Consider the following 115,343-nt stretch of genomic DNA (forward strand, 5'->3'; position numbering starts at 1 on the left):
ACCTGATTTTCTTCCCAGATACCCTGCTTCAGATAATCTTTTTTGTGTAAAAGAAGGCTTGTATCGAGGATCATAGTAAAATGCTTTAAAAACAGTTTCTGTAACCGTATAATTGATATCGTTCCCTATAAAATCCATTAATTCAAAAGGGCCCATTCTAAACCCTCCCAAAGTTTTTAAACTCCAATCTATAGTAGCTACATCTGCCAGGCCTTCTTCATAAATACGTAAAGATTCTCCATAAAAAGGTCGTGCTACACGATTCACAATAAATCCAGGAGTATCCTTCGCTAAGGCTACTATTTTCTTCCAATCTTTGATAATACTCACTACTTTATCAGTAACCTGAGTCGAAGTTTGTACCGCCGGAATCACCTCTACTAATTTCATTAACGGAGCAGGGTTAAAAAAATGAATTCCTATGCATCGCTCTGGTTTTTGTAATGAAGATGCTATAGATGCTATAGATAAAGAAGAGGTATTGGATGCTATAATTGTATCTTCTGCAACATATGTTTCTAGTTGTGAAAATACTTTCTTTTTAATATCCAGATTCTCTATAATAGCTTCGATAGTGAGGTTTGCATCTTTAAGGTCTTTTAAAGAATCTACATAAGAAATATTACCTTGAATACGTGTTTTCTCTGTCTGATCAATTCTTCCTTTTTCAATCAAGCGAGAAAGAATTTTTTCTAAAGCTTGTTTACTTCTATCTAAAGCTTCCTGTTTCGTGTCAAATACTTTTACTTTACAACCAGAAGTAGCGGCTACCTGAGCGATACCACTTCCCATTGTTCCTGATCCTATTACTCCAACGATCATCATTCTTATTTACCTTTAAATATTGGTTTTCTTTTTTCAATAAATGCATTTACCCCTTCTGCATAATCTTCACTTTCTGCAGATTCTATCTGTAGATCCGATTCTATTGCCAATTGCTCATCGAGCGTATTTACTAATGACTGATTCAGTAATCTTTTAGTCAACCCTAAAGCTTTGGTTGGCATTTGAGCTAATTTTGAAGCTAGCTTAGTTACCTCTTCTTCAAAGGTTTCTGTTTCAAAAATTTTATATATCATCCCCAATTGCTCTGCTTCTTTTGCACTTACTTTATCACCTAACATCATTAAAGCAGAAGCTTTTTGAAAACCAATCAACCTAGGCAGAAAAAAGGTTCCTGCACTATCAGGAATCAATCCTATCTTACTAAATGCCTGGATAAAGCTTGCGGCCTCAGAAGCTACAACAGTATCACACGCCAAAGCTATATTGGCTCCTGCTCCTGCAGCAACTCCATTTACAGCTGCCACAATAGGTTTTTCGATAGTTCTAATGCGGCTGATTATTGGATTATAATGTTCTTCTAATATTTTTCTAAAGCCCGGGTTCAATTCGGGAGAAGTTACTTCTTTAAGATCCTGACCCGCGCAAAATGCTTTTCCGTTTCCGATAAGCATAATGGCTCTTACTTCATCATTAGCATTACACTCGTCTAATGTTTTTTGTAATAACAAGGCCATTTCTCTATTGAAACTATTAAAAGTATCTGGGCGGTTTAGCGTTATTCTCGCTACTCCATTTTCAATGTGCAATTCGATTGAAGGCATATTTAATTCTCTATTTTGAATTGTGGGTTATAAATTATTCCGATGATATTATTCCATGGGCATTTAACCGTTGCTACTACGATTTCTCCTCCTACATTTGTTGGTTTTTCGTGTTCGGCAGCTCCTAAATCGAGTAATCTTTGGTATGTTGTATCTATCTTTTCTACACCCCAATACGAAAGTACGCTATCAGATTTTGTTTCTGAAGAGGCTTCTTCTGGAAGTAATCCAAGTTCATACCCTCCTATATTGAATCCTACATAAAAAGGTTCGTTAAAATAAGGTTTGGTATTAAATGCATCTGAATACCATTTCCTGGCTTTATCCAGATCACTAACTTTATATATTATTGTTCTTAATCCCAGCATCATTATTTGAGACATTTGAAATAATCAAAAGGTTCTAAGCAATCATTACATTGAAAAAGCGCTTTACACGCTGTTGAACCAAATTGACTTATCATTTTTGTATTTGTTGAGCCACATTGGGTACACTTTACTATTTTTTTACCTCCAAGTAGTGCTTCTTTATCAGCTTTCTCGTTTAAAGGTGCAGCAATCCCATATTTTTCTAGAGCTTCTCTACCTCTTGGTGTAATCCAATCGGTAGTCCATGCCGGCGATAAGACCAAGGAAACTTTGGCTTCTATATTTTCTTTTGCAAAAGCATTAATAATATCATCTCCTATCACATCCATTGCAGGGCAACCACTATATGTTGGGGTAATTGTAACCTGAGCAATCGTCTCTATCATTTGAGCAGAGCGAACCACTCCCATATCCATAATAGACAATACCGGAATTTCGGGATCATGAACTTTTTCCAAAATTGGAATCAGCGCCGGATCTATATGTTTCTCAAATTCTATTGTCATAATAAATATTGAATATCGAACATTTAATATCCAAGTCCGAAGTTTTACTTCTCTTCATCATTCAATATTCTAAATTCGGTATTCTGTATTATTTTACCACTTCATATTAGGATAGGTACGTTGCATATATTGTAAATCTGAAAGCAAGTAGCCCATATGTTCGCTATGAATACCTTGTTTACCGCCTTTCTGAAACCATTTTGTTTCTGGTATGGTGATCGTAGCCTCTTCAAATACGTCTCTAACCCTTTGGTCGTATTTTTCTCGCAAAGCCACAGTATTAACGCCAACTCCATTTTCTACAGCAATCTTATCATCGTCTGTCATATGAAATAGTTCGTCTGTAAATTTCCACAAATCATCAACCGCTTCCTGAACTTTTTGATGACTTTCTTCTGTACCATCTCCTAATCTTTTCATCCAGTCTGAAGAAAATCTTTGATGGTAACTTACTTCTTTAATTCCTTTCTTTGCAATTGCTGCTACTATTTCATCATCACTATTTTGCAATTCTTCTAATAATAGTAAGTGAAAAGCGTCATAGAAAAACTGTCTTGTAATCACATATCCAAAGTGTCTGTTTGGTTGTTCGACAAGAAGTACGTTTTTGTACTGTCTTTCTATTCTCAAAAAAGCAATATCATCTTCCGTTTTCCCATCTCCAGAAAGTTGAGCCACGTATTGGTAATAACTTCGCGTTTGACCTAATAAATCCAATGCCATATTAGTCATTGCAATATCCGTTTCCAGGTTTGGTCCATGACCACATAATTCTGATAATCGCTGACCAAGGATCAAAGCATTATCTGCTATACCGTAGATATATTGTATTTTATTTTCGTTTTTCATAACACTGCCCGTAATGATGGGTATCTTATTTAAATAACTTTAATTTCAAATAGTAAGTTTTCCGTATTCACGGGAATTGTAATTTTTACCATTGTAAAAATTACATATGCTTTACTTCATCTGGTAATGTATAAAACGTAGGATGTCTATACACTTTATCCTGAGCGGGTTCAAATAATTCTCCGTTATTTTCGGGGTTTGATGCTGTGATATGTTTAGATTCTACTACCCATATACTTACTCCTTCATTTCTTCGTGTATATACATCTCTGGCATTTTCTAAAGCCATTTCTGCATCGGCAGCATGAATACTACCAAAATGACGATGTTCTAAACCATTTTTACTTCTTACAAACACTTCCCAAAGTGGCCAGTTATTTTTCATAATTATGAATTTTAAATTCTGAATTCAGAATTATTATATTGCTTTTTTAAGCTTTTTATCTTCTTGTTTTTTGGCATATGACATCGCTGCATCCCTCACCCATTCTCCTTTTTCCCAGGCATTAACTCTAGCTGTCATACGCTCTTTGTTACAAGGGCCGTGACCTTTTACTACTTGCCAGAATTCGTCCCAATCTATTTCTCCAAAATCGTAACTCCCTTTTTCTTCATTCCATTTTAAATCCGGATCTGGAATAGTAAGTCCAATTAATTCTGCTTGCGGAACTGTTTGATCAATAAACTGCTGACGTAATTCGTCATTAGTTTTTCTTTTTAATTTCCACTTCATTGATTGAGCAGTATGTACAGATTCTGCATCAGTAGGTCCCAGCATCATCAACGATGGCCACCACCATCTATTTAATGCATCTTGCGCCATTTCTTTTTGCTCTGGGGTACCATTCGCCAACGTAATCATTATTTCATATCCTTGACGCTGATGAAAACTCTCTTCTTTACATACTCTAACCATCGCTCTTGCATATGGCCCATAGGAAGTACTGCATAGAGGCACTTGATTAATAATTGCCGCACCATCTACCAACCAACCAATTGCTCCCATATCTGCCCAGGTGATTGTAGGGTAATTGAATATACTAGAGTATTTTGCTTTACCTGTATGTAATTGCTCGTATAGTTCTTCTCTAGAAATTCCTAAAGTCTCACATGCACTATATAAGTATAATCCATGTCCTGCCTCATCCTGAACTTTAGCTATTAAAGCTACTTTACGTCTTAAGGAAGGTGCACGAGTAATCCAGTTTCCTTCTGGCAACATTCCAATAATTTCGGAATGTGCGTGCTGAGAAATTTGCCGAATATGAGTTTTCCGGTATTTTTCCGGCATCCAATCTTTAGGTTCGATCTTTTCATCTCTGGCAATTCTCTGCTCAAAGATTTCTTCTAGACTTAGACTCTGCCCAGTCCCATGGTTTTTTATTTCTTTTTCGCTCATAATCCTAGAGTTTTATACATCAAAATCAACTACTACTTTTTCTGTAGTAGGAACAGCCTGGCAAGATAAGACAAGACCTTTTGCAACCTCATCTTCTTCTAGCGCATAGTTTACCTTCATTTCTACTGCTCCTTCAACAACTTTACATTTACAAGTACTGCACACTCCACCTTTACAAGCAAAGGGCAGATCTGCACCAGAAGCCAACGCTCCATCTAATATATTATCATGATCATCATCCATGGCAAAGTGAAACTCTTTTCCACCATCAATAATAGTAACCTCAGTTCCATCAAATTTATGATCAACTACTTCTGCTGCTTTTTTCTTATCTTCTTCAGAAACACCTGAAAAGAAAAGTTCATAATGAATTTTGTCTTTTGGCAATCCTGCATTCACCAATCCATCTCTAATCAAAAAGATCATTTCTTCAGGACCGCAGACAAAGCATTCATCTACACTGGATACATCAATTATTTTATCTGTAAGTTCCTGTATCTTTTCTTCTGTAAATCTTCCATTAAGTAATGGTATATCCCGATGTTCTTTTGTTAAAAAATAAAATATCTCTACTCTTCCAAAATACTTGTTTCTAAGCGCTTCTATCTCTTCTTTAAAGATAATGGATTTCGCATTCCGATTCAAGTAAAAGAGCTTGAAAGTACTTTCTGGCTCAGACGCAAGATGAGTTTTTAGTATGGATAATATAGGCGTAATACCACTTCCTGCTGCAAAAACAATATAATTTTTGGCTTTTGAAGGAGCCACTTCAACAAAAAAGTTTCCCATAGGAGGCATTACTTCCAGAACATCTCCTTTTTTAAGCACATCATTTGCGAAGTTAGAGAACAATCCCTGATCAATTCGTTTAACTGCCACCTGCCATTTATTTTCAACAGGACTTGAACACAAAGAATAAGAGCGCCTTACCTCTTCATCATTAATAGATGTTTTTAGAGTAAGATGCTGGCCTTGCTTAAACAAAAATGTATTTCTAAGCTCTTCTGGTATATCAAAAGTGATAGATGTACAATCCTTAGTTTCTTTAGTTAATTCAGAAACGCGAATAGAATAAAAATCAGTCATATCTTAATTTAACTATATAGTTATAGCTAAACAAAACTAACAATTGTTAGTTTGATACACAAATAATTATCTGTTAATTTTATGGCTACCCCAAAATATAGGTCATGCCACCCCTTTTAACAATACTGATATCATATCTCGTTTCAAGATATCAGAATCAATCTCTTTTTGTTCGGGGTACCATAAATACAATGTTCTTAAGGTAGAGAGTGTAGAAAACACCATAATTTCTACATTATAGGGTTTAATCTCTCCTTTTTCTAATCCTTTCTTTACTATATCTCTAAAACTATCTTCATATTCTTGGCGCATTTTCTCAAAATATTGCAAATTATTCTCTTCCAGATGCATCCAATCGTTATTAAGTGAAGCCAGACCATCTGCATTTCGCAATGTTACATCTATATGTAAGTCAATAATATTTTCCAGTTTTTGGATTGTATTTTCATCAGAATTCACAATTTTATTCATCCCAACGGTAAATTCCTCTGCAAGTCCAATTATGATAGTAGATAATATTTCTTGTTTTGACTGAATATGATTATATAAGCTTGCCGCTTTAATCCCCATAGCTTTTGCCAAATCTCTCATAGTTACTGCACTATACCCTTTTTCTTTAAAAAGAATAGCTGCTGCATTTATAATTTCTTGTTTTCTGCTTTCGGGTCTCATCTGTTTTGATTTATCATTTATATTGGTCAGATAAAATTCACATAGTAATCATTTTTCAACAAGCTCAACTAATAAAGTGAAGCCGGCATTAAAAACCTTAACTATACTCATTTCACGGTAGGTATTTTGTTTTCCACTCAAAAATAAATTTTAATCTCATATAACCCATATTTTTGCGACCAAAAACAATGATTATGATGAATTTATGTTATAAATAATACTATATTAACCATAAAAAGAATATAGACTTATGAAATCTTTAATAATCATTTTGTTTTTCGTGGCATTTTCAAATACAAATAGTTGCGCAAACAAAAATAATGCAGCAGTCAAAAGTCAGGAAAAAGAAAATCAGGTAACTAAAAAAATAACTTTTTCTGTTACTCGACTTAATGGGAAAGATGTTTCTAAGAGGAAGTTACATATCACTTTTGACGAAGAACAAAGCTCTGCATATGGCCACTCTGGCTGCAATACGTTTTCTTCTAAGTATACCGAAGAAGGTAACACTATTTCTTTTAGCTTCCCTATTGCAACAAAAATGTATTGCGAAAAAAATTCAGTAATAGAAAAAGAATTTTTTAAAACTCTTATTGAAGTTAAAACCAGAACCCTGAAAGAAGATACTCTAATTTTAAAAGATGTTAATAATAAAGAGTTATTCTTTGGGATAAGATCCAAAGAATAACTCTTTATATTTTGTTATTCTATATCTAGAATTGTTTACTTACAATTACTTTTTTGGTAAAGGAAGTGCCATCGGATGTGTTTTTAACATAAATAAAATACATTCCTGTTGATTTATCTGACATATCAATTTGTCCTTTTTCTTCAGACAATTTCCCAGAACCTACAACCATTCCTGAAATATTATAAAGGTAATATTCTAATTTACCCTCTACTGTATTAGTAATATTAACAATAGCTTCTGATGCGTTAAAAGAAACCGCTAACACCTTTTCTTCTTCAGGTTCTGGATCAATTGGCGGTGGCGGTGGCGGTGGGTTTCCATTGTTTTCCTGAGAAAGCATATTTAATGTTTCTCTTCCTGTATTATCGGGATCTAACCAATTAGAGAGTCTGTTAGAATCTGAGTTACCAAAACTCCATGAAACATTAAACCTACCATAAAAATCTGAAAGACCATTATCATTTATCCCCGAACAGGCTGCTCCTCCTCCTGCAAGCTGCCCTACTATTCTACCATTTGGATCAAAAAGAGCAGAACCAGAGGACCCGCCTTCTGTAACTCCAAGATCCCAATCTGTTACCTCCCAGGAATCAACAGGAGCGGTTAAACCCCCAATATTAGTTTTTATTTGCGATAGCGCTGTATTTTCTCTACACACCTTCATTATATCTCCGCTAGGATGGTGAATCCCTATCGCAAAATTTGCTGCTATATCTCTTCGATCCCAACCGGCCCATTCTAATTCCCAGGATTCATCTAAACCTCCATCTAAATTCAACAGTTTGAAATCAGATTCTGCATTCGCAGCTAATCGCGTAGCTCCACTGGTTGTTTGGTTTACTGCAGCATCAGTACTACCTGTAGTTGTCGCGCAAGAAGGATTAGGACTAATCCAATTAAAACGAAATGCCCAAGTAGATTCACTACCAGCATTACAATGATTAGCTGTCAAAAAATATGGTGCTTTATCATTTTTTGTATTATTAATCAGTGTTCCTGTACAAACAAAACCATCCATAATTACAAAAGCAACAGCGTGCTTTAATCTATCTTTTAATTCATCAAAATCTTCTCCAACAGGACACTCTACATCTTGATTACAATCTCCAGAGTCACCGAAATTTTTGCTTTGAATTTGAGTATTTGTAATTGAGCGATATCCATGAATTACTTTAGCAATATTTAATTGCCCTTTACCAGCAACAGAAGCAGGTTCAAAATATTCTATCCATACATTATCTCCTTCTACCATCCAGGTACCTAGCATCTGGTCTGGTCTGTTAAAAATATTTGTATACGCTCCTAAAAGATCAGATTTATCACTATTATACAAATGCATAGTAGCTCCTCTAGGTATTTTATAAGTATCAAAAATGAAATTTAATGTCTTGGCGTCTTTAGATATAATATTAATACGCCATATTCTATCTCCATTCGGTAATTCGTCCCATACTCCCGAATTTTTAAGACCTAAATTCACTTTAAGTTCATAACCAAATCGCCATGGTCTTGATTTATCCGAATCATTCTTGGCATCTTCAGCTTTGATTTTAGCCAAATCAAAACTTTTCATAAGCATCGGAACTATGCTCTTTTTCTCTTGCATACCCCAACTTACTGGTTCACTATGCGTAACCTGGGCATTTATACCTAATGTAAATAATAATAATCCTAATACTATCAGCTTAATTCTCACAACCATTTATTTTTTTAATTGATAAAACAAATTTAACTATTTAAGAATACTTCAATATCAAAATAAAACTATTAATTTTCCAATTAAATTGTCTTGATCAAAAATTAATTTCTATATATGTCTCTAAATATTGCATCTAATCCCTTAATTGACCGGCTTCCCGCGCATTTAAAACAATTCATAAAACCACAAAATTATGAAGAGTACACGCCAATAAATCAAGCAGTTTGGAGGTATGTTATGCGCAAAAACACCACTTCTCTTAGTAAAGCTGCCCATAATTCTTACCTAAATGGCCTTAAAAAGACAGGAATTTCGATCGATGAGATACCAAGTATGTATGGAATGAATCGAATTCTAAAAGAAATTGGTTGGGCAGCTGTAGCTGTCGATGGATTTATCCCTCCTAATGCATTTATGGAGTTTCAGGCATATAATATTCTTGTTATCGCATCAGAAATCAGACAATTAGAAAATATTGAATACACCCCTGCTCCCGATATAATTCATGAAGCAGCAGGACATGCTCCTATCATTGCTAATCCTGATTATGCAGAATACCTACGACGTTTCGGGAAAATTGGTTGCAAAGCAATCTCTTCTAAAAAAGATTACGATATGTATGAAGCTGTGCGTACACTTTCTATTCTAAAAGAAGCATATGGTACAAATCCAAAAGAGATAGAAGAAGCAGAAAGAAAAATAGAAGAGTTACAAAATCAGAAAGAGAACCCTTCGGAAATGGCTTTGATACGTAACTTACATTGGTGGACGGTTGAATATGGCTTAATTGGTACAGTAGATGAACCTAGAATCTATGGTGCAGGATTGCTTTCCTCTATTGGAGAAAGCGAATGGTGTATGACTAACAATGTAAAGAAACTGCCTTACTCTCCCGATGCTGCTTTTCAGGATTTTGACATCACCAAACCACAACCACAACTCTTTGTAACGCCAGATTTTGCTTATCTATGTCAGGTATTAGAAGAATTTGCAGATACTATGGCTTTAAGAAAAGGTGGACACAGAGGACTTGCAAAATTAATCGAATCAGAAAATTTAGGAACCATAGAGCTAAGTACTGGTCTACAAATCTCGGGAGTATTTACCCGAATGATAAAAAATGAGGATAACGAAGTTATTTATTTTGAAACTAGCGGCCCAACAGCACTTTCTTTTAGAGAAAAAGAGCTTATTGGCCACGGTATAGAGGCTCACTCAAATGGACTTAGATCTCCTCTTGGAAAATTAAAAGGTATCAATCTTGCTATAGAAAACATGTCTCCAAGAGATCTGAAAGCTTATAATTTTTATGATGGAGAGTATATAGAATTCGAATTCGAAAGTGGGATTACTATTGCAGGAACTAACATTACTGGAATAAGAAACATTAAAGGTGAATTGATTTTAATTCAGTTTAGTGAATGTACTATCAAATACAAGGACGAATATCTTTTTAAACCAGAATGGGGTACTTTTGATCTAGCTGTCGGAAAAGAAATCGTATCTGCTTTCTCTGGCCCTGCAGATGATAACTCATTTAATTTGGTGACTCATAATCCTTCGTCGGTTACTGCACAAAGAACATATTCTGAAAAAGAAAAAGATCTACATTCTTTATACTCCTCTGTTAAAAATATTAGAGAAGGAAAAAATGCTACGTTTTCACTGGAAGCCGTATTCGAAATTTTAGAGAAAGACCATCCTAACGATTGGTTACTTCCTTTAGAGATTTATGAATTAGTTTATGATAGAGATTCAATATTTGCTTCACAAGTGTTAGAACATCTTAAAAATATACAATCCAAAAGACCTAATATCAAACATCTAATTAGTAGCGGTATTGATACTGTGATCAATTCAGAATTTACAGTATAGAATACTATTTCTCTTTTAAATTATTTCTTCAAAAATCATGGCTTCTAGAATTTTTAGTTCGCTACTATAACAGTGTGTGTTTTTCTAAAATTCTTAGCCAAAAAGGCTTAAAAAAAACCAACACACTCATTATCAATCATTTATCTACGGAACAAAATTTTATATGCATGCATAATAAATATGTAAAAAACAAAAATACACTTGTCAATTTTTATGGTCTAACCACATTTCTTTTGAGTATTTAATACCTTATAAATCAAGTCAATAAGATATCATTTTCCTAATTTTAAAAGACAAAACTAACTTAAGTATATTAAAATTATGAAAAAATCATTTTTACTTTTAAATGTAGTTCTCGTTTCCTTGTTATTTTTTAATTGTGAAACAGAAGAAGTAGTCGTTAACGAAACTAATGTCGTTCAAAACAAGAATAGAATAGACAAAAAGAAGATAGCATTTGACCTAATTGATTTACTAGCTAACACAGAGTTTAGCACTAATATTGTAGAGACATTAGCCAAAGATCGAACACCAGGGATCAAGTTATCTAAAGTATTAAAAGAAAACGCCGCCTTATTATCGGACCAGGAATCGTATCAATCCTTAAAAAAGATAGTAGATAAGGCAGATAACCAACTTAAATCTAACGAAATACCTGACATTATAGAAATACCAGAATTATGGTTACAAAAACCTGATCATAAATCGGTAGATTATGCTGATCTATTAATATCATATGCTCCCGAAGGTGATGAAAAATCATGGACAAAAATTGAAGCATATACTCTTGAAGGGGAAACTGTTTTTCTAGACGTTAAAGATGTTCCCAATGTACCTGTACTTGTAATAGAAACCAAAGGCTACGAAACCTTAAAAGCAGAAGTAGATTATATGAATACCCAGTTACAAACTGCTGGATTACAAAATAATCGTTTTGGGTCTGCTAAAATGGACTTAAGCCCTTCTTCCAAAGCCAATGCAGGGCTTGAAACTACCAAATTAGATAAAATACGATTAAATAACGATGAGGAGCCCTGGATAAGTGGTGCTGCAGAAGTTTACGCTATCACTTCTGGAATAAAAAACACCAGTAATGAAGCTGAAGTAAAAATCATACCTATGTATTATCTGAATTATGAAGGTACCACATATTACCCTAACCAGATCATGCTTTTTTGGGATGATTATAAATACCAGGCGGCAAACATTCAATTATTCGAAAAAGACGACAACTACAATTTTAAACAATTGGTTACCATAATTGTTGATGGTATTTTTCAAATTGTTGGTACAGTTTCTGGACAGCCATGGGTAAATATACTTGGGCAAGTAGCAGGGGCTATTTTACAAGCAATGCCAGATGAATGGTACACTAATAATGATGATTATGTAGACTCTTTATATACCATTCAAAAAAACAAAACTTATACTAATCATGTAGGTGCCCGAGGTAATGCAACCGTTACTTTATCTCCTCTGTTTATCCCTAATAATTAAACAACAAACTATAAAAACAAAAGAGGTGACTGTAGTAAATACAGCCACCTCTTTTTTATTTTAAACATAAATAACTATTCTCCCCAAATCATATAAGGGTATTCTTTATAGAGCTGATATTTTTTTGATTCTAGTCTTTCTAAAAATGCTAAGTGCTGTTTACTTTTTGGGTTAAACGGCCTATGCTTTATATTCCTTCTTACTCAAATTCACGGATTACAGGGTGTTTTTTCATCATACATAACACAAATTTTGTTCTTCTAAATTTTATAAATGATTATGAAAAATAACTCCATAAAAACATTGAAAAGATGTATTGTATTGTGCATGAGCGCAATTGTCATTTCATGCTCCAGCGATGATGATGTTGTGACAGAAACTACTATTACTGCAAAAGATTTTGAAACCACTATAGACGAAAACCCTACAGAAGGACAAGAACTAGGAACTATAGAAGCGACTACCAACCAGGGAACCTTGACCTACACCCTTAAAAGCGAAGAACCCGAAGGAGCTTTAAGTATAGACTCTAAAACAGGAAAAATCACAGTGAAAGACGCTATTTTATTTGATTATGAAACCAGAAAAAAACTTACAGCAACCCTACTTATAAAAAATGGGGACAGTAACAAGGAAGCTAAAGTAACAGTACATCTAAACGATATCCATGACCCATTAATTACCCTAAAAGATTTTGAAACTACTATAGACGAAAACCCAACAGAAGGACAAGAACTGGGAACTATAGAAGCAACTACCAACCAGGGAACCTTGACCTATACCCTTAAAAACGAAGAACCAAAAGGAGCTTTAAACATAGACAAAGAAACCGGAAAAATTACCGTAAAAGATGCTACCTTGTTTGACTATGAAACCAAAAAAAAACTTACGGCAACGGTACTGGTAAATGACAACGAAGCTAACATAACAATACACCTAAATGATATTATAGAGACAGGTTACATTTCTTTTAAAGACCCTAATTTTAAAAAGGCATTATTAGAACATACAGCTCCTGTGGTAGATATTAATAGTGATGGAGAAATAAGTATAGAAGAAGCCCAGGTTGTTGAAAGATTAGCTATAGATGATAAAAACATCTCTGATCTCTCAGGGATTGAATATTTTACAGCCTTAGAATTTTTAGGTTGTCGTAATAATAAGCTAACAACCCTGAATGTAAGCAAAAATACAGCTTTAAAGACTTTATGGTGTGGCGATAATCAATTAACAACCCTACATGTAAGTAAAAATACAGCATTAAGATTCTTAAGTTGTCGTAATAATAAGCTAACTACCCTGGATCTAAGCAAAAATACAGCATTAAAGATTTTATGGTGTGACAATAATCAATTAACGACCCTGAACGTAAGTAAAAATACAACATTAGAGGACTTATATTGCCGCTATAATAAACTAACTCTCCTGGATGTAAGCAAAAATACGGCATTAACAAGCTTTGGTTGTTCTAACAATAACTTAACAAGCCTGGATGTAAGCAAAAATACAGCATTAACAAGCTTTGGTTGTGCTAAAAATAACTTAACAACCCTTGATCTAAGCAAAAATACAGCATTAACACACTTAAATTGCACTAACAATAACCTAATAACCCTGGATGTAAGCAAAAATACAGCATTAACAAACTTTAGTTGTTCTAACAATAACTTAACAAGCCTTGATGTAAGCAAAAGTATAGCTTTAGAGTTTTTAAAGTGTCATGAAAATAACTTAACAACCCTTGATCTAAGTAAAAATATAAAGCTGGATCTTTTATATTGTCACAACAATCAATTAACAACCCTTGATGTAAGCAAAAATACAGCCTTAACACACTTATGGTGTTTTAACAACAAATTAACTGATTTAACCATGAACAATGGTAAAAATGCTAGTATGGCATCTGTCGATTTAAGGAATAACCCTGACCTTAGTTGTATACAGGTAGATGATCCTGAAGCAGCATATCTGCCTATATGGAAAAAAGATGACGCTGCCCGATATTCTAGAGATTGTACATTTTAATTAATAACAAGTCGTACATTGATATCAAACTCCATAGTGATGAAATTAGTACTCATCGCTATGGGGTTTTCATATTTTGATCATGAGCAATACATAGTTAAAATAAACGCTATATGATAATTCGGGGTTAAAAATCCATAAATGGATATTCCTGATAAAGTTGATATTTTTTTAATTCTAATCTTTCTAAAAATTCTAAGTGCTGTTTACTTTTGGGATTAAACGGTCTATGCATCATTCCCTTTTTGATTTCTTCGACTCTACCCATAGTCTGGGCTGTCTTTTCAGAAATCCAAGCTTCAGAAAAACGTTCCCAGATATAATCTATCGCCAACGTATTAGGGTGGATCATATCTACATTATAAAACCGATAATCTCTAAGTTCGTCCATCATGATTTCATAAGAAGGAAAATAACTTAGATTTTTATTGTTACTAATAGTTTGATGTAGCGATGTGATTAAATGAGACTTACTTCTATTATTTTCTACAAACCCATCTTTACTATGTCGTACAGGAGAAACGGTAAATACAATTTCTACTGATGGGTTAATACCTCTAATTAGATGTATACAATTCTGAAGGCATTGATTGATCTCATCTACAGATAATAATTCTTTTTCAAACTCTCTTTGCGGAATTTTATGACAGTTTGCCACCACCATATCCAGAGATTTTAATCGATATACCCAAGCGGTTCCTAAAGTGATAAAAATATGTGTCGCAGAGTTAATATTCTTTCTTGTAGTCGTTAATGCAGTATTTAAATTAGATAATACTACATTTTGATCAGCATTACTTAAAGAGGAGTGTGCATCAAAACAATGCCATTGTTCATTAATATAAAACAAATCGGTATCGGTATATTGTTCTCCCTGGGTAGCCATCCACAAAAATGTTTCTATTGCTTTAGGGTGAAATAATATCCCAAACGGATTGATCTTATTCCTAAACTTAAAGTATTCGAATTTCTCTCCTATGTTTTCTGCAAAACATGAGCCTAACAGTAAAAGTTCTGAGTTGTAATCAATTTTTGGTTCTTGAGACTGTAGTGTTATTTTGGTTTGTAGGTTCATAAGTCTCCTTACTCCTCCTCTTCCACAAAGGAAGAGGAGGAGTTTTATAGTTTAAGATTATTTTAAATATTGTTTTGCATTCTCTAATGCTTCTTCTATACCTGCAGGATTCTTTCCTCCTGCTGTAGCAAAAAATGGTTGTCCGCCACCGCCGCCTTGGATATACTTACCAAGTTCACGAACCATTTGCCCGGCATTTAACTGTTTCTCTTCTACCAGGTTTTTAGAAATATAGCATGATAACAAGGCCTTTCCTTTCTGATCTGATCCGAATAGCATTACAACATTTTCAAGTTCACCTCCTAATTCGAATGACAAATCTTTAATTCCGGCAGCATCTAAGTCTACTTTTTTGGCCAGAAATTTAACTCCATTTACATCTTCAAATTCCGATTTAAGGTCTCCTTTTAGATTTTTAGCCTTATCCTTAAGAAGAGCTTCGATCTGTTTTTTCAGACTTGAATTTTCTTCTTGTAATGATATAATAGTTTTTAAAGGATCCTTTGTTTTAAGCACTGCTTTTACTTCTCCATACGCTTCAGATTGAGTTGTAAAGAATTCTTTTGCTGCATCTCCGGTAATTGCTTCAATCCTTCGAATTCCTGCTGCAATCGCACTTTCAGATACAATTTTAAAATGCCATATGCTACTGGTATTTTTTACATGAGTACCGCCACAAAGCTCCATAGATTCTCCAAATCGTATTGCTCTTACTGTATCTCCGTATTTTTCTCCAAACAGTGCTATTGCTCCTTCTGTTATTGCCTGATCATAAGAAATATTACGTTGCTCTTCTAGCGGAAGTTGTTCGCGAATTCTCGCATTTACAAAATGCTCAACTTCTTTCAATTCTTCGGTAGTCATTTTAGCAAAATGAGAGAAATCAAAACGCAAATTACCACTATGAACCATCGATCCCTTTTGTTCTACATGAGTACCCAGAATTGTACGCAATGCCTGATGCATCAAATGTGTTGCCGTATGATTAGAAGCAGATCTCGAACGTTGTTTTTCATCTACCACAGCAGTCAAAGTCTCATCAATATGCTTAGGCAAGTTTTTAGTAAAATGAATAATCAGATTATTTTCTTTTTTGGTATCTATTATATACACCACATCACCATTAGGTACCTCTAGGTATCCTTTGTCTCCAACCTGCCCTCCTCCTTCGGGGTAAAATGGTGTTTTATCAAATACTAATTGATATAGTTCTCCATCTTTCTTACTATTTACTTTACGATAACGGGTTACTTTTACATTTGTTTTAAGATGATCATATCCAATAAAATTTTCTGTAGTAGTACCATCTAGTAATATTTTCCAATCTCCGGCAGTTACCTGTGATGCAGCTCTGGATCTATCTTTTTGTTTCTGAAGTTCTACTTCAAAAGCTTTTTCATCTAATTCATATCCCTGCTCACTTAAAATTAAAGCTGTTAAATCAATCGGAAAACCAAAAGTATCATACAATTCGAAAGCTTTCTCTCCAGAGATTATATTTCCTTTGGTATTCTTGATCACATTTTCTAACAATACTAATCCTTGATCCAATGTTCTTAAAAAAGATTGTTCTTCTTCTTTAATTACATTAGTGATTAAGTTTTTCTGAGCTTTCAATTCTGGGAAAGCTTTACTCATTTGTTTGCTAAGTGTTTCTACCAGCTTATATATAAAAGGTTCTTTGGTATCCAGAAAAGTAAACCCATATCGAATGGCTCTACGCAAAATTCTTCTAATTACATACCCTGCTCCTGTATTACTAGGTAGTTGGCCATCTGCAATAGAAAATGACACAGCTCTTACATGATCTGCAATAACACGAATTGCAACACTTACTTTTCCATCATCATTGGTTGGCAAGCTATTTTTATCGTATGTAGAATTGGTGATCGTTTCAATTTCTCGAATTAAAGGCGTAAAAACATCTGTATCATAATTTGATTTCACTCCTTGTAACACCATACATAAACGTTCAAAACCCATTCCGGTATCTACATGCTGTGCGGGTAACTTCTCTAATGACCCATCTGCTTTTCGGTTATACTGCATAAAAACCAGGTTCCAGATCTCTACCACTTGTGGATGATCCATATTTACCAGGTCCCGACCAGGAGTTTTAGCTTTTTCTTCCTCAGAACGAATATCTACATGAATTTCGGAACAAGGACCACAAGGTCCCTGATCTCCCATTTCCCAGAAATTATCTTTCTTATTTCCCATGATGATACGCTCTTCTGGAACAATAGCTGTCCAAAGATCATAAGCTTCCTGATCCATATCCAGATTTTCATCTTTTGCACCTTCAAAAACAGAAACATAAAGAATGTCTTTATCTATACCATATACTTCGGTTAATAATTCCCAGGCCCATTGGATTGCTTCTTTTTTAAAATAATCTCCAAAACTCCAATTCCCAAGCATTTCAAACATGGTATGGTGATAGGTATCCATACCTACTTCTTCCAGATCATTATGTTTACCGCTTACACGTAAACATTTTTGCGTATCTGTTATTCGATTACTTTTTGGAATACCATTACCTAAAAAGAATTCTTTAAACTGGTTCATCCCGGCATTAGTAAACATTAAAGTAGGATCGTCCTTAATCACCATTGGTGCAGAAGGCACGATGCTATGTTTTTTGGATTTAAAAAACTCTAAAAATTGATTTCGTATTTCTTGGGATTTCATGAATTCTATGTATTACTATTTTTCGAAATAAAACACTTAACACAATCGCGATCATTATTTTGCGTTGTTTTAAAAAAAGATTCTAAATCGATATTTGTCAGTTTTTTCTAGACTTTGCAACAATTTGTTATATTTGTTGCGATGTCTTGGTTTTTTATAAACCACATATTGGTTGATATCCTGCAAAAATAGCATATTTTAGATTATGTCAAAGGTTAAATATTACTATGATAGTGAGACGCTTTCTTATCGCAGAATTGAGCAAAAGAAAGGTCGTAGATTTGGTATAGCTGCATTAGGAGTTATTAGCGCTTTTTTAGCTGGTTTCATCCTTCTTCTTATTTATCTTAACATCCCTCAATTAGAGACTCCTAAAGAAAAAGCATATAAAAGAGAACTTGAGAATATGCAGCTTCAGTATGATTTAATGAATCAAAGATTGAAGCGTGATGAAAATATTCTAAAAGAGATTGCAGAACGTGACGATAACATTTATCGTCTTTATTTTGGTGCCAATCCTATTCCTGAAGAATTACGTAATGCTGGATTTGGAGGTGTAAACAGATATAAAAGCTTAGAAGGTTTTGATAATTCTGATATTATTATTGAAAGCAGTGAGCGTATCGATAAATTGACAAAACAGATTGTGGTTCAATCAAAGTCTCTTGATGAAATCGCATCGTTGGCCGAGAAAAAAGAAGAATTATTAGCTACAATTCCTGCCATACAACCTATTCAAAATTCGGATTTAAGACGTATGGCTTCTGGTTATGGATGGAGAAGTGATCCTTTTACCAAAGCACGAAAATTTCATTACGGAATGGATTTTTCGGCTAATACAGGAACACCGGTTTATGCTTCTGGTAATGGGGTTGTAAAACGTGCAGATGCTAATTCTTCTGGTTATGGAAAACATATCCGTATTGATCACGGCTTTAATTATGTAAGTTTATATGCTCACTTAAGTAAATATAACGTAGAGAAAGGCCAGAAAGTAAAACGAGGAGATGTTATTGGATATGTAGGAAGTACTGGAAGATCCGTAGCACCTCATCTACATTATGAAATTTTTAAAGATGGCGAACGTATTAATCCTCGTAATTTTTACTACGGAAGTTTAACCCCTAAAGAATTTGAACAGATGCTTAAAGCTTCTAACCTAATTAACGAAACTCTAGACTAAATATTGATGCGCAAACTATTTCTTATTGTCTTCGTTTTTGGTTTTTGTTCTTCTATACAGGCTCAAAAATATTCAAAAGAAGTATTGGATTCGATGTACGTAATAGTCCAAAACACCCAACAAAAATTAGCAAAACCAACGTATATCAAAATCATGGCCGTTGGTGACATCATGATGGGAACCGATTTCCCCAATGATAGTTATTTACCTCCCGAAGGTAAAGGTCCTTTTGATGATGTTAATACTGTACTTAGCCAGGCAGATTTACTTTTTGGTAATTTAGAAGGCACACTTACTGATGAGGGAGAGAATGCTAAACGCTGTTCTGATCCGTCAAAATGTTATTCCTTTAGATCACCAGAATATTTTGGAAAATACCTTGAAGAAACTGGGTTTGATGTAATGAGTATTGCTAATAATCACATTGGTGATTTTGGCGAAATTGGAATTAAGAACACTTCTAAAACCCTCGAAAAGCACAATATTGCTTATGCAGGAGTATTTGCTCAACCTTCTACAGTTTTCGAAAAAGATGGTATCACGTATGGATTTTGTGCTTTTGCCCCTAACAAGGATTGCATAAAAATTCATAACTTAACCAATGCTAAAAAAATCGTAACCGAACTCAAACAAAAGGTAGATATCGTGATTGTTTCTTTTCATGGAGGGGCAGAAGGCCTTAAATACACTCATGTTCCCAGAAAAACAGAACGTTTTTATGGCGAAGATCGCGGTGATGTGTATCGTTTTGCACATACTATGATTGATGCTGGTGCTGATATTATTATAGGGCATGGACCACATGTTTCAAGAGCTTTTGAAGTATATAAAAATAAATTTATAGCATATAGTTTGGGTAATTTCTGCACGTACTCCCGATTTAATTTAAGAGGGATTAAAGGATATGCTCCTATTGCAGAAATCGATATTGATACCGATGGTAATTTTATTAAAGGAAAACTTCATTCTGCCAAACAAATAGATGAAGTATATCCATTTATGGATAAGAAAAAGGGAGCATTAAATGAAATCAAATCATTAACAGAAGAAGATTTCCCTGAAAGTAAGCTCATTTTTGAAGATGACGGAAGTTTTACACAACAAAAAGAATAAGTATGTATGTAGACTTGCCTAAAAAAATGTATTATAGTATCGGGGAGGTAGCCGATGCTTTTGATGTAAATGCCTCATTAATTCGTTTTTGGGAAAAAGAGTTTGATATTATAAAGCCTAAAAAAAATGCTAAAGGCAATCGGAAATTTACCCCAGAAGACATCAAAAACCTCGAGTTAATTTACCACTTAGTAAAAGAACGTGGTTTTACTCTCGAAGGTGCTAAAACTCACCTTAAAGAACAGAAACAAGAAGCCTTAGATAGTTTCGATATCATAAGAAAACTAGAATCTATCAAAGGACAATTGCTTAAAATTAAAGAACAACTATAAAAAGTCATCTTATTATAATTTGAGTTATGAAAAAACTTTTAATACCAGTATTAGTAATCGTAGGAATCATTGTAATTCTGTATTTCTTTTTTGGAGGTCGTTATAACACTGCTGTTACACTACAAGAAGATGCAAAAACAGCGTGGTCTAATGTAGAAAGTGCTTACCAAAGACGTAGTGACCTTATTGGCAACTTAGTTAAAACCGTTCAGGGAGCTGCAGATTTTGAACGTAATACTTTAAAAGAAGTAATCGAAGCCAGAGCCAAAGCAACTGCTGTAAATATTGACCCTAGTAATATTACACCAGATCAAATAGCACAGTTTCAACAGGCACAAGGAGGACTAACCTCTGCCCTATCAAGATTATTAGTAACCGTAGAGCGTTATCCTGATCTAAAAGCAAATCAAAATTTCCTTAATCTGCAAACCCAACTAGAAGGAACAGAAAATAGGATTAATGTAGAGCGTAATAGGTACAACGAATCTGTAGGTGGCTATACAAAATTCATGAGAAAATTTCCTAATAACATCATTTTAAGTATTTTCGGAAGCTTTGAAGAAATGGCACGGTTTGAAGCTGATAGAGGTGCAGAAAAAGCACCAGATGTTGATTTTAATTTTAAATAATGTCTAAGGTAGAAGATTTTCTTACTTATGATCAAGAGCAACAAATCGTAGCTGCAATTAGAGATGCAGAAAAAACAACATCGGGAGAGATTCGTGTGCATCTGGAAAAACATACTGAAATAGAAATTTTGGAAAGAGCTACCGAAGTTTTTCATTGGTTAAAAATGGATAATACCATCCAACGTAATGGAGTCCTCATCTATGTTGCTGTAGAAGACCGTAGTTTTGCTATTTTTGGAGATAAAGGTATTAATGAAGTCGTTGGAGATGATTTTTGGGAAAGTACAAAAGATACCATACTTGAGCAGTTTAAAAAAGGAGATTTCACTCAAGGATTAATTAACGGAGTTCTTCTTGCCGGAGAGCAATTACAGAAATACTTCCCCTGGGATCATACTGATATCAACGAACTCTCTGACGAAATCTCTAAAGGATAAATGAATACTATCAAACAATTTATATTGCTCTTATTGTTTCTAGGAATACCTCTCCTATCTTTTAATACAATATCTGCGCAAAGAAAAATTCCGCCAAAACCTAAATTACAAACAGCTGTTTATGACGAAGCTGATATGCTTACTACTTCTGAGTCAAAACACCTACAAGAAAAACTAATTCGATATTCTGACACTACCTCAACACAAATTGTAGTAGCTACTATTAATTCTCTGCAAGGTGAAAATATTGGTTTATACGCGACAGAATGGGCTCATAAATGGGGAGTTGGACAAAGTAAAGAAGATAACGGAGTTTTTATACTGGTAGCCAAAAATGACAGAAAAATATGGATTGCCACAGGGTATGGTGTAGAAGAAAAGCTCACCGATTTTACCTCAAAAACTATCATTGACCAGATTATAACTCCAGAATTTAAAAGAGGTAATTTTTATACTGGTTTAGACAAAGGTACTACTGCAATTTTTCAAGTGCTTGATGGCACTTTTAAAGGTTCAAGAAAAAACAAAAAAGAGCTACCTATAACAGAATTAATTATTTTGCTTATAGCTTTTATCATCATCATTAAAGCTTTTTCTAAAAGCAATCATAGAAATGGTGGAAAAGGAAATCGAGGAAATCGATCAGGAAGCAGCCTTCTGGATGTAATCATCCTAAGCAACATGGGACGTGGAAGCTTTGGCGGAGGATCTAGTGGAGGTTTTGGCGGTGGTGGATTTGGTGGTGGTTTTGGCGGCGGCGGATTCGGCGGCGGCGGTGCCGGAGGAAGCTGGTAATTATCTTAGTTCTAAATTACAGAAGATATTTTAGTACATCGTTTGAAAGACTAAATTAGCACCAAAAAGAAAGCTGTAATACAACAAATAATCATTAAAAATTTTACACAGTAAAATAGCACCAGAAAAACACACCTCTACTTCTTTCTCAAATACACCGAAACTGGCACACCATGAAAATCAAACTCCTTACGAAGCTGGTTTTCGAGAAATCGTTTGTATGGATCCCTTATGTATTGTGGTAAATTACAGAAAAACGCAAATTGCGGTTGCGGTGTTGGTAATTGTGTGATGTATTTTATTTTTACATATTTACCTTTATAAGCAGGCGGTGGATTATGTTCAATTATCGGTAATAAAATATCGTTAAGCTCGCTGGTTTTAATCTTTTTAGACCTGTTTTTATACACCTCTACTGCCGTTTCGATAGCTTTAAATATACGTTGCTTTGTTAAAGCCGAAATAAATATGATAGGAACATCTGTAAATGGCTCTATTTCTCTACGTATATATTTTTCAAAATCTTTTAAGGTATTACTTTCCTTATTTTCTACAAGATCCCATTTGTTAACCAGGATTACAATCCCTTTACGATTACGCTCGGCTAACCAAAAAATATTTTGTACTTGTCCGTCAAAACCTCTGGTTGCATCCAAAACTATTAAACAAACATCACTATGTTCAATTGCTCGAACAGATCGCATAACAGAGTAGAACTCCAGGTCTTCTTTTACCTTAGATTTACGTCGTATTCCTGCAGTATCTACCAAGTTAAACTCGAATCCAAAACGATTATACTTGGTATCAATTGCATCCCGGGTAGTTCCTGCAATATCTGTTACAATATACCGATCTTCTCCTATCAAAGCATTAATAAATGAAGATTTACCCGCATTAGGCCTTCCTACAACTGCAAATCGAGGTAACTCATTAGATTCGTCTTCATCTTTTTCGGGTAGTACTTTTACCAATTCGTCCAGAAGTTCTCCTGTACCACTTCCATTAATACTGGCAATAGTATAATATTCGCCAAGGCCTAAATTATAAAACTCTACTGCATTTGTTGCTCTCTGTCCATTATCTACCTTATTCACAACCAAAAAAACAGGCTTATCTACTTTACGAAGCAGATTGGCAACATCCTGATCCATCCCTGTTATTCCTGACTCTACATCAACCATAAAAATAATGGCATCAGCTTCATCGATAGCCAGTTCTACCTGCTTATCGATTTCGGTTTCAAAAACATCATCACTCCCCACAACATAACCACCGGTATCAATCAATGAGAACTCTACTCCATTCCAATCACTCTTTCCATAATGTCTATCACGGGTTACCCCGCTAACAGCATCTACAATAGCCTCTCTTCTTTGAATTAATCGATTAAAGAACGTTGACTTTCCAACATTAGGTCTTCCTACAATTGCCACTATACCACTCATTGATATCTTTTCTAAATTTTGTGCAAAATTAGACTTTTTATTTTAGCAATACTATAAATGTTTTGATTTGATTAACAATACGTAAGAAAGTAAAAATAAAAAGCCCAAAGGCCAATGTTTCAGGCCGATGGAACTTTTCATAATTGATAGTCAGTCAGTGAAATAATTACTTAGTCAAATATACCACGTATTATAGTCAAGTTGGTTACTGTAAAACAACAAAGTTTTTATTGTTATTAGTGAAAAAATAGAGCTAATTAGCCTCTCTTCGGCATTATGACAAGGATTCTCTCTTTCTATATTGATTTAATGCTTTTTATGTATTTCATAAATAGCAACTGTATTTGATACTTCATTAGTTACTATAATCAGGTCATTTTCTGTTGGACTATCTTCTGCTTCGACCACAATCAATCCTTCTGGAGAAATATCTGTCTCATCTCTTAACCATTCTAAAAACTTTGGGCTAGATGGATTGGATATATCATACACCAACACTCCTCCTGTTCTCTCTAATCCTACAAAAAGTAGTGTCTTGTTACCCACTTTAAGAGTTTCTACAGCTTCTGGCTCTGCTCCTTTATCGTCTGATCTTTTATCGGCCGCACTTCCTTCGTTACTATTAAAAGCACTTGGATCCAAATCAAAAATTGTTTTTCCTATTTGGTCTCCACTGTCATAAATAACTGCTCCAGATGTAGACCATATTGTAAATGATCTTGCACCATAAGCATAAATCACATCATGATCTCCATCACCATCAATATCCCCATTTGCAGTAGTAATTTTTAGTCTTCCCAAATTCTCATCTAATTGTAAGGTAGCTGCATCAGAAAAAACGACAGGATCAAGAGTTAGATCTTTTACTCTTTCTTCTTCAGAAAACCCATCATAATCTCTAGCATCTCCTTCGTTTGCTGTTATTAAATATCGCCCTCCTCTAATCTTAGTATATGCTATAGCATCTGGGTGATAAAACCCTAAGACCGGCCAATTTTGAAAATTTCCTACTATATCATCTTTATCACTAGCATCTATTTGATTATTGGATAACTCATAATTTTTCACTCCCAATCCGATGATATCAGTAATTGTCTTGGTTTCTAGATTAACAATTGCCAATCCATTATTTTCTTGTAACGTAACATATGCTGTCTTTGAATCATGTGAAATAGCTACATACTCTGGTTCTACGTCTTGTGCCAGAGATGCTCCTGGTCCAAAAACCCGAAAATCATTACCAATAGCCCGGCCATTAAAAGCTGTAAAGCTTACATTCGAAACTTGCCCTGCTGCCACTTCTATAATAGTTATTGATCCTTCTGGGTCATCTGTATACAAATCATTCGGTTCTCCTTCATTTGCTGCTACAATATATTTCCCATTAGGGCTAAAAGCTACCATATCTGGTAGTGCACCTGCGGGATAGGTATGTAGCAGTTCCTGCGAATCCGAATTATAAATCGCAATAGTTCCATTTGCTTGTTTATTTGCAGCATTTTCTAAAGCCACAGCCACCATTCCGTTGTTTACGGCTACGCTATTAGGTATACCGACCAAAGCTATATCTACCCCTTGTACTGGTACGCCCGGATCAGATATATCCCAAACCGAAAGTTCTGATTCTTTTGGATTTACAACAAAAAGCTTATCTGTTTGAGGATCAAAAGCAGAAATCTCTGCAAATCCCTCATCTCCTGTTCCATTGACAAAGCCTCCGATTTTTTTGAATGTTAATTTACCTGTGTTTCCGCCTCCATGGTAATCATCAGGGTCACATGCGCTAAAAAGCCCTAATACAATTGTGGAAATAAGAATAGTCTTGTTAAAAATTTTCATTATTGATCTCGTTTTGTGTGATTAAAAATTCAAATGTTAACAACACATATATCCTTAACGTTATGCTAAGGATAAATTATAGACATTAATCAATAAATAGTTTTAACAAAAACCTTCTCGCAAGTGACAAAGAAGGCCTAAAAAGCAATACATAAAGTAATATTGCAAGGATTACGAATTAGTTATTATATCCAAATCGTTTTAATTGACGTTCGTTACTACGCCAGTTTTTATTAATTTTTACATAAAGTTCTATATGTATCTTTTTTCCGAAAAACTTTTCCAGTTCTTTACGTGCTTCTGTACCTACTCTTTTTAGAGCAGACCCTTTATGACCTATAATGATTCCTTTTTGAGAATCACGTTCTACCATAATCACCGAACGAATTCTAATAATAGTATCGTCCTCTACAAACTCCTCTGTCTCTACTTCTACAGAATAAGGAATTTCTTTTTTATAGTGCACTAATATTTTTTCGCGAATGGCTTCATTTACAAAAAAGCGTTCTGGTTTATCTGTTAACTGATCTTTTGGATAAAAAGGTGGTGAATCTGGTAACAATTCGATTATTCTACCAAAAACTTCTTTTACATTAAAATTTTCTAAAGCAGATACAGGGTATATTTCTGCATTGGGTACTTTTTGACTCCAAAACTGAACCTGTTCTTCTAATTTTTCCTGATTAGATTGGTCTATTTTATTTATTAGCAGAAGAATAGGGATTTTCGCATTTGTTATTTTATTAAAAAAAGCTTCATCTTTCAGGTCTTTTTCACCAATCTCTACCATATATATCAATACATCTGCATCTTCAAAAGCAGATTTAACAAAATCCATCATCGATTCCTGAAGCTCATAAGCAGGTTTTATAATCCCAGGAGTATCTGACAGAATCGCCTGAAAATCATCACCGTTTACAATTCCCAAAATACGATGTCTTGTTGTTTGTGCTTTAGAAGTAATAATAGATAACTTCTCACCAATAAAGGCATTCATTAATGTAGATTTGCCCACGTTAGGGTTACCTATAATATTTACAAAGCCAGCTTTATGAGCCATATAATTGATTTTAATGCAAAGGTAGATGAATATTAAGCAAGAAAACAACAGATCATAAAATTATTACATACATCCTTGTTTTATTAACATTTTCCTACAAAAAGTAGTTATTAAAATAAAGGAGTTGAATTGAATTTTTAATTGAATTTTTCTTAAATTTAGTTCCAGTATGTTTTCAAATACCCCGTGAAAACAAGTTTTTAACATTAAATTCTGGGATCGTTTGAAAAATCACACCTTATTTTTTACTTCAATTTTTATAAGAAGAAATCTCATTTCTTTCTACATACTCATTTTCATAACATCGTCGCAGCTTTTTTCTCAAGATCAGGATAAACAGATAACTAAAGCAGATCAAAGTTTTACAGCATTTGCATATATAGATGCCAGAGCAATCTACATGGATGTGGCTCAACGCGGATATTCTTCTCAAAATCTATACTCTAAACTAGGAGATTCGTTCTATTTTACAGGAGATCTTGAAGATTCTGTAGGATGGTATGAAAAGCTTATTCAAACCTATCCAGAGGATCTTAATCCCGAATATTTATTTAGATATGCACAAAGCTTAAAAAGTGTTGAACGCTACAAGGAAGCCGATAGGATTATGGATCAATTCTATGCTATTACAGGAAATGACAAACGAGCCAAATCTTTTATAGAAAAAAGAAATTACTTAGATTTTATCGAAATGCAGTCGGGTAAATATGACATATTTCCTTTGAGTATTAATTCAAAAAATTCAGAATACGCACCTAGTTTCAATAACAAAAATCAAATTGTCTTTGCTTCATCAAGAAGCAAAAGCATTAATGACTCAAAACTTCATAAATGGAATAAAATGCCTTTTTTAGATATCTTTTCTTCAAATATCAAAGAAGATCAGATTACTTTAGAAGATCCTGTTAAACTTAAAGGAAAAATAAATACAAAATTCCATGAGTCATCTACCAGTTTTAGTAAAGACGGAGAAACTGTATATTTTTCAAGAAACAACTACACCAACAACAAATTAGGAACGAGTAAAAAGGGGGTTGTACTCCTAAAATTATATAAGGCCACCCTAGAAGACGGAATATGGACTGATATCGTAGAATTACCTTTTTCTAGTGACGAATATTCTGTGTCTCATCCTTCCTTAAGCGCTGATGGGACGAAACTTTATTTTGCCAGTGACATGCCAGGTACTTTGGGGCAATCTGACCTGTTTGTGGTAGATGTATTAGGAGGTGGAAAATATGGCGAACCAAAAAACTTAGGAGGTAACATAAATACAGAAGGCAGAGAGACTTTTCCTTATATCAGTGACAGTGGAAGACTATACTTTTCTAGTGATGGTCATGTAGGTCTAGGCGGATTAGATATTTTTGTTTCTGTACCTAATGAATCTGGTTTTTCTGATGCTTTTAATATTGGTAAACCTGTAAATAGCTCTAAAGACGACTTTACCTTTGTATTAAATGAAGATACCAAAATAGGGTATTTTGCTAGTAACAGAAAAGGAGGTAAAGGTAATGATGACATCTACAGTTTTAAGCAAGTCGAAGAACTGATCACTTCTTGCATGCAATATATAGATGGCACAATCACAGATAGTGTAACTGGCGAACCACTTATAAGAACAGACGTTATAGTATTGGATAATAGTGGTAACATATTATATCAAGCTGTTTCTGATCTAAAAGGAAAATACAAAATCAAAGTACCTTGTGATACATCATATGTGATACGAGCACAGCTCGAAAATTTCATCCCTAAAGAAGTTACATTAGAAACTACAGATGTTTTTGAATTTATTCATAATCTACCAATTTCATTAACAAATATAGATTCAGAAAAAGTATTATCCTCTACAGTAGAGGTTACTGTTGGTGATGATCTGGGAAAAATTTTACAATTAGAACCTATTTATTTTGGGTTGGATGATTATGAAATTAGCCCAAAAGCCGAAGTCGAGCTTCAAAAAATAATTTCTGCAATGAACAAGTATCCCAAATTAAAAATTGAAGTTCGCTCACATACTGATAGTAGATCCAGTCATTGGTACAACAAAAAGTTAAGTGTAAAAAGAATGAGAGCCACAATAAGGTATATCGTGCGAAAAGGCAATGTTGATTGGCGACGCATACCTGGTAAAGCATATGGAGAAAGAAGATTGATTAATAAATGTGCCGATGGAGTCGATTGCACAGAAGAAGAGCATCAGGAAAACAGAAGAAGTGAGTTTATTATCATGAAAATATAATCTTCTCGTGGAAATCTGGTCTAATAAAACACACTAAAGAATAGTTTATACTTTATATTTTTCAAAATAGATTTTAGCTCTGGCATTTACTCTTGGAGCCAGTAATAATCCAGAAATCACTGTAGGGATTGCCATTATAGCAAAAGCGCTATCAATAAGATTAATCGCAAATTCTATTTTTACTACTGCGGCAATTATAATCGATACTATGTATAAGTAATTATAATATTTACCATACTTCGGCTTGGTTAAAAAGCTTAAACATGTAGTACCATAATGAGAATATGAAAACAATGTTGAAAGTCCAAACACCAAAACCATAATAACCACTACAATATCCCCCAATCCATATGGCAAAACAGAATTAAAAGCTTCTAAAGTAAGGGATATGCCATTACCATTAGAGTTTTGCCATACTCCTGTAGAAAGTATTGCCAAAGCAGTTAATGTGCATACCAGTAATGTATCTATTGCCGGACCAATCATTGCCACTAATCCTTCTCGAATAGGCTCATTGGTTTTTGCTGTACCATGCATCATAGGAGCGGTTCCTATACCTGCCTCGTTAGAAAATGCAGCTCTTTTTACTCCTGTTTTAATCAAATACCCTAAAGCTCCTCCTGCAGCTGCTTTTCCAGAAAATGCATCAGAAAAAATTAGCATAAACATATCTGGTATTTTTTCTATTTGTAATACCAAAATAGTAATCACAGTAATAAAATATAGCACTACCATAAAAGGAACCAATCTACTGGCCACAACCCCAATTCTTTTTATTCCTCCCATAATGACCAGCGAAGCAAACCCCGCTAAGACAATCCCGATATACCATTTATAACCATCATCCCAATCTAAAACATCTACTAATGTTTGAGTTAGTTGATTTGCAGTAAACGCAGGTAATGTACCGACCAATCCTGCCAAGGCAAAAAGTATGGCCAAGGGTTTCCATTGGGTTCCCAGGCCGTTAGTGATTACATACATAGGACCACTAAGTAAAGCCCTTTTATCATCTTCTGATCGATACATTACCGCTAGTGAACAGGTATAAAACTTGGTTGCCATACCGATTAAAGCACTGATCCACATCCAGAACACAGCCCCTGGGCCACCTGCAACAATTGCTACCGCTACACCACTTATATTACCCATACCTACTGTAGCTGCAATTGCAGAAGATAATGCCTGAAAATGACTAAGCTGGCCAGGCGCATGCTCATTATCATATTTACCTCGCAACACATCGATCGCATGTTTGAAATAGAAAAAAGGTGTAAATCTAGAATAGATAAGAAAAAATATTCCTCCACCAATAAGCAATACCAATAAAGGCCAGTCCCATACCCAGGAGCTAAAATCAGCAATAAAGTCTTCTATTATTTTAAACATAAACAATAAGGATAGTGGTTATAAATGTAGTGACAAAAATTAGATATGATGCCTTCAATCTAAAAATTACAGCATCTACGCTCTTATAAATCTGGGTTTATCAACACCACGATCATACATAATAATACTTCCCGCTACAGCCACATTAATGCTTAATTCGGATTTAAATTTAACTAAAAACTGTGATTTTTCGATAGCTATTTTAGATAATCCATGATCCTCGGCTCCTAGTAAATACACACAGCGTTTTGGGTGGCTAAACGTCTCTAGAGATTGTGCATTATCTGTTAGCTCTACTCCTACCAACATTGCTCCTTTAGGTAGGTGTTGGTAAAAATCCTCAAAAGTATCGTAATGAAAATACGGCATGGCCTTTACCGCATTATGAGTATCACTGGCTTGTTTTGCATATCGATTACCTATCGTAAAAATAAAACTAGCTCCCATATTTTGTGCAGAACGCCATAATACGCCAAGGTTCTCTGGTGTTTTACCATTTTGAATACCGATCCCAAAAAATTCATTCTCGAAATTATCAATCATAAGGCAAAAATAGAAAAACTGAGATATAGTTCTGGGAACACAACTTAAAAACAAATTTAATTCTATTATACAATCTCGATTAACTACTACTATATTTTAGGTAAGCATTTTTTAGTTTGGTATCGTACTTATTCTTCTTATAGCCTGATCCGTTATACCCTTCGGCAAATCTTGCCCAGTTCTTTTCTATTATCCAATCCAGTAATTTTTTACCTTTAAAAGATGTAGCTTCTATAAATTTACCAAAAGCCTTAAGGTGTTCTCTTTCATGATCATACATTTCTGAAACAAAATGGTCTATAGAAGAAAAACCTAAGTTCGCATAATGAAATCCCATGATTTGAAAAGCCCCCCATGATGCCGAACTATATGCTGCTTCATGAAAAGCTGGGTCATCAGACATCCCAGCAGCTTTTTCTAAACGATCATACTCTCCAGCCCCGCCTTTATAATGTACTTTTGTCCATTTCTCATATAGCACATTTTTAGTATATTCTGAAACATATTGAGATGGGGTTATTCCTCGTTTCTCTAATTCTTTCCAAAAAATATGGCCTTCAAACAAAATTCTGGGTCTACCAGATACCAAAAAGCCTTTTCCATTACTTTCTATTTCATTAACTGCTTTTACCATTGCTAATTCTAACCCAAATAGATCTGCAAAATCCTCGATATCTTGTTCAGACAAGAGCTTATCGTTAAATGCAATAAAGTCATTTTTTACTTCAATAAGTTTAGACCAGGTTTTAAGCCCAACAATACCATCTATCACAAGGTTATGCTTGGCCTGAAAATCTCTGACAGCTGTATCTGTATCTTTCCCAAAAAAATTAGACACATATACTTGATATCCCAGTGTGGTTAAAATTTCTTCCAAAAAATGAACATCCTGTCCGTTCGAACGATACCGTATTGTTTTCATTTGTTTATATTTTATAGATTTTTCTGTATTGAGTCAACTTCTATTTAAAACAGAAGGTAAGTATCAAATAGTCTATAACTAAACGCAAAATTCTCTAAACATGTTTAGCAAAAACTGAATATCTGGAATATTGATTTTTATTTTCTCTAACTATTAATAGATAGACATGCACATCTTTGTTTGATCATAAGAGATGATCTATATTAAAAAGATGTCTAACATCTAAATTTTGTAAGGGTAATTCTTGTGAAGATACAAAAAAAACAGCACCTTAAAGCTAATTTTAGCTTCATGATTTCGTCACATTATCAAACACTTATATCTAATCTCGAAGTAAATGGCGTAAATCAAAAGCAGTAAAAATTTTATAAAACCTGAAAAGATAAATTCATTAAATAATTAACCATACAGCTTACTAAAACACTCTTGTCTCTTATCTTATAAAGTATTAGAATATAAAATCACTAAGGGATGGCTTTATGTTACAAAAAACGAATTCTAGTTGAATCATTACGAATACTAAAAGCACATCCTCAAGAATAAGATAAGGAATTACTTTTATATAAAATAGCCAACCTCAAAATAAGCTGTTATGAAAAATGTTGCCATAATCATTATTCTATTTCAAAGTTTTCAAGGTATCCATGCACAAAAAGTTTTTGCCGATACTCAAGAGTTTTTGGTTACTACCGAAATTATGGACCGTGGAGAAAAACACCCCTCATATGTTATTAATCTGGTTCGTTCGGGAGAAGAAAATTTAGATAAAATATCTACTCTTACGATTGAAGACACAGAGCTTTTTGAGGATATCTTTATAACTACCTTAGAGAACCCTGGACTAGAAGGGATCTCTAAGGTAATTAAGATGGAAGTCGAGTATCTAGCATGTTGTGCTCATGTAGAAGCATATTACTACATGCTTAAAGAAGATAACACAATTGTAGCATTGCCTGAACTTAAAAATGTGTATTGTGAAAATTCTGATACCGATTTTCAATACATATTTCCAAATCAGGAATACGGCATAAAAGATAACATATTACAAACACAAACATTTTATCAAACAACAACAACTAATACTAAATATGTAAACTTAAAACAAAGTTTTACCTGGAAAGATGGCATTGTTGAAGATTCAAAAACAAATGCTATCACAGGGTACTAATTATTAATCCTAACAGTAATCTCAATCTAATAAACAAAAAGGGGGAAACTTTTGTTTATTATACCGACACGCCTTAACCGGTGGTGTCGGTTTTTTTTTACATTTAAATCAATTATATCCCAGAAAAAAGCAGTTTGATTATATTTGTTACCAACCAGACAAATCTCTTGTGAACTTAAACTATAAATACATCTATCTTGTTTCTTTCCTGGTATTGAATATTATCGGCTCATTATCAGCACAAAACAATCAACTTAGAGCATATACTCTAGAAGATGGACTACCTCAATCACAAGTCTATGATATTGTACAAGATAAAATAGGATACTTATGGTTAGGCACTCAAGGAGGAGGGCTCTCTAGATTTAATGGCGAAGAGTTTAAAACCTGGAATGAAAATGATGGATTACAATCAAACTATATTCATTCTCTTGCCTTTGTAAATGACAGTCTTTTTATCGGTACAAAAAATGGGCTTAGTATCAAGATCAAGAATAAATTCACTAACATTGAAGGACCCCGAATTAACAAAATATGTTTGATAGGCAACAAGACTTATCTGGCCACCAATATTGGCATTTATGAATATCGAAAAAATCTGGGGTTAATTAAGATTAATCTTAATCCAAAAATCAATACCAGTATTATTAATGATATTGTTTTTGATGGTAAGCTATTTTGGGTTGCAACCAATAAAGGGCTTTGGAAACTAAATCACATTAAACAAGGTACAAGAATCATAGAAAGACATAGCGCATATGATTTTACAGCGGCAATCTTTCATAATAACAAAGTATTTGCTGCTGCTTTTAATCAAGGGATTTTAGTACTAAACACAAATGCAAAAACATATGGTAACCAATGGATTCAAAAACCAGTTCGGGTAACAAATATTTCAATACATAGTAATAATGAGTTATGGTTTGCTACAGATAATGACGGAATTACCATACTGGACTTTGAAACGCATACTCTAAAAAAGAAAATTAATCGAAAAAATGGCCTATCTGTTTCACACACCCGAAAAAGTATTTTAGATCTTCAATCTAATATATGGATTGCTACATCTGGTGGAGGGTTTTATAAATATTTTCAGAATAATTTTACACACTATGACCAAAACACTGGACTAAAAGGTAATCGTGTATATGCTGTTCATAATGCAAAAAATGGTATTTGGACATCTAATTCAGAAGCAGGAATGGTAAAAATCGATTCTGCCGGGATTCATCATATACCTCAGGAAGAACGTTTATCTGATGTAAAAATCAAAACCATAACCAGTGATAACTCCGGAAACATTTGGGCTGGTACAGAAGGTAAAGGGATTCTCTTTAAAGAGATCATGCAAGTTGACAGTATTGTTGTAGATACTACTAATAGCAAAGAATTAGATGAAGATCCAATTATAACTACAGATACGATTACAATTACAGTTAGTAAAAATCACATTATTGACAGAGACAAAGGCTTATTATCAGATTGGATAAGAACTATACAAGTAATAGACAATACTGTTTGGGTTGCCTCATATTCTGCTGGGGTCTCCAGATTTATATACGACCCAAAAAAGAAACGAATAAGGTCTTTAAAGAAATTTACCCGAAAAAGTGGTATTGAAGATTTGCAAATAAGGGACATGAAAAAAGATTCTCTTGGCAAAATCTGGTATGCTACTCAAAATGGGCATCTAGGGTATATTGAAAAAAATAAAGTTACGCACTTAGGCAATGTTTTAAACCAAAAGACGGCAATTAGCACATTACTTTTTCACAAAAACATATTATACCTCGGGACAGCAGGAAGAGGGATTTGGTGGTCTGATCTTGATAAGAAGATCACATTCAAAAAATTAAAAGGAAGAAAAAAACCCTATTCAGACAATATTTATCAAATGATATTTGATGACAAAAACAATCTATGGGCAGGGAGTGAACGAGGAGTTGATAGAATTGAGCTAAATCAATCAAATGATATTGTAGATGTTTTTCATTTTGGAAGAAATGATGGCTTCTTAGGGATTGAAACCTGTCTTAATGCTGTTACCAAAGATGATCATGGCAATCTATGGTTTGGAGCAATATATGGGCTAACCAAATATCAACCAACAGAAACTACTAAAGCTACAATCAAGCCTAGTATACATTTTGAAGACGTAGAAGTTGCTTATCGCAGTGTTGATTCTATACAGTTGGGAGCTTGGGTAAATAACAAAAGTGTTCTTAAACTGAAGCCAAATCAAACAGAATTATCATTTAGCTATAAAACTATTGATCTTGATCATCCTAATGATGTAGAATATCGATGGAGGTTGAACAATTCTGAATGGAGCCCCTGGTCATCAGATCACAAACAAAATCTTGCCGGATTGGCATATGGACCACATTACTTTTCTGCACAATCCCGAAATTATAGATGGGAAGAAAGTGATCCTATTATGTTTCGCTTTTTTATTGATAGTCCTATCTATGAAAAAGCCTGGTTTCAATTAACTGTATTAGTAATAATTGTATTGATTTTAGGTGGATATGCATTATCTTACATCCGAAGAGTGAAACAAAAAAACCGGGAAGAACGTAATCGTCTACAAATGCAAAATCACTTACTATCATTAGAACAAAAAGCATTGCGTTTACAAATGAATCCTCATTTCATATTTAATGCATTAAATGGTATAAAAGCGATGGGAACCAACAATCCCAATCGTATGAATACTACTATAAATACATTTGCCACTTTATTAAGAGAAACTCTATACAACTCTAGAAAAGATCATATAACCCTAGATCAGGAAATACAGACCTTAAAACATTATATTGAAATAGAACAATTAATGGCCAGCAAACCATTTGTATATGATATTTCTATAGATTCTGATTTTGACCCCGAAGAAATTCTTATTCCGCCCATGTTAATCCAACCCTTTGTAGAAAATGCGGTTAGGCATGGTATTTTAAAAGGAAGCAGAGATGGTGAGTTAAAAGTATTATTTCATACTAGCGAAGAACACTTACACTGTACTATATTAGATAATGGGCAAGGTATTTTTCAATCACAAAAGAACAAAACCAATACAGATCATCAATCTATGGCACTTACAGTGACCCGAGAGCGACTTGAATCAATTTCGGGAAAGGATTCCCTACATATAAAAGAAATCCTCTTAAACGGCAATTCTGTGGCAGGAACAGAGATTACATTTAAAATACCATTACAAACCGACTATTAAAACAATTATGCTTACAGCAATTATCGTAGAAGACATGCCTGATGCACTTCAGCTTTTAAAAAGTGACCTAAAAGCGAATCATCCAGAAATAAAAGTAGTTGATACTGCCCAAAGTGTAGTTGAGGCAGCAAAATCATTACGCAATACACAACCTGATATTCTTTTTTTAGATATTATGCTGGGCGATGGCACTGGATTTGACATATTAGAAATATTTCCCGACCTAAAATCAAAGATCATTTTTGTTACAGCCAGTGACGAGTTTGCTATCAGAGCTTTTAAATTTGCAGCTATTGATTATGTCTTAAAACCATATTCAAATGAAGAATTAGCTCAAGCTATTGCCCGAGCAAAAGAACAGATTCAACCCAACAAAGAACGTCTTAACATCCTAAAAGACACATTATCTGCCCCAGAGCAAAAACCAGACAAAATTTCACTACATACTCTCGATAAAATCATCATCGTAAATTTGGATGATATTATTCGTTGCGAATCTGATAGTAATAACACCATTTTCTATCTTCAGGATGGACAGAAAATTTTTGTAACCAAGACATTGAAATATTTTTCTGACATGCTCAAGAACTATCAATTTTTGCGAGTACACCAAAGTCACCTTGTTAACTTACAATGTATTAGCGCCTTTATCAAAACTGACGGAGGGTATCTTATGCTAAAAAACGGAGAAAATATCCCCGTTTCGGTACGAAAAAAAATAGAAGTAATGGAAATTCTAGATCGTTTACATAGATAATCTAGTTTGTATAATTTTTATAACAGCCCTTCAAGGTTTTAAAACCTTGAAGGGCTGTCTTATTATTTTGATATCTGTTAGGTCATAAAAAAATTCGATGGTTTCTCACTCTTTTGCGCTCACCTTTACCAGAAAATCTTTATTTCTTCCATCAAAACCTTCGATTAAAATTTCAGAATCAGAAAGAGGTAGGATTTTATCGGTTTCAAAATGCTCCATTTCTATACCTTTAATATCCCGAGTATTAAACAATGCTTCTTTTTTGACCTCACCAGTCTTATCATTAATAATATAAGTGGTAAAATACCCTCCTTGCCCATCTGTATGTTGATGAGGAACTTTATCTTCTGGCAAGTTTAAGTTTTTTACATTATCCAGATATAATAAATAATGATGATCTCCTGCAAACATATGAGTATATGACATAGATCTTTTTTGTTTTACTCCTCTCTGTCTTTTAGGCAACTTATGCATCCAGGCCAATGTTCCATCTGCGTTTATTTTAACAGTTAAGATATCTTTATAATGATAAGATAAGCCTCTTAATACCATCACGGCAGCATCTTCATCAAAAACATCAATCCTCTTCCTTTTCATCATTTTTGGAACATTGTGAAACCTATAATCTTCTGATTTTTGCAAAATATACCGTTGTTCTCCTAGAATTAAAAAACTACCGTCTTTATTTAAAACAATAGCATTAAGTTTTAATAAGTAAAAAGGTGGCTTTAGATCTTCTTCCTCTTTTTTTTCTTTTATATTCTTTTTCTCACCTTGGGAAGAATGTTTCGTCAACATCTCAATAGGAAAATCATAGCTTTTAAAATCACGTACCCCTCCTTCTTTGGTAAGATTGACCGTAAAAACACCTGTAGGCTGTCCTATTACATTTTCATAAAATACTAATGATACTCTTTTCATCCCTTGGTCTGGATTTTTACAGGTTCCGCCGATAATAATATCCCCTTTTGCGTTTTCATAAAGAGCTGCTTCATCAATAAATTTATCTCCTATATCTATTTCATTTTTAATAATTGTATTGGTGTTCTTTTGTACCTTAAATAATTCTAAATGGTAATTTGCATTTTTTTCTTTCTTTTTTTTCTCATCTGTACTATCGTCCTCATATACAGTAGCCAGCATATAAAAATTACCTTCTCTATCAATGGTATAATCGCCATTATTCATTTTCTTCTCTGTATAGGGCATTTCTACAACCTGATTCCACTCTAGTTTTAGATCAGCATCAAAAACATGCATCGCAATGCGATCAAAACTCTTCTTATCACTTCTAAATTTAGGTTTCAACCTATATTTAACTAATAATTTTTGTTTATCAAATGATTTTTTAAAGAAATACTTCCCTCCAAATGCTGCCCCCATTTTTAATGGTTTCGAACCCGAAAGTTTATGCCTAACGATAACTATTTTACCTTGCTGGCTCAAAAAAGTATAAGGATCTCCTACGGTTAAATCATCTAGCGAAATGGGTACCGCCATCAAGGATTCTATTTTTTCTTTCCCGTTCCAGGCTTCATAGAAAAATACAGCTTTATCACCCATCTGTATGATTTCTTTGTTTCCGCCTTTACCCTTCATAAATTTTTTCACATTGATCCTTTTAATTTCCTTTAGGGTTTTTGGATCCAATTTCTGAATAACCAAATCTGATTTTTGAGTATTGATGGCCACAACATAATCCTTGTGTTTAAAAAACACCTTCATGTGCCCATCTGTTTCTTCATATTTCTCCCCAACTTCAACGACAAAGTTATCAGAGAGTTTAGGGTCTTGTGAGAACACATTAATTGTAATAAATAGTAATAAGAGTAAACATCTGTTTTTCATTGTAATTCAATTTTTCGCAAACATAGTTATCCTCTCTTACAACATTAAGTCTAAGATATATTTTGTGATGAATCGCCTGTAATTAGTGACGGTTTTTGTATTAAAAACTACTTGGGCAGTGTATTTTTATCATCTAAGATTTCGGCTTCGGTTTCCATATCTATCATATGGGCAACCGTTTTAATTAATCTATTATGTTTGGTAACAAAAGGATTTGTTTCATCCCACACATAACCCGCTAAAACCGCACATATTTGTCGTTTAATTTGTGGATTTTCTGGTTGGTGGAAAAATAACTTTTGAAGATTTCCTGTATACCATTCTTTTACATAAGATGAAAAAACATGAACACCTCCTTTAATATACCCAGTATATTCTTGCTCCCAATCTACAGCTTCATCTTGCAACTCTTTAGCGACAAGTTTTGCCGCTAACAATGCAGATTCGGTAGCAAATGTAACTCCAGAAGAAAACACAGGATCTAAAAACTCTGCACTATTTCCTGTTAACACATATCCTTTGCCGTACAATTGTTTTACAGATTTTGAATAATTTTTAATTGATATAGGATCAAACATAAAATCAACATTCTTAAAACGCTCATAGAAATAATCCGAACGCTGTAACATTTGTGTTAATTTCTCTGTAGCATTACCTTCAAATGAATCTAGAAACTCTGTTGGCCCTACATAACCTATACTAGTAACCCCATTAGAAAAAGGAATCACCCATAACCAGGTTTCTGTATCTATCACATCAAATGTAATCAATGTCCCTTCGCCTCCTTCGGGTCTATTAATATCCTGAACATGCGTAAAAATCGAAGAGTGTTTTGGCAACTCAGATGGCTGTTCTAAGTCTAAAAGTCTGGGCAGTACTCTTCCATAACCACTAGAATCTATAACATACTTTGCAGTAATAACACGATGTTTCCCTTCTTTATCCTTTATCGTAGTTTTTGAAATTTTCCCTTCAAAATCTACAGCAACGACTTCTTCTTCAAAACAGATATCTACACCTCTATTAATAAGTTCTTTTGTAAGAGCCAAATCAAAATCTGCACGAGGCACTTGCCATGTCCAATCCCAACCTTCTGTATGCTTTTTACTAAAATCAAAATTACAAACCTTCTCTCCTTTAATAAATCGTGCTCCTGATTTCACTTCGAACTCACATTCTTTTAGGCAATCTAATAGTCCTACTTCTTCAAAATGATCCATACATCTTGGCAAAAGACTTTCTCCGATCACAAATCTTGGAAAAAGGCTCTTTTCAACAACTTTCACATTATAACCATTATTATGTAAATAAGAGGCTGCAACACATCCCGAAGGCCCTGCTCCTACTACTAAAACATCAATATTTTCATCATTCATAGCACTATTGTACTTATTAATTCCTTAATTATTATAAATTTGCAAACCAAAATAACTGTTTTATTTTTGGTTATTAAAATATTATTCATTAAAATTTTGAGCAAAATATAGATGCTAACACTAAAAGGGAAAATAGAAATACAGGACTTTTTTGACATTATATTTAAAGAAGAATCGATTGCAATAGACGAAAGTGTTCTAGCAACTGTAGAAGAAAGTTTTAATTTTTTAAAAGAATTTTCTGAAAATAAAATCATTTATGGTGTAAATACTGGTTTTGGGCCAATGGCACAATACAAAATAAACGATAAAGAAAGAAATCAACTACAATACAATTTAATAAGAAGTCATGCTTCGGGAACAGGAAATCCAATTCCTCCCATGTATGTAAAAGCAGCTATGTTAGCGCGTTTAAACACCCTGTGCCTAGGGTATTCTGGTGTTCATAAATCTGTTGTAGATGTTATGACTTCTTTGATTAATAAAGATATTACTCCTCTTATTTATGAACATGGTGGTGTTGGTGCTAGTGGAGATTTGGTTCAATTAGCACATTTAGCCTTAACTCTTATTGGCGAAGGAGAAGTGTTTCATGAAGGAGAACAAAAAAACACTAAAGAAGTTTTTGAACAAGAAAATATCAATCCCATTACGATTGCTTTACGAGAAGGACTTGGCTTAATGAACGGTACATCTGTGATGACTGGAGTGGGGTTAGTAAATACGATTTATACCAGAAGACTATTAAACTGGATGATTACGGCTTCATGTGCAATTAATGAAATTGTAAAAGCGTATGATGACCATTTATCACAAGAATTAAATCATGCAAAAAAGCATGTAGGACAGCAACAAATTGCTAAGCAAATGCGAGAGCATTTAGAAAGTAGTTCTTTAATCAGAAAAAGAGAAGAGTATCTATATACCGATCAAACTGAAGTAACTGTTTTTAAAGAGAAGGTTCAGGAATACTATTCATTACGTTGTGTTCCTCAAATATTAGGCCCGGTTTTAGACACTTTAAACAATATTGAAAAAATCCTAATAGAAGAAGTTAACTCTGCTAATGATAATCCTATTATCGATGTTAAAGAAAAACACGTATATCATGGAGGTAATTTTCATGGAGACTATGTTTCTTTAGAAATGGATAAGTTAAAAATTGTGGTTACCAAATTATCGATGTTGGCAGAACGTCAATTAAATTACTTATTAAATTCTAAATTAAACGATATACTTCCTCCTTTTGTAAATCTTGCTAAACTAGGCTTAAACTTTGGAATGCAAGGAGTACAATTTACAGCTACATCTACTACAGCAGAAAACCAAATGCTATCAAACCCGATGTATGTGCATAGTATCCCTAATAATAATGACAATCAAGATATTGTAAGTATGGGAACAAATGCTGCCCTGATTACAAAAAAGGTTATAGAAAATGCTTTTGAAGTTGTTGCGATAGAACTAATAACTGTTGTTCAGGCAATAGAATATTTAGATGTAAAAGATCAAGTTTCTACGAATACAAAAAAGATGTATGATGCTATACGAAATATAGTTCCTATATTTACAGAAGATGTTGTTATGTACCCCTATGTGAATCAAGTAAAAGATTTTATTATTAATAATGAAACCATAGAAGCGTGATGAAAACTAAACATTTTTTAATTTTTGTAATTTCTCTTTGTTCGCTAGTAGGATCTGCTCAAGAACTAGCATTAGCAAAATTTGACGGTAAATTTGGTTATCTTACAAAATCAGGTGACTGGCAAATACCCGCAACATTAGATGTTGCAAAAAACTTTTCTGAAGATCTAGCTGCTGCAAGAAAAGGTAAACTATGGGGATTTATAAATAGAAAAGGAGAATGGGTTATTGAGCCTGGTTTCGATAAAGTTAAAGCTTTTAGTTCTGGTATAGCTGTCGTTTTAAAAAGTAAAGAATGGTTTTATATCAATACCAAAGGAGAGAAAATCCTTACCAATGTTGATTCTGACAAAATTTATGATTTCAAAGACGGTTTTGCTATCGTACGAAAAGAAGATAAAGTAGGTTTTATCAATACCAAAGGAGAGACTACAGTAGCTCCAAAATTTTCGAAAGCATTCAATTTTAGAAATGGATATGCAAAAGTAAGAGAGGGTGAAAAATGGGGATTAATTGATCCTTCTGGTAATTATTTTGTAAAAACAACCTATGATGGCGTGAGCAATGTCTATCACAATATAATTGTAGCTACTAAAGGCCTTCGTCATGGATTGATTATTAAAGGAGAGTTTAAAGAAGTATCAGGAGCTCAAAAAATATGGGATTTCTCTGTAAATGGAGAATATACTTATGCCAAAAAAAATGATAAAATTGGATTTATCAATAAAAATGGAGAATGGATAATTGAGCCCGCATATGATAAAGTAAGAGCTTTTAATAATGGATTAGCACCTGTATTAAAAGATGGTAAATGGGGATATATTAACGTTAGTGGCGAAACTGTAATTCCTTTTAAATTCAGAGATGCAGAAATATTTAGTGCTGATGGACTAGCTCCTGTTAAAACTAAAAAACTTTGGGGATTCGTAAATACAAAAGGAGAACTCATTATAGAAGAAAAATATGAAATTACTGCTGGTGGTTTTTCTGTTTTTAAAAAAAATGCACAAAAAGGTTTTGTAAATGGCTTAGCAAGAGTTAAACAAAAAAAATCTTGGTGTTATCTAAACACTAAAGGAGAAATACTTAAAAACTTGTGGTTTGAAAATTTAGAATTATTTAATTAATACTTATTAATCTTTATCTAAAATCGATTGAAATAACTATTACATCTTACAAATAAATGAAGTGTGCTTTAATAACAGGTGGCTCGAGGGGAATTGGAAAAGCAATTTGCATACAACTCGCTAAAGACACCGATTATCATATATTAATTAATTACAATAGTAACGAAACTGCTGCAAAGCAAACTCTTACAGAAATAGAAGCCAATGGCGGAACTGCAGAAATTATTCAATTTAATGTAGTTGATGCTGATCAGGTAAAAACAAAACTAGATACTTGGCAAGAGAATAATAAAGACGCTATAATTGAAGTCATCATAAATAATGCGGGAATCACAAAGGACAACCTATTCATGTGGATGACCCAAAATGATTGGCAAAATGTTATTAACACCTCTCTTGATGGTTTTTATAATGTAACAAATCATTTAATTCAAAAATTATTACGAAACAGATATGGTAGAATTATAAATATTGCTTCTGTATCTGGAGTTAAGGGAACAGCTGGACAAACTAATTATTCTGCCGCTAAAGGTGCTATAATCGGAGCTACAAAAGCTCTTGCACAAGAAATAGCAAAAAGAAATATCACAGTAAATGCTGTTGCTCCGGGGTTTATTAGAACCGACATGACCAATGAGTTAGATGAAAAAGAACTTAAAAAGTTAATTCCAGCCAATAGATTTGGAGAAGCCGAAGAAGTAGCGCATATCGTATCGTTTTTAGCCTCCAAAAAAGCTTCATATATTACAGGTGAAGTGATTAATATAAACGGCGGAATTTACTCGTAAATTAATTCTGAATATATGAGAAGAGTTGTAATCACGGGAATGGGTATATATTCTTGTATTGGTAAAAACCTCGAAGAAGTAAAAACATCATTATACAACGGGACATCTGGAATTGTTTTTGATGAAAAAAGAAAAGAATTCGGATATCGTTCTTGTTTAACAGGAATGGTAGCAGAACCAGAATTAAATAAATTACTTTCCCGAAGACAGCGTATTAGTCTAGGGCAAGAAGGAACATACGCTTATATAGCTACACTCGAAGCTTTAAAAAATGCGAATATAGATCAGTCTTTCCTTGATCAAAATGAAGTTGGTATCCTTTATGGGAATGATAGTACTGCGCAATCGGTTATTGAATCTGTAGAAAAGATTAGAGAAAAAAAAGATACCACATTAGTAGGTTCAGGAGCAATTTTTAGAGGAATGAACTCTTCTGTAACTATGAATCTCTCTACAATTTTTAAACTTAGAGGAATAAACTTTACTATTAGTGCAGCATGTGCCAGTGGATCCCATGCTATCGGAATGGCATATCAGTTTATAAAAAGCGGATTACAAGACTGTATTGTTTGCGGAGGAGCTCAGGAAATAAACCAGCTTGCCATGGGAAGTTTTGATGGTTTAGGAGTATTCTCTACAAATACAGAACATCCAGAAAAAGCCTCTCGACCATTTGATACTAATCGTGATGGATTGGTTCCAAGTGGTGGATCTGCCACACTTATCGTAGAAAGTTATGAATCCGCAATCAAAAGAGGAGCAACAATTCTTGGAGAAATTATAGGATATGGGTTTTCTTCAAATGGTGAACACATTTCTACTCCTAACGTTGATGGCCCGTCAAGAGCTATGAAAAAAGCACTCCTGCAAGCAGATATTGAAACATCGGCTATAGATTATGTAAATGCCCATGCAACCTCAACCCCTGTTGGAGATGCCAATGAAGCAAAAGCGATCTATAATGTTTTTGGAAAAAACGGACCACATGTAAGCTCTACAAAATCAATGACAGGGCACGAATGTTGGATGGCAGGAGCTAGTGAAGTCATCTATTCTATGCTCATGATGCAACATTCTTTTATTGCACCAAATATAAATTTGGAGCAGCCAGATGAAGATGCAGCCAAACTAAATTTGGTTAATAAAACTCTAGATAAAAAAATTGATGTATTTTTGTCTAATTCTTTTGGATTTGGGGGAACAAATTCCGCATTAATAATAAAAAAATTTAATAAATAGAATATGGATAAAGAAGTTATTATTGAAAAGATAAACGACTTTCTTATTGATGAGTTTGAAGTAGAAGAGGAAAATATTTCTCCAGAAGCAAACTTAAAAGAGACTCTTGAGCTAGATAGCTTAGATTTTGTTGATCTTGTAGTAGCTGTAGAATCCAATTTTGGTGTAAAATTAATAGGCGAAGATTTTATAAATGTTGTAACACTTCAAAATTTTTACGATCTTATAGAGAATAAAATAAAATCGCTATAAACATTTATGACTACTGAATGGAAAGGAAAGTCCAGAGGTACAGTATTTGGGTATAAAATATTTGTTTTCTTTATTAAAAAAGTTGGCTTAGGCTCTGCCTATTTTATTTTATACTTTGTTGCTGTATATTTTTGTTTTTTTGCCTTATCTAGTAGTAGATCTATATATTACTATTTAAATAAGAGACTTAAATACCCTAGATTTAAGAGTATTTTAAAAATATTCCAAAGCTATTATGTTTTTGGCCAGACTATTATTGATAAAGTAGCTATATCATCAGGCCTTAGAAACAAATTCACTTATGAGTTTGATGGCGTAGAACTCATAAACGAAACCTTGAAGGAAAAAAAAGGAGGTATTCTTATTAGTGCACATCTTGGTAATTTTGAGATTGCTGAACATTTTTTTGGTGAGTTAGAGGAAAATGCTGCAATTAGTCTTTTAACTACAGACATAGAACATACTGCAATTAAGAACTATCTTGATAGTGTGACCTCTAAATCTAATATTAAATTTATTTTCATCAAAGAAGATCTTTCTCATATCTTTCAAATTAATGCCGCTTTGGCTAGAAATGAAATTGTATGCATTACAGGAGACCGTTATTTTGAAGGTTCTAAATATTTAACACAAGATTTATTGGGGCAAGAAGCCAAGTTCCCTTCTGGACCTTTTATGCTAGCCTCTAGATTAAAAGTACCTGTACTTTTTGTGTATGTTATGAAAGAAACGAATACACATTACCACCTTTATGCCAGAAAAGCTAAAGCAAAACATAGGGATGCCAAAGAATTACTAAAAGAATACACAGAAAGCTTAAAATGGATGTTAGACAAGTATCCATTACAATGGTTTAACTATTTCGATTTTTGGAATGTAAATAATAAGTAAAATGAAACATGTTTTAGTGATCCATTATTCGCAGTCTGGGCAGTTGACAGAAATTGTTAAAAACATAGCTTTCCCTATGGCTTCTTCTGAAGAAATAAAGGTAACCCATCACAAAATTGAAATGGAAAACCCCTATCCATTTCCATGGAACAAAAAAGCTTTTTTTGGGGTTTTTCCAGAAACATTTCTTCAGGTACCAGAAAAAACAAAACCTCTTCCTGAAGAAATAACAAATCAAAAATATGATCTGGTAATACTAGGTTATCAAATTTGGTATCTAACTCCATCGCTACCTACCACTTCGTTTTTAAACACTGCAGAGGCCAAAAAAATTCTATCAGGAACACCTGTAATAACCGTAATAGGATGCAGGAATATGTGGATTATGGCGCAGGAAAAAATGAAGAAAAAATTAAACCAACTAAATGCAAACTTAGTTGGACATATTGTTCTTACAGATCGCCATCTCAACCATATTAGCCTCATTACAATTTCGCATTGGATGTTTTCTGGAAAAAAAGGAAACTATTTGGGTGTTTTCCCTAAGCCTGGGGTCTCTCAAAAAGATATTGATGAATCGGTAAAATTTGGACATGTAATTTCAAAACACATAGCCAAAAACAATTATGATACGCTGCAAAATGATCTTTTGCTCGAAAAAGCAGTAAAAATTAAGCCCTTTTTAATTATTGTAGATAAGCGCGGGAATATTTTATTTTCAAAATGGGCAAAATTTATTATTGCTAAAGGAAAGAAAAACAGCCAAAAAAGGTTTTTTTGGGAGAAAATGTTTAATAAATATTTATTATTTGCTATTTGGTTTATTGCTCCTATAGTTTTTATTTTATTTTTGTTAACTTATTTATTCTTGATTCCGAAAATTAGAAAAGATAAAAAATATTATTCATCTGTAGAAGTAAAATAGGAAGACGTTAAAATGAAGGAAGTTTATATTACACGAATATCAAAATTTTTACCAAATTCTCCCATTAGTAATGATGAGATGGAAGATAAGCTAGGTGTTATAGATGGGAAGACATCTAAAGGTCGAAGAATTGTATTACGTAATAATAAAATAAAAACCAGATACTATGCAATTGATAATAGCGGAAACATAACACATAATAATGCTCAGCTTGCAAAAGAAGCTGTAGAATTATTATGTGATGATACTTTTAAATCTTCTGATATAGAATTATTATCATGCGGTACTTCTAGCCCTGATCAAATATTACCATCGCACGCAGCTATGGTTCATGGGTTTTTGAAAAACGGAAATATCGAAATTAACTCACCTTCGGGAGCTTGTTGTTCTGGTATGAATGCATTAAAGTATGGCTACCTGGCAATTAAATCAGGACAAAATACCAATGCCGTTTGCACAGGGTCTGAGCGAACATCGTCATGGATGAAATCAGACGTTTTCAAAAATGAAGTAGAGCATTTAAAAAAATTAGACGAAACACCGATTTTGGCCTTTAATAAAGATTTCTTACGCTGGATGTTATCCGATGGTGCCGGCGCGTTTCTTTTAGAAGACCAACCTAATGGAGATCTCCCTTTAAGAATTGAATGGATGGAAGGCTATTCTTATGCACATGAAATAGAAGCATGTATGTATGCAGGAGGGGATAAATTAGATAATGGCTTATTAAAACCCTGGAGTGAATACCCATCAGAAGAATGGGCTCAGAGATCCCTATTTGCAATGAAACAGGATGTAAAACTACTGGGAGAAAATATTCTTACAAAAGGAGTAGATAGTCTAAAAATGGCTCTAGAAAAAAATAAAATAAAGCCTCAAGATATTACCTATTACCTTCCTCATATATCTTCGTATTATTTTAAAGAAAATTTATACCAGGAAATGAAAGATAATGGCGTAGAGATTCCTTGGGAAAATTGGTTTATGAATTTAAGTAATGTAGGAAATGTTGGAGCAGCATCTATCTATATAATGCTCGAAGAGTTAGTTGCTTCTGGAAACCTTAAAAAAGGTGATAAAATATTATTATCAGTTCCCGAAAGCGCAAGATTTTCTTACACATATGCCTGTTTAACTGTATGTTAAGATGAAAAAATTAAACCTACCTATTACAGATATCAAACATTTAATACCACAAAAAGAGCCTTTCGAAATGGTAGACTCTTTGTTAGCCTTTTCGGAGACAAGTGTTTCGTCTTCCTTCAAAATTACAGAAGGTAACCTTTTTCTAAAAGACGATCTATTTTTAGAACCAGGAATTATCGAAAATATGGCGCAAACTGTGGCATTGCACACAGGATATGATTATTTTCTTAGAGACGAACCCGCTCCAACAGGGTATATAGGATCTGTAAAAAAAGTAGAAATTTTTTATCTCCCAAAATTAAATGAGATTATAACTACCAAAGCCGAAATTTTACACGAGTTCATGGGAGTTACTATGGTAAAAATCGAAGTGTTTAACACAGAAAAAGAAGTGATCGCTTCTGGACAAATGAAAACTGTTATTGCTAGCTAGTTAATGGATAAAGTCAAAACATTAGATATCGCTAAATTCCTACCGCATCGCGCTCCTTTTTTAATGGTCGACAAAGTGCTATCTATAGATGACGAACATGTAGCAACCTCATTTAATATAAAATCAGATTGCATTTTTGTTAACGATTCTTTTTTTAGCGAAATAGGTATGGTAGAAAATGCTGCTCAAACCTGTTCTTCGATCGTTGGCAAAAGTTATTTTGAAGACGATGACCTAGAAGGCGAAGGCACCAAACTTATTGGTTTTATTAGTGCAATCAAAAAAGTTGTGGTTTACGGTTGTCCCAAAATAGGAGAAACAATAATTTCTAAAGCTGTTTTAAAATCCCGATTTGACACAGAGCAATATAGCATGTGTACATTAGAATGCACTATTCATGAAACAGATAAAGAATTATTATCTTGTGAAATAAATTTATTTATTCAGGAAATGAAATAATGCTCTTATGAAAGAAAGTGAAGTTCCACAGGACAAAAGTAATTTAGAATCTGCCAATTTTAGAGAGTTATGTTATGCGGTTAATGATAATGGAGAATACATAACAACAAACAGTAGCGGATGGGATCCTAAAACCATAGCATTAAGCAATGCTATACAAGAAATAAATGAACGGGTACAGGATGCGCAGGCCAGGGTTTTAAACAATCAAACAAGCCCAATAGAATATTATATGGAACTACATAAAATGGATATTACCATTTTAGCTAGCTATGTTGGTCTATGGAAATGGCGCGTTAAAAGGCACTTTAAACCAAAAGTGTTTCAAAAGCTATCTCAAAAAATATTACAAAAATACGCTGATGTTTTCGAAATCACCGTAGACCAATTAAAACACATTGAACATGGAAATTAACTTTACGCATCATCAATCTGCACACTGCGAAAATGGTGTTGTGTCTAATTTAATGAAACATAATGGTTTCAATGTTAGTGAACCCTTGGTCTTTGGTATTGGATCAGGTTTGTTATTTTGTTACATCCCATTTTTAATGGTAAATCATGCTCCGGCCCTTACTTATCGGGCAATGCCTGGCTTTATTTTTAAACGATTTGCAAAAAGAGTTGGTATAAAAATAAAACGAGAAAAATTTAAAAACCCTCAGAACGCTAAGGCACGTTTAGACGAAAATCTTAAGAAGAATAATCCTGTAGGGCTTCAAGTTGGGGTATATAACCTAATATATTTTCCTGACGAATATCGCTTTCATTTTAATGCTCACAACTTGGTTGTTTACGGAAAAAAAGAAGATTCGTATCTAATTAGCGATCCGGTGATGGAAACCGTTACAACTTTAACGGCAAAAGAGTTGGAAAAAGTGCGTTTTGCCAAAGGTGCTTTTGCTCCTAAAGGGCACATGTACTACCCTATCGATTTCCCTAAGGAGTTAGCTTTAGAAAAAGCTATAGTTCAAGGAATTAAACAAACTTGCAGAGAAATGCTTGCTCCAGTACCTATCGTTGGAGTTAAAGGAATTCGAACGGTGGCTAAATTAATTCGAAAATGGCCAAAAAAGAAAGGCACAAAAGTAGCCAATCATTATTTGGGACAAGTAGTTAGAATGCAAGAAGAAATAGGAACCGGTGGTGGTGGATTTAGATATATCTATGCTGCATTCTTACAAGAGGCTGGTAACCTATTAAAGAATGATACATTAATCGAATTATCTACAGAAATGACTGCAATTGGTGATTCGTGGAGAGATTTTGCTTTAGATGCTTCTCGCATATACAAAAACCGAAGCGCAAAAGATGATGCATATAACGATGTTGCTTTGCAACTAGACGATATAGCAAATCGAGAAGAAGTTTTCTTTAAAAAATTAAAGAAAGCGATTTAACAGCAGAATAAAGCATGATTAAAATTGAACAATTATCTAAAAAATATAAAGGTGCAGATGCATATTCTGTATCAGATTTAGATTTGTTTATCGATGAAAAAGAAATTTTTGGATTACTTGGCCCAAATGGAGCCGGAAAAACTACACTAATTTCGTTGTTATGCTCTTTAATAAAACCTACATCAGGATCATTTACTATAGATGGTTTAACGTATAAAAAACCTAATCAATTAAAACAATTAATTGGTATTGTACCTCAAGAGTACGCCTTATATCCTTCGTTAACCGCTAATGAAAATCTTCAGTATTTCGGTAGCATGTATGGCTTAAAAGGACAGCTATTAAAATCTAAAATAAGCCAGGCAATTGACACATTAGGTCTGTCAAAATTTGCTAACAAAAAAGTGAGTACATTTTCTGGAGGGATGAAACGTCGTATCAATTTAATCGCAAGTATTTTACACGAGCCTAAAGTATTATTTTTGGACGAACCAACAGTTGGGGTAGATGTACAATCTAAAAATGTAATTATTAAATACTTACAACTTTTAAATCAAAAAGGAACTACAATTATTTATACATCGCATCATTTAAATGAAGCTGAAGATTTTTGTACTAAAGTTGCTATTATAGATCATGGAAAAATAATATCTCAAGGGAAACCACAAGAATTAATTTCTAATCAAAAAAAGGCAAATAATCTTGAAGATGTATTTTTAGCCTTAACCGGGAAAGCATTAAGGGATCATGCATAAATTATGGGCTTCTACATATAAAGAGTTCTTATTGCTCACCAGAGATATTGGTGGTATTGCTATTTTATTTGTAATGCCAATTGTATTAATCATCACGATAACAATTATTCAGGATAGTAGTTTTAAAACGATTAGTGATACTAAGATCCCAATACTTCTTGTAAATAATGATAATGGTCTTGTTTCTGAGACTATAATTAACAGCTTAACAGAATCCAATACTTTTGAGGTCATTCAAAAAGATAAAGAGCAAGAAGCCAGAAATCTAGTGTTTAAGGGAAATTATCAACTCGCTATAATTATTCCAGAAAAGTTATCATCAGACTTAGAGAAAAAAGTCAATCAGAATGTAGAGGGTATTTTATCAAAATTTGGTCTGGAAGAAGAAAAAGAGATTCGACCAGAAGAAACTATATTAAATAAGGAGGTTAGACTATATTTTGATCCGGCAACTCAATTAACTTTTAAAAGTTCTGTAAAAAATGGTATTGATAAAATGATTTCTAAAATAGAAACACAATCTATTTACAAGGCTTTTCATGAACAAGTAGCAGAAGACGATACAGAGGTTATTTTTGAAACAGATAATTTTATCAGTTTTAAAGAAATAGCTCCAAAACAAGGAGACAAAGAGATTATTCCGAATTCTGCGCAGCACAATGTACCTGCCTGGACTTTATTTGCTATCTTTTTTATTATCGTACCATTATCTATAAATATTGTAAAAGAAAAAAATCAAGGAACTTTTGTGCGATTAAGAACAAATCCTGTATCCTATGCAATAGTATTAGGAGGAAAAACTACAGTATATCTGGCTGTTTGTCTCATACAATTTACTTTAATGTTAGCTATAGGAGTGTTTTTATTTCCGAAACTAGGTTTACCAACATTAGATGTATCAGGAAGAATAGTAAATCTATTTATTGTTGCTTTTTTTGCGGGCTTAGCAGCAATAGGTTTGGGGTTATTACTAGGAACTATTGCCAAGACACAAGAACAATCTGCTCCATTTGGAGCAACCTTTGTGGTTATCCTCGCTGCTTTGGGAGGTGTTTGGGTACCTGTTTTTGTAATGCCCAAATTTATGCAACTATTATCAAATATTTCGCCAATGAATTGGGGTTTAAATGCCTTCTATGATGTATTTTTGCGAAATGCCAACTTTATAGAAATTGTTCCAGAAATAATATTACTTTTATTATTTTTTATAATAACGGCCTTAATTTCTATTGTTTATAATGAAAAGAAAAATGCAGTCTAAAAATAACAAAGAAATAAGTTTTACCAGCCAGGTTAGAGTACGTTTTGTAGAAACTGATCCCTTAGGAATTGTTTGGCATGGTAATTATATTCAATATTTTGAAGATGGCAGAGAAGCTTTTGGAAGACATCACGGTATTTCATATTTAGATCAAAAAAAATTTGGTTATGCAACGCCAATCGTAAAATCTAGTACAGAACATAAACTACCTTTACGATATGGAGATATCGCTACCATAAAAACAATTTATGTAGATAGTCCAGCTGCTAAAATGATTTTTAGATATGAAATTTACAACCAAAATCATAAATTAGTCTGCACAGGAGAAACCGTGCAGGTGTTTGTTGAAGATATAGGGAATGGTGATTTATCACTAACAATTCCATCTTTCTTTATCAAATGGAAACAAAAAGAAGGCCTTATAAAATTGAATGAGTAAGATTTACGCTTCATATAATAATATAATATCATCACTTGGTTTTGACAGCGAAACTGTTGTACAGAATATTCATGACGAGAATTCGGGCTTGCGACGTATTGATGACAAAGACCTATTACCAAGTCCATTTTATTCTTCAATTATAAATACCGAAGATTTAGCTGCTAGTTTTAAGCAATTAAATAATAAAGGGCAGTTCACCCGTTTAGAGAAGATGATGATTTCTTCATTAAGTCAGGTTGTCAAAGCATCTAAAATTCCTTTAACAAATCGCGTTGGACTTATTATATCTACAACCAAAGGCAATATCGATGCTCTAAATAAAAACAATGGATTCCAAAAAGAACGAGCTTATTTAAGCACTTTAGGAAAAGTAATCAAAGAAACTTTAGGTTTTAAAAATGATGCAATAGTTGTTTCTAATGCGTGTGTTTCTGGAATTTTATCTATTGCAATTGCAAAACGCTATATTAACCATGGCACCTATGATGATGTTTTTATTGTTAGTGGGGATATGGTAAGTGAATTTATAGTAACTGGTTTCAATTCGTTTCAAGCACTAAGTGATGAGCCTTGTAAACCTTATGATAAAGATAGAAAAGGGGTTAATATAGGAGAAGTTGCTGCCAGTATTTTGATTACTAATACCAAAAAAAGGTTATCAAAAGAAGCAGTTGCTATTTTGGGTGAAGGCTCGTGTAACGATGCGAATCATATTTCTGGACCTTCCCGAACTGGTGAAGGTTTATATCGAAGTGTACAATCTGCTTTTAAAGAAGGAAATATTACGCATACCGACATTGATTACATTTCGGCCCATGGAACAGCAACACTGTTTAATGATGAAACAGAATCGATTGCATTTAACAGACTTAATTTAGGTAAAGTACCTTTAAATAGTTTAAAAGGCTATTTTGGTCATACATTGGGAGCCTCGGGATTAGTTGAAACGATTGTAGGGATGTATTCATTGCAAAAGAATACGCTATACACCTCATTAGGTTTTAAAGAACCCGGTACATCAGAACCATTAAACATCATTACAAAGACCACCCCAAAACAATTAAATATTTTTCTAAAAACCGCCTCCGGATTCGGAGGTTGTAATACCGCAGTTGTATTCCAAAAAATTAAATAACTTATATTTATAAAAGTATGTCAGTTCAAACTATAAAAGCTATAGACGCAATTCAGGAAGCACAAAAGATAGCCTTTGCACCTTTCGTTTTTCAAGCAACAATTTCTTTAAGAAAGCTTGGGGTTTTAAACCTTATTTTTGATAGAAGGAAAAAAGGAGGAATCACATTAGAAGATATTTCCAAAGAATTATCTATTAGCAATTATGGTATCGGTGTTTTATTAGAAATTGCCGAAAGCTCTAATATTGTTAGTAAAAGTGAAGACAATACTTACGAGTTAACTAATATTGGTTATTTTTTAAATTATAATAAAACCGTTGATGTTAATATCAATTTTACAAATGATGTCTGCTATAAAGGGCTATATCATTTAAACGATTCTATTAAAGAAGGGAAACCCGAAGGCTTAAAAGAATTAGGAAATTGGGATACCATATATGAAGGCCTATCACAATTAGATCCACAAATACAAAAATCCTGGTTTGAGTTTGATCACCATTATTCTGATGATATATTTCAGGATGCATTACAAATAGTTTTTAGAAAAAATCCAAAATTAATATTTGATATTGGTGCAAATACAGGAAAGTTTGCTATTAGTTGTTGCAATTATAATAATGATGTTTCTATAAAAATGATTGATTTACCTGGTCAATTAAAAAAGGCCCTTGCTGCGGTAAAAAACAATCAATTTGAAAACCGTGTTACCAGTCATGAAATAGATTGGTTATCCGAAAACCCAAAAATTCCAACTGGGGCAGATACTATATGGATGTGTCAATTTTTAGATTGTTTTTCTAAAGAAGAAATTCTAAAAATATTAAAAGTTTGTGTAGAATCTATGGATGACAACACAGAACTATTAATTATGGAAACATACACCGACAGACAAAAATTTGATAATGCAAAATTTATCTTAGAAGCTACATCATTGTATTTTACAGTACTGGCAAATGGAAATAGTAAAATGTATAAAGCTACTGAATTGATTGAATTAGCAAACGAAGCCGGGTTAGTTATAAAAGAAGATTTGGCTGTAGGAGAATACCATACCATATTTGTCTGTAAAAAAAAGTAACCGATTTATGGAGTCTGGATTTTATATAAAATCATTCTGTCACATAAAAGATAATAAAATCTCTTTAAACGGATCTGTTATATATGACGATAAAGATGCTTTAGATTTTTTAGAATTTATTAAAGCAGCTTATAGAAGTTTTGACACTAAATATCCTAAATTCTTTAAAATGGATGGATTAAGTAAGCTTGCTTTTTTGGCATCAGATCTTATCCTGCAAGAAGAAAAATTAAATATAGAAGACGAAAATAACATTGCTATTGTATTTTCAAATAAATCATCTAGTTTAGATACCGATGAAAAACATCAGGAATCTATACAAAATAAAGACAATTACTATCCCAGTCCTGCTGTTTTTGTTTATACATTACCCAATATCTGTATTGGTGAGATTAGTATAAAATATAAACTTCATTCTGAAAATAGTTTTTTTATCTTTGACAGCTTTAATGCCGAATATTTATCAGACTATACAAATAGTCTATTATCAGCAAATAAAGCTAATGAAGCTCTTTGTGGTTGGGTAGAATTTGATGGAGTAGCATATGACGCATTTTTATATCTGGTTTCTAGAGAAGGAACCACAATACATACTAAACAAAATATAGTAAATTTATATAATACATAATATGGAGGTTTTAAAACAAGAACTAAAGGAAAACATTATTGAGCAATTAAATCTTGAAGATATTGCTGTTGAAGATATTGCTGATGACGATATTCTTTTTGGTGATGGTTTAGGTTTAGACTCAATTGATGCATTAGAATTAATTGTAATGTTAGATAAAAACTACGGTATTAAATTAACCGACCCTAAAGAAGGACGTGAAATTTTTGCATCTATAGAAGTAATGGCAAAATACATTTCTGAACATAGAACAAAATAAATTTTATTTATATTTAAATGAGTAAAGGTGTTGCTATAACCGGAATGGGAATAATTTCTGCTATCGGAAACAATGTTGCAGAAAATTACCAATCACTTATTAATGGTAAAAAAGGAATCTCTAGAGTTTCTAAAATTGACACCATTCATAAAGATGATATTATGGTTGGTGAAATTGCATCTACAAATCTGGAGTTAGAACAACAATTGGGTCTAACTCCTGATAATAATTACTCAAGAACGGCTTTATTAGGTGCTATTGCTGCTAAGCAAGCAATACAAGATGCTAGAATTTCTGATATCGATACTTATAAAACAGGATTAGTTTCGGCAACCAGTGTTGGTGGGATGGATATGACAGAAACGTATTATTATGATTATCTTGAAAACAAAAGCACCCAAAAATATATCGAAGGTCACCATGCCGGAGATTCTACTCAAAAAATTGCAGAACAATTAGGAATCGAAAAAAGCCTGGTAACTACAATAAGTACGGCTTGTTCTTCTGCTGCAAACGCTATAATGCTTGGTGCCCGATTGATTAAGTCGGGAAAACTAGACAGAGTTGTTGTGGGTGGTTCTGATTGTTTGTCTAAGTTTACCATTAACGGGTTTAAAACTTTAATGATCTTATCAGACACGTACAATACTCCTTTTGATGAAAATAGAAAAGGACTTAATCTAGGTGAAGCTGCGGCTTTCTTAGTATTAGAATCTGATGAAGTTATTGCTGCAGAAAAAAAAGAAGTATTAGGATATGTTAAAGGATATGGTAATGCAAATGATGCCTATCATCAAACTGCATCTTCAGAAAATGGAGATGGAGCAACTTTGGCAATGCAAAAAGCTTTAAAAGTTGCAGCATATACAGCAAATGATATTGATTACATTAATGCGCATGGGACAGCAACAGGAAATAATGATTTATCCGAAGGGCGTGCTATTCTAAGAGTCTTTGGTGAAGAAATTCCCGATTTTAGTTCTACAAAAGCATATACAGGACACACATTGGCCGCTGCAGGAGCTATCGAAGCTGTTTACGCAATATTAGCGCTTCAACATAATATCATCTATCCTAATCTTAATTTTAAAACTCAGATGAAAGAGTTTGATATTACACCACAATTAGAACTCAAAGAAAAAGAATTACATACAGTGTTGTCTAATTCCTTAGGTTTTGGAGGTAATTGTTCTACCATAATTTTTTCAAAAGAACAATAGCAAAATTGTAAACAAAGGGGTAATACCTAATATACAAAAACTGTTTAATTAAAGAGATATGAGTGCAGTCTATATAACCGGTATCGGATCTATTTCATCTCAAAAAACTTTTGACAATACCGAGTTTTTGAAAGAAATCAATACCTATACAGATAATGTGATTTCTGTGGTTAACCCAAATTATAAAGAATATATTCCTCCTGCAGCAGCACGTAGAATGGCAAAAGGTATTAAAATGGGAGTTGTTGCCTCTAGAATTGCATTAGCAGACGCGAACATAGACAATGTTGATGCTATTATTACAGGAACAGGAATGGGATGTGTTAGGGATTCAGAAAAATTTGTTAGTGCAATTATAGATAATAACGAACAATACCTCACTCCTACTTCATTTATACAATCAACTCATAATACAGTTGGTGGGCAAATCGCTCTAGGGCTTCAGTGTAAAGGTTACAATTTTACATATGTACATGCAAGTGTATCTTTTGAATCGGCATTATTAGATGCCCAATTACAGCTAGAAAATGATGAGGCCAATACTATTCTAATCGGAGGCGTTGATGAACATGGTGATCATACGATTACGATTCACAAGCTCATTAACCACATCAAATTAGAAAAAACCGATTCTACCAAAGTGTTGAATTCTAAAACAGAGGGAGCAATATTTGGTGAAGGTGCAAACTTCTTTGTCGTATCAAATAAAAAACAAGACTCGAGCTATGCCGAAGTTATAGCAGTACAAACCTATAATACATTATCAGAAACCGAAGTCTCTCATGCAGCTCAACTATTTTTAGAGGATAACAACTTAGGTATTGACGATATAGATGCTATTGTATTAGGTAATAATGGAGATGTACAATACGATGCGTTTTACAATGAGTTAAGTCTAAATCTATTTAAAGACACACAACAGGTATATTACAAGCATTTATGTGGTGAATTTAATACCGCATCGTCTTTTGGAGTGTGGTTAGCTTCAAAAATCCTGAAAACACAAGAATTACCAGAAGTAGTTAGGTTAAATAAAAAATCGACATCGAACTTTACTACTATTTTATTATACAATCAATACAGAGGAGAGAATCATAGTTTCACTTTACTGCGTAAATGCTAAATTTTAAATCCGTAAATAGAATAACAGCACTTGCTTTTTTGGTTTTACATATAACCAATTACTCATTAGAAATACCGGTATGGTTTTATTTCTTATTGGCTTTTATATGGTTACTTATTACAATGGCTGGTTCTGGACTTATACAATGGAATTATCATTTCACTTCTCTTAATGCAAATAAGGATATAAAAAATAATCAAGTTGCTATTACTTTTGATGATGGGCCAAACCCCGAATTTACACCTCAAGTCTTAAAACTCTTAAAACAGTATAATGCAAAAGCTACTTTTTTTTGCATTGGCAAACACATTGAGATGTATCCCGAATTAATTAAAGAAAGTATCAAACAAGGGCATGTTATTGGTAATCATACGTATTCGCACCCTAACTCTTTTGGTTTTTTAAAAACAGGAGAAGTAATTTCAGAGCTACAACAAACCAACGCTATAGTAAAAGAAGTAACCGGGCTAGCTATGCGACTATACAGACCTGCTTTTGGTGTAACAAATCCAAGAATTAAAAGAGCATTAAAAGTCACAGGATTACAACCTATTGGATGGAATATCAGATCTCTGGATACAACATCCAGAAGTTCGGATAAAGTACTAAAACGAATAACTAAAAAACTATCCAAAGGTGATGTCATTTTACTTCATGATACAAGCTTAAAAACAATTATTGTTTTGGAACAGTTATTGTTATTTTTACAACAACAAAATATAGAATCGGTTACAATAGATTCTTTATTTAAGATAAAAGCATATGCCTAAAATTGTTTATTTAATACTATTTATAGCTACTACTCTATCTGCTCAAACTAAAATGAGCACTATAGAAGCCGATGCCTTAAAAACAAAAGTAAAAGCTCTTGCCACCACAACAAAAACTATTTCGAGTGATTTTACACAATACAAACACTTGGATTTTTTATCGAATGATATTATCACAACAGGAAAACTTGCTTTTAAAACACCAGATGTTGTAAAATGGGAATATATAGAACCTTTTAAATATTCTGTGTTATTTAAAAACAAGACACTATATATTAATGATGAAGGCAATAAAAGTAACATTGATATTGGGTCTAGTGAGCAGTTTAAGCAATTGAACAAACTTATTATTAATAGCGTAAAAGGAGATATGTTTAATGATGAGGAGTTTGATATCAGTTATTATAAAAACCAGGAAAATAGCGAGGTGCATTTTAGTCCAAAGGACAAAAAATTCAAAAAGTTTATTAAAGCATTTCATATAACATTTAACTCCAAAGGCGATGTTATTGAAGTAAAAATGATAGAGCCTTCAAATGATTACACCAGAATAGTATTTAGCAATAGAGTTTTAAACACACCTTTGGCAGATGAGATATTTGCTCATTAGTTTTTGTTTTATATGTATAGGATGTGCTTCCTATCCTAAGAAAAATAATTTCATTAAAAGAGAAGCATCTGATATAGAAGTAAGAAATTTCTATTTTTCAGATAAGACGCAAGATTATGTGTATAAAGCAAACATTGATGTTTACAAAAAACATTTTGGCGGGATTTTTATTGTAAAAAAGATTGAAGATAATAATCATCGTATTGTCTTTACTACAGAAATGGGAAATAAAATTTTTGACTTTTCATTTATTAACGAAAGCTTTACCGTAAATTACATCTTAGAAGACTTCAATAAAAAGATTTTAATAAACATTTTAAAAAAAGATTTTAAAGCATTGATTGAAGAAACTCCTATCCTTTTAAATACATTTTCACATCAAAACGATGTTGTTTTTGAAACTGAAATTAATAACAATAAACACTATTATTACAATACAAATAACGCAATTCATAAAATTGTTAGAACTGGGAATAGAAAAGAAAAAGTAGTTTTTACATTTTCAGAAATTAGTGATACTATTGCAAATCTAATTACGATTGAGCATAAGAATTTAAAGCTTAAAATTAATTTAAAATCGATTCAAAAATGAGAAATCTTTTATTGGTCATAACCTTTCTTGGTGTTTTTGGAGCTATCTCTGCACAAAACAAGACATCTTTTGGATTAAGAGGTGGGGTTAATATTTCGGATCTTTCTAATGCTAATTTAGAATCTAAAGCGGGGATTTATATAGGAGCTTTTTTACATTTCAGATTCTCAGAACTATATGCTCTTCAACCCGAAGTGGGATATTCTAACCAAGGGGGTAACAACAAATTTTCAAATGGAGATGATCTCGAAATCCATTACGTTTCAATATCTGCTACTAACAAATTTTTTGTTAGAAATACAGGATTACATTTGATCATTGCACCAAGCCTTGATTTTGATTTTGACGACACCCCCGTAAGTCTTGTAAACAGAGAAGAAGGTAATGACATTACCTTTGTAGACCTTTCTATTGCAGCAGGTCTTGGTTACGAATTTAAAAACGGAATTGCTATAGAAGCTAGATATAAGCATGGTACATTAGATGTTTTTTCTGGTGATTTTCATGATTTTTCAACACAATCTATATACGAAGAAAAGAATCAATTTAATCGCGTTTTTCAAATTGGCCTATCGTATAGATTTAATTTCTAATTACATATGTTACTAAAAGATTTTTACACCGCAAATACATTAGAGACTGTTGAAAATATGTCGACAGCAACTATTACCATCAACAAAAACCATGAGATTTTCAAAGGGCATTTTCCAGGAAATCCTGTAACACCAGGTGTTTGCATGATGCAAATCATAAAAGAATTAACAGAAGGTATTGTAGATAAAAAACTATTTATGCAATCCTCTAGTAATATTAAATTTATGGCTATTATAAATCCGGAAAAAAATCCAGATTTAGTTTTAACTTTAGATATTACCCAAACAGATGATACCTATAAAGTAAAAAATGTAACTACATTTGAAGATACAGTTGCTTTAAAATTAACAGCTAATTTTAAAACACAATAAATCTAAACATAAAACGAACATTAAAATATTTAAATTTTTTAATGATAGAATGTAGCGCCTAATACGTTCTTAATTTTATAATTAATATATTATCAAATAATTACCAAAACCTAAACGAGTGAAATTTTTGATTGCATTCATATCATTATTATCTTTTACTATGCTATCGATAGATTTGGATACCATAAGAATTGCATATAAAGAAGCTGCTCATGACAAAACAAAAGTAGCTGCACTTAATGAGCAACTTGCACCTGTAAATAAAGAAGATGATATTGTTTTGGTGGCTTACAAAGGAGCCGCTATTACATTGCAGGCGAAATATGAAAAAAGTATAAAAGAAAAAAAACGACTGTTTATAGAAGGAGTTTCATATATCGAATTTGCTATAGAGAAGTCACCAAATGCTGTCGAACCTCGTTTTATACGTATAGGAATCCAGGAAAACACTCCTAGATTGCTAAAATATAAATCCAATATAAAAGAAGATAAATTATTTCTGCTTAAACAATACAAGACGATAAAACCTAAAATTTTAAAAAAGCATATCGGTGAGTATATTTTGCAATCGAAAGCTTTTAGTGATGAAGAAAAAGCAGTAATTTTAGTTCCTTAAAAATTGAAACACTTCAATTGAGTGATAAAAGAGTTTACAAAACAAAAAATCGACCTATTCAACGTATGTGTAATAATTCCTACCTACAATAATTGTAAAACATTACGACGGGTTATAGATGGTGTATTATTTTACACTAAAAATATTATTGTTGTAAACGATGGGGCTACAGATACTACTCGGGAGATATTAAAAGAATATCCTCAAATTCAACAAATCCATCTACCAAAAAACAAAGGGAAAGGCAATGCTTTGCGCGTTGGGTTTGCAGCTGCACAAAAACAAGGTTTTAAGTATGCAATTACGATAGATTCTGATGGCCAGCATTTTCCCGAAGATATTCCTGCTTTTATTACAGCTTTAGAAAAATCAGAAAACAAAAACATCTTGCTCATTGGTGCAAGAAATATGAATCAGGAAAGTGTTCCTAAAAAAAGTAGCTTCGGAAATAAGTTTTCTAATTTCTGGTTTTGGGTAGAAACGGGTACAAAACTTCAGGATACTCAATCTGGATATAGACTATATCCACTAGAAGAATTAGCAAAATTGAATTTTTATACCTCAAAATTTGAATTTGAAATAGAAGTTATTGTAAAAGCAGCATGGAGAGATGTAATTGTAAAAAATATTCCGATACAAGTATTATATGATGAAACCGAAAGGGTATCACATTTTAGGCCTTTTAAAGATTTTACCCGAATAAGTATTCTTAATACTTGGTTGGTTACGGTAGCTTTTTTATATATAAAGCCAAGAAATTTATTCCGGAAAGTTAAAAAAAAAGGAATAAAACGTTTCTTTTTTGAAGATTTCTTAGAAAGTCAGGATTCCCCACAAAAAAAAGCATTATCGGTAGCTCTGGGAGTTTTTATAGGGGTGTCACCTCTATGGGGATTTCACACCGTACTTGTACTCTTTTTAGCTGTCGTTTTAAAACTAAATAAGGTAATTGCTTTTGCTTTTTCTAATGTAAGTTTACCCCCTTTCATTCCTTTTATCGTTTTTATGAGTTTAAAAGTCGGTAGTTTTGTTTTAGGAGAACCTCAGCCATCATTCACCAATATTGGTGAAAATTTTGAAATGATAAAAAGCCTAAAAACCTATATTGTAGGTAGTTTTACCTTAGCCATAATTTCTGCTATTACTATAGGAATTTTAGGATATGTATTTCTTATCATTTTTTATAAAAAAAATAATGCATCATAATGGATAGCTTTTTTTATAGTTTATACACCTCTATTGTTTCCAAAAAAGTTGTAAGTTTTGGAATATTTATACTCATTATTTCGGGTTTATTATTTATAGCTTCAAAAATTCAATTTGAAGAAGATATCACCAAATTGATTCCTACAAATGATAAGACTTCTGAGATTCAAAAAGTACTAAAATCCGTAAATTTTGCTGATAAAATTATAGTAAATATCACACGCCAACCAGAAGGATCGGTCGATGATCTCACTCAATATGCAGCACAATTTATTGATAGCGTTACTCTAAGATCTGGTAAGCACATTACCCAAATCCAAGGTAAGGTCGAAGAAGAAGATATTTTTAATACTTTGGATTTTGTGTACAAAAATCTCCCTCTTTTTTTACAAGAAAATGATTATGAAGACATTAAAAATAAAATTCAAAAAGATAGCATCGAAGCTATCACAAATAGTAATTATAAAACTTTAATTTCTCCTACGGGAATTATTGCAAGAGATAATATTTTAAAGGACCCTTTGGGATTATCATTTATTGCCTTAAAAAAATTACAGCAACTTAGTTTTGGTGATGATTTCACATTACACAATGGTTTTTTACTTAGTAAAGATCAAAATCATGTTTTATTATTTATTACTCCTAAGTTAAAATCTAGCGAAACAGACAAGAATGCCAAATTTGTAGAGGATCTTTATCAAATAAACAATCAACTTAATGATCATTTTAAAGGTAAAGTACAAAGTGAAAATTTTGGAGGTGCTTTAATCGCTGTAGCAAATGCTAAACAAATAAAACGCGATATCCAACTAACCATTAGTATCGCTATTACGATTTTATTAATCATACTTATCTTCTTTTATAGAAAAATTACTATTCCGATTATTTTATTTGTTCCAACAATTTTTGGAGGGCTATTAGCAATTGCTTTATTGTTCTTAATTCGTGCAAAAATTTCTGCAATATCACTGGGTATCGGTTCTGTACTATTAGGGGTTACTTTGGATTACTCACTTCATATCCTAACACACATAAGAAGTAACACTAATATAAAAGCAGTTTATAAAGAAATTACTACTCCGGTTTTAATGAGTAGTTTAACCACCGCTTTAGCATTTTTATGTTTATTATTTTTAGAATCACAAGCACTTCAGGATTTAGGTATTTTTGCAGCAATTAGTGTTGTAGGATCTTCTTTTTTTGCATTAATTTTTATCCCTCAGGTATATAAAAGCACTTCTCAAAAAAGGCCAAAAACAACACTCATAGATAATGCCGCTCAATATCCTTTACACAAAAACAAATGGGTAATTATAACATTAACATTATTACTAATAGTAAGTCTGTTTACTTATAATAAAGTACAATTTAACAATGATATTTCTAAGCTAAACTTTGAGCCGCAAGAGTTAAAAGAGGCACAATTAAGATTAGATGCTTTAACTAATATTGCCTCAAAATCAATTTATCTGGCGGCCTATGAAAATTCGGAGCAAGGTACTTTACAGGTAAATGATAAGATTTTTGAAAAGCTACAACTACTAAAAGATGAAGGAAAAGTAATCGATTTCAGCTCTATCGGATCTTTAATTTATTCAGAAAAAACTCAAAAAGAAAGAATCTCGAAATGGAATTCTTTTTGGAACGCAAACACAATAGCTAGCACAAAAACTAATCTTATTGAAAGCGGAAATAAATTAGGTTTTAAACCTACTAGTTTTAATGCATTTTATACGCTCCTGGAATCGAATTTTGAGCCTTTAAAAATCAAAGACTACAATGCCTTAAAAACGATTTCTATAGCAGATTATATAACAACAAAAGAGGATTTTGTCACAGCAACAACGCTCGTTAAAGTAAAAGATGAAAATGCACAGCATGTAGTTGACCTTTTTAAAGATCAACCTCAGACCATAGTTATCGACAGGAAACATATGAATGAAACCTTTTTAGGGAATCTAAAAAATGACTTTAACAAACTAGTTGGTTACTCATTAATTGTTGTATTACTTATCCTTTTATTCTTTTACAGAAGCTTATCTCTCACCTTGGTAACAAGTATTCCTATAGCGATCACTTGGTTGCTAACCATTGGTATAATGGGATTATTCTCATTAGAGTTTAACATCTTTAATATTATAATTTCGACCTTTATTTTTGGTCTGGGGATTGACTATAGTATTTTTATGACTAATGGGTTACTACATGAGTATAGAACCGGAGAAAAAGCATTAGCAACTCATAAAACATCTATTATTTTATCTGTTATCACTACTATTTTAGGAGTAGGTGTTTTAATATTTGCTAAACATCCTGCTCTATATACGATATCATTACTTTCTATTATCGGAATATTATCTGCAATTGTTATTTCATTCACCATCCAACCTCAATTATTTAGGCTTTTTATCGGTAGTAAGACAAAAAGACCGATAACACTCAGATTATTTATACATTCTGTTCTTTCTTTTTGTTATTATGGTATCGGAGGCTTACTGCTTTCACTATTTAGTGTATTTCTGATAAAAATTATCCCGTTACCTAAAAAAATAAAAATGAAATGGTTTCATAAAATAATGTCAAAATTTATGGGATCAGTACTATATACAAATCCATTTGTACGTAAAACGATTATAAATCAAAGTAATGAAACCTTTGATAAACCAGGAGTTATTATTGCCAATCATACTTCTTTCTTAGATATTTTGGCGATAGGAATGTTATATCCAAAAATTATTTTTCTGGTAAACGATTGGGTATACAACTCTCCTGTTTTTGGAAAAGCAGTACAATTAGCTGGTTTTTATCCTGTATCTAGTGGTATAGAGAATGGATTAGAGCATTTAAAGAAGAAAGTGGATCAAGGTTACTCACTTATTGCCTTTCCTGAAGGAACAAGATCTAACACCAATAAAATTAAACGATTTCACAAAGGAGCATTTTATCTGGCAGAGCAATTTGGATTAGACATCATTCCCATACTTATACATGGAAATTCTGAAGTACTCCCCAAAGGAAGTTTTATTATTAAAGATGGTAGCATAACCATCAAAATACTCGATAGGATAAAAGCAAACGATACTAGTTTTGGCGAAAACTATGCTAGAAAAACAAAACAAATTGGGGCATATTTTAAAAGCGAATTCGGAAAACTTAGAAATGAGATAGAGCACGATGGATATTTCAACAAAATTATTCTCGAAGAATATCGATACAAAGGTGACCCTCTTTATAAAGAAGTACTAAAAGATTTAAAAGCGAATAAAGAGATTTACAAAATAATTATAGACACGGTCGAAAAAAAAGAAACTATACTTCATATTTCAAAAGATTCGGGTCAATTAGATTTTCTGTTATCTTTAGATAGTCCAGACAGAAAGATTATTAACTATATAGAAAACAAAAACACTAGAGATATTGTTAAAAACAGCTATATTACTAATAATCATAGTAAAATTATTTGTGTCGATAATGTAGAAGAAACAATGACATATGATGCAAATGTTCTTATTCTAAATTTAGCTACGATTACAGAGAATGAATTAGAAAAAATACTAAGCAGTAAAATTAATCTGTTAGTTTTACTAAACGAAAGTCAAAATATACATACACAGATAATTACTAATTTGGGATTCGAGATCAGGCACCAAAAGAATAATCTGGTTATTTTAAAAAATAAAGAAAATTAAAGAATGAAACGAGCATTAAGAAATTTCAACAATTATTTCATAAAAGAAAATGTTTAAATTTTTAATGCGAGAACGTAGTGGTTACATATGTTCTCAATTTTATAATTAATTTATTAATAATAAATTACTAAAATTTAAACGTGTGAAAGAGCATTATGATATTGTAATTATTGGAAGTGGTTTGGGTGGTTTGGTTTCTGCTATCATTTTAGCCAAAGAAGGCTATAGTGTATGTGTATTAGAAAAAAACAATCAGTATGGAGGGAATTTACAAACCTTTGTAAGAGACAAAACTATTTTTGATACAGGAGTACACTATATTGGTGGGCTTTCTGAAGGTCAAAATCTATATCAATATTTTAAATACATTGGTATCATCGATGATTTAAAATTAAAAAAACTCGATGAAGACGGTTTTGATATCATAACTTTTGAAGGTGATGAAAAAGAATACAGACATGCTCAAGGGTATGAAAATTTTATAAAAATTTTAGTGGATCAATTTCCAGACGAAGAAGAAGCTATTATAACCTATTGTAATAAATTAAAAGAAACATGTCGTAAATTCCCACTGTATCAGTTAAAACAGGGGAAGCCTTACTTTGATGATACTGAAATTTTTGGTCTCAATGCGAAATCTTATATCAATTCTATTACAGATAACAAAAAACTACAAGGAGTTCTTGCAGGAACAAATTATTTATATGCTGGAGACAGTGATCGTACTCCTTTTTATGTACACGCTTTATGTATTAACTCATATATCGAAAGTTCATATCGGTGTATAAATGGAGGAAGTCAGATTACAAAAGTCTTAATTAAAAGATTAAAAGAACATGGTGGCGAAACATACAAACACCATGAGGTTACTAAATTTGGATTTGACGATGGTAAAATTAGTTCTGTTACGTGTAAAAATGGTAAAGAAATAAAAGGAGACTTGTTTATTTCTAATATTGAGCCAAAACTCACTTTAAAATTAGCAGGAGAGAATAAATTTAGAAAATCATATGCCAATCGAGTACATAAGATTGAAAGCACAATCGCCGCTTTTACATTATATATCGTATTAAAACCTAACACTTTTACTTACCAAAACAAAAATTTCTATCATTTTAATCATCCAGATAGAGTATGGGATACACAAAGTTATACCGATGAAAGTTGGCCAGAAGGATATATGATGACTATGGGGGTTAATAAAAACACAGATGAATATGGAGATAGTATTGCTGTAATGACCTATATGCGTTATGAAGAAGTTGAGCCTTGGGAAAACACATTTAATACGGTAGCTAATAAAAATGAAAGAGGACAAACCTATGAAGAATTTAAAGCTGAAAAAGCTGAAAAAATCATTATTGAATTAGAGAAAAAATTTCCAAACATAAGAGATTGTATTCAAGAAACATATACCTCGACACCATTATCCTACAGAGATTATATTGGTAGTAATGAAGGTTCGATGTATGGTTATGTTAAAGATGTTAATAAACCAATGCACTCTTTTTTATCTCCTAAAACCAAAATCAAAAACCTAATGTTTACGGGGCAGAGTTTAAATATGCACGGTATTTTGGGAGTCACTATTAGTGCCGTTACTACTTGTTCAGAAATAATAGGTAAAGATTACTTACTGGATAAAATACTAGAAGCCAACAAAGAACAAAAAACGATTTAGATTATGAGAATAACAAAAATAACAAGCATCTAAAAAAACAAAGAAGTATGTTCTTAAAAACATCTTGTTTTACAAAATGGTTGTGCTTTTTTGCACTCTTTTTTCTGTTAATGTCATGTGGTGTATCTAAATCTATAAAAGATATTCCAGATGTTAGTAGCTATTCTTCTTTTATTGAAAAAAGAATCAAAGTTTCGGATTCTGTTTTTACTATCGGAAATAGCTTTCTTAGTAAAAACAAGCAAGGTTTATGGGAGCTTTATGTAGAAGGAGATCCTTTACAAATAGGGTTACAAACCGGAAGTCTGACACAAGAGCTATTTAAAAAACAAGAGCATGCTTTTTTATCTAAGGTAGGAGAATTAGTACCTTCAAAAACAAAACAATATTTATTAAGAAAAGTTGTAGCCTGGTATAACAGGAAAATGTATTTACATATTCCTGCAGAGTATAAAGCAGAAATATACGGACTTTCAAAATATGCATCAAACGATTATAATCATATAGCAGAAAACTACTTAAGAATACTGTATCTTCATGGTGCACATGATATAGGACATGCTTTGCAGGATTTAGCATTAGTAGGATGTTCTTCATTTGCCGCCTGGGGAGAAAAAACCGTAGATGGCGATTTGATCATTGGTAGGAATTTTGATTTTTATGCTGGTGATGACTTTGCCAAAGATAAAATCATTGCTTTTGTAACTCCAACAAAAGGTCATAAGTTTATGTCTGTAACCTGGGGAGGAATGATTGGTGTAGTTTCGGGAATGAATGAGCATGGACTTACAGTAACTATAAATGCAGGAAAATCTAAAATTCCTTTATTAGCAAAAACACCAATTTCAATTTTGGTTCGTGAGATTTTACAATATGCCTCGACAATAGACGAAGCGATAGCAATAGCAAAAAAACGAGAAGTCTTTGTATCTGAATCGATATTTATTGGAAGTGCAAAAGATAAAAAAGCAATCACTATTGAAGTATCTCCCAAAAACTTTGGTGTTTACGATGTCGCGAACTCTAATCAACTAATTTGCTCTAATCATTTTCAAAGTGAGGCCTATTCTGATGATCAAAACAATATAAAACATATCGAAGAAAGCCATTCTCAATATCGCTATAAAAGAATGCAGGAGTTATTACAACAGCAACCAAAAGTAACACCGCAAATTGCTGTGAATATCCTAAGAAACAAAGAAGGGTTAAACAACAAACAAATAGGGTATGGTAATGAAAAAGCTTTAAATCAATTATTGGCACATCATGGCATTGTTTTTAAACCAGAAGATCGTATGGTATGGGTGTCATCAAACCCATATCAATTGGGAGAATTTGTTGCTTATAACCTGAATGATATTTTTAATAAAAAGCATACAAAAACAACATTATCCCAATCTGAATTAAATATTGAAAAAGACCCTTTTCAATTTACTAAAGCGTATAAAGATTACGAAAATTACAGACGGTTACGTAAAGACCTTCAAAAAGCAATTGATAACAAAGAAATGTTAGCTCCCGCTTTTATCGGAACTTTTCGGAAGACTAATCCAGAGTATTGGGAAGTATATTATTTAATTGGTAGGTATTATTACGAAAAACAATATTATACTGCTGCATTGCATGCTTTTGAAGAAGCTGGCAACAAAGAAATTACGACAGTTCCCGACAAACGTGAAATTGATTCGTATATTAAAAAATTAAAAAGGAAATTAAAACAATGATTCCTGAAATAGAAAAAGCGTCGTTGGCTCAGATCAAAACGGTACAAGAGCAAGAATTAAAGAAATTAATATCGTATTTAGATACACATTCTACTTATTATCAGGGTGTTTTTGCAAAACATAATATTCTTCCTTCGACGATTAATACTCTAGAAGATTTAGTAAAAATCCCAGTTACTACCAAAGAGCAATTACAACAGTTTAATGATGATTTTATCTGTGTACCGAAAAGTGAAATCATAGATTATGTTACTACCTCTGGAACCCTGGGAGAGCCTGTTACTTTTGCATTAACTGATAATGATTTAAAAAGATTAGCTTATAATGAAGCCATTTCTTTTGCCTGTGCTGGTGTGCAAAAGGAAGACATCATGCAGTTAATGACAACTATCGACAGGCGCTTTATGGCGGGAATAGCCTATTTTCTGGGTGCTAGAAAATTAGGAGCTGGGATTATACGCGTAGGAGCTGGGATTCCCGAATTACAATGGGATTCTATTTTAAAATTTAAACCTACCTACTTAATCGTAGTTCCTTCATTTTTATTAAAATTAATTAAATATGCTCAAGAACACGATATTGATCTGAATGCTTCGGGAATAAAAGGTGCTATTTGTATAGGAGAATCTCTTAGAAATCAAGATTTTTCGTTAAATACACTTGCAAAAAAGATAAAAGACAGCTGGAACATAGAATTATACTCTACCTATGCATCTACAGAAATGAATACTGCTTTTACAGAGTGTAGCGAACAACAAGGAGGACATCATCACCCAGAGCTAATTATTGCAGAAATTCTGGATGATCATAATTGTCCTGTTCCTCCTGGTGAAGTAGGTGAACTTACTGTTACTACTCTGGGGGTAGAAGCAATGCCCTTATTACGATTTAAAACAGGAGATATGGTTAAGGCACATACTTCAAGTTGTGCATGCGGGCGTAATACCATGCGTTTGGGTCCAGTGGTAGGAAGAAAAAAGCAAATGATTAAGTATAAAGGAACAACTCTATATCCTCCCGCTATGGATAATATTCTCAATGATTTTAATGAAGTAGAGAATTATATCATCGAAATTTTTCATAATGCAATAGGTACAGATGAAATCTTAATCAAAATAGTTACACAAACCCCTACAGAAGATTTACTGCATGATATAAAAGATCATTTTAGAGCAAAGCTTAGAGTATCTCCAAAAATTGAATTTCATGATAAAAAAGACATTCAGAAACTTCAATTCCCTAAACTGAGTAGAAAACCTGTAATTGTTATTGATAAAAGAGAAATAGAATAATACCTTTTCTGATGTAAATAGTACTCATATAAAACTTTGCAACTTCTAGATTGATTTTAATTACCTTCGGTAAACAAAAACATAATCGTAATGACTACACATACCCTGTATGAAATTATCATTGTGTAGTTAAGCGTTGTGTTTTGATTCTTTATAAAAAATGACAGATAGGTGACATCTAAATGTCGTTACAAAAACAAGGAGCTCTCCATAGCTTTGTATCAAATAAAAATATAATTATGGAAACCCAATCAATCGCAAAAAACTTAGTGTATCAACGAAAATTAAAAGGGTATACTCAAGAAGAATTATCAGAAAAAACACAAGTTACAATTCGTACCATCCAGCGTATAGAAAAAGGAGATGTAACTCCACATCTTCAAACCGTAAAATTGTTGGCTACTGCATTAGATATTGAGGTGAATGATTTATTGATATTAGAAAATCCAAAGGAGGAAACGATACAGAAAAAATGGTTAATCTTATTACATAGCACTCCGTTTTTAGGCTTTATAATACCACTGGCTAATATACTTTTTCCTTTATTTATTTGGATTCATAAGCGAGAGGATAACGAATTATACCACCGTCATGGTATAAAAATTATTAATTTTCAAATAACGATGAGCATAGTGTACATACTTTCATTAGTAGCTCTTGTAACTATTGAAAAATGGGGGTTTTTCTTGTTTATATCTATAATCCCAATTAGTATAATTTGTATGTTATTTAATATAGTAAGAGTCGTTAATTCACAAAAATGCTATTACCCATTATCATTTCCGTTTATAAGCAGCAACAAAAAAGCTGTATCCAAAAAAATGATCGTATTACTATTGATGAGCACTATGTGTTTTACAAGTTGCACTCATGCGAAAGCACAAAATATTGTACGTCTGGATGGAACCGAAATAACTAAAGATTCATTAACAATTAAAATTAATCACCTCATCAAAAAGGCAAATGTACCTGGGATTGCAGTTACTATTTTTAATGACAATGAGGTTACATATCAGAAGACTTTCGGATATAAAGATTATGATAAAAAATTAGCTCTAAATGATGTTACTAATATCTACGGAGGCTCTTTTAGTAAAGCAGTTTTTGGAGTACTGGTAATGAAATTGGTAGAAGACGGTGTTATTGATCTCGACACAGCTTTAGAGTCTTATTTACCTAAAAAAATATACGAGTACAAACCACTTACACGTTGGCATGATGATTTTTCTGCCTTAAAAAACGACAGTCTATATCATAAAATAACGGCTCGTATGTGTTTGACTCACACTACTGGCTTTGCAAATTCCCGATGGATGGAATCGGATTATCAATTGCGTGTAAACCGTGAACCAGGAAGCAGGTATAGTTATTCTGGAGAAGGATTTATTTACCTGCAGGTCGTCTTAGAAAAAATAATGGGGAAGAACCTGGAGGAATTAGCACAAGAAATAATTTTCAAACCATTAAACATGAGTCACTCCAGTTACCAATGGTCATCATCATTTGAAGATAACTTTGCATACGGTCATACTATCACAAGTGAGCGTTTTAAAAAAGATATAGACAATGAGCCAAGAGGAGGTAGTACTCTAGAAACTACGCCAGAAGATTATTCGAAGTTTCTTAAAGCCGTATTACAACAAAAAATTATCACTCGAAATTCTTGGAATGAACTGTTTAAGCCACAGCTTAGAATTCATTCTATCAAGCAATTTGGCCCACTAGCCCTAAAAGATTCTACACAAAATGATGCTATTGCGTTAAGTTATGGATTGGGTTGGGGTATTTTGAAAACTCCTTATGGTTTTGGGGCGTTTAAAGAATGCCATGGCAATGGATTTCAGCATTATTCAATCATATTTCCAGAAGCACAAAAGGGTATTATGATAATGACCAATAGTGATAATGGAGAAAGTATCTTTAAAGAACTATTAGAAGTATCGATTGCAGATACGTATACACCATGGCATTGGGAGAATTATATCCCTTATAACAAAGAGTAAAAAATAAAGAAAGTATTAACGTTATCCAGATTAAGTTCTATAATTTAATGGGATAACGTTAATATATCAAGTAGAGATTACTTTTCTTTAACAGAAGAGAATCTATTATCATCGGTAGCCAAACGTGACTTTTTTACTTCTATTTTACGTAGCATCCAGTCTGGGTAATCAGAAGGATCTTCGGCATCATAAATACGAACATCCTGATTTAGATCCACATCTGGTTGAATAAGATCATCTTGTCTACATTTAAGAATTAATGCAGCCGTCTGAACTCCAGAATAACTTGCTCCTGCTACTCCATGAGATGCGATACTGGCACCACAGAGGTATAAGTTTTCGATCTCACTTTTTGGTTTATACGCCAAAGGACCAATATGGCGTAAACTTTTTTCGGTACCATATACACAACCATTGGTAGAATTTATATAATACTCATTGGTTATCGGAGTTCCCAATTCTTTTTGCACAATATGATCACTAATCCCGGGAACCACTTTTTCTAAGCTATTCACAAACTTTTGAGTCAACTTTTCTTTGAATTGCAGATATTCTGGAGAGCGTTCTTTATTCTCATTTTCGAATCGTTTAAAAGCTTCATAATTAATATAGGTAATTACTTCCATAGTATGATATCGGCCATCAAAACTTATAGGATCTTTAAGCGTTGTACAACTTATAAAAAGACCTGCAAATTCTTCACCTTCTTCGATATCAACTCTTTGCATTTCTGCAAACTGCTCATCCATATCTGCATTTTTGGGCATCATCCATATATTACCAGAATCTAATCCTGCTTTTCGAAGATCCATATCTACTGTCAAAAACAGCATTAGGGATGTACACGAATATTTCGTTTTATTAAGTTTCTTTACTAATTTACGGCTTATATTATCCCGACCTACCATATCTAAATAGGTCTTTCCCGGGTCTGCATTAGAGATCACTCTTTTGGCAAGAATTCGCTCACCGTTTTCGAGTTCAACTCCAATAGCTCGTTTTTTCTTTTCTCCTTCTAATAAAATACGTTTTACACTTTGCCCGGTACGCACTTCACTACCATGTTTTTTAATAGCATTAGTCATAGCCTTTACTATAGCTCCGCCACCACCCATGGGATAAAAACCACCGTCAAAATAATGATCCATTACTGCGCAATGTAAAGGAAAACTTGCTTTACCTGGTGGTAATCCATGATCACCATATTGTATATTGAGTATCGTTTTGAGTAATGGGTTTTTGAGATACCAACCAATCACCCTTTTTAAACTAAATAAAGCATATTTGCCCATGTATTTTGTTCGAAAAGGAATAGTAACATGATCCCAAAAGCCTTTTATTTTAGGAATCAATTGTATTTGTCGACTCACTGTACGAACCATAGTGAGGTATTTTCTAATATCCTTCTTTTCTTCTGGAAAGCGTTGTGATAACGAGTCACATAATGCATCAAAATTAGCAGGGAAATCAAAACGTTCATCACCAATCCAGCAATGTTCGTATGCCTTTGTATTCATTCTAAAAAAGGCGAGATCATTTGCAATTCCCAGTCCTTCATAAAGTTCGCTTGTCGATTGTCCTTTATCTAACAATCCTACATAATGCACTCCAGGTGTAAAACGATATCCATTTAGGTAAAAACTATGGCACCATCCCCCAGGCACATCATGTTGTTCGAGAACTAATACCCGTTGACCACTGCGAGCCAAACAAATTGCAGAAGCTAACCCCCCTACTCCAGAACCAACAATGATTGTATCAATTTCATTTTCAACTTGTAATTTTAGATCTGTTGTTTCCTGAGGGTTGTCTTGCATTATTTATAATAAATAAAAGATTAACTTTTTAATTGTTTTGTAATGATACAACTATATTTTCAGAAGTGACGAATGAACTTATCCAGAGTATTACTTTTATCTGTAAAATACACACTTCACCCTTCAATTTTGTTATGTTTTTCAATTCCCCATTTATCTATAAAAAATTACCATTCGTCTACACTAAAAATACATTTCAACGAAAGTAATAATGAAATTATCCCTAAAAAGGAGACCTTTAGTGTTGTTAAAGAACATTTTTTAACCTAACTTAAAACACTGAAATGATGAGTTTGACTTTTTTATTAATAGATGATGACGAAATAGAACGGCTAAAATTTGCCAGAGTTTTGGATAAAAATGACTATCCTCACAAAATTATAGAGGCCAAAAATGGTGAAGAAGCTTTAGATGTTTTAGCAAAAAAGGATCAACAACCCGATATTATTTTCCTTGATCTAAACATGCCTAAAATGAATGGTTTAGAATTTTTAAAAGAACTAAAATCAGATACATCATTACAATACATACCGGTGATCATTTTAAGTACATCTAATAATCATCAAGATCTTAAAGAAGCGTATGAAATTGGAGCTGCTGGTTATATTGTAAAACCACTAAAATATGAAGAATACACGCATAAAATAAAATGTTTAATTGAATACTGGAGTGTTAATGAACTTTTAAAAGCATAACAGTTATCTTTATAAACTTCAAAAAATAATATGGATATGAAATAAATACATTTTTAATGTAAATATATTGTCACTATAGGAGTTCTTATCCGTTTTTATACCCCATAAAGAAAACATCAGTTTGAGTTAAGATAATTACAACTCAAAAACTGAGAGCTACCCCTATATCGTTTTCTTTTAAGATCATACACAATCATTCAAAACTACAACACAATAGTATTTTTGAGGTATAAAAACATCTAACCAAAAAGTTTTTAAAAGAATGAAAGGAATAGTATTTACAGAATTTTTAGAATTAGTCGAAGATAAATTCGGATTAGAAGTAGTTGATAAAATTATTCAACAATCTAATCTACCCTCGCAAGGAGCATATACTGCCATAGGTACCTATGATTTTTCTGAAATGTTGGGATTGTTAAAGCATCTTAGTGAGCATACAAAACTAAGTATCGACGATCTTCTTCTTACCTATGCCGAACATTTTTTTTCTGTTTTAGCCAGTAGCTACCCCGATTTAATTAACAAGTACAATGATCCAATAGAAATGCTATCTTCTATCGAAAATCATATTCATGTCGAAGTTCGAAAAATATATCCTGATGCAGAACTTCCCACTTTTGAAATACAAGAAAAAACAGCCTCTAAACTGGTTATGATTTATAAATCCAGTAGAGCCATGTATAGTTTTGGGCTTGGGCTAATGCGTAAAACTTTTGAGCATTTTGATGCTACCGCCACAATCACTCTAGAAAAACTCACATCAGATGGAACGGAAGTAAAATTTAGTATCGTGAAAACAAATGAGTAGTGATGATATAGAAATACTAAAAAGAGCCATACAAAGAGAAAAATTAGCTCGAAAACAAGCAGAAAAAATTCTTGAGGATAAATCCCGAGAACTTTATCTGATCACTCAAGAATTAAAGGAAACTAATGAAAAACTAGAAGATCAGGTAGGTACAAAGGAATCTGAGCTGCAAGGTGTATTCGATAATTTATTAGATGCATATGTACGAATGGATATTTTTGGTAATGTCCTGGAGATGAACTATGCAGCTAGAAATTTATTTGGATATGATATTACCGAAGAGAAACTAAATGTTATAAAACTTATTTATAAAGACGATTATAAATACGCTATGGCTTCTTTTCAGGAATTGGTTACCAAAGGTTCTTTTTCTGATTACCAGGCCCGGGTATATACCAAAAATAATGGAGTACGCACCGTTCATATTAATGCCAGTCTTATTTTTGACAAAAACAAAACTCCTATAGGCGCACAGGGTATAGTAACAGATATTACCGAAAAGCTTAAACAAAAACAAATATTCGAAGAACAGAAAAAACAACTATCTGTTATTGTCGAAAACTCGTCTTTGGGAATTGCGCTTTCTCAATTTGGAAAAATACTTCAGACCAATAAAGCTTTCCAGGATTTATTAGGATATACACAAGAAGAACTACTACAAATGGAGATCAAAGATATTTCTCTAAAAGATGAATACGAAGCCTCGGCCAGCAATATGGAAAAAATGAATAATGGTGAGATTGACAATTTTTCTATAAATAGAAGATATGTAAAACGAAATAAATCCACATTCTGGGCAAAGACCAACGTAGCCGCGGTACGTGATCCAGATAGAAATATTAAATACATGGTTGCCTTAGTAGAAGATATTACAGAACAATTAGAGGTAGAAAAACAAAGAGATCAACTGGTAAAAAACCTGGAGAAAACAAATCAGGAACTTAAGGATTATGCACATATCGTTTCTCATGATCTAAAATCGCCATTAAGAAGTATTAATGCTCTTGTAAACTGGATTAAAGAAGATCATATTGATACACTTGATACATCTGGTGTAAAACATTTTACCATGATCGAAAATACACTAGAAAAAATGGAAACCCTCATCAATAATATCCTTAGTTATTCTAGTGTAAGTAACAAAGAAAACCTGCAAACCAAAGAAATAGATCTTAATATACTTATAGATGATATAAAAAATATTATTCTGATTCCTGATCATATAGAAGTTTCTATTAAAAATAAACTTCCTGTAATCGATGGTGATATCACCAGAATTCAACAGCTTTTTCAGAATCTAATTGGTAATGCCGTAATTTATACTGATAAAGAAATCGGAACAATAGAAATTGATCACGAAGACAAAAAGACCTATCACCTCTTTAAAATTAAGGATAATGGGATAGGGATAAAAAAAGAGCATCACAAGAAGATTTTTAGGATGTTTCAATCTGTAGGAGACAATGAAAATTCTTCTGGAATCGGACTCGCAATTGTAAAAAAAATAATAGATCTATATGAAGGTGATATATGGTTAGAAAGTGAATTAGGTAAGGGCACAACATTTTACTTCACATTAAAAAAATAGGAGCTATGAGATTTCAACAATTTGAAAAGAAAAAAAATCAAGATTGGACTGCTGTTGTAACAACAGAAAAAAAGCTACACAATCCTTTAGTGCTGGTTTTCGGAAATCGATATGAATTAGAGAACCCCGAAGTTTATAACGATGTAAAAAAACTATTCCCAGATGGAGAAATTGTTATCGGTTCTACTGCCGGTGAAATTATTGGGAGTAAAGTTCTTGATGATTCGATAGCGCTAACCGCCATAGAATTTGAAAAAAGTACCTATGCCATATTTCGAGAAAATAGTATCGACAATAATAAAGATGCAATACGACTAGGAAACAAACTAATTCAAAAAGTACCAAAAGAGGGCTTAAAACATATTTTTATTATTTCTGAGGGTAGTTTTGTAAACGGTTCGGCATTAATCGAAGGTCTCGAAACAAAGATAGACGATATTGCCATTACGGGTGGACTCTGTGGGGATGATTCGAGATTTGAAAAAACAATATCGGGGTATAATGAGAATCCTAAAGAAGGAGAAGTTATATTAATCGCCTTTTATGGTGAATCTCTAGAGATTAGTTATGCCCAGTATGGGGGGTGGACTCCCTTTGGGCCAGAGCGAATTATTACAAAATCTGATCAGAATGTACTGTACGAATTAGATCATCAACCTGCTCTGGATTTATATAAAAAATATCTAGGGGATAAAGCCGCAGAACTCCCTCAATCTGCATTATTATACCCACTTAGTGTTAAATCTAAAGATAAAGAAGAGCCTATTGTAAGAACAATTCTATCTATCGATGAAAAAACCAATACAATGATACTGGCAGGAGATGTCCCAGAGGGAGCTGTCGTTCAATTAATGATGGGACATATTGATAATATTGTAGATGGAGCCCTGCAAGCAGCAGAAATAGGAATGAAAAACAGAAAACACAAACCCGAATTAGCTTTATTAGTAAGCTGTATTGGTAGAAAATTGGTTATGGATCAACGTGTTGAAGAAGAAGTAGAAGAAGTTATAGAATCTATTGGCACTCAAGCTACTGTAGCTGGGTTTTATTCATATGGTGAACTCTCTCCTTTTGAAGGAAAAAACTCAAACTGCGAACTACACAATCAAACAATGACCTTAACTTTATTTAGTGAATAATATGCACTCATTATTGACCAGACAAATCAAAAAACATTTGAATACCGAGCGTAAAGAATCTCAGTATTCAGAAAAATTTTTAAATGCTATTGATAGATCCTATCACAATTTTGAAGATCAACTAGGCATGTTACAAAGGGCAATGTCTATAAGTTCTAAAGAATTATTTGATGCCAATCAAAAGCTCCAGCAGGAAGCAGAACAGCAAAAAAAGGTGATTGCCAGTTTAACCGATGCTACCAGGATTCTACAATCCATAACTTTCAAAAACATGAAAGAAGGAAAAAATGGAGACGAACTCTCGGGAATCGAACTTGCGGTAATGATCGAGGAGCAAGCTGTTCAAATTTCTGAAATAGAGAAACAAAGAGAATTGCTACTCAAAGATTTAGAAAAAAGTAATAAAGAGCTTAACGATTATGCGCATGTAGTATCTCACGATTTAAAATCTCCATTACGAAGTATCAATACGCTTATTAACTGGATAAAAGAAGATGCTAATGGGGAACTTAAAGCGCCAATACTAAAGAACCTGGATTTGATAGATCAAAATATTGAAAAAATGGATAACCTAATCAGTGGGATTTTAGAGTATTCTATAATTAGTGATAAATCGAGGAATTTAAAATCTGATATCGATTTAAATACCTTAATCGAAGATATTACACATCTCATACATCCTCCTGATCATATCACAATTAGTACACACGATAAGCTTCCTGTTATATATGCAGATGTATCACGAGTTAAGCAAATATTTCAGAATTTAATTAATAATGCAATACAAGCAATAGATAAGGATAAAGGAGAGGTTATCATAATGTATGAAGAAATCCCTAATTTCTGGAAATTCGGTATTAAAGACAATGGAAGAGGGATTTCTAAAAAATATCACAACAAGATATTTCAGATATTTCAAACGCTCGATGATCAAAAAAAATCAACAGGTATTGGATTATCGATCGTAAAAAAAATAGTAGAATTTTATAATGGTAAGATCTGGATCGAATCTGAAGAAGCCCAAGGAACTACTTTTTATTTTACATTAAAAAAATAAGGTATGAACGAAACTCCAAATCTCATATATATAAAAGAACTGGCTGCAGGTTCTGAGGCTTTTGAACAAAAATTAATTGGTATTGTAAAGCGAGAATTTCCTGATGAAAAAGATGAATTTCTTAAAAATTATACCTCAAAAGCATATACTAAAGCAGCAGAAAATGTTCATAAACTAAAACATAAAATCGGAATGTTTGGTTTTGAAGAAGGGTATCAAACCGCAATAGACTTTGAAGAAGAGCTAAAAAGCGGTAGCACTTCGTTATATTCAAAATTTATATTAATTTTAGAATCCATAGAGCATTTTCTAAAAACGCTTTAAAAATCCTTAAAAACCAACTTACTATGAATTGCATAATTATAGATGATGAAGAAACCGCAAGAATGATTATTCAACAACTTTGTTCGCAGGTTGATGAACTCAATGTGATTAAGGATTTCCCTAATGCAATTCAGGCTATTAAATTCTTAAATAAAGAAGAAGTAGATCTCATATTTCTGGATATTCATATGCCCGATTTTACAGGTTTTGATTTTATCGATACCCTAAAAAATCCCCCAAAGATTATTTTAACAACTTCTGACAAGAATTTTGCTTTAGAAGCTTTTGAGTATGAGTGTATTGTAGATTACCTGGTAAAACCAATAACCTTACCCAGGTTTCTTAAAGCCATACAAAAGGCAGAAAGTGCTACTACAGTTGCTACAACAGAAGCCTCTGTAGAGACTTCTACAGAACTGCCATCGAACACTCCTTCTTCTGAAGAAAATGAGCTTTATATTAATATCGACAGAAGATTAATCAAAATTAATCTCCCAACTATTAATTTGATAGAAGCCAAAGGAGATTATGTACTGATAAAAACCGAAAAGCAAAATTATACAGTGCATTCTACCTTAAAAAAAGTTGAAGAAAAACTACCAACCGATCTTTTCTTAAAAGTACATCGATCTTATATCATTAACATCAAAAAAATCATTGATATAGAAGACAACAGTGTGCTTATTGCAAAAGATGTTATCCCTGTAAGTCGTTCTAACCGTCCAGAGTTAATGAAACGTCTTAATATGCTTTAAACTAAATTAGTAATATCTCATTGATTTGTCACACTGAGCCTGTCGAAGTGCTTTCAAATTTGTATTTTCAAATGTCTTCGACAGGCTCAGACTGACAAGAAGTTTTAAATCCTATTCCTCAGACATTGATTATCCGGTTTAAAAACTCATCTCTTCGTAAAACCCATTCATCTACAGCAAATTACCACTGATCGAATAACACCAATACAAGGAGTTGATATAGATTAATTTTAGTCATCTGAAAACCTATATCTATATCAACATGAAAAAAATAACTACCCTTATAGCCTTCTTGATAGCTTTATCCGTAAACGCTCAACAACCCTTTGATTGTGATGAAGGTAATTTCTACCAGGTAATCTCTGGATCTTTAAAAGCATATGATCCCATTACCGGTTCATATTCTGAAGCACTACACACCTATTCTACTACCTACAATGCGGGAGGATATAATCCCGAAGATAATTACCTGTATGCCATTAAGAAAGGTGACAATCATCTCCTTAGAATTGCTAAAGATATGGTGATTGATCTTGGTGCTGTAACCCCTGCCGGGACAACAGTTTTTGGTGGTGGATATGCAGCAGATGTAGATGCAGACGGAAACCTTTGGGTATATCAAAACAACAATAAAAAAACATTTCATAAAATAACAAATCTAAAAGACTATGACGGTTCTTCTTCTCCCGTTTTCGAGGTTGTAGAGGCTGATCAGGCTTCGCCTAGTACTTGTGCAGATATTGCCTATATAAATGGTTCTTTTTATGGAGGAAGCAGAGGAAAACTATACAAATGGGACCTGTCTTCGGGAACACCCGTATTTTCTGAAAAAGCAGTAACCAATTTACCAACAGGTACTTTTGGTGCAGCATATGCCGATGCTAATAACAGATTGTATTTATCTGTTAACAACGGAGGTTTATACCTAATCAATGATTACGAAAGTGCTACCCCAACAGCTACATTGCTTAATCTTACCGAAACCACAAATTCTAATGATGGTTTTAAATGTGCCAACGGTATTTCTCCGTTGGATAAAGATCAAGACGGTACCTTAGATTCTATGGATGCCGATAGTGATGGTGATGGCATTACAAATATTGCAGAATGTAATGGTATAAATCCTTACGGAGATAGTGATGGAGATGATTTATACAACTACCTTGATAATGATATCAGTGGTAACGGAGACAATGTAGTACAAGATGCTTTTGATAGAGATAGTGACGGTAATCCCGATTTTCTGGATATCGATTCTGATAACGATGGTATCTATGATATTGTAGAAGCAGGGCAAGGCGATAAAGACACGAATAACGACGGAGTCTACAATGGATCAGACAACAACTTTCTGGATACCGATCTCGATGGATTAGCAGATGCATTTGATCCTGATCAAGGGAATACTTTTATCCCTAACGATACTGATAATGATGGTATTTATGATTGCTACGATATCGATTCTGATAATGATGGGATTGTAGATATCATAGAAGGGCAAAACAGTGCTAGCTATCAGGGATTATCTAACATTGATGAAGATAACGATGGTATGGATGATGCCTTTGATCCTGATTATGCAGGAACTGTAAACGGAACCGTAAATACCGATGGTACCGATGCTTATGATCACCTAGATACTGATTCTGATAATAATGGTATATCTGATAGTACCGAAGCATATGATAGTGATGGTGACGGAGTTGCAGAAACTACACTATCCGGAGTTGATAATGATAATGACGGATTAGATGATAGCTTTGATTTAAGAAAAAGTAGTTTTGCTCCAGAAAACGGAGGGCAAACCCCTGCAAGTTTTCCTATCCCAGAGATTTGTGACCGATATAACTACTTAGGTGATTTTTCTTCTAACGGAAAGCCACTGTATTTAGACGGGCAGGATACAGTTAGCCAAGAAACTATCGATTTGATAAATAATGCGCTACCAGAAGGGTACCCGGTACCAGATTTTAACCCTCACTATATTTCTTCGGGTTATGATACAGATATTGAAGTACAGGAACAAGCTGATATATGGGTTACTTTTATAGGAGAAGGAGCAGGATATAAAAACACACTGGGGTTCTATACCTATGATATTAACAACCCTTCGCCTTCAATCCCTGCGCCAGAAGATATTACGATCATTTTCCCTAATGTATCAGCAGTAGGAAGCGGTGGCGAATTAGAAGTAGGTGATAAAGTAAAAATAGGAACTTTTCCTCCTAATACAGGAATAGGATGGGTATTGCTAGCCAATGCATGGTCAGACGGTTGTGTAGGAACAGGACACTGGCAACTACACTCTAATCCGGATTATAATCCAGAAACAGATCCAACCCTGCGATATCACAATGTTTTATTATCTGATCCCGATAACGAAAGAATTATATTAGGCTTCGAAGATATAAGAAGAGATTATGCTTCTTGTGACCAGGATTTTAACGATGCGTTATTCTATATCACGGCAAGTCCTTATACTGCGATCTCTACAGATAATTGTGTAGATATCGATACCGCAACCGATGTTACTTCTGCCAATAATGGTGGGTTAGAAAGTAATGGTGACTTGGCAAGCTTAATCGCCAAACGTAACTTTAGCAGAACAAAAACGAATAGTATTTTCAATACCAAAAAGAGTCAAAAAAGATTTCAGCCTGGTACGAAATCATACAAATCGGCAAACAATGAAGATTTAAGCATCTATTTCCCTAATACAGGAATATTAGGTACCGAGTCTACTTATGTATCCAGTCCAGAAGATCTATTGGGTATCACCAATGCAGAAGCTGTATTCTCTGTAGATTACTATAAAGGAAATGAAAGAGTAGCAGCAGCTCTTGCTACATCAACAAAAGGTTCGGTTTATGATCATTCAAAAACAATATGCGATCGATTAAACGGCTCTAAATTACTAGATGTACGAACGGTAACTATCAAAAATCATACGCTTGTAAGTACCAGAATAGAAAGAGCTTCGGGTCAAATTGAATATGCACTAACCTTCTCGGTTAAGAAAGGTAAAGCTGAAAATGAAATCTATAGCTTATGGAATATCGGTAACTATCCTGATGGAGATTATTTAAATTTCCAGGTATGGGGCGGATCGGTGCCACAAGTAGCAAATATTGCGAATCACATCTTAGATACATTTACAACCGATAAACCTATGCGTAGTCATAAAGTAAGTTATAGAGTACCTACCGTATTTGTAGAAAAAGGAGCATACGCAAATGGAAAGCTAACTCTTAATATTATCAATAAATTAGGTTCAACTCAGATGACATTTAATGGAAACATTAGAACGACCGAACAATCAAAAGAACACAATATGGTTGAAACAATAGCATTATCAGGAGCATACAATGAGCAAATTACTATAGAAACAGGGTATTTATTTGATATCGGGTTCTCTATTAGAGGAGAAAACTCTGCTCAATTAGATGCATTATACCTGGCAGATGGTCCCTGGGGTATTGATTACCGGGAGCAGGGAGTCGTAATCGAGAATTTCAAAGTCACAACACATGACGTAGCAGCTCAAAAAAATGAATATACTATAGAACGTAATGCACTGGTATATGGCGAAGTAAAAGAAACGCTAAATCTTTTTAGAAATATACTGGCAGGTGAACTTACACTAGCGGTATCTGACTACGATGCTGTACAGTTCGAAATGCATAATGATAGAGATATCGAGGTGATATTAGTAACCGAAGGCCTTACAGACTGGAGTAACAGACTTAGATATAGAATTGCTGCCACCGATAAAAAAACAACACATACCCTTTCGTTCACTGATTTTACAAATGGAAATAAAGAAAATGAAACGTTCGAAAAAGTAAGAAGCATTGTATTCTCGGTACAGGGAGATTATCAAAACTTTACTCCATTTCATATAGAAGTATCGGATCTGGCATTCACCAGTACGGTAACAATAGATCCAGAACTAGATCCCGAAACACCAGCTGTGGTAACAGAAGATGAGGAAGAAACTAATGATGACCAAATCGCACAAGTAGAAACAGATGAGCAAATCACAACAGTGACTACGCTTTCTAATTACCCTAATCCTTTTAGAAATAAAACTACGATTAGAGTACCGGGCACAAACCAGACAATAGAAATGGTTGTTATCGATATGATAGGAAGAACAGTACGACAAGAACGTATGACACTACATAATAACAGTATAACTTTTGAAACCAAAAGTCTTATCCCCGGTGTATACTATTACATCTTAAGAGGTGATAACAAACAAAAATATAAAGGCAGTTTTTTAATCCGATAATAAAGTATACCATTTAGCACTTAAGTTTACACTAAATGGTATTAGGTTAAGTTCAGGATTTGGGTAATAGCGGGGATAATGTCATGGTTGTCCTCGCTATTTAATTACACACTTAGGATTTTATGAACTGAAAATATATATCAATCCTACCACTATATACTATATACCATATTCAATGTTTTCAAGGTTGATAATCCGTCATTAAAAAACGAAAAAAACCTTATTCTATGAAGTTATAATCACTGTTTTCAGGGTGTATCTCCTCGTTTCATAGAACTTACTTTTGTGATTGCATAAATAAATCAAAGAGGAATGAATATAAAAATATTATTTCTACTGCTTGTGATTCCCTTCATGAGTATTGCTCAAAAAAAGGGTAAAATCTATTTTGATGGAGAATGGAAAAAAACCCATAAAAAAAATGCTGTCTATTATCGTAACTTACCCTTAAAAAAGAAAGGGGATTTAATATACATCCAGGATTTTTATATAAATGGTGATCCCCAAATGACAGGATGGGCACATAAAAATAATGAAAAGAAATTTGAAGGAAAAGTTACCTGGTATTACGAGAATCGACAGATCAATACTATAGCTCACTATAAAAATGGAAAAATTGAAGGCGCGGTAATTGAATATGATTGGGCGCATAATGATACTACAGATGAAGAATACACACAAATAGAGGAAGAGGTAAATTATTTAAATGGAAAAAGACATGGTGTTAACATCGAATATTATAAAGGCAAAAAACATGAACAATATCAGTATGAATATGGTCAAAAAAATGGCCCATATATCATATATAGTACAGAGATTGGGAATATTATTGAAGAAGGAACATATAAAAATGATATACAAGAAGGCATTTGTATAACATATTATAGTGATACAAAAACTATTGAATCTAAAGTGCACTATCATAAAGGTAAAATGCACGGTACATATACCAGATATGATAAAAATGAGAACATCATACTAGAGCAACATTATATTGAGGGCAAACGAGAAGGGGAATATACCTTAACCTTATGTCCTGAAAACGATATTTATGAACACTTCACTTATGAAAAAAGAGCTTATGTGAACGGATATGTAAACGGAACTTATGAAAAAGGAATGTATGTAGATGGTAAAAAAGAAGGAGTAATTACTATCTATTATACAACTGGCGAAAAAAAAGAAGAATGTACGTATCACAATGGAGAACAAGAAGGGCAATGTACAGGATATAGCATAACAGGAGAGATCGTATATTCATATTATACTAAAAACGGTTGGACTGAGGAAGGAACAGACCAATGTTTTAAAACTTATAAAGCAAAAGAGCTTGTCAAAGAAGAAAAATTCTATATGGGGTCAACACAATTGGCATATTCGTTACTATACCTGCCTAATGGAAAAAAAGAAATTTCAAATTACAGCTCTACAGGAGAACTTTTATATAAAGGATCAACAAATTTTTATTCAAGAAATCTAACTAATAGAAAAGAAATTGACTACTACAAATCTAATGAATGTGGGTATGTAGATGGTATTAAAGATATTACCTCGTATACAGAAAATGGATATGAAATATCCCATTTTGATAGAAAAGGGACATTGGTAACTCAAGGAATATATAAAGATAATAAACCTTATGAAGGTACATTTTATCAATCCCCTCTATATACAAGCAACTATGAGGTATTTGTTACTTATAAGCGAGGAGTTAAACACGGAAAAGAATATCTAAAACACAAAGGAAAGATCATTGCCGAAGGGAACTTTGTATATGGTAAACGCAATAAAGGAACTTTTGTATTTGATCAAAACTATAATGAATTAATGGCCCAAGAGATTACCATAGCCTCGGTATCTAATGGTCAAAAAGAAGGAATACAGCAGGTTTATAATACTAAAAAAGGGATCATCACCTCATATTATCATCTAAAAAATGGTAAAAAAAATGGAGAAAGTGCAACATATACCAAAGATCGTAAACTCAAAAACGTACTTATTTATAAAGATGATAAACGTTATGAAGGTAATTATAATACATATACCGACTCTATCCCATACAATGAATTAGATTGGCAATATAACTATACCTATAAAGCAGGAAAAATATATGGGGAAAAACGTGTAGTTAAACTACAATATAATGACGACCATAAGAAAGAAATCAAAATCATTGCAAAAGGTACCTATAAAGATGGAAAAAAAGACCACGGTACATTTTTGCTATCAGATAATGATATAGGATACAACTATAAATATCCCAGACCTATATGGGTCAGTTACAAAATACAACATATTATAAATGGTTTAGAAGAGGGAAAACAAAACTATTATTATTATCCCCATCTTAAATACGGAAACTATAATACAATAGACCATGTAGGGTATTATCATGCAAAAGCAGGTGTCGTAGATGGAGAATGTGTTTTTTATGATAACGTAGGAAAACTAAATCAAAAAATATATTACAAAAAGGGAATCCCCTATGATGGGTTTACGACAGATTATGATGGAAATATGACTTCTTATGCTAAAGGAAAACTTCATGGAGAACAAATTCGTAAACATAAAAAAAGGTATCAGTATACAATAACAGAAGTATATAAAGAAGGCGTAATCCAATCTGTGGCCTATGATAGTATTTTCGTTAATGGGCAAAATAATATTAAAGGGATCTATAAAAAAGGAAAGCCTTTTCAAGGGTATTTTGATGTAAAAGACTTTATGGCAGTAGATCAGTACGAAAATGGAGAAAAGAAGTTTCAATACTCTATATCGTTAGCAAACAATAAAGAAGAAGAAAATACGCTCATCAATCTAACTACAAAATCTATCTACAAAAATGATAGTATTTATAATGGATATCAGTACTTGTATGAAGAAAAGGATAGAGATCAAATCATAACTAGGTCTCATATAAAAAATGGAGAAATCGATAGCATCATAATAGGAATTCCAGGCATGTTTCGTAGTAGAATGTTTGAACTTAGCTCAATGGGTGATGGGTATTCTATTACAGAACCTTTTAAATTTTCTATAACGAATACAAACAATATACTAAGATTAAAAAATCATCAAGGTCAAATTCTAAAAGAAAAAAGAATCAATAAAAATCCTGAAACCAAACTACGATATACTTATATAAAAGATAATGATATACATACTCAGGAAGTATTTAGTCATATTTATTCTATCTGGGATGATAAAAAACTACAAGAAATAGAAAATTATCGGAATGATGATTACATGTTCCAACTCTTTTCAAAACTATCCTTATACATACACAAAAAAGAATATATATTCGCCAATTTCAAAGAAGAATTACTGTCTAAAAAAGAAGAAAACAGGTGGGAGAATGAAGTAGATAATAGTTGGTTTAACAGTGATTTCACCGAGAAGCAATTTGTATGTCTCTTAACATTTGATAAAAATGCTCAACCAAAGTATGGAATGGAAGTCAAAGCAAATAGTGATTTTACCTCCTATACTGTTACGCTCTATAACAAAACAAAGGTTATTAAGACCTTACAAAAAATTCCCTTAGAACAATTACATAGTATTTACGAAGATAATTATGATGCTATGTTTAGAATAAACTAAAAAAAACAGCTTAAATAAATAAGGCGATTTTTTCTTCTGTCACTTCGGTAGGATTATTTAATGATTCTTTTGGATTCTAAAGTTTACATAAAAATTAAAAGATGATTTAAAAGTTCAGGATTTGGGTAATAGCGGGGATAAAGTCATGAAACGTTTTAAACGTACCCATACTACTTTTTATAATGACTACCTGGCAGCACGCGTGATCGTTGGCAATTAGCCTGCCAAATCCAAATTAATTACAGTAATTATTAACATAGAGCAGATTGATTTCTGCTCTATTTTTTAGTATGGATTCTACCCTCGCTATGCTGGTATTTACCTCACCTCAAAATCTGATTTTTATTTTTTCGAAAAAAACTTTCATTTTTTTTTCTCAGTCCCGAAAAACGAAACTGGGATGATTTAATATTGTATCGGGAATACGATTAAAAACAAAAATTTAGTCACTAAAAACTTTTATATGAGAATACTATTTTTAAGTTTTCTGCTTATAGTGGGTACTATCGCCATAGGTCAGGAATCTACTTCGCCAAATCCTTTAGAAGAAGCCTTACAGGTTTTTCCTGTATCACCAGAAGCAGCTTCTTTGGGTAAATATGGGGATATCCCTGTTAACCTATCTACCGGAAAAATTAACTATACAGTACCTGTTTACACTATTAAAGTCGGTGATTTTGAATGGCCCATTCATCTGTCGTACAATTACGGTGGTCTTATTACCGAGCAAGATCACCCTATGACCGGGATGGGATGGGATTTAATTGCCAATGGAAGGATAACACGACAAATCAGGGGAAAAGATGATGAATATGGAGATCAATCTTATAAAGCCAATGCTATTATTCCTTTTTTACAAACAGTATATGACCAGGGTACTCCAATTGATGAGTATGACACCAATAAACGTTTTGAGATTTATAACAATATTGCCAATCGAAATTATGATGCACAACAAGACAAATATGTTATTAGTGCTCCTGGATTAAGCGGAAGCTATGTGCATGATGAGAAAGGGGATATCGTTTTTATGGAGCATAGAAACTTCAAAGTAAACAAAACGAACAATACAATAATAATTACTAAAGATAACGGAGTTACATACTATTTTGAGATACACGAAATAGGGAGTTACGCATATAAGACTTCAATTGAAGGAGAATCACTTAACCGCAATGTCCCTATGAGTTTTTTATTAACCCGTATCAAATTAAACGATAGTAAAGGAAGTATCTATTTTGAGTATAGCCCTACAGAAAGTTATAGTAAAAGAGTGTATTCTGAATCAAGAACTAAAGATACCTCTGTGGGAGGTACAGCTTCTATTGAAGAGGATTATACCGATAACTCTACAACCAGACACCAGCTTCAAAAAATTATATTTCCCAACGGCGAGGTGAGGTTTGATATCACCTCGGGTGTTTTAGATCAGGAAGTATCGGTTCAGACCTTGAATGAGATTTCTGTTTGGAATACAGGAAAACAGATCATAAAATATAATTTTACGTATAATGATCCAACTAAAAACAGAAAAACATTAGTAGGAATTACCAAAAGCAATGGCAATACAAACTTACCCTGGTATCAATTTGAATATTATCCTTTTCCTAACACCTTAGGGCCTTCTGTAAATTATAAATATCAGGATCCATGGGGGTACTATAATGGGAATTCTGGTTCTCTTTTATCTCTAGAAAACAGGAAAATAGATCATAATAAAACACTATCGGGGGCATTAAAAAAGATAACCTATCCTACAAAAGGATACAGTTTGATCAGTTATGAGCAAAACAGGGTACCTCCTACATCACCCGGCCTGGCAGATTTTTATACCTACACCAGGAACAAAACATTCTCGAGTGATAATAAGGCTGGACAAGGGGTTACAAAAACAATTGACACAACATTTACTGTCCCATCTTACCAAATTATTGAAGTAAGCCTAAGTGCAGGAATGTTCCTGTATGATCCTGATAACCCAGATGTAACCCCTAATATCGGTTTACAAGGTGCAGAGGCTAGTATAAAAGTTGAATGGTTAAATCCACCTCTTCCTTACCTCTCTAATTTGGGGGAAATAAATATAACTGGAGAAGATACCGAAGCACAATGTGAGCCTCTAGTAGGCTGCTCAGATAGTTACTATAAAACAAACCCTGTTGTTTTTAGAGCAGTTCCTAAAGGTGCTATAATTCGTATAACAGGTAGCATTTATGCCCCAACAAAAAGAGATGTATATGCAAACTGTTCTATAAAATATGAAGAGCTTGTTAATGAAGCAGGAGAACTCTTTAGTTATGTAGGAGGGGTACGAGTTAGTGGCACTGAGGATTGTGATAACAACGGAAATTGCAAGACAACCCATTATAAATATGTATTAGAAGATGGCATAGATAGTGGTCTTTTGACTGGGTCCTCTCCCGTATTCAGGTATTCTACAAAATACTATGATGGAATAAATGCAGATATAACCAGGATTCACACCGTGAGCAATAGCATGCGTAATTTCACCAGTTATCAGGGAGCTCCGGTATTATATCGCAGAGTAGAAACCATTGTAAATGGTGGAGATAATGGGAAAGAGGTAAACTATTATACTGTGGCTCGTAACAATTATACAAACTTTCCTTTTATAACTACAATGAATAACGACTGGAAAAAAGGTCAGCTTCTTAAAAAGGAAGTGCATAAAAAAGAAAACGGAAAATTTGTTCTTGAAAAAGAAACTATTAACCAATATCAGGAATTTTACCCATATGGCAAAGGTATGCATAGTAGTGTAAAGGCCTATGGGATGGCAGTTGGTAGACATTATATTTCGAGTAGTTATGGAAACCCACACCATTTTAAGGATAATTATTACATCGATTATCCCAAAGAGTACAAACTCATCAAAACAATACATCGAGAGTTTTTACATGAACAAACACTTACACGAGAGACTTCATATGCATATGATACTCCATATGGACAATTGAAGACACAAACAGATATTGGTAGTCATAATAATACAATGGTTACAGAATTTCTCTATCCGTATGATCTAAGCAATACAGTGCATAACAGTTTAATAGCCCAGAACAGAATTGCTATCCCTATACAAACTCAAACTAAAGAAGATGATAAGTTTGTAGCTACTCAAAGTATAGCGTTTAAAGATTGGGGGGATGGTAAATTACTACCAGAACTGATTAAAACCCTAAAAGGAGAAGAAAGCGCAGTAAACGTGTTTCAGGATCAGGTAGAGTATTTAAGCTATGATCATCAAGGGTATCCCTTAGAAGTTTCGCAGGTTGATGGTCGTCATATCATGTATGTATGGGGATATAACAACACCTTGCCTATTGTTAAGATTGATAATGCCAGTTATACCGGGATTTCTTCAACAGCAAGTAGTTTAATCACTCAGTTACAAACCGCATCGAATACAGAAGATACAGAAGCAGAAGAAGCAACCATGCGTAACCTGTTTAAAAGTCTTAGAGACGACGCTTATTTTGCAGATGCTCAAGTAACGGGCTATACCTATGATCCTCTTGTTGGGGTAACCAGTATTACCGATCCCAAAGGGCATAAAGCGTATTATAAGTATGATGAATTTAACAGGCTTATGTATGGGTTAGATAACGACCAGCATATTGCGCAACAAGTACGTTATAATTACCAAGGCGAACAAACGGCTACTTTAGGTGATGTGACTATCGATCTACCAGGTTCCAACACTATTCAACTTAACCAATCTGCTACTTTTAGTGCTAGTATCACGGGGAATGGTGGTGATCTCTATACCTGGTCTGTAAATGGTGTACAGGAGCAATGTGATGGTACCACTAGTTTTACCAAAACTTTTAATACTACAGGTACCTATACCATATCGGTATTGGTTTATAATAGCCAAACCAAACATAGGGTAAGCAAAACAATGAGTGTAGTAGTTGAATATCCTCCTATCCATGTACCTACAGTAAGCGCAAACCACGACCATGTTGTAAAAGGAACTAACGTTGATTTTAGTGCTTCTGGAATTGGTGGCGGGTCTGGTAATTTACGCTATGAGTGGTATGCAAACAATGTAAAGCAAGCCAGTACCACTACAACTTTTAGATATACTACCAATACAGTAGGAACAAATAATGTTTACTTTAAAGTGATTGACAATGAGACTGGAAAATCGGTAAGTAGTCCTCCTAAATCATTGCATGTATATTCCTCATTAGTTACTCCTGCTGTACATGCTAATAAAATTCATAGTATCGAAGGGAATACTATTAATTTTACTACTAATGGTATTACAGGAGGATCAGGTTCCCGAAGATACGAATGGTATGTAAATAATGCAATACAATCGGCTACCGCAACTTCTTATAGCAAGGCTTTTTCAACAGATGGCACCTATACCATTAAGTTTCGTGTAATCGATACCAAGACAGGACAATTTGTTGATAGCACTCGAACTATTTATGTATACAACCCTTTAAACACGGGAAGTATTTCTGTACCTTCTACTATAGCAGTGAATACTACAGCTACTTTTAATATTAACCCTAGCGAAGCAGGTGGAAGTTATACCTATTTATGGACTGTAACCAGTAATTGGAAAACCTATACCAGTAGTGCCAAATCTTTTGGTTTACTTATGAATTATGATTACTACGGAACAAATATAAGGGTGACCTGTAAGGTGTCTGCAACTAAAACCGGAGTAAGCAAAACAGTAAGTAAAACCATAACGGTTAATGGTGCTCCAACACTTGGAGGAAGTTTTAGTAAATCAACAATACATAATAACCAATACCACCAGGATTACATGATCACAGCCGTACCATCAAATGGGTCGGGTCATTATTCTTATTCATGGTATAGAGACGGGGTAGCTGTAAGAAATAATCCTTATGGCCCAACAGGTATTATGGTGGAACTAAATTGTGATAATAAATCAGATAGAATAAAATGTGTGATCAGAGACCAGAGAACTCAAAAATCTAAAACTGTAGAAGTTACCTATAATTTTACCCGCTCCTGTGGTGGTGGAGATGTGCCACATTAGATATATTCTAAAGAAATAATAAATATGTTATCTCATAAATATAAAAATACCATTCCTCTACTTCGTTCACCTATTAAAAACAAGGAGGAAATAAAAGCAAAAACATGAAAAAACAAATCATATATATACTACTTATGCTAATAGGGTTAAATCTCCAGGCCCAGGTAGTATTATCAGACAAGAATTATATACATACCACAGTCCCTCAAGTAGCGTTAACCATTGCAGAACTAGACAATGTAAACTGCTCTAACATTAATGATATCGACAAGGCTATAGAAAGTGTGACCTATTTTGATGGACTGGGTAGACCCATACAACAACGAGCCATCAAAGCCTCACCAGATGGTAAAGATATTGTGACTCATATCACTTATGATGATTATGGTAGACAAGCAAAACAATATCTACCTTTTGAGGCAGACAATACGATAGGGAGTTATAAAGAGATCAATGTAAATACCGATATTAACCAGTATTACAAAGATACCTATACCAGTGATTTTCCAGGGATAACTGATCTTAACCAGATTAATGCCTATTCAGAGAGCCTTTTTGATAAATCCCCTCTTAATCGAGTGATAAAAGTAGGTGCTCCGGGGAAAGCATGGAAAATTAATCGTAGTAGTGATGCAGATCATGCTATAAAGACAGATTGGTATACTAATAAAGCTAATGAGGTAGTGTATTTTAAAGTAGATTTTGCTAATCCAAATGATACTGAGGCCCCTAGTCTGGTAAAGGATGGACACTATGCTGTAAATCAATTGCACATAACTATTACTCAGGATGAGAATTGGACTCCGGCAGATGGTAATAACCATACGACCAAAGAGTACAAGGATAAACAGGGTAAAATTGTTTTAAAACGAACCTTTAATGCAGGATCGGCACACGACACTCATTATGTTTACGATAGATTTGGGAATTTAACCTATGTAATCCCCCCTAAAGTAGCGGCTAGTGATGGGGTAAGCCAGAGTGAGCTTACCGAACTCTGTTATCAATACCGATATGACAATCGTAACAGGCTTATTGAAAAGAAAATCCCTGGCAAAGACAAGGAGTATATTGTCTATAACAAATTAGATCAACCCATCCTAACCCAGGACGCGAATCTAAAAGGGAGCAATGCTTGGCTCTTTACCAAATATGATATTTTTGGAAGAGTTACCTATACCGGTAAGATTACCGATAACCGCGATAGAAAAACCATACAACAAGCTGTGAATACAGAATCTACCTTATGGGAGCAGCGCGGTGCTGCCGCTATGATCGATGGGACTACTATCTATTATAGTAATGCGGCATTTCCAAAAACAAACCTGGAGCTACATACCATCAACTATTATGATGATTATGGCTTTGATCTTGCAGGATTAACCAATCCCGGTACTGTATATGGCGAAACTATATCAGATCAAACCAAGACACTACCTACAGGAAGTAAAGTACGAGTACTAGATACCTTTGATTGGATTACTACGGTTACTTACTATGATAAAAAAGCACGACCTATATACGTAGCTAGTAAAAATGAATATTTAAACACTACTGATATTGTAGCAACCCAATTGGATTTTGTAGGTAAGGTAGAACAAACCAAAAGTACTCATACCAAAGATAGCAATGCTGCCATTGTAACGATAGATACCTTTACCTATGATCATATGGGTAGGATACTCACCCAACGACAATGTATAGAAGATACTTCTGGGGTAAATTGTACGGGTAATACAGGAGTTACACCAGCAGTAACCTTATCACAACCGATCACCCAAACCACAACTACCGTAGCGGGTAATACTATTACCTTATCTAATGGATTTCATTTTGCAGCCACGGCTAGTACTTCTTTCTTTGCTAAGATCCAGAACGAGGAATTCCCGGGAGAATTGATCGTATCTAATACCTATGATAAGTTAGGGCAACTAACCTCTAAAACAGTTGGAGGAGGATTACAAGATGTACATTATACCTACAATGTACGAGGATGGTTAAAAAACATCAATCAGGATAGTTATGATGATAATGACCTGTTTAATTTTACCATCAATTATAATATACCACAACATGGAGCTACTGCATTGTTTAATGGTAATATCTCTGAAACAGCATGGAAAACGGCCAATGATAACGTAGAGCGACATTACAAATACAGTTATGATGCTTTAAATCGAATCACAGAAGGAATCAGTAGCGATGGTAACTATAACCTAAGTGGTGTTACCTATGACAAAACAGGAAATATCCTCTCGTTAAATCGAAAAGGAAATCTTAATGAAGCTGCTACTTCTTTTGGAGATATGGATATGCTAGCATACACCTATGATAGTGGTAACAAACTCTTAAGAGTGACAGATACCGGGAATACGACTTTTGGTTTTAAAGATGGTAGCAATACCAATGATGATTTTGTGTATGATGCCAATGGTAATATGACTATGGATCAAAACAAAGGGATTACAGGGATTACCTATAATCATTTAAATCTCCCTAAAACAGTTACGGTAAATAATGCTTCTCATACCGGAAATATTACCTATATTTACGATGCCACTGGGGTAAAATTAAAAAAGATTACCACAGAGGGAAGTTCTTTAATTACTGAGTATGCTGGTAATTATGTCTATAAGAATGGTACGTTAGAATTCTTTAACCACCCAGAAGGGATTGTTGAGAAGGAAGCGGATGGGTATAAATATGTATATCAGTTTAAGGATCACTTAGGAAATATCAGACTATCATACAAAGATGCCAATAAAGACGGCAGTATCAGTACTTCTGAGATCGTTCAGGAGAAGAATTATTACCCCTTTGGCTTACAACATAAAGGGTACAACTTCGCTATAAATGGGAGTAAGCATGACTATGGTTTTGGAGGCAAAGAAGAACAAGATGAACTAGGACTTGGTTGGATAGATGTTACTGCTAGAAACTATGACCCTGCTCTTGGTAGATGGATGAATCTTGATCCATTAGCAGAAAAGATGCGTAGACACTCCCCTTATAATTATGCATTTGATAATCCGATATATTTTATCGATTATGATGGTATGGCTCCTAATGATTTTTATCGACATAAAAAAACAGGAAAAGTAGTATGGATTGATGGTAGTAGTCGTGTAAAAGGTTTTCAACACTTAGGATATCATGTAGGTTCTACTGATGTTGATGGAAATAGAACTCATATGAACGGAGATACCAGACAGATATCGGTCAATGGGAAAGTTGTGAATAGTTTTGGTTTTAATGGATCTCGAAATAGTAGAGGAAAAGGTACAGGTATTGATAGTTGGGGTCGTGAAAAAAGAGGTGATTTTCTAAGACCTACAAGTAATGGGAAAGCGATAGGGCAATTAAACATATCTGATTTACCAATAAGTGGAGTTCGTAATTTTAAGAATAAGGCTCTTGCTTTTATAAAAGATATTATAGGAATTTTAAATAAAGAAAATAAGCTTGGAGATAATTTATCAGAAAACTCATCTTCGAATTCAAATAGTTCTAGCACCGAATCCGAATCCGATTCTTCATCTAGTACAATGAATGCGGAAAATGTAGCCGGAGAAGAAATAGGACAAAGTGAAGAAGATACAACAAACACTTCTACTATATCATATAAAGATAGACCTGCAAAAAGTAAAAAGTTTTTCTCTAATAGAAAAAGTGCTGAAGAGGATTCTGCTAAACAGTCAAACAATAAAAATGTTGAATCAATTCTAATCGAAGACTATAAACAACAATGAAAATGAGTTATAGATTGTTTTTTGTGATATTATATATTTTGATAGTTTCATGTAATACCAAAAAAAGTAATAGTAAAAACGAAAATTTATTGAAAGATGGAATTTCAAGAGGGTACGATAAAAAGGGAAACCTAACTACTATTCATAATTTCAAAAATGGAAAACTTGTGGATACTTCTACTTTTTATAGAACAGATGGCTCTATTGAAATGAAGAAAGTATGGATTGACAGTGCTTATCATCAAGAAATCCTATATAATAGATTAGGTATTATCAAGGCAATGGGAAATATGAATGATGATGATTTAAAAATCGGAAAATGGTCTTTTTTTAAAGAAGGTAAACTGGATTTTATCCGAGAATATAAAATCATAAAAGGAAAACAATACCTTAATCAATCTTGGAATATTGATAAAAAAGGAGATACAATATATAAATCAAGTAAGTACTTCAAAATTCAAGTGTTAACCGATACCATTAATAAAGGAGAAGCTTTTCTTGGAGCAGCGTTTTTGCGTTCTCATTTTTTTAAAGGAAAACCATCGGAAATACTTATTTGCTTACCTAAAAATGAAACTGAAAACTTTAATGAAGACTTCTCAAATGAGAGAGAAATAGTATTAGACACTTTTTATAATATTCAACACGACATAAAGAATCAGAAAAATTTTGAGGGTCATAGTAAACCTTATAGTGCAGCTTTTGGAAAATGGTTTAAGATGACTACTGGTAAAAAAAATATTAGAGGATTTATAGAGGAATATTATAAAGAAAAAGATTCTGTAAAATCAACAAAAATGTATTTTGACATACCTATTTATATAAAGGATCAATAATAATTTCCTCGCCAGTGGGTTTGAAGATGGCACCAATACCAATGATGATTATACCTATGATGCCAATGGTAATATGATCCAGGATCAAAACAATGGGATTACAGGGATTACCTATAATCATTTAAACCTACCTAAAACAGTTACGGTAAATAATGCTTCTCATACCGGAAATATTACCTATATTTACGATGCCACTGGGGTAAAACTAAAAAAAATTACCACAGAGGGAAGTTCATCGACAACAGAATATGCTGGTAATTACATATATAAGAATGGTACACTAGAATTCTTTAATCATGCAGAAGGTATTGTAGAACATGAAGCCGATGGATATAAATATGTATACCAGTTTAAAGACCATTTAGGGAATATTAGGTTATCGTACAAAGATGCTGATAAGAATGGTGCTATAACGCAAAGTGAGATCGTGCAGGAGAAGAACTACTATCCTTTTGGACTACAACACAAAGGTTACAATTTTGATGTAAAGGGTAGAAAACATGACTATGGATATAACGGGAAAGAAGAGCAATCTGAACTAGGGCTTGATTGGATAGATTATGGGGCTAGGAATTATAATGCTGCTATCGGTCGTTGGATGAATATGGATCCTTTGGCGGAAAAGTATTATGATAAATCATCTTATAACTATTCACTTAATAATCCTGTGTTTTTTGTTGATCCGGACGGTAGAACTGTTGATGTAACTGATTTAGTTAATGGGGGAACAAAAACAGATACTTGGTTATTAATCAATTTAATGGCTAATTTGTCAGAAACTACCGGATCAGTAATTAAAAAAAGTACTTCAAGAGATGGGGTTTCAACACTTACAGAAGGGGAATGCAAATCTAATTGTAAAAAAAGTAATAAAGCAGGTAGTTATGTTTCTCATTTATTAAGCAATGATAGTGGTACTATTACTGTGAAAAATAATGATAGAAATACTAGACAAACAGCAGATGGAAGACAATTTAAGCAATTTGGTTCACAAGCCAGTCCTAATGGAGAAATATATTTAGATGCGATGCAAATAAGTAATATTCAATATTCATTAGAGTCGAAGAATGTTGACTCTAGGACAATGGATACTGGTTTCGTTTTTCTTCATGAATCACTTCATACTAGATTTGGTGCTTCATATTTTAATAGTGCAAGAGATAATAATGAAAAAGAAGGGGGTAGATTTAGAGATCCAACAGGGGGTTTTTGCCAAAGCCGTTTTTGCAGGTCCAACGGTAGAAAGGATAAATGAATTTAGAAGTGAAACAGGTCTTCCTTTACGTAGATCATATTCGAATTGGAACCCTAACAACCCTGGAAGTCTTGTGATAGAAAAAGATGGAAACCGTATTGAAGTTCCAATAATAAACTATAATATGTTATACAATGAATAAAACAATATTAATATTAGTTATGGCTTTTATTTTGTTAGGTTGTTCAAATAATAAAGAGTTATCATCTTCTCGACAACAATCAATCATTAATAATTCTATAAACTATATAAAGAAAAATAACACAATAGGAATGAAAAATTGTTATTTAGTTGATTCTAAAATATCTCCTATGCAATTTGAAGTGTTTTTTAATTCAGAAAATGTGGATTTTGAAAAGAAATTTGGTAAAGATTACCAAAAAATATTAAAAAATATTGAAGATGATTTAAATAATGATAGAATTGACAAACATAATGATTTAAGTATTAATCTTTCACCTTGTTCGGAAAGTAAATATGTAATTAGTTTTTCACGTATGAGTAAAACATATGTAATGTGTTATTTATCCCAAGAAGGTAGAAATATTTCAATTGATGAAATATTAGAGGAAAAATATAAGTTTGATTCTAATGAATATTACTTTTTTCTTTTTGAATTTAATAACTCTGGAAGTATTATTAATGTTTTTGAAAACTCTGTAATTTTTGGTTAAAGATCCCCTGCTGCTCCTAGCGTGTAATTGATCGCTCCCGCTATGCCTCTTGGCTAGTGGCGTCAAAGATTGGTAGGTAAGAGTAATAAATAAAAGTCACAATTGATAAAAAGATTGTGACTTCTTTAGTTTAATAATATGTTATATTTACGATGCCACTGGGGTAAAGTTAAAAAAGATTACCACAGAGGGAAGTTCATCGACAACAGAGTATGCTGGTAATTATGTATATAAGAATGGTACACTAGAATTCTTTAACCACCCAGAAGGTATTGTAGAACATGAGGCCGATGGGTATAAGTATGTATACCAGTACAAAGACCATTTAGGAAATATTAGACTCTCATACAAAGATGCTGATAAGAATGGTACTATATCCCAAAGTGAGATCGTACAGGAGAAGAATTATTATCCTTTTGGGCTCGAACATAAAGGATACAATTTTGCTGTAAATGGTAGGAAACATAGCTATTCTTTTAATGGCAAGGAATTTGATCAAAGCTTAAGCATGAATACTTTTGATTTAGGAGCAAGACATTATGACCCTACTATTGGGAGGTTTATGGTAATGGACCCTATGACAGATTTCTATAATAATCAATCGCCTTATGTAATGGCTAACAACAATCCTGTTGGATATGTTGATTTATATGGTCTTGGAATATGGAATTGGTTAAAAGCACTTGGAAGAAAGGCTTCTAATGGTGTTAAGAAATTGTTTAGTGGAAATCAATGTGATTGTAGTAGTAGTGGAGATTCGTTAGCTCAAGCATGGAGAAGACCAGATAATATTTTTCCTGCTAGTAGGAATAGAAGAAGGAAAAGAAGAAGGAAAAGAAATAGAAAAAAAGCCACTACCTCTACTATCACCCCTGTGGTTGATAATTCTCCTAGTATTCCAAATATCGATGCTTCTATAGGGTTATCACCTCTTGTGTTAGAGACTCAACAACTTCCTGAATTAGGTATAGTTAATCCAAGACCAGTACGTAAGCGTAAAGCTATACAAACACCTATCCCTACAGCTGAGGATTTTGCAAAAATTAATATTTCACTTGCACTTCCATTTCATCCCAATACAGATAGTGTAAATAGAAAAGCTATTACAGATCATACGTTAAAAAACTTGAAAGATTTAATAAAAACCTTAAAAGAGTATCCTCAAATTAAAGTTGCAATAGATGCTAATTATCGTAATAAAAATGGAGGGAAAGACAGAAATTCAATAGTTAAGTTTAATAATGGAACAGCCCCCGTACAAACTATCCTCAATAATAGAGCTAAGAAAATGATAGATTTATTAATAAGTGCAGGAGTTAGTCCTAGTCAACTAATTCAAGGATCTGGAGGTTTGTCAAAAAAAGATCCTAGTGTAGATTTTAAAGTAAATCAATGATGAGTAAGATTTTTGTATTAATTTTTATATCTCTAATTACTCTCAATTCGAATTGTAATAAGATACCTTGGAATCCGACAACTAAATTGAAGTGGTCTGATTTTAAAGGTTCGATTCCTGAAGAAAAAAGTTTGAAAACAGCAGTTACATTTGTTCAAATAGAGATTGAAGGCGAGGTTTATGAAGATGAAATACCCAATATTCAAATTGTAACTTATTTTTTAAAAGATAAATCTTGGACAATTGTGAACGATAAAGAAACTTTAGTTCATGAACAGTTGCATTTTGATATTGCTGAATTATATGCTAGACAAATTAGAAAAGAATTTAAAATACTTGTTCAAGAAGAGTGTTCTAATTTCAAACTTTATGAAAAGATATATCAAGAAAAGATATTGCAACATGGTATAATGCAAAGAGAATATGATAGTAAAGTTTATTTTAATGAAAAAGAGCAAAAACAATGGCAATCAAGAATTGCTAAAGAATTAGAAAAACTCAAGGAGTATGAGTTACCCACTGTTCCCTAGTATTGAACTCCGCTACGTCTTTGATTAGTGGCGTGCTGAGTGAGCGGTATGGGTAATACATAAATGATAAGAAACAGTTGCAAGTTAGGCTTGTAGCTGTTTTTTTATGTTTTATATAGAGTGGAAGATATTATATTTTTATTCCCACGCTCCCACTAGCGTCTCGCTAGTGGTATCAAAAATTGGTGGACAAGAGTAATAAATAAAAGAAGTCACAATTGATAAAAAAATTGTGACTTCTTTCGTTTAATAATATGTTATATTTACGATGCCACTGGGGTAAAATTAAAAAAGATTACCACAGAGGGAAGTTCATCGACAACAGAATATGCTGGTAATTATGTGTATAAGAATGGTGCTCTAGAGTTTTTTAATCACTCAGAGGGTATTGTAGAACATGAAGCAGATGGGTATAAGTATGTATATCAGTTTAAAGACCATTTAGGTAACATTAGATTAAGTTATAAGGATGCCAATAAAGATGGTAGTATTACTCAAGATGAAATCGTAGAAGAGAAGAATTATTATCCTTTTGGGCTACAACACAAAGGATACAACTTTGCCGTGAATGGCAGCAAACATAACTATGGATATAATGGTATAGAATTAGAGGAAGGTTTAGGTCTTGATCTTTATGAAATGCCATTGCGGCAATATGATCCTGCCATAGCAAGATGGACCTCTATTGATCCAATTACGCACCACTCAATGAGCACTTATACTGCATTTGATAATAACCCTGTGTTTTGGGCTGATCCTAGTGGTGCTGATGCAGAATCTTTTATAAATGGTTTATTTGAGAGTTCTGCTAGTGGAACTACTTGGACAAATACAGGAAATGGTAATTTCTCTAATGGAAAAGGTAAGACCCCCGCTCCCGCTAGCGTCTCGCTAGTGGCGTCAAAGCTAGGGTATAAAAATATATAAATGATAAGAACCAGTTGCAGTGATGTAGCTGGTTTTTTATTTGGATTAAGATATTCTAGTTTCATTTTTTGAAACTGTACTATTGTATTTTGGCAAAATGAGCAGGAATTATAAATTTTATAATAGATCAGGTTTATACTTTATAAGTTTTGCTACAGTGTATTGGATCGATGTATTTATACGAGAACAATATTTATCTGTTTTGTCAGAAAGTATTACATATTGTAGATCAGAAAAAGGTATGGAGGTTTATGCGTATTGTTTTATGCCTAGTCATGTACATTTGGTATTTCGTTCTTCAAATGATGACCCTTCAGGATTGATTAGGGATTTTAAGGGATATACTTCAAAAAAGTTGTTAAAAGTAATAGAGAATAATCCTCAGGAAAGTAGGAAAGAATGGTTGTTATGGATGTTTGAGAAGGCTGGTAAAAAGAATGCTACTGTAAGCAGAATGCAATTTTGGCAGCAGCACAATAAACCTATAGAATTATGGAGTAATAAAGTGATTCAACAAAAAATAGATTATATTCACAATAATCCTGTCGAATCAGGTTTTGTAACCAATTCGGTAGATTGGAAATATAGTAGTGCTAGAAATTATCAGGATGACCATACAGTATTAGAGATTGATAGCGATGGATATCTATTTGGATTAACAAAACATTGACGCCACTAGCGAGACGCTAGCGGGAGCGGGGGATATACTTCAAAAAAGTTGTTAAAAGTAATAGAGAATAATCCTCAGGAAAGTAGGAAAGAATGGTTGTTATGGATGTTTGAGAAGGCTGGTAAAAAGAATGCTACTGTAAGCAGAATGCAATTTTGGCAGCAGCACAATAAACCTATAGAATTATGGAGTAATAAAGTGATTCAACAAAAAATAGATTATATTCACAATAATCCTGTCGAATCAGGTTTTGTAACCAATTCGGTAGATTGGAAATATAGTAGTGCTAGAAATTATCAGGATGACCATACAGTATTAGAGATTGATAGCGATGGATATCTATTTGGATTAACAAAACATTGACGCCACTAGCGAGACGCTAGCGGGAGCGGGGGAATAATAGAAAATTTGCTTAAAGAAAATGGTGCTAACAGTATAAGGGTAAGCTCTGGTATACAAGTGGATAAAGTTATAGTAAATGGATTAAATAGAAGAATAAAGAAAGGAACAGGTTATTTGGAATATGATATTCAAAGTGGATGGCGTGCGTGGGTTACAGGCAATAGATATATTTTAACTAAAACCCTAAAGTAAATGAAATCGAATTATTTGAAAGAAAGAATTAAACGTAATAATTTAGAAAAACATGCGGGGAATCATTTTGTAGATGAATCTTCAAAAATCATAAGTAGTTTAAGAAATGAAGGTAAAAAGGTGTTGCTAGGTATTCAAAAAAACGATAATTTGTATACTGTTTTAGGAGAAGAACATGTCTTTTATTCTTCATTAAACGGGAATAAAGGAAAAGTTGCACTAAGTGAGTTTTCAGATATTTTACATGATAATGCTTTGAAGAAAGGGAAGATTTTTGCTAGTTATAAATACATTACGATTGATAATGATAGAGTATGGCTAAAGAATAAATCAACAATGAAATCCCTTTGGAATACAATCTTATGGTTAGAAAAGCCTAGTAATCGAGATTATATCTATAAATGATGAAAGTGTAGATAAAAAACTTAAACTAAATAAATGCTAAGAACCGGTAATAAGTCAAATTGGTGCTTTTGAAAAAAAGTATTATAAAGTTTGATTATCAAATAAATTATATAAGTAAAAAAGAGTTGTAGAAATGCAGCTCTTTTTTTGATATTTTGTAATACAAAATATCAAAAAAATTAGAGGTTTAAGATGTAGGAGTATCTCATATAAAAGAAAAAAACCTAGTATAATCCTAACAGCAGATTGAAGGCACAAATCTGTGCTATTTTTGTAACTCCATAATCTTTTTATCAAAAATTGGTTTTTTTAAGAAATACCATTTTAACCTAAAACCAAATTCTACATACTCAAAACCTGCTGCTGTAGCCGAAGCGATATTACTATACTTGCCATATACGTCTGCTTTAAATCGTTCTGAAAACCGATATCCAAACTTTCCTTCTGCTCTAAAAGTAGATGAACCCGGATCGTCTTCTACAAATTGTCGACCCAAAGCTGCACTTGCATTATAAAACCACTTTTTTTGTGGATCACTTACCACTTCTGCAAATAGCTCTCCCAAATTAAATCGTGCAGGACTAAAATAAATTACAGGCACCTGATTCTTAAAAGAAAGATATTGATAATTAACCCCTACTTTTAGAACAGGTCGTTGTAGTACCGTATAGTATAAAGAGGTAAAAAGTAGATTTCGGCTATTATCATCGGTTTGAGAAGTATAAATATACTGGGTATACCATCCCAAATTAAAATTGGTTCCCAGGTTATAATTCAAAAAGTAATTATTCATTACAATCTCCCGGTTTAATAAATCTGCATTAAAATTTTGCAACTCTCTTTTATATCCAACATCTAAGTTTTGAAGTTTAAAAGGTTTTGTCTTTACTATCGCCTCGGCAACTAATTCTGTATATTCGGTTGTAAATCCATCGGCATTAGTGATCCCTATTTTGGATTGTAGAGCAACTCTTCCATTAAATTTATACACTCCCCCTAGCCAAAAATCATGAGACGTAGCTTCATTTTTGGTTACTGTATTTTTAGTAGTTCTATAATCGTATTGAATCTCTGATTTAAATTTAGCAGATAAAGGAATCTCGGTCTTTACGGTAATATTTACAGCTTCATTATCTCCATTGTCAAAAGTGAATGCCGTTTTTTCTTCTATAAAAGGCGTGTGTGATTTCTTTAACGTCTTTATTAACTTCTCTGCATCCTGTTGCTTTGGGTAATATTCTAATGTGTTAAAAGCATATGTATAGGATTTCATATCCTCTCCCACTGCTCTATACGCATTTGCTATTCCTAAATTACCATCAAAAGATCCTTGATTTTTTTTTAAAATCGCATCGTATTTTTGAAGACTGGTTTTAAAATTACTAGTATACATACCATGAGTAGCTTGTAAAGCCAGTACTCTCGAATTATCTGGATATAATTGTTGTAATTGATCTATATCTTCTTTTGCTGCAGTAAATTTTCTATTCCATAATAATGCTTGTATATATCGTTCTCGTGTAGCTAGATAAAGCTCTTTATCCTCTTTAATTTTTTTTACTTTATGCATTGCCATACCAGCTATAGTTAATGCTTTCTTCTCTTTATGTCTTTTATGAGCTACCAGAGCCAGGCCATTTAGTGATACAATACTATCCTTAGGGTTAACCGCCAAAGCAGTATATGCTTTTTCTGCATTATCTAAGTCATTGGTCATGAGATACAGGTTTGCTTTGTTTAACTGAGTATCTTTATCATTAGGAAAATCAATCAGGTTTTGATCTAATAGTGCAATGGCTTCATCATACCTTTTGTCTTGTGCAATGGTATTGGCATACCCCAGACGAATGTATTTGCGTGATAATAGAGCATTGGGGTTTCCTTCTTGTAATTGTAATGCATTGTTAACCATCTTTAATGCATTTTCATATTTTTTGAGATTAGAAAGTGTGTTTGCATACCCCAATACTGCAGGAAAGCTTTTGCTATCTTCTTTAATCAATTTTTCATAAAACGTTTCAGCTTTGGCAAACTGGCTATTCCAGAGTAGTGATTCGGCATAATTTAGTTTAATTTCGAAATCATCTGGATATTCTTTTTTAAGTCCTGTAAAAATAGATACCGCCTGTTGCGAATCTCCTAGTAACCCCACTGCTCTTCCGTAACACAAACGTGCTGTTTTGTTATCAGGGTATTGTTTTAGAATCGTATCAAAAAAAGATTTTGCTTTATCATATTTACCGGTTTCTAAATACGTAAACCCTTCTTGCATATCTTGTGCAAATAGAAGTGAAAATGAAAACAAAAATATAAGGCTAATAAAAAATGACTTTAAGTGCATTATTTTGTGTAATAGTTGATTAACATCGTTAAAGTAAGAATAACTAAAAAAACAGCAGTCAAAAACTTAATAAGTTTTATGAAAATAATATCTCTACCCCGAATTCATTTAACAAAAAAGGTATCGGCATTAACATAATTTTAAATAATTAAGGAATAAAACAGGGGAAAAACCCCCTTTTTTTAACATCAAAATAATCGAAAAATCATTTTTTTCTTTAACATTTGTAGTATTTTACCTTCTTTTTTAAATCAAAAAATGTTAAAATTTCAGTACAAAATATCGATTAATCGACGAAATACATTGTTTTTGGCGTTTGCGTAAATATTTTGTGGTTTTACCATAATAAAATTTCAAAAACACATATTACTTTTACAACGAGTTGATAACTAGCGCTTACCATCAATTCGAGATTACAGTAAATTCGTCAAAATGTAAAATAGTCTTCAAAAATCCCCAGAAGAATGTTTAACATGTTTTAAAAGATTTAGGTCTAAAAAAATAATATAGACCAGTATTAAAAAACCAATACTTCTACTACCCCAGAAGTATGTCCCAAAATCTAAAAAAAAATGACGAAAATTACCGGAATTATTATCCCATGCTATAATGAATATAATAGGCTGGATCAAAAAAAGTTTTGCGATTTCTTAAGCAAAAATTCAAATTACCACTTATGTTTTGTGAATGACGGCAGTTCTGACGATACCTTAAAAATGTTGTGCGAGCTAAAAGAATTTGATCCACAAAGGATAGCAGTACTTGATCTCGAACATAATCAAGGTAAGGCTACTGCAGTACAAACTGGAGCTAACTATTTGGCAGATATAGACATCATAGAAAATATTGCTTTTCTTGATGCCGACCTTTCTACATCATTAGAAGAAATGGACAACCTGGTAAAGAAACTAAATAGTGATCCAAAGTTAACTATGGTTTTTGGTTCTAGAAAAGCAGCAGAATCAAACAATATTGACAGAAATATAATTAGAAAACTATTATCAAACTTTGTTGGATTCTTTATCCGATTTATTCTACAGCTTCCTATTAAAGATACACAGTGTGGAGCAAAAGTATTTAAGAAAAGTATCATCGAAAATGTATATAGCCAACGATTTATCAGCAGATGGTTATTCGATATTGAAATTTTTCTTCGATTAAAAAAGCATGTAGGGTTAAAAGATCTATTAAACTGTATTAGTGAAGAACCACTAGATAGTTGGATTGAAGTAGAAGGCTCTAAAATAACATTAAAAGATTCTTTTCTTATCCCAATCAATCTATTAATGATATGGTTTAGCTATTTCAAAATTAAAACAAATAGCAAAAGTGCTTCAGATATTTTCAACCTTAAAACAAACTACTATATGGTAAGATAACTACTTTTCTTCTTTAGCAAAATTTAATTCAAAATCTATTTTAACTATCAAAAAAACGTCTGTATTAGTTTCAATACATACGACCAGTATATACTATGAAAAAGATCATTATCCTTTTGATAATTCTCCTAGCGAATATTACGTATGCCCAACAATCTTTTGATTGTAACGAGGGAAAATTCTATCAGGTAATTTCTGGAGCATTACGATCATACGACCCGATAACAGGAACATATTCAAACCCTCTTCATACGCATACAGCATACAATGCAGGAGGATACAATCCTGTAGATAACTTTTTATATGCGATTAGAAATAGCGATAAGCATTTACTACGTATCGGAACAGATATGGTAGTAGATCTAGGTGCTGTGGCACAAAACGGAGGTGTTTCTTTTGGTGGCGGTTATGCTGCCGATGTAGATAGCGAAGGGAACTTATGGGTTTTTCAAAACGCAATTGACAAACAATCGTTTCATAAAATTACCAATCTTCAAAGCTATGATGGTTCTTCATCTCCAACATTTGAGATCGTAGTATCTGATCAGGCTTCGCCAAGTACTTGTGCAGATATCGTATTTATAGATGGCAATCTATACGGCGGTAGTAAAGGAAATGTGTATAAATGGGATCTTACAGCAGCCACACCTGCTTTTAGCTATAAGTCTGTTACAGATTTACCTAGCCATACATTTGGTGCTTGTTATACCGATACCAGTAACCGATTGTATGTATCTAGTAATAAAGGGGGATTGTATTTAGTAAATGATTATGAGTTAGCTTCTCCTTATGCCACATTATTAAATAATACCGAAGTAACAAATTCTAATGATGGTTTTAAATGTGCAGTTGGAGTATCTCCCATCGATGCTGATAAAGATGAAGTTTTAGATCCTTTTGACAAGGACACCGATGGTGATGGAATCCCTGATATCGTAGAAGGTGGTGGGATTGATCCATATGGTGATGATGATTCTGATGGAATTTTTAATTACCTGGATCCGGATTTTGGTAATACGTGTAATAGTGGAGTGTCTTTGGCTTTTGATACTGATCGTGATGGAGTTCCTAATGTGTTGGACCTTGATAGTGATAACGACGGGATATTTGATATCGTTGAAGCCGGATTAGGAAGCTATGATACCAATGGAGATGGTTTTTTTAATTCTGAGGATGCTAATTTTGTAGATTCTGATCTTGACGGAATCGCTGATATCGTAGACGTTGATCAAACCGGAGTTGCATTCTACCCTACAGATACCGATGGTGATTTAATTTATGATCCATATGATGTTGATGCAGATCAGGACGGTATTATTGATCTTATTGAAGGACAGAACAGCGCAAGTTTCGTAGCGCTTTCTGGTTCTGATCAGGATAGAGATGGTATGGACGATGCTTTTGATCCAGATCATGGTGGTACTCCCCAAGGATATACAAATACCGATGGTACTGATAACCCTGACTTTATGGATACCGATTCTAATAATGACGGAACTTTGGATACTGTAGATGGGTATGATACTAACAGTGATGGTACTGCTGATACGGTTGCCGCAGGAAATGATTTTGACCAGGATGGCTTAGATGATAATTTTGATTTAAAAGAAACTGTATTTGATTCTGATAACGGAAACCAAACTCCAAGTAGTTTTCCCGTACTAAGTATTGGTCAGCGATACCAATATCCAGGAACATACAATAGTAACGGAACCCCGGACTATCTAGGAACAAACGAAACACTCGCTTCTGATTATATTACACGAATCGATAACGCATTACCAGAAGGAAATTCTGTACCAAATCTTAACCCAAATTATATCTACTCGGGATATGACACCAATGTTATTATTGAAAGTACAACGAATGTTTCTGTAACTTTTATCGGTGAAAACACAAATTATAAAAATACACTAGGTTTTTATACCTATGATATCAACAGCCCTTCTACTGCGGCTCCTAACCCAGAAGATATAACTATTGTATTCCCTAATGCTTCTAAAACAGGTAGTAATGGCGAATTAAATGCTGGTAATACTGTAAACATAGGAAGTTTTGCAGCAGATACTGGTATTGGATGGGTATTACTTGTAGACGGTTGGAATGGTAGTACTGTAGACTCTGGATTATGGCAAATCTATTCTAATCCTGATTACAACCCAGAATGTGATGAAGCCCTACGACCACATAATATCCTACTTGCTGATACGGCAAATGAGAGTATCGTACTTGGTTTTGAAGACATTAGAAGAGATTACCCGGGAGCAGATCACGACTTTAATGATGTTCTTTTTCACATCAAAGCCGATCAATACTCATCCTTAAAAACGACAAACATCCCAGAATTAACAGAAGAAGGTGTTGTAACTTCTGGAAACGACGGTGGATTAGAAAGTAATGGTGACCTGGCTAGTTTAATTGCCAAAAGAAACTTTTTAAGATCAAAAACGAACAACGTATACAATCAAAAGAAACTACAAAAACGTTTCGCTCCGGGTCAAAAATCATACAAATCTGGTAATAATCAAGATTTAAGTATTTATTTCCCAACAACGGGTGCCACAGGAACCGAGACATCTTTTGTTTCTAGCCCAGACGATCTAATTGGTATAACCAATGCTACAGCAGTATTTTCGATAGATTACTACAATCAAAATAAGAGAGTCGGAGCTGCACTGGCTATGGCAACCAAAGGATCTATTTATGATCATTCTAAAACGATCTGTGACAGACTTAATGGTTCTGTATTAGAAGATATAAGAACTTTAACGATTCGAAATCATACTTTGGTAAATACCAAAATCAGAAGAGTTACGGGAGAAGTCGAACAAGCCTTACATTTTTCTGTAAGAATAGATGAATTTCAAAATGAATTATATAGCTTATGGAATATCGATCAATATCCAGAAGGCGACTACCTTAACTTCCAGATTTGGGGTGGTTCTATCCCACAGGTAGCAACTATTGCAAATACGATTATCGATAAATTAATCGAACAAAAATCATTGGGCAAAACTTTTATTCCTAATAATATCCCGTCTGTATTTGTACAAAAAGGGTTTTATAGAGATGGTAAACTTGTTCTGGATATTGTAAATAAATCAGAAGTAAGTCAGTTCAATTTCAGAGGAAACAAAAGAGTTACCGAACTATCTAAAGAAGAACTAATTACCAAAACCATATCCTTATCTGGTAAATACCAGGAAACTATTACTGTAGAAACCGGATACTTATTTGATATCGGATTTGCTATTACCGGCGATAATCCCAATACAGCAGATGTATTATACCTGGCTGATGGCCCATGGGGTATCGATTTTCTTGAGCAGGGAGCTACTGTATTTAATTTTGAAATCATAAAAAATAAAAACAGTCAAGCTCAAAGTGAACATTATCAAGTAGAACGAGATGCTAAAGTAAGCGGTAACCTTAAGGAAACTATGAACTTGTTTAGAAATATCCTTGGTGGTGATCTAACTTTAAATGTTTCTGAGTATGATGCTGTTGAGTTTGAATTATATACCGATAGAGATGTAGAAGTAATTTTGGTAACCAAAGATCTTGTAAACTGGAATGACAGGCTTAGATATACCATAAAAGCAAGTGATACAAAACAAACGTATACCATTCCTTTTTCAGAGTTTTCTAGTAAGGCAAAACAAAGTGTTTCTATAGATGAATTAAGAAGTGTTGTATTTTCTATTCAGGGAGATTATCAAAGCTTCGCTCTTTTTAATCTAGAAGTTGCTAAACTCGCTTTTACCAAAGAGAAAGAAAATACCGACGACACTATTGATGAGGAAGATAGTGATGCAACAATTATTAATAATGATGATATCGAGGACATTACGCTAACCACAGATAATACTACTGTTATACATAATTCTCCTAACCCGTTCAGAACACAAACAACGATCAAGATGCCTACAGCAAATCAAAAAATTACAATTTCTGTAATCGATATGTTGGGTAGAGTTGTGCAAAAAGAAGAGTTAGGAAGTGTAGCGGCCCCATCGGATACTTTTACGTTTACTGCCAAAAATTTACAGCAAGGAGTGTATAAGTACATCATTAGAGGAGATGACTTTAAGAAAAGATACGAGGGAAGTTTTTTAATACAATAACAATAGTCAATAAAGCTGCTATACTAACCAAAAACAGGTAGTATAGTGGTTTTATTAAAAAGAGATTTTTTTTAGAATAAAATGTAGAGGTTGGAAAATTAAAAACTAACTTTATGAATATGATTCTTAATACTGCTTTAAAGAAATTAAGTGCTGAACAAAAATTTATGGTCAGCGTTATCATTGTTAATGGAGGAAACTATCTATATAATTTGATATTAGGTAGAATTTTAGGTCCCGAACAATTTGCAGATGCAGCATTATTAATTACTTTTCTTTTGGTTTTATCGTTTATAGCCATGACATTTCAGCTATCAACCGCCAAGTTTTCTGTGCTTTTTGAGGATTCTATATTTAAAAGTTTTATCAATATTATTTATAAATATTCGAGTAGTATCGGGGTTATCTTTGGTGCACTCTTAGTTATTTTCTCCCAACAACTTCAGCTACTTTTTAATACTCAATCCTCTGCTATGTTTACCATTTTTGGGATTGGTGTCCCTATTTATTTTATAATGAGTGTTAACAGAGGAGTTTTTCAGGGCAGTAAAAAGTTTGATAGTCTTGCAATTACCTACCAGGGAGAGATGCTAAGCAGATTGGTTATTACTCTTATTTTAATATATACCTTAGGTTTACAATCTTCTATTTTAGTTGCTTTGGGTATTGCTATTTCTTTTTTGTTTGGATTATTACCTTTTCGTTCTCAAGATATCGAAATCACAAAAAAGCATAAACTACCATCTGCAGAATCTAAATATATCATTAAGTTTTTTTTGCTAACGGCTTTTTATGAGTTTACCCAAATCATAATCAACAATAGTGACATCCTGATGGTTAAGCATTATTTTGAGACCTATGAGGCTGGTCTATATGCGTCATTAGCATTGATTGGCAGAGTAGTTTATTTTGTTGCCTGGATGTTTGTAATGTTACTATTACCTAAAGTAGTAGAAAAACAAAAAGAAGGAGAATCTCATGCTCCTATTTTATTTAAGTATGTGTTCTATATCACATTGCTTTCGGCTTCAATTGTTCTGGGGTGTTACTTATTTCCCGAATTCGTGATCAATATCATGTTTGGCTCAGAATACTTAAGTGTTGCACCACTACTGTGGAAATATGCAATCGCAACTTCGCTTTTTGCTATTTCTAACATTTTTGCCTATTACTTTTTATCCTTAGATCAATATATACCCGTTGTATTATCGGCGTTACTTGGGGTTTCGCAAGTGGTACTTATCATATTCTTTCACGACACATTATCCGATATTGTTATTATGCAAATAATAGCAATGGCTATTCTTCTCGTATTTCAAATCTTCTTTTTTGTAAGCTATCAGAAGTTATCTAAAAAAGGCTCAACGAACCATTAAATCAATTCATCGAAGGATACTTGCAACTCAACAGATTTAGCGTAGAGATGCAAAAAAAATGATCCATCTTTGAAATAATAATAACCAATAAAACAAGAAGTTATGGCTTTAAGAATTACTAAAAACCAAGGGATTTTTGAAATTAAAGGAAGTATTGTAGCAGAAAACACCAAATCGCTACAGCATCATTTTGAGAAGTTATTATTCAATTCGGATAAAGTGATATTGTGTATTGATAAGGTTAAAAAAATTGATG

92 protein-coding genes and 1 pseudogene (2 of these 93 running past the window's edge) are annotated in these 115,343 nt (G+C 33.2%); 71 read left to right on the top strand and 22 right to left on the bottom strand.

Annotated features, from left to right (window positions below):
• The 9 genes from NNH57_RS11900 to NNH57_RS11940 all read right to left on the bottom strand — a co-directional run.
• Positions 1 to 822, bottom strand: the 5' portion of a protein-coding gene (locus NNH57_RS11900) for a 3-hydroxyacyl-CoA dehydrogenase NAD-binding domain-containing protein (protein WP_108807415.1). Its footprint begins 357 nt before the window's first position; the window shows 822 of its 1,179 coding nt (coding positions 1-822); its start codon is at positions 820 to 822; its stop codon lies beyond the left edge, outside the window.
• A gap of 5 nt (positions 823 to 827) precedes the next feature.
• Positions 828 to 1,607, bottom strand: a complete 780-nt coding sequence (locus NNH57_RS11905) for an enoyl-CoA hydratase-related protein (RefSeq protein ID WP_108807394.1) — start codon at positions 1,605 to 1,607, stop codon at positions 828 to 830.
• Positions 1,608 to 1,609: 2 nt separating this feature from the next.
• On the bottom strand, positions 1,610 to 1,978 hold the full coding sequence (locus NNH57_RS11910; RefSeq protein ID WP_234423324.1) for a VOC family protein: 369 nt from the start codon (positions 1,976 to 1,978) through the stop codon (positions 1,610 to 1,612).
• On the bottom strand, positions 1,978 to 2,481 hold the full coding sequence (gene paaD / locus NNH57_RS11915; RefSeq protein ID WP_074407546.1) for a 1,2-phenylacetyl-CoA epoxidase subunit PaaD: 504 nt from the start codon (positions 2,479 to 2,481) through the stop codon (positions 1,978 to 1,980). Before paaD ends, NNH57_RS11910 begins: the two co-directional genes overlap by 1 nt.
• A gap of 93 nt (positions 2,482 to 2,574) precedes the next feature.
• On the bottom strand, positions 2,575 to 3,330 hold the full coding sequence (gene paaC, locus NNH57_RS11920) for a 1,2-phenylacetyl-CoA epoxidase subunit PaaC (protein WP_074407545.1): 756 nt from the start codon (positions 3,328 to 3,330) through the stop codon (positions 2,575 to 2,577).
• A 100-nt stretch (positions 3,331 to 3,430) separates the two neighbouring features.
• Complete coding sequence (gene paaB, locus NNH57_RS11925) at positions 3,431 to 3,715, bottom strand: 1,2-phenylacetyl-CoA epoxidase subunit PaaB (protein WP_025667674.1); 285 nt, start codon at positions 3,713 to 3,715, stop codon at positions 3,431 to 3,433.
• A 33-nt stretch (positions 3,716 to 3,748) separates the two neighbouring features.
• Entirely contained in the window at positions 3,749 to 4,729 is a 981-nt protein-coding gene (paaA, locus tag NNH57_RS11930) for a 1,2-phenylacetyl-CoA epoxidase subunit PaaA (RefSeq protein ID WP_074407544.1), read from the bottom strand.
• Positions 4,730 to 4,741: 12 nt separating this feature from the next.
• On the bottom strand, positions 4,742 to 5,815 hold the full coding sequence (gene paaE / locus NNH57_RS11935; protein ID WP_074407543.1) for a 1,2-phenylacetyl-CoA epoxidase subunit PaaE: 1,074 nt from the start codon (positions 5,813 to 5,815) through the stop codon (positions 4,742 to 4,744).
• Between the two features lie 102 nt (positions 5,816 to 5,917).
• Positions 5,918 to 6,487 (bottom strand): TetR/AcrR family transcriptional regulator, encoded by a 570-nt coding sequence (locus NNH57_RS11940; RefSeq protein ID WP_074407542.1) that lies wholly within the window; start codon positions 6,485 to 6,487, stop codon positions 5,918 to 5,920.
• Between the two features lie 250 nt (positions 6,488 to 6,737).
• Here NNH57_RS11940 and NNH57_RS11945 point away from each other — a divergent pair, with 250 nt between their 5' ends.
• On the top strand, positions 6,738 to 7,175 hold the full coding sequence (locus tag NNH57_RS11945) for an META domain-containing protein (protein WP_108807396.1): 438 nt from the start codon (positions 6,738 to 6,740) through the stop codon (positions 7,173 to 7,175).
• A gap of 25 nt (positions 7,176 to 7,200) precedes the next feature.
• On the opposite strand, the gene NNH57_RS11950 is transcribed toward NNH57_RS11945, so the two are convergent.
• A complete protein-coding gene (locus tag NNH57_RS11950; protein WP_159099159.1) occupies positions 7,201 to 8,874 on the bottom strand; it encodes a T9SS type A sorting domain-containing protein in 1,674 nt (557 codons plus the stop codon).
• Positions 8,875 to 8,991: 117 nt separating this feature from the next.
• Between NNH57_RS11950 and NNH57_RS11955 the strand changes: the two genes are divergently transcribed.
• The 3 genes from NNH57_RS11955 (at position 8,992) to NNH57_RS11965 (ending at position 14,274) form a co-directional block, all read left to right on the top strand.
• A complete protein-coding gene (locus NNH57_RS11955) occupies positions 8,992 to 10,752 on the top strand; it encodes an aromatic amino acid hydroxylase (protein WP_074407539.1) in 1,761 nt (586 codons plus the stop codon).
• 321 nt (positions 10,753 to 11,073) lie between these two features.
• Complete coding sequence (locus tag NNH57_RS11960; RefSeq protein ID WP_108807398.1) at positions 11,074 to 12,249, top strand: DUF3103 family protein; 1,176 nt, start codon at positions 11,074 to 11,076, stop codon at positions 12,247 to 12,249.
• 327 nt (positions 12,250 to 12,576) lie between these two features.
• A complete protein-coding gene (locus tag NNH57_RS11965) occupies positions 12,577 to 14,274 on the top strand; it encodes a leucine-rich repeat domain-containing protein (protein ID WP_159099160.1) in 1,698 nt (565 codons plus the stop codon).
• Between the two features lie 127 nt (positions 14,275 to 14,401).
• Here NNH57_RS11965 and NNH57_RS11970 read toward each other — a convergent pair whose 3' ends face one another.
• Positions 14,402 to 15,349, bottom strand: coding sequence for a GSCFA domain-containing protein (locus tag NNH57_RS11970; protein ID WP_108807400.1), 948 nt, complete (start codon positions 15,347 to 15,349; stop codon positions 14,402 to 14,404).
• Positions 15,350 to 15,406: 57 nt separating this feature from the next.
• Entirely contained in the window at positions 15,407 to 18,040 is a 2,634-nt protein-coding gene (gene alaS, locus NNH57_RS11975) for an alanine--tRNA ligase (protein WP_108807401.1), read from the bottom strand.
• A gap of 205 nt (positions 18,041 to 18,245) precedes the next feature.
• Between alaS and NNH57_RS11980 the strand changes: the two genes are divergently transcribed.
• Genes NNH57_RS11980 through NNH57_RS12005 form a run of 6 tightly spaced genes read left to right on the top strand, consistent with a single transcriptional unit; the run spans position 18,246 to position 22,529 of the window.
• Complete coding sequence (locus tag NNH57_RS11980; RefSeq protein WP_074407534.1) at positions 18,246 to 19,223, top strand: M23 family metallopeptidase; 978 nt, start codon at positions 18,246 to 18,248, stop codon at positions 19,221 to 19,223.
• A gap of 6 nt (positions 19,224 to 19,229) precedes the next feature.
• On the top strand, positions 19,230 to 20,336 hold the full coding sequence (locus tag NNH57_RS11985; RefSeq protein WP_074407533.1) for a CapA family protein: 1,107 nt from the start codon (positions 19,230 to 19,232) through the stop codon (positions 20,334 to 20,336).
• Between the two features lie 2 nt (positions 20,337 to 20,338).
• Positions 20,339 to 20,668: a MerR family transcriptional regulator gene (locus tag NNH57_RS11990; protein WP_025667686.1), complete on the top strand. Its 330-nt coding sequence runs from the start codon at positions 20,339 to 20,341 to the stop codon at positions 20,666 to 20,668.
• Between the two features lie 26 nt (positions 20,669 to 20,694).
• Complete coding sequence (locus tag NNH57_RS11995; protein ID WP_074407532.1) at positions 20,695 to 21,297, top strand: LemA family protein; 603 nt, start codon at positions 20,695 to 20,697, stop codon at positions 21,295 to 21,297.
• Complete coding sequence (locus NNH57_RS12000; protein WP_074407531.1) at positions 21,297 to 21,734, top strand: TPM domain-containing protein; 438 nt, start codon at positions 21,297 to 21,299, stop codon at positions 21,732 to 21,734. The genes NNH57_RS11995 and NNH57_RS12000 overlap by 1 nt, the downstream gene beginning before the upstream one ends.
• A complete protein-coding gene (locus NNH57_RS12005) occupies positions 21,735 to 22,529 on the top strand; it encodes a TPM domain-containing protein (RefSeq protein WP_074407530.1) in 795 nt (264 codons plus the stop codon).
• Between the two features lie 137 nt (positions 22,530 to 22,666).
• On the opposite strand, the gene der is transcribed toward NNH57_RS12005, so the two are convergent.
• The 3 genes from der to era all read right to left on the bottom strand — a co-directional run bounded on the left by der (position 22,667) and on the right by era (position 26,873).
• Positions 22,667 to 23,974, bottom strand: coding sequence for a ribosome biogenesis GTPase Der (gene der, locus NNH57_RS12010; protein WP_074407529.1), 1,308 nt, complete (start codon positions 23,972 to 23,974; stop codon positions 22,667 to 22,669).
• Positions 23,975 to 24,280: 306 nt separating this feature from the next.
• Entirely contained in the window at positions 24,281 to 25,813 is a 1,533-nt protein-coding gene (locus tag NNH57_RS12015; RefSeq protein WP_108807402.1) for a choice-of-anchor I family protein, read from the bottom strand.
• 178 nt (positions 25,814 to 25,991) lie between these two features.
• Complete coding sequence (era, locus tag NNH57_RS12020) at positions 25,992 to 26,873, bottom strand: GTPase Era (RefSeq protein ID WP_074407527.1); 882 nt, start codon at positions 26,871 to 26,873, stop codon at positions 25,992 to 25,994.
• Positions 26,874 to 27,096: 223 nt separating this feature from the next.
• On the opposite strand from era, the gene NNH57_RS12025 reads away from it, so the two are divergent.
• Positions 27,097 to 29,118 carry an OmpA family protein gene (locus NNH57_RS12025; protein WP_234423325.1) on the top strand — a complete coding sequence of 674 codons (2,022 nt, stop codon included), beginning with the start codon at positions 27,097 to 27,099 and terminating at the stop codon, positions 29,116 to 29,118.
• Positions 29,119 to 29,163: 45 nt separating this feature from the next.
• Here NNH57_RS12025 and NNH57_RS12030 read toward each other — a convergent pair whose 3' ends face one another.
• From NNH57_RS12030 to NNH57_RS12040, 3 genes are all read right to left on the bottom strand, one after another.
• A complete protein-coding gene (locus NNH57_RS12030) occupies positions 29,164 to 30,507 on the bottom strand; it encodes an alanine/glycine:cation symporter family protein (RefSeq protein ID WP_199915403.1) in 1,344 nt (447 codons plus the stop codon).
• A gap of 75 nt (positions 30,508 to 30,582) precedes the next feature.
• Positions 30,583 to 31,050, bottom strand: coding sequence for an RNA methyltransferase (locus tag NNH57_RS12035; protein WP_074407525.1), 468 nt, complete (start codon positions 31,048 to 31,050; stop codon positions 30,583 to 30,585).
• Positions 31,051 to 31,129: 79 nt separating this feature from the next.
• Positions 31,130 to 31,972, bottom strand: a complete 843-nt coding sequence (locus tag NNH57_RS12040) for an N-acetylmuramidase domain-containing protein (protein ID WP_074407524.1) — start codon at positions 31,970 to 31,972, stop codon at positions 31,130 to 31,132.
• A 592-nt stretch (positions 31,973 to 32,564) separates the two neighbouring features.
• Here NNH57_RS12040 and NNH57_RS12045 point away from each other — a divergent pair.
• The 3 genes from NNH57_RS12045 (at position 32,565) to NNH57_RS12055 (ending at position 37,126) form a co-directional block, all read left to right on the top strand.
• A complete protein-coding gene (locus tag NNH57_RS12045) occupies positions 32,565 to 33,140 on the top strand; it encodes a hypothetical protein (RefSeq protein ID WP_074407523.1) in 576 nt (191 codons plus the stop codon).
• A gap of 169 nt (positions 33,141 to 33,309) precedes the next feature.
• A complete protein-coding gene (locus NNH57_RS12050; RefSeq protein WP_074407522.1) occupies positions 33,310 to 36,369 on the top strand; it encodes a sensor histidine kinase in 3,060 nt (1,019 codons plus the stop codon).
• Between the two features lie 7 nt (positions 36,370 to 36,376).
• On the top strand, positions 36,377 to 37,126 hold the full coding sequence (locus NNH57_RS12055) for a LytR/AlgR family response regulator transcription factor (RefSeq protein ID WP_025667385.1): 750 nt from the start codon (positions 36,377 to 36,379) through the stop codon (positions 37,124 to 37,126).
• Positions 37,127 to 37,231: 105 nt separating this feature from the next.
• Here the strand turns inward: NNH57_RS12055 and NNH57_RS12060 are convergent, their stop codons facing one another.
• Together NNH57_RS12060 and NNH57_RS12065 are read right to left on the bottom strand one after the other, a co-directional pair.
• Positions 37,232 to 38,974, bottom strand: a complete 1,743-nt coding sequence (locus tag NNH57_RS12060) for a hypothetical protein (RefSeq protein WP_074407521.1) — start codon at positions 38,972 to 38,974, stop codon at positions 37,232 to 37,234.
• A gap of 107 nt (positions 38,975 to 39,081) precedes the next feature.
• Positions 39,082 to 40,350: an NAD(P)/FAD-dependent oxidoreductase gene (locus tag NNH57_RS12065; RefSeq protein WP_074407520.1), complete on the bottom strand. Its 1,269-nt coding sequence runs from the start codon at positions 40,348 to 40,350 to the stop codon at positions 39,082 to 39,084.
• A gap of 111 nt (positions 40,351 to 40,461) precedes the next feature.
• Between NNH57_RS12065 and flxA the strand changes: the two genes are divergently transcribed.
• From flxA to NNH57_RS12230, 33 genes are all read left to right on the top strand, one after another.
• The gene (flxA, locus tag NNH57_RS12070; RefSeq protein WP_074407519.1) at positions 40,462 to 41,997 is read left to right on the top strand and encodes a flexirubin biosynthesis tyrosine ammonia-lyase FlxA; all 1,536 of its coding nucleotides are present in this window, start codon (positions 40,462 to 40,464) and stop codon (positions 41,995 to 41,997) included.
• Positions 41,997 to 43,124: a WG repeat-containing protein gene (locus tag NNH57_RS12075; protein WP_074407518.1), complete on the top strand. Its 1,128-nt coding sequence runs from the start codon at positions 41,997 to 41,999 to the stop codon at positions 43,122 to 43,124. The genes flxA and NNH57_RS12075 overlap by 1 nt, the downstream gene beginning before the upstream one ends.
• A 56-nt stretch (positions 43,125 to 43,180) precedes the next feature.
• A complete protein-coding gene (flxB, locus tag NNH57_RS12080) occupies positions 43,181 to 43,912 on the top strand; it encodes a flexirubin biosynthesis SDR family reductase FlxB (RefSeq protein WP_074407517.1) in 732 nt (243 codons plus the stop codon).
• 15 nt (positions 43,913 to 43,927) lie between these two features.
• Complete coding sequence (locus tag NNH57_RS12085; RefSeq protein ID WP_074407516.1) at positions 43,928 to 45,151, top strand: beta-ketoacyl-[acyl-carrier-protein] synthase family protein; 1,224 nt, start codon at positions 43,928 to 43,930, stop codon at positions 45,149 to 45,151.
• A gap of 3 nt (positions 45,152 to 45,154) precedes the next feature.
• Positions 45,155 to 45,403 (top strand): acyl carrier protein, encoded by a 249-nt coding sequence (locus NNH57_RS12090; protein ID WP_074407515.1) that lies wholly within the window; start codon positions 45,155 to 45,157, stop codon positions 45,401 to 45,403.
• A 6-nt stretch (positions 45,404 to 45,409) separates the two neighbouring features.
• Complete coding sequence (locus tag NNH57_RS12095; protein WP_074407514.1) at positions 45,410 to 46,294, top strand: LpxL/LpxP family acyltransferase; 885 nt, start codon at positions 45,410 to 45,412, stop codon at positions 46,292 to 46,294.
• Between the two features lies 1 nt (position 46,295).
• The gene (locus tag NNH57_RS12100) at positions 46,296 to 47,219 is read left to right on the top strand and encodes a hypothetical protein (protein ID WP_108807403.1); all 924 of its coding nucleotides are present in this window, start codon (positions 46,296 to 46,298) and stop codon (positions 47,217 to 47,219) included.
• 12 nt (positions 47,220 to 47,231) lie between these two features.
• Positions 47,232 to 48,365, top strand: a complete 1,134-nt coding sequence (gene darB / locus NNH57_RS12105) for a dialkylresorcinol biosynthesis protein DarB (RefSeq protein ID WP_074407512.1) — start codon at positions 47,232 to 47,234, stop codon at positions 48,363 to 48,365.
• Position 48,366: 1 nt separating this feature from the next.
• On the top strand, positions 48,367 to 48,798 hold the full coding sequence (locus NNH57_RS12110) for a hotdog family protein (RefSeq protein WP_074407511.1): 432 nt from the start codon (positions 48,367 to 48,369) through the stop codon (positions 48,796 to 48,798).
• A gap of 3 nt (positions 48,799 to 48,801) precedes the next feature.
• Positions 48,802 to 49,257: a hotdog family protein gene (locus NNH57_RS12115; protein WP_074407510.1), complete on the top strand. Its 456-nt coding sequence runs from the start codon at positions 48,802 to 48,804 to the stop codon at positions 49,255 to 49,257.
• Between the two features lie 7 nt (positions 49,258 to 49,264).
• Positions 49,265 to 49,672 carry a flexirubin biosynthesis protein DarG gene (DarG, locus tag NNH57_RS12120; protein ID WP_074407509.1) on the top strand — a complete coding sequence of 136 codons (408 nt, stop codon included), beginning with the start codon at positions 49,265 to 49,267 and terminating at the stop codon, positions 49,670 to 49,672.
• On the top strand, positions 49,662 to 50,657 hold the full coding sequence (gene darH, locus NNH57_RS12125) for a BtrH-related acyltransferase DarH (RefSeq protein WP_074407508.1): 996 nt from the start codon (positions 49,662 to 49,664) through the stop codon (positions 50,655 to 50,657). Before DarG ends, darH begins: the two co-directional genes overlap by 11 nt.
• A gap of 14 nt (positions 50,658 to 50,671) precedes the next feature.
• Positions 50,672 to 51,412, top strand: a complete 741-nt coding sequence (locus NNH57_RS12130) for an ABC transporter ATP-binding protein (protein ID WP_074407507.1) — start codon at positions 50,672 to 50,674, stop codon at positions 51,410 to 51,412.
• A complete protein-coding gene (locus tag NNH57_RS12135; RefSeq protein WP_108807404.1) occupies positions 51,405 to 52,673 on the top strand; it encodes an ABC transporter permease in 1,269 nt (422 codons plus the stop codon). Before NNH57_RS12130 ends, NNH57_RS12135 begins: the two co-directional genes overlap by 8 nt.
• Positions 52,651 to 53,112, top strand: a complete 462-nt coding sequence (locus tag NNH57_RS12140) for an acyl-CoA thioesterase (RefSeq protein ID WP_108807405.1) — start codon at positions 52,651 to 52,653, stop codon at positions 53,110 to 53,112. The genes NNH57_RS12135 and NNH57_RS12140 overlap by 23 nt, the downstream gene beginning before the upstream one ends.
• Positions 53,105 to 54,250, top strand: a complete 1,146-nt coding sequence (locus tag NNH57_RS12145) for a beta-ketoacyl synthase N-terminal-like domain-containing protein (protein WP_108807406.1) — start codon at positions 53,105 to 53,107, stop codon at positions 54,248 to 54,250. The genes NNH57_RS12140 and NNH57_RS12145 overlap by 8 nt, the downstream gene beginning before the upstream one ends.
• 17 nt (positions 54,251 to 54,267) lie before the next feature.
• Entirely contained in the window at positions 54,268 to 55,329 is a 1,062-nt protein-coding gene (locus NNH57_RS12150) for a methyltransferase (RefSeq protein ID WP_074407504.1), read from the top strand.
• A gap of 7 nt (positions 55,330 to 55,336) precedes the next feature.
• Entirely contained in the window at positions 55,337 to 55,957 is a 621-nt protein-coding gene (locus NNH57_RS12155; RefSeq protein ID WP_074407692.1) for a 3-oxoacyl-ACP synthase, read from the top strand.
• A gap of 1 nt (position 55,958) precedes the next feature.
• Positions 55,959 to 56,216: a phosphopantetheine-binding protein gene (locus tag NNH57_RS12160; RefSeq protein ID WP_024771985.1), complete on the top strand. Its 258-nt coding sequence runs from the start codon at positions 55,959 to 55,961 to the stop codon at positions 56,214 to 56,216.
• Between the two features lie 17 nt (positions 56,217 to 56,233).
• The gene (locus NNH57_RS12165) at positions 56,234 to 57,436 is read left to right on the top strand and encodes a beta-ketoacyl-[acyl-carrier-protein] synthase family protein (protein ID WP_108807407.1); all 1,203 of its coding nucleotides are present in this window, start codon (positions 56,234 to 56,236) and stop codon (positions 57,434 to 57,436) included.
• Positions 57,437 to 57,494: 58 nt separating this feature from the next.
• Positions 57,495 to 58,559 (top strand): beta-ketoacyl synthase N-terminal-like domain-containing protein, encoded by a 1,065-nt coding sequence (locus NNH57_RS12170; RefSeq protein WP_108807408.1) that lies wholly within the window; start codon positions 57,495 to 57,497, stop codon positions 58,557 to 58,559.
• Positions 58,553 to 59,329, top strand: a complete 777-nt coding sequence (locus NNH57_RS12175) for a polysaccharide deacetylase family protein (RefSeq protein ID WP_108807409.1) — start codon at positions 58,553 to 58,555, stop codon at positions 59,327 to 59,329. Before NNH57_RS12170 ends, NNH57_RS12175 begins: the two co-directional genes overlap by 7 nt.
• The gene (gene lolA2 / locus NNH57_RS12180) at positions 59,322 to 59,939 is read left to right on the top strand and encodes a flexirubin biosynthesis/transport protein LolA2 (protein WP_108807410.1); all 618 of its coding nucleotides are present in this window, start codon (positions 59,322 to 59,324) and stop codon (positions 59,937 to 59,939) included. Before NNH57_RS12175 ends, lolA2 begins: the two co-directional genes overlap by 8 nt.
• Positions 59,920 to 60,531 (top strand): flexirubin biosynthesis protein LolB2, encoded by a 612-nt coding sequence (gene lolB2, locus NNH57_RS12185; RefSeq protein WP_074407499.1) that lies wholly within the window; start codon positions 59,920 to 59,922, stop codon positions 60,529 to 60,531. The genes lolA2 and lolB2 overlap by 20 nt, the downstream gene beginning before the upstream one ends.
• Positions 60,528 to 61,124 carry a porin family protein gene (locus tag NNH57_RS12190; protein ID WP_074407498.1) on the top strand — a complete coding sequence of 199 codons (597 nt, stop codon included), beginning with the start codon at positions 60,528 to 60,530 and terminating at the stop codon, positions 61,122 to 61,124. The genes lolB2 and NNH57_RS12190 overlap by 4 nt, the downstream gene beginning before the upstream one ends.
• Before the next feature lie 6 nt (positions 61,125 to 61,130).
• A complete protein-coding gene (locus tag NNH57_RS12195) occupies positions 61,131 to 61,496 on the top strand; it encodes a 3-hydroxyacyl-ACP dehydratase (RefSeq protein WP_025667410.1) in 366 nt (121 codons plus the stop codon).
• A gap of 118 nt (positions 61,497 to 61,614) precedes the next feature.
• Positions 61,615 to 62,112: a hypothetical protein gene (locus tag NNH57_RS12200; protein WP_074407497.1), complete on the top strand. Its 498-nt coding sequence runs from the start codon at positions 61,615 to 61,617 to the stop codon at positions 62,110 to 62,112.
• A 21-nt stretch (positions 62,113 to 62,133) separates the two neighbouring features.
• On the top strand, positions 62,134 to 63,318 hold the full coding sequence (locus NNH57_RS12205) for a DUF2062 domain-containing protein (RefSeq protein ID WP_074407496.1): 1,185 nt from the start codon (positions 62,134 to 62,136) through the stop codon (positions 63,316 to 63,318).
• Entirely contained in the window at positions 63,318 to 67,007 is a 3,690-nt protein-coding gene (locus tag NNH57_RS12210; protein WP_074407495.1) for an MMPL family transporter, read from the top strand. Before NNH57_RS12205 ends, NNH57_RS12210 begins: the two co-directional genes overlap by 1 nt.
• A gap of 142 nt (positions 67,008 to 67,149) precedes the next feature.
• A complete protein-coding gene (locus tag NNH57_RS12215) occupies positions 67,150 to 68,688 on the top strand; it encodes a phytoene desaturase family protein (protein ID WP_074407494.1) in 1,539 nt (512 codons plus the stop codon).
• A 47-nt stretch (positions 68,689 to 68,735) separates the two neighbouring features.
• Positions 68,736 to 70,412: a C45 family peptidase gene (locus NNH57_RS12220; RefSeq protein ID WP_074407493.1), complete on the top strand. Its 1,677-nt coding sequence runs from the start codon at positions 68,736 to 68,738 to the stop codon at positions 70,410 to 70,412.
• Positions 70,409 to 71,704 (top strand): flexirubin biosynthesis putative acyl-CoA ligase FlxY, encoded by a 1,296-nt coding sequence (gene flxY, locus NNH57_RS12225; RefSeq protein WP_074407492.1) that lies wholly within the window; start codon positions 70,409 to 70,411, stop codon positions 71,702 to 71,704. The genes NNH57_RS12220 and flxY overlap by 4 nt, the downstream gene beginning before the upstream one ends.
• A 239-nt stretch (positions 71,705 to 71,943) precedes the next feature.
• A complete protein-coding gene (locus tag NNH57_RS12230; protein WP_108807418.1) occupies positions 71,944 to 73,707 on the top strand; it encodes a serine hydrolase in 1,764 nt (587 codons plus the stop codon).
• A 77-nt stretch (positions 73,708 to 73,784) separates the two neighbouring features.
• Here the strand turns inward: NNH57_RS12230 and NNH57_RS12235 are convergent, their stop codons facing one another.
• Positions 73,785 to 75,524 carry a phytoene desaturase family protein gene (locus NNH57_RS12235; RefSeq protein WP_074407490.1) on the bottom strand — a complete coding sequence of 580 codons (1,740 nt, stop codon included), beginning with the start codon at positions 75,522 to 75,524 and terminating at the stop codon, positions 73,785 to 73,787.
• A gap of 284 nt (positions 75,525 to 75,808) precedes the next feature.
• Here NNH57_RS12235 and NNH57_RS12240 point away from each other — a divergent pair, with 284 nt between their 5' ends.
• The 20 genes and pseudogenes from NNH57_RS12240 (at position 75,809) to NNH57_RS12335 (ending at position 105,867) form a co-directional block, all read left to right on the top strand.
• The gene (locus NNH57_RS12240) at positions 75,809 to 76,219 is read left to right on the top strand and encodes a response regulator (RefSeq protein ID WP_074407489.1); all 411 of its coding nucleotides are present in this window, start codon (positions 75,809 to 75,811) and stop codon (positions 76,217 to 76,219) included.
• Positions 76,220 to 76,481: 262 nt separating this feature from the next.
• Positions 76,482 to 77,027, top strand: a complete 546-nt coding sequence (locus NNH57_RS12245) for a heme NO-binding domain-containing protein (protein ID WP_074407488.1) — start codon at positions 76,482 to 76,484, stop codon at positions 77,025 to 77,027.
• Entirely contained in the window at positions 77,020 to 78,615 is a 1,596-nt protein-coding gene (locus NNH57_RS12250) for a PAS domain-containing sensor histidine kinase (RefSeq protein ID WP_074407487.1), read from the top strand. Before NNH57_RS12245 ends, NNH57_RS12250 begins: the two co-directional genes overlap by 8 nt.
• 5 nt (positions 78,616 to 78,620) lie before the next feature.
• Complete coding sequence (locus NNH57_RS12255; RefSeq protein WP_074407486.1) at positions 78,621 to 79,757, top strand: FIST signal transduction protein; 1,137 nt, start codon at positions 78,621 to 78,623, stop codon at positions 79,755 to 79,757.
• 37 nt (positions 79,758 to 79,794) lie between these two features.
• Positions 79,795 to 80,814: a sensor histidine kinase gene (locus NNH57_RS12260; RefSeq protein WP_254504164.1), complete on the top strand. Its 1,020-nt coding sequence runs from the start codon at positions 79,795 to 79,797 to the stop codon at positions 80,812 to 80,814.
• A gap of 3 nt (positions 80,815 to 80,817) precedes the next feature.
• Positions 80,818 to 81,138, top strand: coding sequence for an Hpt domain-containing protein (locus NNH57_RS12265; RefSeq protein WP_074407484.1), 321 nt, complete (start codon positions 80,818 to 80,820; stop codon positions 81,136 to 81,138).
• Between the two features lie 23 nt (positions 81,139 to 81,161).
• Complete coding sequence (locus NNH57_RS12270) at positions 81,162 to 81,893, top strand: LytR/AlgR family response regulator transcription factor (RefSeq protein ID WP_074407483.1); 732 nt, start codon at positions 81,162 to 81,164, stop codon at positions 81,891 to 81,893.
• A 262-nt stretch (positions 81,894 to 82,155) separates the two neighbouring features.
• Entirely contained in the window at positions 82,156 to 86,184 is a 4,029-nt protein-coding gene (locus NNH57_RS12275) for a DUF6923 family protein (protein WP_074407482.1), read from the top strand.
• Between the two features lie 312 nt (positions 86,185 to 86,496).
• The gene (locus NNH57_RS12280; RefSeq protein ID WP_074407481.1) at positions 86,497 to 89,784 is read left to right on the top strand and encodes a toxin-antitoxin system YwqK family antitoxin; all 3,288 of its coding nucleotides are present in this window, start codon (positions 86,497 to 86,499) and stop codon (positions 89,782 to 89,784) included.
• Positions 89,785 to 90,247: 463 nt separating this feature from the next.
• Complete coding sequence (locus tag NNH57_RS12285; protein ID WP_074407480.1) at positions 90,248 to 94,831, top strand: PKD domain-containing protein; 4,584 nt, start codon at positions 90,248 to 90,250, stop codon at positions 94,829 to 94,831.
• A 104-nt stretch (positions 94,832 to 94,935) separates the two neighbouring features.
• On the top strand, positions 94,936 to 98,580 hold the full coding sequence (locus NNH57_RS12290) for a DUF6443 domain-containing protein (RefSeq protein WP_074407479.1): 3,645 nt from the start codon (positions 94,936 to 94,938) through the stop codon (positions 98,578 to 98,580).
• Between the two features lie 89 nt (positions 98,581 to 98,669).
• A complete protein-coding gene (locus NNH57_RS12295) occupies positions 98,670 to 99,416 on the top strand; it encodes a toxin-antitoxin system YwqK family antitoxin (protein ID WP_139062505.1) in 747 nt (248 codons plus the stop codon).
• Between the two features lie 73 nt (positions 99,417 to 99,489).
• Positions 99,490 to 100,671 carry an RHS repeat domain-containing protein gene (locus NNH57_RS12300; RefSeq protein ID WP_074407477.1) on the top strand — a complete coding sequence of 394 codons (1,182 nt, stop codon included), beginning with the start codon at positions 99,490 to 99,492 and terminating at the stop codon, positions 100,669 to 100,671.
• A 134-nt stretch (positions 100,672 to 100,805) separates the two neighbouring features.
• Entirely contained in the window at positions 100,806 to 101,345 is a 540-nt protein-coding gene (locus tag NNH57_RS12305; RefSeq protein WP_074407476.1) for a putative periplasmic lipoprotein, read from the top strand.
• Between the two features lie 388 nt (positions 101,346 to 101,733).
• On the top strand, positions 101,734 to 102,741 hold the full coding sequence (locus NNH57_RS12310) for an RHS repeat domain-containing protein (RefSeq protein WP_234423326.1): 1,008 nt from the start codon (positions 101,734 to 101,736) through the stop codon (positions 102,739 to 102,741).
• Positions 102,738 to 103,271 (top strand): hypothetical protein, encoded by a 534-nt coding sequence (locus NNH57_RS12315; protein ID WP_132066305.1) that lies wholly within the window; start codon positions 102,738 to 102,740, stop codon positions 103,269 to 103,271. Before NNH57_RS12310 ends, NNH57_RS12315 begins: the two co-directional genes overlap by 4 nt.
• A 342-nt stretch (positions 103,272 to 103,613) precedes the next feature.
• The gene (locus NNH57_RS12320) at positions 103,614 to 104,198 is read left to right on the top strand and encodes an RHS repeat domain-containing protein (protein ID WP_159099161.1); all 585 of its coding nucleotides are present in this window, start codon (positions 103,614 to 103,616) and stop codon (positions 104,196 to 104,198) included.
• A gap of 97 nt (positions 104,199 to 104,295) precedes the next feature.
• The gene (locus tag NNH57_RS12325; protein WP_254504165.1) at positions 104,296 to 104,868 is read left to right on the top strand and encodes an REP-associated tyrosine transposase; all 573 of its coding nucleotides are present in this window, start codon (positions 104,296 to 104,298) and stop codon (positions 104,866 to 104,868) included.
• A gap of 30 nt (positions 104,869 to 104,898) precedes the next feature.
• Positions 104,899 to 105,231: pseudogene (locus NNH57_RS12330) on the top strand (transposase); the annotation flags it as partial.
• Positions 105,232 to 105,462: 231 nt separating this feature from the next.
• Positions 105,463 to 105,867, top strand: coding sequence for a hypothetical protein (locus tag NNH57_RS12335; protein ID WP_108809115.1), 405 nt, complete (start codon positions 105,463 to 105,465; stop codon positions 105,865 to 105,867).
• 265 nt (positions 105,868 to 106,132) lie between these two features.
• Here NNH57_RS12335 and NNH57_RS12340 read toward each other — a convergent pair whose 3' ends face one another.
• The gene (locus tag NNH57_RS12340) at positions 106,133 to 108,139 is read right to left on the bottom strand and encodes a tetratricopeptide repeat protein (protein WP_254504167.1); all 2,007 of its coding nucleotides are present in this window, start codon (positions 108,137 to 108,139) and stop codon (positions 106,133 to 106,135) included.
• Positions 108,140 to 108,780: 641 nt separating this feature from the next.
• Here NNH57_RS12340 and NNH57_RS12345 point away from each other — a divergent pair.
• From NNH57_RS12345 to NNH57_RS12360, 4 genes are all read left to right on the top strand, one after another.
• Positions 108,781 to 109,587, top strand: coding sequence for a glycosyltransferase (locus tag NNH57_RS12345; RefSeq protein ID WP_074407691.1), 807 nt, complete (start codon positions 108,781 to 108,783; stop codon positions 109,585 to 109,587).
• A 95-nt stretch (positions 109,588 to 109,682) separates the two neighbouring features.
• Complete coding sequence (locus NNH57_RS12350) at positions 109,683 to 113,711, top strand: DUF6923 family protein (RefSeq protein WP_108809113.1); 4,029 nt, start codon at positions 109,683 to 109,685, stop codon at positions 113,709 to 113,711.
• A 113-nt stretch (positions 113,712 to 113,824) separates the two neighbouring features.
• Positions 113,825 to 115,087, top strand: coding sequence for an oligosaccharide flippase family protein (locus NNH57_RS12355; RefSeq protein ID WP_408608273.1), 1,263 nt, complete (start codon positions 113,825 to 113,827; stop codon positions 115,085 to 115,087).
• A gap of 102 nt (positions 115,088 to 115,189) precedes the next feature.
• Positions 115,190 to 115,343 carry the 5' portion of an STAS domain-containing protein gene (locus tag NNH57_RS12360; RefSeq protein WP_024771957.1) on the top strand. The gene runs 143 nt beyond the window's last position, so the window shows 154 of its 297 coding nt (coding positions 1-154); its start codon is at positions 115,190 to 115,192; its stop codon lies off the right edge, out of view.

The organism is Aquimarina spinulae (assembly GCF_943373825.1).
GTDB classification, from domain to species: domain Bacteria; phylum Bacteroidota; class Bacteroidia; order Flavobacteriales; family Flavobacteriaceae; genus Aquimarina; species Aquimarina spinulae.

Excerpts from the sequence above, each read along its gene's own strand:
- NNH57_RS12325 (WP_254504165.1), top strand. The coding sequence starts at position 104,296 with ATGAGCAGGAATTATAAATTTTATAATAGATCAGGTTTATACTTTATA.
- NNH57_RS12095 (WP_074407514.1), top strand. The coding sequence starts at position 45,410 with ATGACTACTGAATGGAAAGGAAAGTCCAGAGGTACAGTATTTGGGTAT.
- NNH57_RS12355 (WP_408608273.1), top strand. The coding sequence starts at position 113,825 with ATGAATATGATTCTTAATACTGCTTTAAAGAAATTAAGTGCTGAACAA.
- NNH57_RS12075 (WP_074407518.1), top strand. The coding sequence starts at position 41,997 with ATGAAAACTAAACATTTTTTAATTTTTGTAATTTCTCTTTGTTCGCTA.
- NNH57_RS12035 (WP_074407525.1), bottom strand. The coding sequence starts at position 31,050 with ATGATTGATAATTTCGAGAATGAATTTTTTGGGATCGGTATTCAAAAT.
- NNH57_RS11985 (WP_074407533.1), top strand. The coding sequence starts at position 19,230 with ATGCGCAAACTATTTCTTATTGTCTTCGTTTTTGGTTTTTGTTCTTCT.
- DarG (WP_074407509.1), top strand. The coding sequence starts at position 49,265 with ATGAAAGAAAGTGAAGTTCCACAGGACAAAAGTAATTTAGAATCTGCC.
- NNH57_RS12255 (WP_074407486.1), top strand. The coding sequence starts at position 78,621 with ATGAGATTTCAACAATTTGAAAAGAAAAAAAATCAAGATTGGACTGCT.
- NNH57_RS11995 (WP_074407532.1), top strand. The coding sequence starts at position 20,695 with ATGAAAAAACTTTTAATACCAGTATTAGTAATCGTAGGAATCATTGTA.
- NNH57_RS12000 (WP_074407531.1), top strand. The coding sequence starts at position 21,297 with ATGTCTAAGGTAGAAGATTTTCTTACTTATGATCAAGAGCAACAAATC.
- NNH57_RS12085 (WP_074407516.1), top strand. The coding sequence starts at position 43,928 with ATGAGAAGAGTTGTAATCACGGGAATGGGTATATATTCTTGTATTGGT.
- NNH57_RS11965 (WP_159099160.1), top strand. The coding sequence starts at position 12,577 with ATGAGCGCAATTGTCATTTCATGCTCCAGCGATGATGATGTTGTGACA.
- NNH57_RS12055 (WP_025667385.1), top strand. The coding sequence starts at position 36,377 with ATGCTTACAGCAATTATCGTAGAAGACATGCCTGATGCACTTCAGCTT.
- flxA (WP_074407519.1), top strand. The coding sequence starts at position 40,462 with ATGCTAACACTAAAAGGGAAAATAGAAATACAGGACTTTTTTGACATT.
- alaS (WP_108807401.1), bottom strand. The coding sequence starts at position 18,040 with ATGAAATCCCAAGAAATACGAAATCAATTTTTAGAGTTTTTTAAATCC.
- NNH57_RS12165 (WP_108807407.1), top strand. The coding sequence starts at position 56,234 with ATGAGTAAAGGTGTTGCTATAACCGGAATGGGAATAATTTCTGCTATC.
- NNH57_RS11940 (WP_074407542.1), bottom strand. The coding sequence starts at position 6,487 with ATGAGACCCGAAAGCAGAAAACAAGAAATTATAAATGCAGCAGCTATT.
- NNH57_RS12250 (WP_074407487.1), top strand. The coding sequence starts at position 77,020 with ATGAGTAGTGATGATATAGAAATACTAAAAAGAGCCATACAAAGAGAA.
- NNH57_RS11970 (WP_108807400.1), bottom strand. The coding sequence starts at position 15,349 with ATGAACCTACAAACCAAAATAACACTACAGTCTCAAGAACCAAAAATT.
- NNH57_RS12100 (WP_108807403.1), top strand. The coding sequence starts at position 46,296 with ATGAAACATGTTTTAGTGATCCATTATTCGCAGTCTGGGCAGTTGACA.
- NNH57_RS12130 (WP_074407507.1), top strand. The coding sequence starts at position 50,672 with ATGATTAAAATTGAACAATTATCTAAAAAATATAAAGGTGCAGATGCA.
- NNH57_RS11910 (WP_234423324.1), bottom strand. The coding sequence starts at position 1,978 with ATGATGCTGGGATTAAGAACAATAATATATAAAGTTAGTGATCTGGAT.
- NNH57_RS12015 (WP_108807402.1), bottom strand. The coding sequence starts at position 25,813 with ATGAAAATTTTTAACAAGACTATTCTTATTTCCACAATTGTATTAGGG.
- NNH57_RS12040 (WP_074407524.1), bottom strand. The coding sequence starts at position 31,972 with ATGAAAACAATACGGTATCGTTCGAACGGACAGGATGTTCATTTTTTG.
- NNH57_RS12315 (WP_132066305.1), top strand. The coding sequence starts at position 102,738 with ATGATGAGTAAGATTTTTGTATTAATTTTTATATCTCTAATTACTCTC.
- NNH57_RS11945 (WP_108807396.1), top strand. The coding sequence starts at position 6,738 with ATGAAATCTTTAATAATCATTTTGTTTTTCGTGGCATTTTCAAATACA.
- NNH57_RS12065 (WP_074407520.1), bottom strand. The coding sequence starts at position 40,350 with ATGAATGATGAAAATATTGATGTTTTAGTAGTAGGAGCAGGGCCTTCG.
- darH (WP_074407508.1), top strand. The coding sequence starts at position 49,662 with ATGGAAATTAACTTTACGCATCATCAATCTGCACACTGCGAAAATGGT.
- NNH57_RS12235 (WP_074407490.1), bottom strand. The coding sequence starts at position 75,524 with ATGCAAGACAACCCTCAGGAAACAACAGATCTAAAATTACAAGTTGAA.
- NNH57_RS12210 (WP_074407495.1), top strand. The coding sequence starts at position 63,318 with ATGGATAGCTTTTTTTATAGTTTATACACCTCTATTGTTTCCAAAAAA.
- NNH57_RS12195 (WP_025667410.1), top strand. The coding sequence starts at position 61,131 with ATGTTACTAAAAGATTTTTACACCGCAAATACATTAGAGACTGTTGAA.
- NNH57_RS12150 (WP_074407504.1), top strand. The coding sequence starts at position 54,268 with ATGTCAGTTCAAACTATAAAAGCTATAGACGCAATTCAGGAAGCACAA.
- NNH57_RS11960 (WP_108807398.1), top strand. The coding sequence starts at position 11,074 with ATGAAAAAATCATTTTTACTTTTAAATGTAGTTCTCGTTTCCTTGTTA.
- NNH57_RS12345 (WP_074407691.1), top strand. The coding sequence starts at position 108,781 with ATGACGAAAATTACCGGAATTATTATCCCATGCTATAATGAATATAAT.
- NNH57_RS12030 (WP_199915403.1), bottom strand. The coding sequence starts at position 30,507 with ATGTTTAAAATAATAGAAGACTTTATTGCTGATTTTAGCTCCTGGGTA.
- NNH57_RS12280 (WP_074407481.1), top strand. The coding sequence starts at position 86,497 with ATGAATATAAAAATATTATTTCTACTGCTTGTGATTCCCTTCATGAGT.
- paaC (WP_074407545.1), bottom strand. The coding sequence starts at position 3,330 with ATGAAAAACGAAAATAAAATACAATATATCTACGGTATAGCAGATAAT.
- der (WP_074407529.1), bottom strand. The coding sequence starts at position 23,974 with ATGAGTGGTATAGTGGCAATTGTAGGAAGACCTAATGTTGGAAAGTCA.
- NNH57_RS12170 (WP_108807408.1), top strand. The coding sequence starts at position 57,495 with ATGAGTGCAGTCTATATAACCGGTATCGGATCTATTTCATCTCAAAAA.
- NNH57_RS12290 (WP_074407479.1), top strand. The coding sequence starts at position 94,936 with ATGAAAAAACAAATCATATATATACTACTTATGCTAATAGGGTTAAAT.
- NNH57_RS12060 (WP_074407521.1), bottom strand. The coding sequence starts at position 38,974 with ATGAAAAACAGATGTTTACTCTTATTACTATTTATTACAATTAATGTG.
- NNH57_RS12045 (WP_074407523.1), top strand. The coding sequence starts at position 32,565 with ATGAAAAATGTTGCCATAATCATTATTCTATTTCAAAGTTTTCAAGGT.
- NNH57_RS12245 (WP_074407488.1), top strand. The coding sequence starts at position 76,482 with ATGAAAGGAATAGTATTTACAGAATTTTTAGAATTAGTCGAAGATAAA.
- NNH57_RS12340 (WP_254504167.1), bottom strand. The coding sequence starts at position 108,139 with ATGCAAGAAGGGTTTACGTATTTAGAAACCGGTAAATATGATAAAGCA.
- NNH57_RS12135 (WP_108807404.1), top strand. The coding sequence starts at position 51,405 with ATGCATAAATTATGGGCTTCTACATATAAAGAGTTCTTATTGCTCACC.
- paaA (WP_074407544.1), bottom strand. The coding sequence starts at position 4,729 with ATGAGCGAAAAAGAAATAAAAAACCATGGGACTGGGCAGAGTCTAAGT.
- NNH57_RS12090 (WP_074407515.1), top strand. The coding sequence starts at position 45,155 with ATGGATAAAGAAGTTATTATTGAAAAGATAAACGACTTTCTTATTGAT.
- NNH57_RS12155 (WP_074407692.1), top strand. The coding sequence starts at position 55,337 with ATGGAGTCTGGATTTTATATAAAATCATTCTGTCACATAAAAGATAAT.
- NNH57_RS12240 (WP_074407489.1), top strand. The coding sequence starts at position 75,809 with ATGATGAGTTTGACTTTTTTATTAATAGATGATGACGAAATAGAACGG.
- NNH57_RS12265 (WP_074407484.1), top strand. The coding sequence starts at position 80,818 with ATGAACGAAACTCCAAATCTCATATATATAAAAGAACTGGCTGCAGGT.
- NNH57_RS11905 (WP_108807394.1), bottom strand. The coding sequence starts at position 1,607 with ATGCCTTCAATCGAATTGCACATTGAAAATGGAGTAGCGAGAATAACG.
- NNH57_RS12115 (WP_074407510.1), top strand. The coding sequence starts at position 48,802 with ATGGATAAAGTCAAAACATTAGATATCGCTAAATTCCTACCGCATCGC.
- NNH57_RS12110 (WP_074407511.1), top strand. The coding sequence starts at position 48,367 with ATGAAAAAATTAAACCTACCTATTACAGATATCAAACATTTAATACCA.
- NNH57_RS11955 (WP_074407539.1), top strand. The coding sequence starts at position 8,992 with ATGTCTCTAAATATTGCATCTAATCCCTTAATTGACCGGCTTCCCGCG.
- era (WP_074407527.1), bottom strand. The coding sequence starts at position 26,873 with ATGGCTCATAAAGCTGGCTTTGTAAATATTATAGGTAACCCTAACGTG.
- NNH57_RS11990 (WP_025667686.1), top strand. The coding sequence starts at position 20,339 with ATGTATGTAGACTTGCCTAAAAAAATGTATTATAGTATCGGGGAGGTA.
- flxB (WP_074407517.1), top strand. The coding sequence starts at position 43,181 with ATGAAGTGTGCTTTAATAACAGGTGGCTCGAGGGGAATTGGAAAAGCA.
- lolB2 (WP_074407499.1), top strand. The coding sequence starts at position 59,920 with ATGAGATATTTGCTCATTAGTTTTTGTTTTATATGTATAGGATGTGCT.
- NNH57_RS12145 (WP_108807406.1), top strand. The coding sequence starts at position 53,105 with ATGAGTAAGATTTACGCTTCATATAATAATATAATATCATCACTTGGT.
- NNH57_RS12190 (WP_074407498.1), top strand. The coding sequence starts at position 60,528 with ATGAGAAATCTTTTATTGGTCATAACCTTTCTTGGTGTTTTTGGAGCT.
- NNH57_RS12335 (WP_108809115.1), top strand. The coding sequence starts at position 105,463 with ATGAAATCGAATTATTTGAAAGAAAGAATTAAACGTAATAATTTAGAA.
- NNH57_RS12270 (WP_074407483.1), top strand. The coding sequence starts at position 81,162 with ATGAATTGCATAATTATAGATGATGAAGAAACCGCAAGAATGATTATT.
- flxY (WP_074407492.1), top strand. The coding sequence starts at position 70,409 with ATGATTCCTGAAATAGAAAAAGCGTCGTTGGCTCAGATCAAAACGGTA.
- NNH57_RS12160 (WP_024771985.1), top strand. The coding sequence starts at position 55,959 with ATGGAGGTTTTAAAACAAGAACTAAAGGAAAACATTATTGAGCAATTA.
- paaD (WP_074407546.1), bottom strand. The coding sequence starts at position 2,481 with ATGACAATAGAATTTGAGAAACATATAGATCCGGCGCTGATTCCAATT.
- NNH57_RS12300 (WP_074407477.1), top strand. The coding sequence starts at position 99,490 with ATGATCCAGGATCAAAACAATGGGATTACAGGGATTACCTATAATCAT.
- darB (WP_074407512.1), top strand. The coding sequence starts at position 47,232 with ATGAAGGAAGTTTATATTACACGAATATCAAAATTTTTACCAAATTCT.
- NNH57_RS12220 (WP_074407493.1), top strand. The coding sequence starts at position 68,736 with ATGTTCTTAAAAACATCTTGTTTTACAAAATGGTTGTGCTTTTTTGCA.
- paaB (WP_025667674.1), bottom strand. The coding sequence starts at position 3,715 with ATGAAAAATAACTGGCCACTTTGGGAAGTGTTTGTAAGAAGTAAAAAT.
- NNH57_RS12230 (WP_108807418.1), top strand. The coding sequence starts at position 71,944 with ATGGAAACCCAATCAATCGCAAAAAACTTAGTGTATCAACGAAAATTA.
- NNH57_RS12175 (WP_108807409.1), top strand. The coding sequence starts at position 58,553 with ATGCTAAATTTTAAATCCGTAAATAGAATAACAGCACTTGCTTTTTTG.
- NNH57_RS12350 (WP_108809113.1), top strand. The coding sequence starts at position 109,683 with ATGAAAAAGATCATTATCCTTTTGATAATTCTCCTAGCGAATATTACG.
- paaE (WP_074407543.1), bottom strand. The coding sequence starts at position 5,815 with ATGACTGATTTTTATTCTATTCGCGTTTCTGAATTAACTAAAGAAACT.
- NNH57_RS12275 (WP_074407482.1), top strand. The coding sequence starts at position 82,156 with ATGAAAAAAATAACTACCCTTATAGCCTTCTTGATAGCTTTATCCGTA.
- lolA2 (WP_108807410.1), top strand. The coding sequence starts at position 59,322 with ATGCCTAAAATTGTTTATTTAATACTATTTATAGCTACTACTCTATCT.
- NNH57_RS12005 (WP_074407530.1), top strand. The coding sequence starts at position 21,735 with ATGAATACTATCAAACAATTTATATTGCTCTTATTGTTTCTAGGAATA.
- NNH57_RS11980 (WP_074407534.1), top strand. The coding sequence starts at position 18,246 with ATGTCAAAGGTTAAATATTACTATGATAGTGAGACGCTTTCTTATCGC.
- NNH57_RS12285 (WP_074407480.1), top strand. The coding sequence starts at position 90,248 with ATGAGAATACTATTTTTAAGTTTTCTGCTTATAGTGGGTACTATCGCC.
- NNH57_RS12140 (WP_108807405.1), top strand. The coding sequence starts at position 52,651 with ATGAAAAGAAAAATGCAGTCTAAAAATAACAAAGAAATAAGTTTTACC.
- NNH57_RS12305 (WP_074407476.1), top strand. The coding sequence starts at position 100,806 with ATGAATAAAACAATATTAATATTAGTTATGGCTTTTATTTTGTTAGGT.